The sequence below is a fragment of the Borreliella californiensis genome (genome assembly GCF_014205885.1).
Taxonomy (GTDB): domain Bacteria; phylum Spirochaetota; class Spirochaetia; order Borreliales; family Borreliaceae; genus Borreliella; species Borreliella californiensis.
The window spans coordinates 173,015-288,357 of sequence record NZ_JACHFB010000001.1 but is presented as its reverse complement, the minus strand read 5'-3'; the positions used below and the strand labels follow the sequence as shown (position 1 = coordinate 288,357).

General features: G+C 28.3%; 93 protein-coding genes, 8 tRNA genes and 1 pseudogene (2 of these 102 running past the window's edge). 40 read left to right on the top strand and 62 right to left on the bottom strand.

Annotated features, from left to right (window positions below):
- The 5 genes in view from HNP67_RS01375 to HNP67_RS01355 are tightly spaced (each overlapping or abutting the next) and all read right to left on the bottom strand, a layout consistent with a single transcriptional unit that may run on beyond the window.
- Nucleotides 1-280: the start of a GHMP family kinase ATP-binding protein gene (locus HNP67_RS01375; protein WP_184124262.1), read on the bottom strand. The gene continues 674 nt to the left of window position 1, outside the view; the window shows 280 of its 954 coding nt (coding positions 1-280); the start codon lies at nucleotides 278-280; the stop codon falls past the left edge of the window.
- Nucleotides 271-1,209 carry a diphosphomevalonate decarboxylase gene (gene mvaD, locus HNP67_RS01370; protein WP_184124259.1) on the bottom strand — a complete coding sequence of 313 codons (939 nt, stop codon included), beginning with the start codon at nucleotides 1,207-1,209 and terminating at the stop codon, nucleotides 271-273. Before mvaD ends, HNP67_RS01375 begins: the two co-directional genes overlap by 10 nt.
- Complete coding sequence (locus HNP67_RS01365) at nucleotides 1,193-2,461, bottom strand: hydroxymethylglutaryl-CoA reductase, degradative (RefSeq protein WP_236845715.1); 1,269 nt, start codon at nucleotides 2,459-2,461, stop codon at nucleotides 1,193-1,195. The genes mvaD and HNP67_RS01365 overlap by 17 nt, the downstream gene beginning before the upstream one ends.
- Nucleotides 2,451-3,515 carry a type 2 isopentenyl-diphosphate Delta-isomerase gene (fni, locus tag HNP67_RS01360; RefSeq protein ID WP_184124548.1) on the bottom strand — a complete coding sequence of 355 codons (1,065 nt, stop codon included), beginning with the start codon at nucleotides 3,513-3,515 and terminating at the stop codon, nucleotides 2,451-2,453. The genes HNP67_RS01365 and fni overlap by 11 nt, the downstream gene beginning before the upstream one ends.
- Nucleotides 3,499-4,722 carry a hydroxymethylglutaryl-CoA synthase gene (locus HNP67_RS01355; RefSeq protein ID WP_184124255.1) on the bottom strand — a complete coding sequence of 408 codons (1,224 nt, stop codon included), beginning with the start codon at nucleotides 4,720-4,722 and terminating at the stop codon, nucleotides 3,499-3,501. Before HNP67_RS01355 ends, fni begins: the two co-directional genes overlap by 17 nt.
- A 92-nt stretch (nucleotides 4,723-4,814) precedes the next feature.
- Between HNP67_RS01355 and mnmA the strand changes: the two genes are divergently transcribed.
- Complete coding sequence (gene mnmA, locus HNP67_RS01350; protein WP_184124254.1) at nucleotides 4,815-5,882, top strand: tRNA 2-thiouridine(34) synthase MnmA; 1,068 nt, start codon at nucleotides 4,815-4,817, stop codon at nucleotides 5,880-5,882.
- A 42-nt stretch (nucleotides 5,883-5,924) separates the two neighbouring features.
- Here the strand turns inward: mnmA and HNP67_RS01345 are convergent, their stop codons facing one another.
- The 5 genes from HNP67_RS01345 to HNP67_RS01325 form a co-directional block, all read right to left on the bottom strand.
- Nucleotides 5,925-7,826 carry a methyl-accepting chemotaxis protein gene (locus tag HNP67_RS01345; protein WP_184124253.1) on the bottom strand — a complete coding sequence of 634 codons (1,902 nt, stop codon included), beginning with the start codon at nucleotides 7,824-7,826 and terminating at the stop codon, nucleotides 5,925-5,927.
- Between the two features lie 30 nt (nucleotides 7,827-7,856).
- Nucleotides 7,857-10,115 carry a methyl-accepting chemotaxis protein gene (locus HNP67_RS01340; RefSeq protein ID WP_184124252.1) on the bottom strand — a complete coding sequence of 753 codons (2,259 nt, stop codon included), beginning with the start codon at nucleotides 10,113-10,115 and terminating at the stop codon, nucleotides 7,857-7,859.
- Nucleotides 10,116-10,269: 154 nt separating this feature from the next.
- Entirely contained in the window at nucleotides 10,270-11,196 is a 927-nt protein-coding gene (locus HNP67_RS01335; RefSeq protein ID WP_184124251.1) for an ABC transporter permease, read from the bottom strand.
- On the bottom strand, nucleotides 11,168-12,319 hold the full coding sequence (locus tag HNP67_RS01330; RefSeq protein ID WP_184124250.1) for an ABC transporter permease: 1,152 nt from the start codon (nucleotides 12,317-12,319) through the stop codon (nucleotides 11,168-11,170). Before HNP67_RS01330 ends, HNP67_RS01335 begins: the two co-directional genes overlap by 29 nt.
- A complete protein-coding gene (locus HNP67_RS01325) occupies nucleotides 12,320-13,930 on the bottom strand; it encodes an ABC transporter ATP-binding protein (protein WP_184124249.1) in 1,611 nt (536 codons plus the stop codon).
- Nucleotides 13,931-14,170: 240 nt separating this feature from the next.
- Between HNP67_RS01325 and HNP67_RS01320 the strand changes: the two genes are divergently transcribed.
- From HNP67_RS01320 to HNP67_RS01305, 4 genes are read left to right on the top strand one after another with little or no spacing between them, the layout of a single operon-like run.
- Nucleotides 14,171-14,833, top strand: coding sequence for an HAD family hydrolase (locus HNP67_RS01320; RefSeq protein ID WP_184124247.1), 663 nt, complete (start codon nucleotides 14,171-14,173; stop codon nucleotides 14,831-14,833).
- Nucleotides 14,830-15,693 (top strand): hypothetical protein, encoded by an 864-nt coding sequence (locus HNP67_RS01315; protein ID WP_184124245.1) that lies wholly within the window; start codon nucleotides 14,830-14,832, stop codon nucleotides 15,691-15,693. Before HNP67_RS01320 ends, HNP67_RS01315 begins: the two co-directional genes overlap by 4 nt.
- Entirely contained in the window at nucleotides 15,687-16,733 is a 1,047-nt protein-coding gene (locus tag HNP67_RS01310; RefSeq protein WP_184124244.1) for a hypothetical protein, read from the top strand. The genes HNP67_RS01315 and HNP67_RS01310 overlap by 7 nt, the downstream gene beginning before the upstream one ends.
- Nucleotides 16,730-17,245 (top strand): hypothetical protein, encoded by a 516-nt coding sequence (locus HNP67_RS01305; protein WP_184124243.1) that lies wholly within the window; start codon nucleotides 16,730-16,732, stop codon nucleotides 17,243-17,245. Before HNP67_RS01310 ends, HNP67_RS01305 begins: the two co-directional genes overlap by 4 nt.
- 40 nt (nucleotides 17,246-17,285) lie before the next feature.
- Here HNP67_RS01305 and HNP67_RS01300 read toward each other — a convergent pair whose 3' ends face one another.
- From HNP67_RS01300 to HNP67_RS01265, 8 genes are all read right to left on the bottom strand, one after another.
- Nucleotides 17,286-17,726, bottom strand: a complete 441-nt coding sequence (locus HNP67_RS01300) for a response regulator (protein WP_002557259.1) — start codon at nucleotides 17,724-17,726, stop codon at nucleotides 17,286-17,288.
- 39 nt (nucleotides 17,727-17,765) lie between these two features.
- A complete protein-coding gene (locus HNP67_RS01295) occupies nucleotides 17,766-18,251 on the bottom strand; it encodes a chemotaxis protein CheX (protein ID WP_002557258.1) in 486 nt (161 codons plus the stop codon).
- A gap of 11 nt (nucleotides 18,252-18,262) precedes the next feature.
- Nucleotides 18,263-19,663, bottom strand: a complete 1,401-nt coding sequence (locus HNP67_RS01290) for a CheR family methyltransferase (protein WP_184124242.1) — start codon at nucleotides 19,661-19,663, stop codon at nucleotides 18,263-18,265.
- 7 nt (nucleotides 19,664-19,670) lie between these two features.
- Nucleotides 19,671-22,265 carry a chemotaxis protein CheA gene (locus tag HNP67_RS01285; RefSeq protein WP_184124241.1) on the bottom strand — a complete coding sequence of 865 codons (2,595 nt, stop codon included), beginning with the start codon at nucleotides 22,263-22,265 and terminating at the stop codon, nucleotides 19,671-19,673.
- Between the two features lie 71 nt (nucleotides 22,266-22,336).
- Entirely contained in the window at nucleotides 22,337-23,359 is a 1,023-nt protein-coding gene (gene flaA, locus HNP67_RS01280; RefSeq protein ID WP_184124240.1) for a flagellar filament outer layer protein FlaA, read from the bottom strand.
- Between the two features lie 77 nt (nucleotides 23,360-23,436).
- On the bottom strand, nucleotides 23,437-23,988 hold the full coding sequence (locus tag HNP67_RS01275) for a flagellar filament outsheath protein (RefSeq protein WP_184124239.1): 552 nt from the start codon (nucleotides 23,986-23,988) through the stop codon (nucleotides 23,437-23,439).
- Entirely contained in the window at nucleotides 23,978-24,976 is a 999-nt protein-coding gene (locus HNP67_RS01270) for an N-acetylmuramoyl-L-alanine amidase (protein WP_184124546.1), read from the bottom strand. The genes HNP67_RS01275 and HNP67_RS01270 overlap by 11 nt, the downstream gene beginning before the upstream one ends.
- The gene (locus HNP67_RS01265; protein WP_184124236.1) at nucleotides 24,969-25,928 is read right to left on the bottom strand and encodes a glycosyltransferase family protein; all 960 of its coding nucleotides are present in this window, start codon (nucleotides 25,926-25,928) and stop codon (nucleotides 24,969-24,971) included. The genes HNP67_RS01270 and HNP67_RS01265 overlap by 8 nt, the downstream gene beginning before the upstream one ends.
- A gap of 57 nt (nucleotides 25,929-25,985) precedes the next feature.
- On the opposite strand from HNP67_RS01265, the gene HNP67_RS01260 reads away from it, so the two are divergent.
- On the top strand, nucleotides 25,986-26,657 hold the full coding sequence (locus HNP67_RS01260; RefSeq protein ID WP_184124234.1) for a hypothetical protein: 672 nt from the start codon (nucleotides 25,986-25,988) through the stop codon (nucleotides 26,655-26,657).
- 8 nt (nucleotides 26,658-26,665) lie between these two features.
- Here the strand turns inward: HNP67_RS01260 and HNP67_RS01255 are convergent, their stop codons facing one another.
- The 3 genes from HNP67_RS01255 to HNP67_RS01245 are packed head-to-tail and all read right to left on the bottom strand — an operon-like array spanning nucleotide 26,666 to nucleotide 27,911.
- Complete coding sequence (locus tag HNP67_RS01255; RefSeq protein ID WP_184124232.1) at nucleotides 26,666-27,115, bottom strand: DUF192 domain-containing protein; 450 nt, start codon at nucleotides 27,113-27,115, stop codon at nucleotides 26,666-26,668.
- Between the two features lie 19 nt (nucleotides 27,116-27,134).
- Nucleotides 27,135-27,545 carry a hypothetical protein gene (locus HNP67_RS01250; RefSeq protein WP_184124230.1) on the bottom strand — a complete coding sequence of 137 codons (411 nt, stop codon included), beginning with the start codon at nucleotides 27,543-27,545 and terminating at the stop codon, nucleotides 27,135-27,137.
- A gap of 9 nt (nucleotides 27,546-27,554) precedes the next feature.
- Entirely contained in the window at nucleotides 27,555-27,911 is a 357-nt protein-coding gene (locus HNP67_RS01245; protein ID WP_184124228.1) for a hypothetical protein, read from the bottom strand.
- 104 nt (nucleotides 27,912-28,015) lie between these two features.
- Here HNP67_RS01245 and era point away from each other — a divergent pair, with 104 nt between their 5' ends.
- Nucleotides 28,016-28,888: a GTPase Era gene (era, locus tag HNP67_RS01240; protein WP_184124226.1), complete on the top strand. Its 873-nt coding sequence runs from the start codon at nucleotides 28,016-28,018 to the stop codon at nucleotides 28,886-28,888.
- Nucleotides 28,889-28,970: 82 nt separating this feature from the next.
- Nucleotides 28,971-30,536, top strand: a complete 1,566-nt coding sequence (gene lysS / locus HNP67_RS01235) for a lysine--tRNA ligase (RefSeq protein WP_184124224.1) — start codon at nucleotides 28,971-28,973, stop codon at nucleotides 30,534-30,536.
- Between the two features lie 68 nt (nucleotides 30,537-30,604).
- Here lysS and gpmA read toward each other — a convergent pair whose 3' ends face one another.
- Entirely contained in the window at nucleotides 30,605-31,351 is a 747-nt protein-coding gene (gene gpmA, locus HNP67_RS01230) for a 2,3-diphosphoglycerate-dependent phosphoglycerate mutase (protein ID WP_184124222.1), read from the bottom strand.
- 145 nt (nucleotides 31,352-31,496) lie between these two features.
- Here gpmA and rpiA point away from each other — a divergent pair, with 145 nt between their 5' ends.
- Nucleotides 31,497-32,183, top strand: a complete 687-nt coding sequence (gene rpiA / locus HNP67_RS01225; protein ID WP_184124220.1) for a ribose 5-phosphate isomerase A — start codon at nucleotides 31,497-31,499, stop codon at nucleotides 32,181-32,183.
- Here rpiA and psgB read toward each other — a convergent pair.
- Nucleotides 32,170-33,303 carry a HemN-related non-iron pseudo-SAM protein PsgB gene (gene psgB, locus HNP67_RS01220; RefSeq protein ID WP_184124218.1) on the bottom strand — a complete coding sequence of 378 codons (1,134 nt, stop codon included), beginning with the start codon at nucleotides 33,301-33,303 and terminating at the stop codon, nucleotides 32,170-32,172. The two genes, rpiA and psgB, sit on opposite strands and share 14 nt — an antisense overlap.
- A gap of 108 nt (nucleotides 33,304-33,411) precedes the next feature.
- Here psgB and HNP67_RS01215 point away from each other — a divergent pair, with 108 nt between their 5' ends.
- Nucleotides 33,412-34,242: a DnaJ domain-containing protein gene (locus HNP67_RS01215; protein WP_184124216.1), complete on the top strand. Its 831-nt coding sequence runs from the start codon at nucleotides 33,412-33,414 to the stop codon at nucleotides 34,240-34,242.
- Here HNP67_RS01215 and HNP67_RS01210 read toward each other — a convergent pair.
- From HNP67_RS01210 to groL, 6 genes are all read right to left on the bottom strand, one after another.
- A complete protein-coding gene (locus HNP67_RS01210) occupies nucleotides 34,239-35,381 on the bottom strand; it encodes a hypothetical protein (RefSeq protein ID WP_184124214.1) in 1,143 nt (380 codons plus the stop codon). The two genes, HNP67_RS01215 and HNP67_RS01210, sit on opposite strands and share 4 nt — an antisense overlap.
- Nucleotides 35,382-35,406: 25 nt before the next feature.
- Nucleotides 35,407-36,306: a protein translocase subunit SecF gene (gene secF, locus HNP67_RS01205; protein WP_184124212.1), complete on the bottom strand. Its 900-nt coding sequence runs from the start codon at nucleotides 36,304-36,306 to the stop codon at nucleotides 35,407-35,409.
- Nucleotides 36,290-38,050 carry a protein translocase subunit SecD gene (gene secD, locus HNP67_RS01200; protein ID WP_184124210.1) on the bottom strand — a complete coding sequence of 587 codons (1,761 nt, stop codon included), beginning with the start codon at nucleotides 38,048-38,050 and terminating at the stop codon, nucleotides 36,290-36,292. The genes secF and secD overlap by 17 nt, the downstream gene beginning before the upstream one ends.
- A gap of 61 nt (nucleotides 38,051-38,111) precedes the next feature.
- On the bottom strand, nucleotides 38,112-38,450 hold the full coding sequence (gene yajC / locus HNP67_RS01195; RefSeq protein WP_184124544.1) for a preprotein translocase subunit YajC: 339 nt from the start codon (nucleotides 38,448-38,450) through the stop codon (nucleotides 38,112-38,114).
- Nucleotides 38,443-38,739: a hypothetical protein gene (locus HNP67_RS01190; RefSeq protein WP_184124545.1), complete on the bottom strand. Its 297-nt coding sequence runs from the start codon at nucleotides 38,737-38,739 to the stop codon at nucleotides 38,443-38,445. The genes yajC and HNP67_RS01190 overlap by 8 nt, the downstream gene beginning before the upstream one ends.
- Before the next feature lie 67 nt (nucleotides 38,740-38,806).
- Nucleotides 38,807-40,444: a chaperonin GroEL gene (groL, locus tag HNP67_RS01185; RefSeq protein WP_184124208.1), complete on the bottom strand. Its 1,638-nt coding sequence runs from the start codon at nucleotides 40,442-40,444 to the stop codon at nucleotides 38,807-38,809.
- A gap of 191 nt (nucleotides 40,445-40,635) precedes the next feature.
- Here groL and HNP67_RS01180 point away from each other — a divergent pair, with 191 nt between their 5' ends.
- The 3 genes from HNP67_RS01180 (at nucleotide 40,636) to HNP67_RS01170 (ending at nucleotide 43,931) form a co-directional block, all read left to right on the top strand.
- Nucleotides 40,636-42,324: a histidine kinase gene (locus HNP67_RS01180; RefSeq protein WP_184124207.1), complete on the top strand. Its 1,689-nt coding sequence runs from the start codon at nucleotides 40,636-40,638 to the stop codon at nucleotides 42,322-42,324.
- Nucleotides 42,325-42,420: 96 nt separating this feature from the next.
- Complete coding sequence (gene bosR / locus HNP67_RS01175) at nucleotides 42,421-42,951, top strand: oxidative stress transcriptional regulator BosR (protein ID WP_184124206.1); 531 nt, start codon at nucleotides 42,421-42,423, stop codon at nucleotides 42,949-42,951.
- Nucleotides 42,948-43,931: an alpha/beta hydrolase gene (locus HNP67_RS01170; protein WP_184124205.1), complete on the top strand. Its 984-nt coding sequence runs from the start codon at nucleotides 42,948-42,950 to the stop codon at nucleotides 43,929-43,931. The genes bosR and HNP67_RS01170 overlap by 4 nt, the downstream gene beginning before the upstream one ends.
- 31 nt (nucleotides 43,932-43,962) lie before the next feature.
- On the opposite strand, the gene HNP67_RS01165 is transcribed toward HNP67_RS01170, so the two are convergent.
- Nucleotides 43,963-45,510, bottom strand: coding sequence for a maltose/glucose-specific PTS transporter subunit IIC (locus HNP67_RS01165; RefSeq protein WP_184124204.1), 1,548 nt, complete (start codon nucleotides 45,508-45,510; stop codon nucleotides 43,963-43,965).
- A 45-nt stretch (nucleotides 45,511-45,555) separates the two neighbouring features.
- On the bottom strand, nucleotides 45,556-46,254 hold the full coding sequence (locus HNP67_RS01160) for an N-acetylmannosamine-6-phosphate 2-epimerase (RefSeq protein WP_184124203.1): 699 nt from the start codon (nucleotides 46,252-46,254) through the stop codon (nucleotides 45,556-45,558).
- Nucleotides 46,255-46,416: 162 nt separating this feature from the next.
- Between HNP67_RS01160 and ylqF the strand changes: the two genes are divergently transcribed.
- The 5 genes from ylqF to HNP67_RS01135 all read left to right on the top strand — a co-directional run bounded on the left by ylqF (nucleotide 46,417) and on the right by HNP67_RS01135 (nucleotide 51,048).
- Nucleotides 46,417-47,256, top strand: a complete 840-nt coding sequence (gene ylqF, locus HNP67_RS01155; protein WP_184124201.1) for a ribosome biogenesis GTPase YlqF — start codon at nucleotides 46,417-46,419, stop codon at nucleotides 47,254-47,256.
- A 77-nt stretch (nucleotides 47,257-47,333) separates the two neighbouring features.
- Nucleotides 47,334-48,377, top strand: coding sequence for an ABC transporter ATP-binding protein (locus HNP67_RS01150; RefSeq protein ID WP_184124199.1), 1,044 nt, complete (start codon nucleotides 47,334-47,336; stop codon nucleotides 48,375-48,377).
- Nucleotides 48,378-48,382: 5 nt separating this feature from the next.
- Nucleotides 48,383-49,186 carry an ABC transporter permease gene (locus HNP67_RS01145; RefSeq protein WP_184124197.1) on the top strand — a complete coding sequence of 268 codons (804 nt, stop codon included), beginning with the start codon at nucleotides 48,383-48,385 and terminating at the stop codon, nucleotides 49,184-49,186.
- Nucleotides 49,187-49,189: 3 nt separating this feature from the next.
- Nucleotides 49,190-49,981: an ABC transporter permease gene (locus tag HNP67_RS01140; RefSeq protein ID WP_184124195.1), complete on the top strand. Its 792-nt coding sequence runs from the start codon at nucleotides 49,190-49,192 to the stop codon at nucleotides 49,979-49,981.
- A 20-nt stretch (nucleotides 49,982-50,001) separates the two neighbouring features.
- A complete protein-coding gene (locus HNP67_RS01135; protein ID WP_184124193.1) occupies nucleotides 50,002-51,048 on the top strand; it encodes an ABC transporter substrate-binding protein in 1,047 nt (348 codons plus the stop codon).
- 65 nt (nucleotides 51,049-51,113) lie between these two features.
- Here HNP67_RS01135 and HNP67_RS01130 read toward each other — a convergent pair whose 3' ends face one another.
- The 3 genes from HNP67_RS01130 to zwf form a co-directional block, all read right to left on the bottom strand.
- Nucleotides 51,114-52,457: a Na+/H+ antiporter NhaC family protein gene (locus HNP67_RS01130; RefSeq protein ID WP_184124543.1), complete on the bottom strand. Its 1,344-nt coding sequence runs from the start codon at nucleotides 52,455-52,457 to the stop codon at nucleotides 51,114-51,116.
- Nucleotides 52,458-52,573: 116 nt separating this feature from the next.
- On the bottom strand, nucleotides 52,574-53,917 hold the full coding sequence (locus HNP67_RS01125; RefSeq protein ID WP_184124191.1) for a Na+/H+ antiporter NhaC family protein: 1,344 nt from the start codon (nucleotides 53,915-53,917) through the stop codon (nucleotides 52,574-52,576).
- A 392-nt stretch (nucleotides 53,918-54,309) separates the two neighbouring features.
- Complete coding sequence (gene zwf, locus HNP67_RS01120) at nucleotides 54,310-55,746, bottom strand: glucose-6-phosphate dehydrogenase (protein WP_184124189.1); 1,437 nt, start codon at nucleotides 55,744-55,746, stop codon at nucleotides 54,310-54,312.
- 127 nt (nucleotides 55,747-55,873) lie between these two features.
- Between zwf and HNP67_RS01115 the strand changes: the two genes are divergently transcribed.
- The 6 genes from HNP67_RS01115 (at nucleotide 55,874) to HNP67_RS01090 (ending at nucleotide 66,490) form a co-directional block, all read left to right on the top strand.
- Nucleotides 55,874-57,319, top strand: coding sequence for a nicotinate phosphoribosyltransferase (locus HNP67_RS01115; RefSeq protein ID WP_184124187.1), 1,446 nt, complete (start codon nucleotides 55,874-55,876; stop codon nucleotides 57,317-57,319).
- 3 nt (nucleotides 57,320-57,322) lie between these two features.
- Entirely contained in the window at nucleotides 57,323-60,562 is a 3,240-nt protein-coding gene (locus HNP67_RS01110; protein ID WP_184124185.1) for a PD-(D/E)XK nuclease family protein, read from the top strand.
- 5 nt (nucleotides 60,563-60,567) lie between these two features.
- A complete protein-coding gene (recB, locus tag HNP67_RS01105) occupies nucleotides 60,568-64,077 on the top strand; it encodes an exodeoxyribonuclease V subunit beta (RefSeq protein WP_184124183.1) in 3,510 nt (1,169 codons plus the stop codon).
- The gene (recD, locus tag HNP67_RS01100) at nucleotides 64,074-65,894 is read left to right on the top strand and encodes an exodeoxyribonuclease V subunit alpha (protein WP_184124181.1); all 1,821 of its coding nucleotides are present in this window, start codon (nucleotides 64,074-64,076) and stop codon (nucleotides 65,892-65,894) included. The genes recB and recD overlap by 4 nt, the downstream gene beginning before the upstream one ends.
- 49 nt (nucleotides 65,895-65,943) lie before the next feature.
- Nucleotides 65,944-66,017, top strand: a tRNA-Asp gene (locus HNP67_RS01095).
- 155 nt (nucleotides 66,018-66,172) lie between these two features.
- Nucleotides 66,173-66,490 carry a hypothetical protein gene (locus HNP67_RS01090; RefSeq protein WP_184124179.1) on the top strand — a complete coding sequence of 106 codons (318 nt, stop codon included), beginning with the start codon at nucleotides 66,173-66,175 and terminating at the stop codon, nucleotides 66,488-66,490.
- 74 nt (nucleotides 66,491-66,564) lie between these two features.
- Here the strand turns inward: HNP67_RS01090 and pfkB are convergent, their stop codons facing one another.
- Nucleotides 66,565-67,488, bottom strand: coding sequence for a 1-phosphofructokinase (pfkB, locus tag HNP67_RS01085; RefSeq protein WP_184124177.1), 924 nt, complete (start codon nucleotides 67,486-67,488; stop codon nucleotides 66,565-66,567).
- 90 nt (nucleotides 67,489-67,578) lie between these two features.
- Between pfkB and HNP67_RS01080 the strand changes: the two genes are divergently transcribed.
- Entirely contained in the window at nucleotides 67,579-69,447 is a 1,869-nt protein-coding gene (locus HNP67_RS01080; RefSeq protein ID WP_184124175.1) for a fructose-specific PTS transporter subunit EIIC, read from the top strand.
- A 20-nt stretch (nucleotides 69,448-69,467) separates the two neighbouring features.
- Here HNP67_RS01080 and HNP67_RS01075 read toward each other — a convergent pair whose 3' ends face one another.
- On the bottom strand, nucleotides 69,468-70,193 hold the full coding sequence (locus HNP67_RS01075; protein WP_184124174.1) for a hypothetical protein: 726 nt from the start codon (nucleotides 70,191-70,193) through the stop codon (nucleotides 69,468-69,470).
- A gap of 80 nt (nucleotides 70,194-70,273) precedes the next feature.
- Here HNP67_RS01075 and HNP67_RS01070 point away from each other — a divergent pair, with 80 nt between their 5' ends.
- Together HNP67_RS01070 and rnmV are read left to right on the top strand one after the other, a co-directional pair.
- Nucleotides 70,274-71,545: a M18 family aminopeptidase gene (locus tag HNP67_RS01070; RefSeq protein ID WP_184124172.1), complete on the top strand. Its 1,272-nt coding sequence runs from the start codon at nucleotides 70,274-70,276 to the stop codon at nucleotides 71,543-71,545.
- Between the two features lie 2 nt (nucleotides 71,546-71,547).
- A pseudogene (gene rnmV, locus HNP67_RS01065) lies at nucleotides 71,548-72,090 on the top strand (ribonuclease M5); the annotation flags it as partial.
- On the opposite strand, the gene HNP67_RS01060 reads toward rnmV, so the two are convergent.
- The 3 genes from HNP67_RS01060 to HNP67_RS01050 all read right to left on the bottom strand — a co-directional run bounded on the left by HNP67_RS01060 (nucleotide 72,075) and on the right by HNP67_RS01050 (nucleotide 75,204).
- Nucleotides 72,075-72,146, bottom strand: a tRNA-Asn gene (locus tag HNP67_RS01060). The pseudogene rnmV and the gene HNP67_RS01060 sit on opposite strands and share 16 nt — an antisense overlap.
- A 42-nt stretch (nucleotides 72,147-72,188) precedes the next feature.
- Nucleotides 72,189-74,282 carry a LysM peptidoglycan-binding domain-containing protein gene (locus tag HNP67_RS01055; RefSeq protein ID WP_184124170.1) on the bottom strand — a complete coding sequence of 698 codons (2,094 nt, stop codon included), beginning with the start codon at nucleotides 74,280-74,282 and terminating at the stop codon, nucleotides 72,189-72,191.
- A complete protein-coding gene (locus HNP67_RS01050) occupies nucleotides 74,242-75,204 on the bottom strand; it encodes a hypothetical protein (protein WP_184124168.1) in 963 nt (320 codons plus the stop codon). Before HNP67_RS01050 ends, HNP67_RS01055 begins: the two co-directional genes overlap by 41 nt.
- A 96-nt stretch (nucleotides 75,205-75,300) precedes the next feature.
- Here HNP67_RS01050 and mfd point away from each other — a divergent pair, with 96 nt between their 5' ends.
- On the top strand, nucleotides 75,301-78,675 hold the full coding sequence (mfd, locus tag HNP67_RS01045) for a transcription-repair coupling factor (RefSeq protein ID WP_184124166.1): 3,375 nt from the start codon (nucleotides 75,301-75,303) through the stop codon (nucleotides 78,673-78,675).
- 25 nt (nucleotides 78,676-78,700) lie between these two features.
- Nucleotides 78,701-79,915, top strand: coding sequence for an acetate kinase (locus HNP67_RS01040; RefSeq protein WP_184124164.1), 1,215 nt, complete (start codon nucleotides 78,701-78,703; stop codon nucleotides 79,913-79,915).
- Nucleotides 79,916-79,979: 64 nt separating this feature from the next.
- Here HNP67_RS01040 and HNP67_RS01035 read toward each other — a convergent pair whose 3' ends face one another.
- Together HNP67_RS01035 and HNP67_RS01030 are read right to left on the bottom strand one after the other, a co-directional pair.
- Nucleotides 79,980-80,534, bottom strand: coding sequence for a DJ-1 family glyoxalase III (locus HNP67_RS01035; RefSeq protein ID WP_184124162.1), 555 nt, complete (start codon nucleotides 80,532-80,534; stop codon nucleotides 79,980-79,982).
- A 13-nt stretch (nucleotides 80,535-80,547) separates the two neighbouring features.
- Nucleotides 80,548-80,621 (bottom strand) — tRNA-Met (locus tag HNP67_RS01030).
- 210 nt (nucleotides 80,622-80,831) lie between these two features.
- Between HNP67_RS01030 and HNP67_RS01025 the strand changes: the two genes are divergently transcribed.
- Complete coding sequence (locus HNP67_RS01025; protein ID WP_184124542.1) at nucleotides 80,832-82,427, top strand: glycoside hydrolase family 3 N-terminal domain-containing protein; 1,596 nt, start codon at nucleotides 80,832-80,834, stop codon at nucleotides 82,425-82,427.
- Here the strand turns inward: HNP67_RS01025 and HNP67_RS01020 are convergent.
- Nucleotides 82,405-83,367: a DHH family phosphoesterase gene (locus tag HNP67_RS01020; RefSeq protein ID WP_184124160.1), complete on the bottom strand. Its 963-nt coding sequence runs from the start codon at nucleotides 83,365-83,367 to the stop codon at nucleotides 82,405-82,407. The genes HNP67_RS01025 and HNP67_RS01020 overlap by 23 nt on opposite strands.
- Nucleotides 83,368-83,484: 117 nt before the next feature.
- Between HNP67_RS01020 and cdd the strand changes: the two genes are divergently transcribed.
- Nucleotides 83,485-83,922 (top strand): cytidine deaminase, encoded by a 438-nt coding sequence (gene cdd / locus HNP67_RS01015; RefSeq protein WP_184124158.1) that lies wholly within the window; start codon nucleotides 83,485-83,487, stop codon nucleotides 83,920-83,922.
- 22 nt (nucleotides 83,923-83,944) lie between these two features.
- Here cdd and HNP67_RS01010 read toward each other — a convergent pair whose 3' ends face one another.
- Nucleotides 83,945-84,313, bottom strand: a complete 369-nt coding sequence (locus HNP67_RS01010; RefSeq protein WP_184124156.1) for a hypothetical protein — start codon at nucleotides 84,311-84,313, stop codon at nucleotides 83,945-83,947.
- 121 nt (nucleotides 84,314-84,434) lie between these two features.
- Between HNP67_RS01010 and HNP67_RS01005 the strand changes: the two genes are divergently transcribed.
- From HNP67_RS01005 to rpsD, 3 genes are all read left to right on the top strand, one after another.
- Nucleotides 84,435-85,784 (top strand): cation diffusion facilitator family transporter, encoded by a 1,350-nt coding sequence (locus HNP67_RS01005; RefSeq protein WP_184124154.1) that lies wholly within the window; start codon nucleotides 84,435-84,437, stop codon nucleotides 85,782-85,784.
- 67 nt (nucleotides 85,785-85,851) lie between these two features.
- A tRNA-Met gene (locus HNP67_RS01000) sits at nucleotides 85,852-85,924 on the top strand.
- A 28-nt stretch (nucleotides 85,925-85,952) separates the two neighbouring features.
- Nucleotides 85,953-86,579 (top strand): 30S ribosomal protein S4, encoded by a 627-nt coding sequence (gene rpsD / locus HNP67_RS00995; protein ID WP_184124152.1) that lies wholly within the window; start codon nucleotides 85,953-85,955, stop codon nucleotides 86,577-86,579.
- Between the two features lie 63 nt (nucleotides 86,580-86,642).
- Here rpsD and HNP67_RS00990 read toward each other — a convergent pair whose 3' ends face one another.
- The 13 genes from HNP67_RS00990 to HNP67_RS00930 all read right to left on the bottom strand — a co-directional run bounded on the left by HNP67_RS00990 (nucleotide 86,643) and on the right by HNP67_RS00930 (nucleotide 98,312).
- On the bottom strand, nucleotides 86,643-86,795 hold the full coding sequence (locus HNP67_RS00990; RefSeq protein WP_184124150.1) for a hypothetical protein: 153 nt from the start codon (nucleotides 86,793-86,795) through the stop codon (nucleotides 86,643-86,645).
- 39 nt (nucleotides 86,796-86,834) lie between these two features.
- Complete coding sequence (lon, locus tag HNP67_RS00985) at nucleotides 86,835-89,225, bottom strand: endopeptidase La (protein WP_184124148.1); 2,391 nt, start codon at nucleotides 89,223-89,225, stop codon at nucleotides 86,835-86,837.
- A complete protein-coding gene (gene clpX, locus HNP67_RS00980) occupies nucleotides 89,212-90,504 on the bottom strand; it encodes an ATP-dependent protease ATP-binding subunit ClpX (RefSeq protein WP_184124146.1) in 1,293 nt (430 codons plus the stop codon). Before clpX ends, lon begins: the two co-directional genes overlap by 14 nt.
- 23 nt (nucleotides 90,505-90,527) lie before the next feature.
- Nucleotides 90,528-91,112, bottom strand: a complete 585-nt coding sequence (gene clpP / locus HNP67_RS00975; protein ID WP_184124144.1) for an ATP-dependent Clp endopeptidase proteolytic subunit ClpP — start codon at nucleotides 91,110-91,112, stop codon at nucleotides 90,528-90,530.
- A gap of 14 nt (nucleotides 91,113-91,126) precedes the next feature.
- Nucleotides 91,127-92,491 carry a trigger factor gene (tig, locus tag HNP67_RS00970; RefSeq protein ID WP_184124142.1) on the bottom strand — a complete coding sequence of 455 codons (1,365 nt, stop codon included), beginning with the start codon at nucleotides 92,489-92,491 and terminating at the stop codon, nucleotides 91,127-91,129.
- A 40-nt stretch (nucleotides 92,492-92,531) separates the two neighbouring features.
- Nucleotides 92,532-92,603: transfer RNA gene (locus HNP67_RS00965), tRNA-Gly, on the bottom strand.
- Nucleotides 92,604-92,608: 5 nt separating this feature from the next.
- Nucleotides 92,609-92,689 (bottom strand) — tRNA-Leu (locus HNP67_RS00960).
- 79 nt (nucleotides 92,690-92,768) lie between these two features.
- Nucleotides 92,769-92,842 (bottom strand) — tRNA-Arg (locus HNP67_RS00955).
- Nucleotides 92,843-92,865: 23 nt separating this feature from the next.
- A tRNA-His gene (locus tag HNP67_RS00950) sits at nucleotides 92,866-92,938 on the bottom strand.
- Nucleotides 92,939-93,068: 130 nt separating this feature from the next.
- Nucleotides 93,069-94,499, bottom strand: a complete 1,431-nt coding sequence (pepD, locus tag HNP67_RS00945; protein WP_184124140.1) for a beta-Ala-His dipeptidase — start codon at nucleotides 94,497-94,499, stop codon at nucleotides 93,069-93,071.
- A 117-nt stretch (nucleotides 94,500-94,616) separates the two neighbouring features.
- Nucleotides 94,617-96,596, bottom strand: coding sequence for an ATP-dependent helicase (locus tag HNP67_RS00940; protein ID WP_184124138.1), 1,980 nt, complete (start codon nucleotides 96,594-96,596; stop codon nucleotides 94,617-94,619).
- Between the two features lie 2 nt (nucleotides 96,597-96,598).
- Nucleotides 96,599-97,090, bottom strand: a complete 492-nt coding sequence (cheD, locus tag HNP67_RS00935) for a chemoreceptor glutamine deamidase CheD (protein ID WP_184124136.1) — start codon at nucleotides 97,088-97,090, stop codon at nucleotides 96,599-96,601.
- 4 nt (nucleotides 97,091-97,094) lie between these two features.
- Nucleotides 97,095-98,312 (bottom strand): D-alanyl-D-alanine carboxypeptidase family protein, encoded by a 1,218-nt coding sequence (locus HNP67_RS00930; protein WP_184124134.1) that lies wholly within the window; start codon nucleotides 98,310-98,312, stop codon nucleotides 97,095-97,097.
- A 70-nt stretch (nucleotides 98,313-98,382) separates the two neighbouring features.
- On the opposite strand from HNP67_RS00930, the gene HNP67_RS00925 reads away from it, so the two are divergent.
- Both HNP67_RS00925 and HNP67_RS00920 read left to right on the top strand, forming a co-directional pair.
- Entirely contained in the window at nucleotides 98,383-99,885 is a 1,503-nt protein-coding gene (locus tag HNP67_RS00925; protein WP_184124132.1) for a lactate permease LctP family transporter, read from the top strand.
- A gap of 249 nt (nucleotides 99,886-100,134) precedes the next feature.
- On the top strand, nucleotides 100,135-101,991 hold the full coding sequence (locus HNP67_RS00920; protein ID WP_184124130.1) for an integrin-binding adhesin P66: 1,857 nt from the start codon (nucleotides 100,135-100,137) through the stop codon (nucleotides 101,989-101,991).
- 53 nt (nucleotides 101,992-102,044) lie between these two features.
- Here HNP67_RS00920 and HNP67_RS00915 read toward each other — a convergent pair whose 3' ends face one another.
- Genes HNP67_RS00915 through HNP67_RS00900 form a run of 4 tightly spaced genes read right to left on the bottom strand, consistent with a single transcriptional unit; the run spans nucleotide 102,045 to nucleotide 107,078 of the window.
- Complete coding sequence (locus tag HNP67_RS00915) at nucleotides 102,045-102,797, bottom strand: J domain-containing protein (RefSeq protein WP_184124128.1); 753 nt, start codon at nucleotides 102,795-102,797, stop codon at nucleotides 102,045-102,047.
- A gap of 25 nt (nucleotides 102,798-102,822) precedes the next feature.
- Nucleotides 102,823-104,076 carry a serine hydroxymethyltransferase gene (glyA, locus tag HNP67_RS00910; protein WP_184124126.1) on the bottom strand — a complete coding sequence of 418 codons (1,254 nt, stop codon included), beginning with the start codon at nucleotides 104,074-104,076 and terminating at the stop codon, nucleotides 102,823-102,825.
- A complete protein-coding gene (locus HNP67_RS00905; RefSeq protein ID WP_184124125.1) occupies nucleotides 104,076-105,632 on the bottom strand; it encodes an IPT/TIG domain-containing protein in 1,557 nt (518 codons plus the stop codon). The genes glyA and HNP67_RS00905 overlap by 1 nt, the downstream gene beginning before the upstream one ends.
- A 3-nt stretch (nucleotides 105,633-105,635) precedes the next feature.
- Nucleotides 105,636-107,078, bottom strand: coding sequence for a cysteine--tRNA ligase (locus HNP67_RS00900; RefSeq protein ID WP_184124124.1), 1,443 nt, complete (start codon nucleotides 107,076-107,078; stop codon nucleotides 105,636-105,638).
- Between the two features lie 51 nt (nucleotides 107,079-107,129).
- Here HNP67_RS00900 and murB point away from each other — a divergent pair, with 51 nt between their 5' ends.
- Complete coding sequence (murB, locus tag HNP67_RS00895; RefSeq protein ID WP_184124123.1) at nucleotides 107,130-108,038, top strand: UDP-N-acetylmuramate dehydrogenase; 909 nt, start codon at nucleotides 107,130-107,132, stop codon at nucleotides 108,036-108,038.
- A 9-nt stretch (nucleotides 108,039-108,047) separates the two neighbouring features.
- Here murB and HNP67_RS00890 read toward each other — a convergent pair whose 3' ends face one another.
- The gene (locus tag HNP67_RS00890) at nucleotides 108,048-110,255 is read right to left on the bottom strand and encodes a methyl-accepting chemotaxis protein (RefSeq protein ID WP_184124122.1); all 2,208 of its coding nucleotides are present in this window, start codon (nucleotides 110,253-110,255) and stop codon (nucleotides 108,048-108,050) included.
- A 277-nt stretch (nucleotides 110,256-110,532) separates the two neighbouring features.
- On the opposite strand from HNP67_RS00890, the gene HNP67_RS00885 reads away from it, so the two are divergent.
- From HNP67_RS00885 to argS, 3 genes are read left to right on the top strand one after another with little or no spacing between them, the layout of a single operon-like run.
- Nucleotides 110,533-112,680 carry a methyl-accepting chemotaxis protein gene (locus HNP67_RS00885; RefSeq protein ID WP_184124121.1) on the top strand — a complete coding sequence of 716 codons (2,148 nt, stop codon included), beginning with the start codon at nucleotides 110,533-110,535 and terminating at the stop codon, nucleotides 112,678-112,680.
- Nucleotides 112,681-112,701: 21 nt separating this feature from the next.
- Complete coding sequence (locus HNP67_RS00880; protein WP_236845713.1) at nucleotides 112,702-113,382, top strand: hypothetical protein; 681 nt, start codon at nucleotides 112,702-112,704, stop codon at nucleotides 113,380-113,382.
- Nucleotides 113,375-115,132, top strand: a complete 1,758-nt coding sequence (gene argS / locus HNP67_RS00875; RefSeq protein WP_184124120.1) for an arginine--tRNA ligase — start codon at nucleotides 113,375-113,377, stop codon at nucleotides 115,130-115,132. The genes HNP67_RS00880 and argS overlap by 8 nt, the downstream gene beginning before the upstream one ends.
- Before the next feature lie 27 nt (nucleotides 115,133-115,159).
- Here argS and HNP67_RS00870 read toward each other — a convergent pair whose 3' ends face one another.
- On the bottom strand, nucleotides 115,160-115,343 hold the end of the coding sequence (locus HNP67_RS00870; RefSeq protein ID WP_184124119.1) for an AMP-binding protein. Its footprint extends 1,754 nt past the window's final position; only the last 184 of its 1,938 coding nucleotides appear in the window; the start codon falls outside the window, past its right edge; it ends in the stop codon at nucleotides 115,160-115,162.

The following is a 115,343-nucleotide window of genomic DNA, read 5'->3' as shown; positions in this document are numbered from 1 at the left end:
TATCAATATATACATCATATGCAAAGTTCTCTAGATTAAAAAAACAATTTTGACTCAAGTAAGCAAACATTTTAAAAACAAAATCGTTTCTATTTTCTATTAAAGAAAAATCGTCTATCTCTTTCTTTTTGCTAAAAAAGCGCCAAGAATCGCTCTTTTTAAAAGAAAAAAATGCCCTCTTGTTGATGGCAATTGCCAACCCCAATCCCTTTTCTTCTAAAATAGTATACTCCCCCATTAAAAGTAAATTTCCGGGTACAGAAAAACTAATCAAATCCATTCTAAGTCACATCCAACCTTTGAAACAATAAAATCAATGCCAGTAAAATTTTGCTTAAGTCCATTTAAAATGGTATTTAAATTTTCCTCCAAACAAAGAAACTTTACTTGAGGGCCCGCATCCATTGTCTCAAATACAAAAATCCCCTCATTTCTCAAATCAGCAGCATACCTAATTAAATCTATTGTACTATTTTTAAAATAAAAAATAGAAGACGCAAACATTAAGGCAAACATATTCTGATAACTTTTTACAATAGTTGCTCCAAAATGTATAAAATCTTTTTTTAAAAAAAAATATAAAGCATCTTTAAAAATCTTTTTACTAGAAGCAATCCAAGCATCATAATAAAATTCATGGTGCTTGCAAATATTCATTGCAACTCTTGAAGACAATTCTTTTTCATTAGTATCAATTATGGCAAATATTATTCGCAAATCATTAAAATAAGATTGATCTCTTAATTGAAAAGATTCTTTTGAACCCTCTTTTAAAATAGTAAACCCCCCGTAAACAGCCCTTGCTGCAGAAGCTGATCCTACTCTTGCAAGATTAGATGCACTATTACAAGAATATTTATTAAAATATTTCAAAATACAAGCAGCAATAGAGGCAAAACCTGAACTTGAACTTGCAAGGCCTGCTGATGTTGGAAAATTGTTTTTACTTTTAATTTTAAATCTAACATTCGGTTCATTAAGAATTTTTCTTGCATAATCAAAAAACGCCTTTTCTCTATTCTTTAATATAACTGGCTTTGAATTTAAAATTATTTCATCTCGATCTGAAAGTTCAAGCTCACTTATTGAATAAAACTTATCAACACTAACCGCAAGACTAGAAGTAGCTGGAATGTTTAAAAAAACATCCTTCTTACCCCAATATTTAATTAAAGCCAAGCTTGCATGAACTTTACACTTTACTTTCATTCTCTAACCTTATTCTCTTTAAAATTTCAAAAGCAAAATTAAAAGAATAAATATCCATTCTTTCCATTTCCAATAATAATTTGTCTTTCTCAAAATCAGAAATATTATATTTTGTCTTTAAAAGGTAGAGTATTTTATTAACATGTAATCTCATGTGACCCTTTTGAATCCCATTAAATGCAAGAGCCCTTAATGCCGCAAAATTACTAGCAAGCCCAACACAAGAGAGAATACCAATAAACTCGCTCTTACTGCTTACATTCATAATTTTAAAACTTAAAATTGAAGCCTCACTAAAAGATATAACCCCGCCTTTAGTTCCAACTTGCAAAGGAATTTCAATCTCTCCAACCAAAGAATTATCAGTCGTATGAAATTTACTAAGGGGAAGATATTTGCCGCTTTTTGAAGCAAATCTATGAACAGAGGCCTCAAGAGCTCTTGTGTCATTAAAAGTTGCAAGACACACCCCTGTAATTCCATTCATAATGCCTTTATTATTAGTAACAGCTCGCTCCTCCTCATAAAAACCTATACTAGAAATAAGTTCAATTTTTTTAGCCAAATTCCAAGAATCCTCTTTGCCCGTTAGCAAATGTTTAAAATCTAAAACAAAACGGGCTTTGGCTGTAAATTCACTAATATCATTGCTTAAAACTTTTAAAACACACTCATATCCTAATTCTAAAAAAATAGATTCTGCTACACGCTCTGCAATTGAGTTTAACAAATTAGCACCCATAGCATCACAAGTATCCACATAAAGATTTAATTTTTGAACACCAAGCTCTTTAATATACCTAGTTGACAGCTTTCTAAACCCACCTCCCCTTTGATTCATATTGGTCAAAAGAGGTTCAACCCAAGTCTTAATTTTATCACCAAGATCAACAAAAATTTTACTTAAATCTTTTTCCGATTTTATATAAATTTGAGAAATTCCCAACACTTCACCCAAAGAATAACTCAAATCAGCATTTTCAAGAATCTTTGCCGCAAGATTTAAGGCAGCAACAACAGAAGACTCTTCTGTTGCAATTGGCAAAGAATAGTATTTGCCATTTATTTTCAAATTTTTTACAATTCCAATAGGAAAAGATAAATATCCAATATAATTTTCTATCATATTAAAAAGAAAATCTTCATTAGCATTATTATAAAAAAAATCTTTAAAAGATAATCCCAAAAAACTTTTTATCTCTTGCCTTTTTTCTAAAACACTTTTATACCTAAAATTTTTACTAAGCTCCATAAAACTGCTTAAAGACCCCAAGCTCATCAAGCAAATAACTACTCAAAAAATACTTATTATTTCTAAGTTCTGACAAACTTTTGCTTCCACTTAAAAACATAGACATTTTCAAAACATGTTCATAATCAGAAAAAAGATTAAATACAGCATCTTCTCCTGAATCATAAAAAGATCTAAGAACAACTGCTGCAACGCCTATAAGTCTAGCTCCAAGAGCAATCCCTTTAACAATATCCATGCCCGTCTCATATCCACCAGATGCAAAAATATTAGCCTTTAGAGAATCATCAACACTAAGTAAAGTAAAAATTGAAGGAATTCCCCAATCAGAAAAACAAGATGCAATGTTTAGATTATTGCCCTTCATGCCTTCTACTAAAATCCAATTGGTTCCACCACTCCCAGCAAGATCAACATAAGAAACGCCAAGGCTGAATAACTCCTTAACGTCTTTTGGCGAAATTCCAAAACCTGTCTCTTTTACAATCAATGGAACACTTAAAAAGTCAGACAATTTGGCTATCGACTCTTTTATTCCTTTAAAATTTCTGTCTCCATTAACATTCATCAATTCTTGTCCCGCATTAAGATGAACAACAATTGCATCAACTTCTAATCTTTTAATCATTTCAGCTATTTTAGAAATACCAAACTCAACAATCTGAACAGCACCAACATTGGCAAACAAAGGAATATTATGAGCATACCTTTTAAGAGTAAAGTCTCTTATGTGCTCGGGATACTTAAACAAAAGCTTAAAAGAACCTAAGCCCATAGGAATTTTTAAATAATTTGCAATTCTAACTAAAGATTTATTAAAGTTATTCCCCTCTTTACTGCCTCCTGTCATGGAAGAAATAAAAACAGGCATGCTAATATTGTATCCAAATATCTCTTCTTTTATGTTTATCTCCGAGAAATTAAAATCACTAAGAGCATTATGTTTCAGCTTAATAAACTTTAAGAAATTGCAACTACTTTTAACATCGTTTTTATTTAAACAAATCTCAATATGCTTTTTTTTATTTTCTAATATATTAGGCTCGATACCCATAAACTCGGTATCCATCATTCCTTAATTCTTTCAAATAAAATCCTCTGGATTCACCAGGAACTACTTTATTTTGAAAAAAATCTTTATATTCTTCAAAATTTGCATTATTTCTATTTTTTATAAGCCCATCAAGATCCCATAATTTAACAACATCAAAAGCGCCCTCTTCAATGGTAAGTTCATAAATAATCATAATATTGCCAGATCCATAAGAACAAAACAATATCTTTTCCCCTGTAATATCTTTCTTTAAAAAGACCCTTTTTAAATAAAATGCTAAAGATAGAAAAATTGAACCCGTATACAAATTTCCTACTTCCATAGCAGCCTCAACGCCATCGTAAAAATCTATTGATTGCAAATACGCATTTCTAACAGATTCGTCATCACTATAATATTTTTTCAAAATATAATGCATTGAATCTATTGGCATTTTAGCAAAAGGAACATGCAAAACAAATCTATAATTAGAAAATAAATCTTTCATGCTAAGTTGCTTTTTGAAAGCAAAATCTCTTAAAGCATTTTCGTTTGCATTATTATAACATTCAACTGAATATTGACCTCGCACTTTAGCTTCAACACTTCCAAAAGGTCTAAAAAAATCGTCAACATCATCGGTATAAACTCCATATTCAAATAAATTGATCGAAAGTAGCTTTGGATTTTTTTCAACCAAAATTGCAGTTGCACCAGCTCCTTGGGTAATCTCAGCCGTAGTAAGACTGCTATAATGTGCAATATCTGAAGAAAAAACTATGCCATATTCAGAATTATTAGAATGACTTAGAACACTTGCTACAGCATGCAAAGACATAGCAGCGCCAGCACACGCATGCTGAACCTGGAAAGTTAGAAAATTATTTCCTAGGCAAATGCCAGATTGCCTTAAAGCTCCAAAAACATAAGAAGAAATGGCCTTTGAATGATCAACACCTGTCTCAGTTCCACCCAAAAGCATTCTAATTTTGCTTAGATCAAGATTATTGTTGTCAAAAATAAGCTTAACAGCCGAACTTGCCATGGTTACACTATCCTCATTAGGACCAGTAAACCTAAAACCTTTTTGCAAGGTTGCATTTATTGCTCTATTGATTTTTTTTAAAAAAACTTCATTGGACGAATATAAAGGATTTTCCAAAAGAACAGAAAAATCTAAATAATTTAAAGGTAAAAAAATTCTAATATCACTAATACCTATTTTCATATATTCCTCAATGCATTGTTAACTTATGTATTATATTATAATTTACAAAAATTAGCAAAATCTTATATAATAAAATCTAAAAATGGAAGTTTATGAAAATAGCCGTGCTTTTATCTGGAGGAGTTGACAGCTCTGTTGCCCTTTATAAAATTATAAACAAAGGATATTCAAATATAAAATGTTACTATTTAAAAATTTGGGTTGAAGATGAACTGTCTTATATTGGAAACTGCCCTTGGCAAGAAGATTTAAATTATGTTGAAGCTATATGCAATAAATTTAATGTACCATATGAAATAATAAACTTTCAAAAAGAATATTATAACAAAATAGTAAGCTATACTATTGAAGAACTTAAAAATGGCAATACCCCAAGTCCAGATATTTTTTGTAATCAAAGGATAAAGTTTGGAGCATTTTTTGAGAAAATCAATAGCCAATATGATTTAGTTGTAACAGGACATTATGCTAAAATACAAATAAAAGAAAACAAATTTTTCTTAAAACAGGCAAAAGATAAAATTAAAGACCAAAGCTACTTTTTATCTCATCTCTCTCAAAAACAAATGTCAAAACTATACTTCCCTTTAGGCACATTACTTAAAAGCGAAGTAAGACAAATAGCTAAAAGCATAAATTTACCCAACAAAGATAGAAAAGATAGTCAGGGTATCTGCTTTTTAGGAAAAATTAAATATAACGAATTTATTAAATATCATCTTGGAGAGAGAAAGGGAAATATAATTGAAAAAGAAACAGGAAAAATAATAGGAATTCACAACGGATACTGGTTTTTTACAGTTGGACAAAGAAGGGGAATAAAGCTTAGCAACGGACCGTGGTTCGTCATAGAAAAAGACTTGGAAAAAAATATTATATATATATCCCATAACGAAAATTATTTAAAACAAGCAAAACGCAAATTTTTAGTTCATGAAATACATTGGATAAACAACACACCTTCAAATTTTGAAAATTTCAAAATTAAAATAAGACATGGCGAAAAGAAATATTCATGTAAACTAAAACTTATTGCCAATAACTTAATGGAAATTTCTTTAAATAAAAAAGACAATGGAATCTCTCCGGGGCAATTTGCAATTTTTTATAAAAATACAAAATGCCTAGGGGGTGCTAAAATTTTTAAAATTATAGAATAATAATCCGCCAAAAAAGCTGGAGAGGATTTTTAAATCTTCTGCTTACTTTTCGATCTTAAAGTAATCAACAGATTCTTTTAAATCTTTTACACTCTCTAACATTTTTTCAGACATCGCAGAAAGCTCTTCACTACTTGAAGCTGTAGTCTGAACTAACTGACTAACCTGCTCTATTGCATTTTTAAATTGTTCTATTTGAACACTTTGTTTAGAACTTTCATTAGAAATATTTTTCACAAGTCTGGCCGTTTGCTCCATACCAGGAACTATTTGTTCAAAATTTTCCCCAGCACGACTTGCAACAGTTAAGCTTCTGTTTGCAATATCAATAATCTCTCTTGCTGATTCTTTGCTTTGATCCGCAAGCTTTCTAACCTCAGCAGCTACCACTTCAAACCCCTTACCTTTTTCTCCCACTCGTGCAGCTTCAATCGAGGCATTTAAAGCAAGCAAATTGGTTTGTCTTGTTATCTCATCAATAATTCCAATTTTTTCAGTAATTACAGTCATTGCTGTAATAGCTTTAACAACAGATTTATGCCCCTCTTTAGTCCTTTCATTAGTATTAACAGCAATTTTTTCAGTAGTAGATGCATTTTCAGTATTCTCAGAAACGCCTTGTGATATTTGCTCAATATTTGCTGTCATTTGCTCTAAAGTAGAAGCCTGCTCAACAGCACCAGAACTCAAATTTTGGCTTGCATTTGCTATTTGAATCGCATTTTCATAAAGGTAATCTAGATTTTCAATAACCCCTTTTGCAACTGAAGAAAAATTGGTTCTCAATTGTTCAAGCCCTTCGTACAAACTATAAAGCTCTACAGTATCCCATTTGCCAAAATTAACATCAACAGTAAAATTACCAGAAGCAAGTCGCTCAGAATATTCCAATATCTTATTCAAAGAAGAACTTAACCTTTTCACAAGATAAAGAGTTGCAATAGCAAGCATAAGTAATGTAAATACAAAACTAATTACTAAGATTATAGTTGTAGCTCGCGACATATAATAAAAATCATCTTCCGAAATTCTCATTAAAAGAATAAATCTATTATTAGACAAATTTAATAACACCTTTTGACTAATTCCCACATATTTCTTACTGCTATTAGGATCATAATAATAAACAGTTGAAATTTCTTTATTCTTTTGCAACAAATCTTCAGATGTTTTTTTAATAATATTAGAATAAGAAGCACTAATATCAGTCAAAACATCGCCTGGCAGTACTGTATGATGAACCAATAATCTACCCGTAGTATCATAAGCTAACGCACGACCGCTAGAGAGTATTCCAAAATTAATTCCCCTAAAAGACCTATATATGTAATCCATTGAATAGAAAAGCATAAAATAGCCAAAAATGTCGCCTGTTTCAAAATCTCTTAATGGTATACCTATTAATATGTAAGGAATCTGACCTTTTTTATTTTTTATCTTGGAAATATCTTTAACTAAAGACTCCTCAATAGACCCAGGATCTGCCAACATGACAAAGGAATTGTAAACAATACTTTGAGACTCTTTAAGTTTTGTAAAATATTCTCTATCTCCAATAGATTTGCCAAAATCACTATTATCCTTAACAGCCGAAGTAAAAACTATTTTACCTTCTTTGTTTGTAACCATCATATTACTACCGGTTTGAATTAGAATTTCAGATTGATCTGAAATAAAATTCAACCTTTTGGATTTAATTTTACTAGCCTCATTAAATTTATCAGCAGAGTTGAAATACATGGAACTAACCCTAACCTTCTCTTCCATTGAAGAAATATAAAGGTTAAAAGAATTTTTAATGTTCCCAATAAGATTTATCATAAGATCAAACTGCTGATCTACCAATTTACTGCTAATCAGCATCCCAAAAATAAAAAACAGAATTGATATAAAAAATGCTATAAGGATAAGAACAAGTAGCAACATCCTAGCTTTCAGCTTCATACTAACCACCTCTTTCAAAAAAAATAAATTCTAAAACTCTGAAAAATCATCATCAAAATTTAAATCCTTATCAGCAATATCGATAGCTTTTTTAGGATCAACTCGCTTATTAATAGCTCTTACATAAGGCTCGCTCTCAATATCTAAGGAATTATTATTTCTACTACCATTTAAAGTTGGAATTCCATTACTTTTCAAATTTTGATTTTCATCTTTAAAAGAATTTTCAAGACAATCCATTAACCTAAAATCATATTCTTCATCTTCTAGACTCTCAATCGTAGAATCCTTGATTTTGAAAAATAATACAGATTTTCTAAGCTCTTTAGACTTTTCTAACATTTTATCGGACATGCTAGAAAGTTGCTCACTACTTGAAGCTGAAGACTGAACAACTTCTCCAACCTGATCTAAGGCCATTTTAAATTGAGCAATCTGATCACTCTGCTTAGAGCTACCTTCTGAAATCTTCTTAACAAGATTAGCTGTTTCTTCAATTTCAGGCAACATTTCCTTAAAGATCACTCCCGCTTCGGTTGCTACCTTAGAGTTATCTTCAACTAACTCCCCAATCTCAAGAGCTGAAATTTTACTCAAATCAGCTAACTTTCTAATCTCACTAGCCACAACAGCAAATCCCTTTCCTTCATCACCGGCTCTTGCAGCTTCAATAGCCGCATTTAAAGCAAGTAAATTAGTCTTTCTAGCTATTTCTTCAATAACACTAACTTTCTCCACAATATCTTGCATAGCAATAACAGATTCTTCTACAGCCCTACCACCTATCTGAGAATTTTCATTTGTCTTTAAAGCTATTTGTTCTGTTTCATAAGAATTATTAGCACTCATATTGACACCTGAGGCTATTTGCTCAACATTGGCTGACATTTCTTCAAGAGCAGATGCCTGCTGTAACGCACTAGAACTTAAATTTTGACTTGAACTGGCAACTTCTAAACTCGCCTTATTTACATAACTAATATTTCTCAAAACACTTGCAATAGCTACAGAAATAGCTTTTTTCATTTTAACAACCTGAAGACTTAACATTCCAAGCTCGTCATAAACATTATTATCATCATCAAAGGCATAATCTTTATTTAAATTCCCTTTAACCATATCTTGAACTAAAACTCTAATTGCATTTAACCGAAAACTAATAATCTTATCTATTCTCATTAAAAGAACAAGGCTTAACACAATAATGCCTAAAACAGAATACAAGATATACTGAAATTTTAGACTAGATATTACCCCGTAAATATCTTTATAGGGAAGCCGAGCAATAAGTATCCCACTCTTCTCCCCTAACTTACTGCTTATGGGCAATAGTGCATAGTAGCACTCTTCTCCCATTTCCGATAAAAATATTCTATCAATAGTGTAAACCGAAACTTCGGTAGGAATATTTGATAAAAAAGGTGGCTTAGAAAAAACATCTTTAAGAATATTTAAAAATTTAGAACTAACTCTACTAGTTTCATTGTATTCTTCAAAAGGATTGACTGCTATATTATTAGGATCAACATAAATAAAATTGCCTCTTTTATAAAAACCGAATCTAAACCTATCAAAACTATCTGCTAAAATATCATTAAGTAGATATCCAGCCAAATACCCACAAACAAGTTTGTCTTCTGGAGAATATACAGGCACAATTATTGCAAAAGCCTTTTTTTCACTTTGTCTAGACCTAATAGCAACTTCTGCAGATATTCCTTCAGAAAGATTTGAATACCAGCCTATAAATTTTAATTGGTTTTGTCTATAATCCTCAAAAACTCTTTTAAAATAATTAGTATTAGCCTCAGAATGACCAAAATCCATATTATTCTCATGTCTTGTACTAACAATTATTCTCCCTTCAAAATCAAAAAAAGCGAATTCTTCAAAAAGGGTATCATTTTTAAGATTGGCCATAAAATTGTATAAGTATTGTCGATATTTTTTACTTACCTTTACAGAATCAATAACAAATTTTGAATTTTTTCTTAAATCTATCAATTCAGACTCAGAGAAATCTTTTCCTCTATTCTCAGAAATTGCAAATTCTGATATGGTTTCAAGTGCCAAAGTAGAAGCTGCACCATTGATTATGACATACAGAGTGTCTAAAAAAGATTGCGTAGAAAAAGCTGCCCTTCTTACTTGTGCCCTTGTAAGCTGCTTATAATAATCTTCTAAATAACCGCATAAAACAAATTTAAAAATCATGGAAAAAAGTAACAGTATAAAAATTAAAAACAATAATAAAAATCCAACAAACCTGTATTTAAGCTTCAACAACATAATAAACTACCTCACAAATCATCTACTTATTTAATCAAACAAACTTAAGACCAAAGGGTATCAAAAAAAAATTTACAGCAAAAAATCAAAAACTCTTAAAAAATTAAAAGAATTTTCACAATATAAAAAACAAATTATAAACTATTATTAACTGCTAATGCTTTTTATAGGGAATTCCTAAGAACTTGGGCGCATAATTTCTTTTTGAAAAAAAGATAAGACTTAAAATAATAATTAAATATGGAGTAATAACTAACATTTTGGAAGGCATTATTAAAGACAAAAAGGGCAATTGAGCCAAAACAATTGACAAAGTTTTCACAAATGAAAACAAAAAACTACCCATTAAAACTCCCAAAGGCGTCCATTTTCCAAAAATTAACATTACAATAGCAATAAACCCTTGTCCGCCTGTAATCCCTTGTACATAGCTTGATGCAACCACTGTTGCAAGAACAGCGCCTGAAATTCCCGCTAAAAAACCACTCAAGAGAACACAAAAAAATCTAATTTTATTTACACTAACTCCAACAGACTCTAATACCTCTGGATTTTCACCACTGGCATTAATTCTAAGCCCAATTTTAGTGTATTTGAAAACAATATGAAATAAAAACACACTTAGAATTGCTATGTATACAGAATATCTTTTACCAAAAATTTGGAAAATAAAAGATGTTTTGCTTAAAATCCCATCAAAAAGTATCGGTAACTTTATTTCTATAGGTGGAGTTGAACTAGAAGAAAAAATCAAAGTACTTATAAAAACAGCAATAGCAGGCCCTAAAAAATTAAGTGCCATTCCAGTTATAACTTGATCTGATTTTAAAAAAATTGTAAAAACAGCGTGCAAAATAGCAAGTACAAGCCCCGCTAGTCCACCAGCAAAAATTGAAAATAACGGATCATTTGTAAAATATGCAACTGTAGCTCCTGAAAATGCTCCTATTGTCATTATTCCTTCAAGTCCAATATTAATAATTCCACTTTTCTCGCTTATAAGACCCCCAAGACCAGCTAAAATTAAGGTTTGAGAATTTATTAGCGTTTCACTAATTAAGAATATTATTATATTTGACACGCTTAACACCTTTTAAAACAATTTTATTTAAAAAATAGCTAGCAGAAATTATAAGAACAATTATTCCGATCATCAAAGATACAATTGAAGACGGAAGGCCTATTAAACTTTGAACCCTGCTGCTTCCATAAAGCAATATAGAAAAAAGAATACTGGAAAATATTATGCCAATTGGGGAATTGTTTCCCATAAGAGAAGTAGCTATTCCATTAAAACCAATTCCTTCCATATAAGCAAGCTTAAATATGGCTTTATTAACACCCATAATTTGAATAGCGCCAGCAAGACCTGCAACAGCTGCTGAGAGAAACATTGAAAAAATTAGCACAGCTTTTACATTAATGCCCATACATCTTGAAGCTTCAATATTACTTCCTGTGGCATTTATTTTAAATCCAATAATAGTTTTATTAAGCAAAAACCATATTAAAATAGCAAAAATCACACCTAAAATTATTCCAAAATGAAGAGGAGCTTTTAAAAGTTCATTAACAAAAGGATGAGAAGACCTATAAGCAAGACCTTCTGGTGAAAGCTTCCAAGAACCTAAAAAATCAATATATGCACTTTCTTTAATGGGTTTTGAAAAATCACTATTATCTCTTTTAATAAAATTAAAATCTAAAATTATATTATTCAAATAAAATAATATCCAATTAAACATTATTCCTGAAATCACTTCGCTAATATTGAATTTAGCTTTTAAATATCCAATTAAAATTCCTAAACTACCTGACGCTAAAAAAGTAATAATGAAAATAACAACTACATGTAAAATTGGAGGCAAATCAAGCAAAATTGATGCTATTAAAGCAACAATAGATCCTAGTATAAACTGACCTTCAACCCCAATATTAAAAAGACCCGCTTTTAAAGAAATGCCAATAGAAAGACCTGTAAAAATCAAAGGGGCTGCATAACTTAAAACATACCCTAAATGTTTGGGAGAAGAAAATAAAATTTCTAATATTATAAAATACATTCTAAAAGGAGAATGCCCAAGCCCCATCACCACTAATCCAACAATTAAAAACCCAACAAATAGAGCAAATACACTAACAAATGCTGAAGAATTTAAAAATTTCAACATAAATTTACTAAATACGTTTTTATTAATTATCATTTAGCTTAAACCTATCATCATTTTACCAATAACATTAATGTCAAAATTATCCTCTAAAATACCTACTATCCTTCCACCATGCATCACAGCTATCCTATCACAAACATTAACAAGCTCATCAAGTTCAAGAGAAATCAATAAAACAGATCTGCCCGCATCTCTTTGCTCTATTATTCTTTTGTAAATATTCTCAACAGCTCCAACATCAAGACCTCTTGTAGGCTGAATAGCTAAAAGAATATCGGGCTCTAAACTAATCTCACGAGCAACAATAACTTTTTGCTGATTGCCCCCAGATAAATACTTTACCTTGTTTAAAATATCTCTTGGCCTAATATCAAAACAACTTACAAGCTGATTGCTCAATTTTCTTAAAATATTAAGATCAAATCCCACAAATTGTCTTTTAATCTTATCAAATTGTCTTTTAATAAAATTGAAAAAATTGAATTTTAAATCAAAATTACTCTTTGAGTGAATTTTCTTTAATCTCAAATAATCAGGACTATCAAAGCTTTTAAGTCCAATATTTTGCATAACATTGAATTCTAAAATAAGACCGTGTTTTTGCCTGTCTGAAGGAATATTTCCAATTTTTTTATCTATTCTTTGTTTGATAGTTAAACCTTTTAAAGATTCCAAATTCCCTGAAGAATTTTTTTTCAAAATATCGCCCTTAAATATGTTTTTCAAACCCAAAATTGCATCAACTAAATCCTCCTGACCACTTCCTTCAATACCTGATATCCCAAGAATTTCTCCATTTCTCAGATCAAGATTAACGTCTTTAACTTTTAAAACTCCTCTCTCATCTTTAACACTTAAATTTTTTATTTCAAGAACATTAAAATGATTTTCAAATTTAATTTTAGATGAGCGAAGTGAAACTTCTTTTCCTATCATTAATTTTGTAAGATCTCTGTCATCAATCTCAGCAATATTAACAGTTTTTACAACCTTCCCAAGACGCATAATTGTACATTTCTTTGCAATAGATCTAATTTCTTTTATTTTATGAGTAATAAGTATTACAGTATGGCCCTCTTGAGTGAGTACCTTTAAAATATTTATAAAATCATCAACTTCACTTGGAGCAAGCACTGCTGTAGGTTCATCAAAAATAATAATATCTGCATTTCGATAAAGAACTTTCAATATCTCTATTTTTTGCTCCATGCCAACACTCAAGTCCTCAACCTTTTTTTCTAAATCTATCTTTAAACCATACTTTTCCGAAAGATAACTTATCTTTTTTCTAGCTTGTTTGTAATCAAGAAAACCAAATTTTGAATTTTCATATCCTAAAATAATATTCTGAACAGCAGTAAATTGTGGAATTAACATAAAATGCTGGAAAACCATTCCAATCCCATTTCGAATAGCCTCACTTGAATCTTTAAAGTTTATTTCTTGACCTTTTAAAATAATTCGACCACTATTTACTTGATGAATCCCATAAATAGTTTTCATTAAAGTAGTCTTTCCAGCACCATTTTCTCCAAGAATAGCATGAACTTCACCAGCCTTAAATTTAATAGAAACATTATCATTGGCAACAAAATCACCATAATTTTTTGTAATATTTTCTAATACTAGTACATCTTCTTTCATTAAGCTTTAACCCTAATAAATATCAAACACAACTGACTTACAATATTCCATTCTAATGAAATATAATAAAGCTTAAAATTTATATTTTCAATAGCATTTTAAATTTTAATAAACATAATAAATTATTTATAAAAATTAATTTCTAGTAAATAAAAAATGCTTAAAATATAAAAACCTTAATAAAGAGAACAAATTAATGTTAAAATAAAAGAATAAATATATATTGTAAAAGAGAGTACTATGAAAATTAAAGCCTGCATTTTTGACATGGATGGGACCCTGGTAAATAGCATCATGGATATTGCATTCTCAATGAATTCTGCTCTTTTAAACTTAGGATACAATCAAATAGAACTAAGCAAATTCAATGCTCTTGTTGGCAGAGGATTTAACAAGTTTGTAATAGACACTCTAAAGCTATTATCTCTTGAATATAACAATCCTAATCTACAAGACAAACTTTACAAAGAATTTGTAAAAGAATACAATAAAAATCTTTCATCCCAAACACAACCATACGAAAATATAAAAATCCTTCTAGAAACTATGAATAAACTTAATATTCCAATTGGAATTTTAAGCAATAAAAACCACGAAGAATTAATAAATTTGGTAAAAAATATTTTTGAAAATATATTTTTTTTTGAAATCAGAGGTTATTCAAAAAAATTTCCACCAAAGCCAGATCCTGAGAATGCCCTTGACATGATATTAGAATTAAATGTCCGAAAAGATGAAATTGCATATATTGGAGACAGCGATGTGGACATGTTAACTGCACTAAACGCTGGATTTATACCAATAGGAGTTTCTTGGGGATTTAGAAGTGTTCAAGAATTAAAAGAAAGTGGAGCAAAACATATAATACACAATCCACTTGAACTATTGGACCTAATAAAATGAATGTAAAACCATATTTTCCTTATTTATATCATTATCTATTCAATCATGAAAGTATAAAAAGTTTATCTGCTATAGAAAAAGAAATTGAAATGCTTAGCTATTTAAAAGAAAACAAAAAAACTATTGCTACATTCATCAAAAATGATTTTGAATCGGAACTAAAAGACCTGATTCAATACGTTAAAGATAAAACAGATATAATGATTACGCCCTTTGTTTTATCTAGCATTGAAGCTATTGATTTTAACATTGTAAAGCCTCTTTTTAGCAAAGAATTGACAAAAAACGACTTAAATTTGATATTTAACTTTGTCAAAGTCAACTCGTCTTTAAGAAAAGAATTCTTTTATAATTTTAACACTATAAGCAATGGATATATTACTTTTTATATAAATAAACTATTTGAAGGAAAAAACTCTTATACAATATATTTAATACAAAAGGAAAATAAAACACTTTATTCATCAGACATCATAAAAAATTATATAAAGATACTACTTCTCTTAAAAGTATTGGTAATCAAATACTGCTTTGAAAAAGGAATAGAGCTTACTACTAAAAACATTGAATCGACTTCAAAAGCAATAAGCAATGATACTGATTTTCTAGACGAAAAAACAGCCAAGCTTATCATTGAAAGCTTTTTTAAATATGAAACTTTACAAACAATGTCTCCAATTTCAACATTAATTGCTATTTTTTCAGCCAGAGCAAGAACTCCAAAATACAAAAACAACCCGGTTAAAGGTTTTATTGGATATGATGAAAGTTGGTTTTCAATAAAACAGTCAGGCTCTAAAGAATATGATTCAAGAATAATTAAAGAATTATTAGAAATAGCTAAGGGAAATAAATGGTAAAAAAATTTTCAATTTTCTTAAAAGCAATAATAATCTTTTCAATATTTGAACTTTTAATCGAAGAGCTCTCAATAATTCTTTTTTTACCATACAAAATACGATTTGCACTAATATTTCTTGGTTTTCTATTTGACACAATTTTTATTTTTATTTTTTTATACAAAATAACCAAAGCCTACCTTTCTCAAAGATTGGAAATCTACGTCAGAAACAATCTATTCTTCGATATAATTCACTGCCTTATCCCTTTAGCATTTTATAGTTCATATCAGCTTAAAAACATAATTGTCGCTCATGAAACAATATTAAATCCAATAATGTTATCGCTTTTCAAATTAAGATTTTTAAGACTTCTTAGGTTTAACGACCTAATAATAGAAATATATTACAATTCAAAAGAAAAGAACCTAATACTAACAGCATTTGCTAGAACATTTTCAATGAGCTTATTAATACCATTTACATTTTTTATAATAATATCAAGTTCAAAAATCGTAAATTCAATACCAGAAAAACAAGAATTTAATATTATTAAAAACATATCAATAATAAATGAAAAAGCTTACATTAAAGAAAAATATCCTTTCATCTTAATAATCAAGGAAAAAGATGACATAATATACTCAAAATCAGACGAAATATTTGTTTATTACAGTCCTAGTGAATATAGAGTAATAGAAATAGAGAAAACAAAATTTTATATAGATAAATATTTGCAAAGAAAAAGCGATTCTATTCTTGGAATTTTTCTATTTACATTGTTTGCATCATTTACTATTTTTTTAATGAATTTTTATAAATTTTTTAAAGCAAGCTTTTTAAATCCTATTATTTTAATGACAAAAATTTTACAAGACCCATTAGAATATCGAAAAATTCAAATTCCTTTTACTTTAAGCGAAGAAAAAGTATATGAACTTGCAAAATCATTTAACAATCTTTTGCTAAAAGAAAAATTAAACTCAAAGCGAAAAAGTAAAATACCTTTAGAAATTGAAAAAGTAAAAACAATAATTAACAAAAACCAGGAAATAAAATGAACATTAAAATAACTATAGTACTACTTACATTATTAAACTTTCCACTTAATGCTAGGCTTTTAGACATCTCAATTGAAAAAAGAGCAAATGAAGAAATAAAAAAATATTCATCTTACAATCTAATTTTAGAAAAAGAGTACTATACCAATTTTCCAACAAGCGAAATAGAAAAAAATATTTATGAACTAACAGAACATTTTGTAAAAAGCATAATACTTAATAAAACTAACTACAACTTATTAAATTCAAACTACAAAGAAGCAAATAAATATCTAATTCAAAGCGAACTTATTGATAAAAAATTTTTAAAATACAAAATATTTAAAATTAAAAATATAAATGGAATTTTTAAAAGTTATTCACTAATATACACAAAAAAAGGATTTTACAAATTAGAGCTTTACATAGAAAATAATACAGAACCTCTAAAAATATTCAACCTTAACATTACTTATTTTTTAAAGAATTTAGATAAAATAAGTAATGAAATGATTTTTTTCCCAAGGGAATGAAAATAATAAAATTAAAGATTGAACTTTTTTTATAAATAATTTATTTAACAAATACAGACATTACTCTTTGAAGAACCTTTGCCCTATCTAATGGTTTAACAATAAATGTTTTTGCTCCTTTTATTAAGCAATCCTTAACTAATTGTTCTTTGCCTAAAGCAGATATCATTATCACTCTAGCATTTTTATCAAATTCCATAATATTAGAAAGACAAGTTATTCCATCCATTTTGGGCATGGTAATATCAAGAGTGACAATATCAATATTAGGATAATGATTCTTATATTTTATCACAGCCTCCTCTCCATCAGCTGCCGTATCAATAATATTAAAGCCCTCTGATGTAAAAATTTGAGTAAGCTGCTTAACGGTAAAAACAGAGTCATCAACAATTAAAACATTAAACGGGATGCCTGTATCATAATTGATTCCTCTAGGCTTAGATGAAGAATCTGCAGCAATTGTAGTCTTTTGGATCATATTAACCTCTCTTTTCTAATAAAAAGAATTTTTTTCATATCAAACCCTCTCTCTTATTGCAATATTAACTTCTATAATTTTACCATCAGGCAAAGAAAAAGGAACAATTAAAGCCTCAGAACCTTTATTACTTATTTTCATATTTTCTCCATAAATAAAAGCTGGAGGGGTTATATCAAATACAAAACCTTTGGCATGCAAAGTAGTAACAAAATTTCCAGCAATAATGTTACCAACCTCGGTTAGAGTTGCAGCAACCATCTCTTTTGTTTCTTCATCATCAAAATCATCATACTCTTCAAAATTTAATTTAGAAGCAACAAAAAGGGCTGTTTCTATATCCATATCAATAATTATACTACCCTCAACAGACCCAGCAAGTCCTACTATTACAGAAACACCTTTTATCTTTTGATTTATCGACTTAAGCCCGGGCTTACCCATTTCTATATTCTCAACAAGCAACATATCTCTTAAAACCGAAGAAGCAGCATCCAAAAATGGCTCTATATAATCTATTCTCATTAATTTCTCCTTTAGACTTTCCTGTACAAGTTAAAATATTTTGTGGATTTTTCTTTTATAAAAACATCATTATTTTTAAGCTCTTCGTTATCTCCCAAAACCAAAAGAGCCCCTTTAATAGTTTTGGAAACAATGATATTTAAAATTAAAATCTGATCTTTACTATCCAAGAAACATAAAACATCTTTTAAAAAAACCATTCCCAAATTATCAGGCAAATCTGAAAAAAGAGCATCGGAATATTCAAACAAAACATTACTTAGAATTTCTGACTTAAATTTATAAACTCCAGGACTTTGTTCAAAAGAGTTCTTACGATAAATTTCACTAATGCCAATTTCTGACTCTGAAAACGTTAACCTAGAAGTTTCAACAACTTTTGATAAATCATTATCAATAGCAGTCAACTTAAACGGTTTTACACAATATTCAGACAATGCATTTGCTAAAGCCATGGTCTCTTTTCCACTACCACAACCAATTTCCAATACATTGAAAATAGAATTTAAGTTATCCATAAAATTTAAGTGACTCTTAACAATCTCATTTTTAAATTCTTCCAAACAATCAGCTCTCCATAAATTTCCCGATGATTTTGAATAAAATTCATTTAAAAAACTATCGTAAGGCAAGTAATCAACATCAAACATATTAAATTTTACTCCAACTTTTTCCAAAAACACATCACTTACCAAAGAAGTATTAAATGAGTATTTCAAAAGATTTTTTTTAATACTTTCCAAATTAAAAGTTGCAAGATTGTTTAGAGTTAAATTTTCATTGTTATTATCATTTTTTGAAGAAACATTATTGGAAAAATCACTCTTATAATTCTCTAGTATATCTAGATTATCACAATCGCTTACAAAGTCGCTTTCTTTAACAAAATTTTGATCAGATTTTAATAACTTTTCTTCCTCCCCATAATTAAAAATTTTAAAAACATTAAGAAGTATATAAAGCTTTTCGTTATAATCTACAACACCTTTTATATAGTTTATTAAAGAATCCTGAGATAAAACTGGGTGTGGATCTTGAATAAGGCTAGAATCTATTGAAAAAACATTATTAATTTTATCAACAATTACCCCTATAAGAAGATCTTCGTTTTTTAAAACCATAATATCTTCAAGATCTTTTTTGTTAAATTCTAAATTAAACATTATTCTAAGATCTATAATAGGAATTATTTCACCCCTTAAATTATCAAGCCCAGCTACATACTTCTTAGCATTTGGAACATATGTAAAATTACTAGATTTTCTAATTTCTTTAACCTGCATAATGTCTACTAAATAATGATCCGATCCAAGCTCGAAAGAAACAACTTTAAAATCAAAATTGGTTAATTTAGAATTGCAATTTTTATCATCTAAAATTTTGGGTCCAAAATAAATTTCTTTTATCTGCACAAGAGATTCACTCCTTAGTATCCTTTTGTAAATCAAAAAGTTTAAAAACATCAATTATTAATACAACCTTACCATTGCCAAGCGTAGTAGCCCCAACTATACCCGCACTTGATGAAAATTTATCTTTAATAGGCTTTACTACAAAATCTTCCTCACCAAGAATAGAGTCTACAACAATTGCTGTTTTCATGTTGCTAGTGTTAACAACTATTAAAAATTTTTCTATTAATGAATCATCTCTTGTTATGTTAAAAAGTTTGTCAAGCCTGAGAACAGAAATGACTTCATCTCTTAAATTATAAACTTCATGATAATTTTCAAGCAATTTTATATCATGCTCGGTTATTCTATGAGTTTCAAGAACATTATTTAAAGGAATAACATAAGTTTCAGAACCTGACTTCACTAAAAGACCTTGTATAATCACTAACGTCAATGGTAGTTTAATTTTAAAAATTGTTCCAAGGCCAATTTCTGATTCCACCAAAATAGTTCCATTAAGCTTTTCAATGCTTTTTTTCACAACGTCAAGACCAACTCCTCTACCCGAAAGGTCTGTCACTTGAACTGCTGTTGAAAACCCAGGAGCAAAAATTAAGTTAATAAGTTCAAAATCAGAATAAATTGCATCTTCTTTTATTGTTCCCTTTTCAATTAATTTGCGCCTAATGACCTTTGGATCTATACCAATCCCATCATCTTCAATTTCAATTGATATTACATTGCCCTCATTCTTAGCACGCAAAATTATAGTACCTGCTTTGCTCTTTCCCTTTTTAACTCTCTCTTCAACTGTTTCAAGGCCATGATCCATTGAATTTCTAACACAATGCATTAAAGGATCTACAAGGTCATCTATAACAGACTTATCAAGCTCAGTTTCTTCTCCTTCCATTTTAAGATTTACAATCTTATTTAATTTCTTTGAAAGATCTCTGACAACTCTTGTAAACCTTGAAAATATATTAGATATTGGCAACATTCTAGTTTTTAAAACACTCTCATGCAAATCTGTAATTATTCTGGACAGTCGCCCAGAGGTCATTTTAAAATTTTGAAGAAGTCTGAAAAAAGAATTTCTCAATTCAGATATATCATTAAGTGTCTTTTCCATTTTAAAACTCATCAAAGAATTAATATGTGATTCAACCTCATCTTCTAATGTTAGACCCGCATCTTTGAAAATTATCTTTAAATCAATTAAAAAGTTTCTCTGAAAACTTTCTTGATAATCATAAAAATAATTAAAATTATAAAATAATGTAATCATCTCTGAATTTATTTGGTTATAAGATGATTTACTTATTACAGCCTCACTGACAAGATTTAATATGTAATCTATTTTTTTACTATCTATTCTAATTAAATTAACACTAATTGGGCTATTTTTTTTAATATTTTTATTTTCCTTAAGAGGTGCTTCATCCTCTTCTTTTAGGCTTATATTCTTTAAAGATTCTAAATTAACATTTTTGATTTCAAAATGACTAACAACATCTGGTAAATTAATCTTTTTGGCAATACTGTCTGAACTAGTATTTGATATTAAGTAATATATTACAAAATCAAAAAACTTATCTGCCAATAATTCGCTAGAATCTGGGAGAGACTTGAAAATTTTACCAAGACTTTTTAATGCTTGAAGCATTTGAAGACCACTAATAGTAGCCATAGGATTGTCTTTTACAAAATCTAATCTAACTCTAAATAACTTTTGATTTTCAACCTCAAGCAATAAATCAGAAATCTCATCCTCTGTAAAATCAAAACCGTCATTTAAAACAAGATTGGAATCTGAATCAATATCTTTAATACCTTTATCTGCAAGCTTTTTTAATTCTTCTTTTACGTTAAATTCATCAACCAAATAGCTTTCAATTAAACTTGAAGAATCTAAACTTTTTTTCACGCCCTTTATATCTGAAGATATCAGATAATAATCTATTCTTGTTAAAAATTTATCCTCTATGATTTGCTCATATTTAGGAATTGTATGAAGTACAGAGCCTAAATTTTTTAAAATATTAAATATTTTTAGTCCACCATTTTCCACTTCAGAATTGTTATTTAAATTAAAAACAACACTGACCCTTAAAACCTTTTGTCCAATTCCTAGCCCCTCTCTTATCTCCTCAAGATCTGATTCTGAAAGACAAAAATTGTTTTTAGTTGGATTTTCGTCAAATCCCTTAATAAAAACCTTATCATCAATTACTAAAAATTGCTTTAATTTGCTTTTAAGATCACTTATATCATTCAGATAAACCTTGCCATCAAGACGAAGTGCAAGCATTTCCTTAATAACATCTAATGAGCTTAAAAGCAAATCAACAAGATCATTGTTTACATTTGCCCTACCATCTCTAATAGCATCAAAAACATCTTCAACAATATGGGTAAAATCAGATAGCTCCATCATATCAAGAGAAGCAGAACTTCCTTTCAAAGTATGAGCTGCTCTGAATATTTCATCAATAGTATCAGAATTATTAGGATCATCCTCTAGTGACATAATATTCTCTTCAAGGATATCTACAAGATTTTGAGCCTCTTCAAAAAAAACCCCTAAAAGCTCTTCATTTTCCAAATCTAACATTTCCATACTATTTCCTATTTTTTAATCTTATATATGTAAAGCCAACCCTTTGGGCAGCTTTACATATTAATTTAAACCTAATTTTTTGGAGATGATTCTTCAGGTTTTTCACTTTCAACCTTTTCTATAAAGTTTTGGAAAGAACCTTCAGGCATAGAAATTTTCTCTCTAAGCTTTAAAACTCTTTTAAAAGTTTCGTGTGCCTTTAATTTACGAAGAGATTCAGTTCCACTAGTCTCATAAACTTTAAATACAGACTCACTATCAATATCAGAATCTATTGAAACACTCAACTTATCATAAAGAACTCTTAAATCTTTAACATAAAAGATAAAATTTTGCTCTTTTGAACTATGCCCTTTTGAAACCCTAAAAGCCTTAAATCTCATTTTACTTGAAGCAAGAGGATAATTTGGAACGTCGTCTTTAATTATTCTAGATGATATATTAGGAATATAGTTAGGATTTGACCAAATTAAATCAGCCCACCCTTTAAACTTTAAAGTACCCATGGAATAAGCATATTCCATGCCATTCATGTCTTCAAATAAAACTTCAAGATCTATCTCATATCCCAAACTATAAACTGACACCTTAATCTCTTTCATGGTTTTAATGTTATCAATAAGACCCTTGCCTAAAAATTGATTCCCATTTTCCCCTGAATAAAAAGGAATTTTAAATGGCGGCATAATCATAGCAGATGATTGAGAATAGCTTGGAAATAAAACTCTTACTCCTAAAATAGTATCGCCTGCATACCTTTTTGACTCACTCTTAACAATAGCAGGCGCAACAACTGAATTTTTAACGTAGGCCTGCAACCTTGCAGAAGGAGTAAGTAAAACACTCCAATTATTTATCCCAAGATCTACAACCATATCTTCCGGCTTAACAATACCAGAAGCGCCCGAATATACATAATCAACATAATTTGTAAGATCAAGTTTAGTTGAACTTGGATCTCTTGCAAGCTCAGCAAAATCTAAAACTAATTCTCCAGGCTCTGCCCTTTTAGAACCCTCTGTTAATCCATCAGTCTGAGCAAAAAGAACCGTGGATAATAAAAAAAATAAAATACTTTTAGCTTTCCTTTTCATGTAAACCAACTCCTTATATATAAATCTTTTATAAAATTTTCGTTTTTTAATTGTTGTTATTAGTAAAATTAAATTTATCAACTTTGCTCTTTCAAGATACACCCTTCAATAAGAATAACAAGCTTTTTTATTTTACCGGGATAGTTAAAGCGCATTGTTTTTATTAAAGAAATAGCAAACAGATTAACCTTAACATCAAAAGATTCATAAGATTCATTATAATCATCATTATTAAAAGAATCATAAAATTCTCTTGAAAGATTTATATAATAAATTCCATTTTCTAAAAAAGAATATAAAAATCTTGCATCACTTAATAAAAATCCAAAAGAAAACCCCTCATTGCTTCCTAAAAGAAAATCTTTTACTAAAAGATCTAAATTATCTTTCAAATTTTTTCCATCTCTTAAATATCTTAAATTAGCAACAAAGCCCTTGCTAGAATGAAAATAAAAAACCTTTTTTGAAAAAAGATTGTCATAATTTAAAAAAACCATACAAATAGAAAACAAAAAGCTTGCTGCCAAAGACCCCAAAAGCACTCTAACCATATGCTCTTTTTTCGAATTTAAAAATTCATAAATCACTGCATTATACTTAAAAAATACATCCGAAATATTATTTTTCATAAAAATTTATAAATTCCATTAAAGCTTTAAGTATTAGAATATTAAACTTGCTCATGTAATTATAATCCAAAATTAATTTAGCATCTAAAATGTTGGACAAAAACCCCATTTCAATCAACACAGCCGGCATACTGCTGTTTTTTATTACAAACCATTGCTCTTCTCTGATTGGCCTAATATTAGTTTCGCTTAACTCACTTTTAAAAACTTTATATAAAATTTCAGCCAAGACTTTTGATTCATATTTATATTTGATATCTAGTATATCATTAAGCTCGCTTAAGTATCTATTACCTTTAATATCATATCCCTTAAAATCTTTAATAACTTCTCTTTTTGAATCCTTAGGAAGATACCAAAATTCAACTCCCCTAGCTTCACTATTTGGAGCATCATTAGCATGTATGGATAAAAATATAACATTATTGGGAAAATTTGGCTTTATTGCATTTGCAAATTCTGACCGTTCTTTTAAAGTTAAATAAACGTCATTTATACGAGTTAATAAAACATTTTTATTAACAAAATAATTACTTAAAATTTTAGACAAATATATAGAATAGGTTAATGCAAAATCTTTTTCCTTAAGCACAACATCATAACCATTTATCTTTAAAGTCACAACCGCACCAGTATCGTGTCCACCATGTCCAGGATCAATGATTATCGAAGTAATTCTGGGTTTATTATAACCTTTAAGAGAACTGAAATAATTTTCAATTTTTTTTAATACCTTTTGACTTATTAAAATTTCTCCACGAATGTCAATAATTGGGTCTACAAACATATAATAACCAGAAGATGTAAGCGCATATTCAAAGCCTACCCTAAACTTTAAATATCCCTTATCATTTTCAATTGTAAAAACATCATTTTCAATGTTAAAATCGAACTTGAAAACATTAGTATCAAAAAAATCAAGAACATTTAAATAATCGGAGGTCTTAGAATACAAGCTTAAGTATGAAAACAAAATCAAATCAATCAATAATATCATTTTCCCAAAGCTCAATGGCACTCTTTAAGTCTCCTTTAAATCTTAAGCTATTTTTAACAATCTCACCTTTTATCTGCTTAAACTCTTTTTGGAAGAGAAAAGGATTAATTTTGTATTTTAAACAAATTTTACAAAACCTAAAAAAAGAAAAAACAACGCCATTTCCAACAAAAATTGGGACATAATTCTTAAGCAAAAAAATCAAAAAACTTTTACTTTTGGTTAAATTTTCTGGTGAATTTAATGCAGTATACTGGATTCTCAGCTTTCTATAAATATAAACATGCTCACCAAAATAAACAGCTCTTAGCCCAAAATCTATTCTTTGAAAATATTCATTTTGAATCCTTGAGTCAAAACCTCCAAGCTGTAAAAATTTCTCTTTAGAATAAAGTCCGCAATAATCCATGGTAATCAAAGTTTTTTCATAGTCTTTTTCAGAATTTACTAAAATTACCTTAAACTTTTGCTTTTTATCTATGCTAGGAAGAAAAATTGAAGGAATCATTTCCTCTTCTTTATCAAAAAACTCACCCCCAACAAGAAGAACATTTTTTTTAACTATTTCATCGAATATATTTGGAATCCAAAAAGGATTTAACAAGTACATATCACTTTGCAAAACAAAAACAAAATCACAGCTGGATTCTTTCATTGCTAAATTAACCTTTTCTCCTGAATTTAAATCATCAGAAAGTAAAATAAATTTTAACTTGCCATAACTTTCTGAAATGAACTGCAAAGAACTTCTATTACTCTGTTTTTCAATTGAAATTATTTCTCTTATAAAGTCAAAATTTGATAAAAATTCAAACAAATCTTCTCTAAAAATTTTTGTTCCTCTGCTTAATATTACAAAAGAAATTCCAAAAGAAGATTTTTGTGAATAATTATTTTTAGATTGAATAACAGTATATGAATAGCCACTACCTGGAAGACGCATAAATTACTTTTAAAATCCTTACAATTAAATTATAATAATCATATGTTACATAATACAATGTTAATTGCAAGAATAATGAATATTAATACATTATTCTACGGTATGATTATTATCATTTTTGCACTCATTTCTTGCAATCATAAGAATATACAATACGACAAGAGAATTAAAAAATTTTTAGATAAAAACAAAATTGAATATAAAATAGACTCAGAAAATGACTTTATAGCATTTAAAGATATAAACAATAACGAAAGAGAAGAGGTAATCATCAGATCAAGACTAAACTCATATAAAAATTCAAAGATAAGAGAAATATTTGGAATTGTAAAAGTATTTGATATAAACACACAAAAAATAAAAGAAATATCTGACTCCCTTATGAGCGATAGCTATAATAACAGAGTATTCGGATCGTGGGAGATTATTCATAATGCAGAAAAAGGACTCAACTCTTTAGTATATATTGTAAAAGCAGAAGAATTCGCAAGTGATACATTTTTGCTTGATTCAATTGACGAGATTGCATCAACAATAACTATTTTTAAAAAAATAATAACAACCAACAACGAAAACATTGACAATAATGAAACAAATAACAATACAAATGAATCAAGCGAACAATCTACCTTAAAGCAAGAAAAAATAAATTCAACAAAAGAATCTGATAAAAATGATCTTAAAGAAGATCAAATTGAAGAAGAACTTCAAGAAATAAAAGCCCAATAATTTCAAAATTATTCTACTAATAAAGAATTAATATCAAAGCAAAAATGCACCTTATAACCTATTTTTATTCTAAATTTAGAAAATGAGCCCCTTGGAAGCTCAAGAGCATACTTTGCCTTATAAAGAGAATTAACATTTGCCCTAGAGTACGGTTCTAAATCATAAATCTCTTTAATAATTCCATTTGAATTAATATAAGCTATTTCAAGCGGCAAAGGTGTATTTTCCATCCAAAAAGATAAATTTTGCTCTTTTTTAAAAACAAAAAGCATCCCACTGCCATATTCAACCTTTTGAGTACCCATATAACCTTTTGCCCTATCAAACTCATTAGATGCTATTTTTACAAAAAACTTAAATCCATTTATCACAATTTCTTTATCATAAAAATGATCGGAAAAAGATAAAAAAGACATCGACAAAACTAAAAATAAAAACCGTTTTAAAATTTTTTTCAATTATAAGCCTTATTAAAAATCATTTATTATAATTTGAAATATAAGATTTCAAAGTCATTCTTAAAATATTTTTATTTAAAACAATAATATAATCACCAAGATCCCATAAATAATTCAAAGGTGTTACCAGTGTAGCCTCGCCAAACTTTTTTTTTACCTCAATAAAAATTGCATACTGAGATATTAATTTTTTATCAAAAACAAAAGTGTACGAAAACATTTTATTTTTGTCAAAATTAAAAACAGCATATTTTAAATGGGTTTTAGCAATAAATTGTAAAGTCTGCTTCCTAGCATAAGGAAATTCAACTTCTTCAACATCATAATAAAAAATAGTACTTTTAAGAATATTCTCTTTAACAGACTCCATACTAGAACCCATAACAAAAGATGTAAAAATAGAAAATAAATAAAAAACTGTAATACCCATAAAAAGCCTTTAGCCATAAACAATAAAAAGAAAAAGTATAACAAATAAAAAACTTGAAAATAAATAAAGCAAAATATCAGCATTAATCCCAAAATGGAAAAGCCTTACAAAGACTTTAGAAGCTGCTCTATTGCTTACCATTCTTGATCTTTCTTTTCTTTTAAAGGGTTTTTCTTTAAGCTCTTGAAAAGGACTGTAGTGACAATTAGGACAACCTTCTCCAAAAGCGGAGACTGGACCTACGTGCCTACACTTTGGACATTCAATATCACCAAGCTTAGCAGCACAATTAGGACAAACAGACCGATTAAGTCCAACTTTTTCACCACATTGCTCACAAAAAACTTCAAAAGTTACCTTTGCCAAACGAAAATTCCTCAAATTTTACTTAAAAATAAGTATTTAAAATAATATATAATTAATTATAATAAAAAACATATGAATATTACATATTTAAGGAATGCTAAAACATGAAATCGGGATTTGCAGCAATACTTGGTAGACCATCAACTGGAAAATCTACCCTTTTAAATTCAATATGCGGACATAAAATATCAATAATATCCCCTATTCCACAAACAACTAGAAATAAAATAAAAGGAATCTTTACAGACCACAGAGGACAAATTATTTTTATAGACACACCAGGATTTCATCTAAGTAAAAAAAAGTTTAATATTGCAATGATGAAAAACATACATTCTTCAATAGGAGAAGTTGAACTTATTTTATACATAATAGACATTCAAGACAAACCTGGAGAGGAAGAAAATAAAATGTTAGAAATAATTAAAAACTCTAAAATTAAATTTTTAGTAATACTCAATAAAATTGATCTTAAAAATGCAAAAATAAACGAAATAGCACAATTTCTAAAAGAAAAAGGAATAGAAGATAACAACATAATTAAAATATCTGCTGAAAAAAAAATTAACACAGAAGAATTAAAAAATAAAATTTATGAAAATTTTTCAGAAGGCCCGCTTTATTATCCACAAGAATACTACACCGATCAAGAAATAAATTTTAGAATTAGCGAAATAATAAGGGAAAAAGCTATTGAAAACCTAAAAAAAGAACTTCCCTACTCTTTGTATGTAGATATTGATACCTTAGAAAATAAAAAAGGAAGTCTTTTTATCAGGGCAAATATTTTTGTAGCAAATGAAAGTCAAAAAGGAATAATTGTAGGGAAAAACGGGAAAGAAATAAAATCAATAGGAGAAAAAGCAAGAAAAACAATTGCAAAAATTTTTGAAACAAAATGCAACCTATTCTTACAGGTAAAGCTTAAAAAAAATTGGAACAAAGAAGACAAACTAATAAAAAGACTTATAAACTAACATTCAACTACAATTTCCTAAATTCTTGAAACTTGAAAGACAAAATGTTAAAATTTACCTAAATTTAAATTAGGAACAAAATGTGAAAACAGCGCACTGGGCGGATTTTTACGCAGAAAAAATAAAAAAAGAAAAAGGTCCAAAAGACTTATACACAGTAGCCTCAGGAATTACTCCATCTGGAACTGTGCACATTGGCAATTTCAGAGAAGTTATCTCGGTAGACCTTGTAGCAAGAGCTCTGAGAGACTCTGGATCAAAAGTAAGATTTATTTATTCTTGGGATAATTACGACGTATTTCGAAAAGTTCCCAAAAATATGCCAGAACAAGAACTTCTTATAACTTATTTAAGGCAAGCAATAACAAGAGTCCCTGACACAAGAAGCCACAAAACAAGTTATGCAAGAGCCAATGAAATTGAATTTGAAAAATATCTGCCTATAGTGGGGATCAATCCTGAATTCATTGACCAAAGTAAACAATATACCAACAATGCTTATGCAAGCCAAATAAAATTTGCACTTGATCATAAAAAAGAACTCTCTGAAGCATTAAACGAATATAGAACTTCAAAGCTTGAAGAAAATTGGTATCCAATCAGCATATTTTGTACAAAATGCAATAGAGATACAACAACTGTAAATAATTATGACAATCATTACTCTGTTGAGTACTCATGTGAATGTGGTAATCAAGAATCTCTAGATATAAGAACCACATGGGCCATTAAACTTCCTTGGAGAATAGATTGGCCCATGAGATGGAAATATGAAAAAGTTGACTTTGAACCTGCAGGAAAAGACCACCACAGCAGTGGCGGCAGTTTTGATACATCTAAAAATATTATAAAAATTTTTCAAGGTAGCCCTCCTGTAACATTTCAATATGACTTTATTTCAATAAAAGGACGTGGTGGAAAAATATCCTCCTCATCAGGAGATGTCATATCACTTAAAGATGTTCTTGAGGTCTACACACCCGAAGTCACAAGATTTTTATTTGTTGCTACAAAACCAAATACTGAATTTTCAATCTCATTTGATCTTGACGTAATTAAAATATACGAAGATTACGACAAGTTTGAGAGAATCTACTATGGAATAGAAGATGTAAAAGAAGAAAAAAAAAGAACTTTTAAAAGAATTTACGAACTATCTCAACCATACACGCCAAGCAAAAGAATGCCTTATCAAATCGGATTTAGACATTTAAGTGTAATCTGCCAAATATTTGAAAATAATATAAATAAAATTTTAAATTACTTGAAAAACGTTCAAGAAGATCAAAAAGACAAACTAATAAATAAAATAAACTGCGCAATTAATTGGATAAGAGATTTTGCACCTGAGGATTTTAAATTTTCATTAAGATCTAAATTTGATAATATAGAAATACTAGAAGAAAATAGCAAAAAAGCAATTACTGAACTTTTGGATTTTTTAAAGAAAAATTTTGAAGTTGCTACAGAACAAGACATTCAAAACGAAATATATAAAACTTCAAGAGAAAATAATATAGAACCCGCCTTGTTTTTTAAACAAATTTATAAAATTTTAATCGATAAAGAAAAAGGTCCCAAATTAGCTGGATTTATCAAAATAATTGGTATTGATCGCTTTGAAAAGATTGCAAATAAATATATTTAAGCCTTAAAATTAATAAAAAAATAAGTCATAATTATATGACTTATTACCACTTTAATGCAAATAAACCGTTACTTTAACTTTCCTTGACTAGCAACAGATTCCATTGCCTTTTTAATTTTGCTTTCATCACCTAAATAATAATGCTTAATGGGGTTTAAATCTTTATCTAATTCATAAACTAAAGGAATGCCTGTGGGAATGTTAAGCTTTAAAACATCTTCTTCACTTAAATTGTCAAGATATTTAACAAGCGCCCTTAAAGAATTGCCGTGAGCAGCAACAATAACTTTTTTACCTTCAAGAACTTCTTTTGCAATCTCATCAGTCCAATAAGGAATAACTCTTACAACAGTATCTTTAAGACACTCTGTTGAAGGAAGCTCCCTTTTAGGGATATGTTTATATCTTGGATCTTTTATGGGGTGACGATCATCAGACTCATCCAAAGACATTGGGGGCACATCATAACTGCGTCTCCAAATTAAAACTTTATCTTCCCCATATTTTGCAGCTGTTTCTGACTTATTTAAACCTTGCAAAGCCCCATAATGCCTTTCATTTAATCTCCAGGTTTTTTTTACACTAATATAAGATTGACCTAGTTCTCGCAAAATAATATTTAAAGTGTCATTAGCCCTTGACAATGAAGAACTAAAAGCAATATCAAAAGAATAACCTTCTTGCTTGAGTAGCAAACCTGCCTCTACAGCCTCATCGATACCTTTATCAGAAAGTTTAACATCTGTCCAGCCAGTAAAAAGATTTTCTCTATTCCACTCACTCTCTCCGTGTCTTACTAAAACTAATTTATACATAAAATCTCCTAGCATATTATTTTATTTACTAATACTAATAATTATAAATTAGCACAAAATCTAGTCAAGATTTCAACCTTAATTAAATAATGATATACTTTAAAATACATTAAGCTTTAAGCTTATCAATCAGGGAAAAAAATTTATGGAAAATCAAAAAATTTTAGTAGCAAAATATGCAATTGATCATTATATCAAAAGCAATATGAACCTTGGAATCGGAACAGGCACAACTATTTATTATGCAATAAAATATTTAAGCGAAAAGATAAAATCGGGTAGCTTGAAAAATTTAAAATTCTATACAACAAGTAATGATACAAAATATTTGCTCTCAAAAGAACAAATTCCTTATGAATCAAATTTTTCAAAACTTAACAAAAATCTAGACATTGCAATTGATGGAGCTGATGAAATTTTATTAGAAAAAAAAAGTTTAATAAAAGGAATGGGGGGCGCACATCTAATGGAAAAAGTAATAGCTTACAATTCAGAAACATTGCTAATAATAGCAGATGAAACAAAAATTGTAAAAAAATTGGGAACAAAAATGCCTATTCCCATAGAAATTGCCCAAAATGCTGTTGGATTTATTATGACTAGACTTGGAGAAATGAATTTAGAGCCAACCTTAAGAATTTGCAAAGAAAAAAAAGGACCCATCATAACTGATAACAATAATTATATCTTAGATGTAAAAATGCATGTGGAAAATCCTGAAGGAACAGAAAAATACTTCAAACTATTTCCAGGCATACTTGAGATTGGAATATTCAACCATAAAAACACAAAAATAGTTTATTACCAAGACAAACAAATCAAGGAAGCCTAAACTTAACTTTAAAAAAGTTATCATTAAAATAGTTTATAATTTTTACTAAATAAAAATCTAACTTAAATCTTTCGCGCCCTTTTAATAACATAACATTATCATCAAAAACAAATTTTCTACTTAAAGTTGAGCAGTAATTAATAAACTTAAAAAATTGTTTCTCATTATATTCAAATCTAAGCCTAAGAGCCCTCAAGCTGACACCTTGAATACTTCCAAGACCTTGAATAAAATGATAAATAAAAAATTGTAAATCATCTAACAATTCAAACGTTACTAAGTGATTATTTGCTTTAACAAAACCACCGGTTTTTCTAATCAAAGCTCTTGCATTATTATTCTTGTCATTACAAAAAAGCAAGCTTACAGCATGCACCCCTAATCCTAAATACGGTTTTAACCTCCAAATTAGCTTATTGTGCTTGCTCTCATGACCCTTTAATGCAAAATTAGTAATTTCATAATTAATGTATCCACTAGATTCTAAGCAATCTAGGACATAAAACCACAGCTTTTCCGAATCAATACCGTTATCAAAACCACTCAAGATAAAGTCTTCCTCTTCACATATAAAATCGCTAAAACAAATATGCTCAGGTATATATGAAAGCAATTCTTTCAAATCTAGCTTGAGATGATATTTTTTTTGCAAAGGCATGTTGATAGTCATATCAATATTTAAATCAAAAGGAAACTTTCTAATATTGTTAATCAAAATATTCAATTTTTCATAAGAAATCTCGGGCATCCCCACAATCTTTCTAAATTCTAAAGAAAAACTTTGAACATTAAGATTAATTCTAGTAATACAAAATTCATCCAAAAGTTTGAATTTTTCAAAATCAATATAACCTGGAATAATTTCTAAAGTAAACTCTTCTAATAAGGATAAATTAATATATTTGGACAAGGAAGTGAAAATAAATTTTAAATTATCTTGCCTACATAAACAAAAATCTACATGTTTAACATAAAGTGTTTTTATAATTGGATTGCCCAATAAGGTTAAATGACATTTTAATTCCTCTAAAATTCTATTAAAAATGCTAAAATCTTTACAACAAAATGACACATTAATATAAAGACTTAACTCGATAAGAGGTAAAAGATCTACTCTCATAATTGGTCTTTTAAAAATTTAGGTTTAATTATAACATATATAAGGTACAAATATTAAAAATATATTTAAAAAATATAATAAATAAGGAAGATTAGAAGGAGATTTTTAATGACCAAAGACTACTACAATATACTTGGAATACAAAAAAATGCTAGCAATGAAGAAATCAAAAAAGCTTACAAAAAATTGGCAATAAAATATCACCCGGACAAAAACAAGGGAAACAAAATAGCTGAAGAAAAGTTTAAAGAAATAAACGAGGCTTATGAAATTTTATCTTCTCCTGATAAAAAAAGAAATTACGACTCTTTAGGTAACGCCAATTTTAATGGCAACAACGATCATTTTGAAAGAGAATTTAGCAGCACAAGATTTGGCAATTTTGAAGATTTAGATTTTTTTTCCAAAATCTTTGGAGGATCTTCAAGAAAAACAGCAGATAGAGAAATAACTGTAAATATTTCACTTTATGATGCTTATATGGGAAGTAAAAAAATAATACTTATAAATAATAAAAAAATCGAGATAATAATCCCAAAAGGGACATTAGAAACAACTAAAATAAAAATAAATAACAAAGGCCCTATTAATCCCATTTTTGGAACAAAAGAAAGCTTAATAGTCAAATTTAATATATCAAGTTATAAAAATTTTAAACTGAATGGAAAAACCCTAGAAACAGCAATAGAAGTTTACCCATGGGAAATAGCCTTGGGTTGCGAAAAGCTATTTGAAACAATTGAAGGAAAAAAAATAAAACTTAAAATTCCTTCAGACGCAAAAAATGGAGAAATTTTAAATTTAAAAGGATTAGGAATGCCCATAATTGGAAGCAGCTTAAAAAGAGATCTTAAAGTCACTTTGATAGTAAAAATTCCAAAAATAATAAATAATGAGGTAAAAACTATTTACGAAAGATTAAAAGAAATATACAGCTAAAGTGTTTCTGAGAATAAATGACCAAAATTTTTTAAATTTGCCTCCCAACCCGACCTATATTCATTAAATTTATTTATTTTAGATTCATATTCTTTGATTCCATCCTCAATATTATCAAAATTCTTAGCAATATCCACTGAAAACTGAAAAACATCCCCTTGCCTAGGAGCAAGAGTAAAAAAGGCAAATTTCCAATTTCCAGAATTTATAGTAGATACAATCCTTTTTTGGAAAACATAATCGGAGATTAACACAAATTTTTGAAACTCTTTTCTTCGTAAATAAATAAGCTCATTCCATTCATTAAAAATAGCATCTGGCAATTCATTTAAACCAATCTCAATTATATTATTAATAGATAAAAGAATTTGTAAAATTTCTAATAAATTCAAATAATAGCTATCAAAACATTGAATTGTAATTTCAAGCAAAGCAACTTTTATAAGCAGTTTAGAAATGTCAAGACTATGATCTTTCATGATTTTATCAATTTTTTCTTTTGTGTGATCTATAATAAATTTTTTATGAGTTTCTTTAATATTGCGACTCTTTTTAATTTGCTCTACTTTTTCATAATAATCATTAATTTCTTTATTAATTACATCTAAATTATTGCTATTGGCCTCATTAGAAAAAAAATCCAATGAATTACTAAGTCTATCTAAAAATTCTTCTTGAATAAAAAATGTAGCAATTCTTATGCAAGAAAATGGAGCTTTGCTCTTTTTTTCAAAATTTTCAATTTTTTGTTTAAGATCTACTCTAAAATTTAAATATTTAAGCTTGTCTATAAATTTATTAAAATAGGAAACATCTTCTAGCAATTCATCTTCATGAATGTCTAAAAATTGGGAATTGGGATGATATTTTCTTATCAAATTCTTAATAATAAGTAAAGTATCCAAAAAAATAGCTTTATTGGCGTCCCAAGATTTATTGATATTAGGATTAAAATCCCTATAAATCTTATCCAAAAATACAAGTTTATCTTTTAGCAAATTAGCATCGTTAATAAGGCTTGACTGTTCTCGATAAGAATAATAATTTATTAAACTATACCTAAAAATACTAAAATTAAGGTATTTTTGAAAATCAAAAAATCTATAAAATCCTAATGAACCAAAATCAAAAAACTTCATGCCACAATGTCATCTTATTTAAGATCTACTTTACCTTTTTATACAGATTAAAAAGTATTGGAGATGCTATGAATACAGAAGAATAAGTTCCAACAATTACCCCCACCATAAATACCAAAGAAAAATCTTTTATAGATCCTTCAGTAAACACATAAATAGAAAATACTGCAACAAATGTTGTAACTGACGTCAAAACAGTTCTTGATAAAGTTTGACTAATGCTTATATTTAACACATTTAAAAATGTGTTGTCGGTTAATCGCTTAACATTATCTCTAATTCTATCAAAAATAATTATTGTGTCATTTAAAGAATATCCAATAATGGTTAGTATTGCCACAATAATATAGCTATTAATCTCTATTCTAAATGCCCCTAAAAAAGCAATTATAAAAAATATATCATGAAATATTGAAAGTATGGAAGCAATAGCATAACTTAGTTTAAATCTTAAAGTTATATAAATCAAAATCAGAATAAATGTTCCTAATACCAAAAATATTGACCTACTTCTCAAAGTAGAAGAAAAACTTGAATCAATAAAATAAGAATCCAAAACTTCAATATTAGCATCAAAATTTTTTTTAAGTTCATTTAGTATTGTTTTTTGAACTTCTGTTTTAAAAGCATAATCGATGATATCTGACTTTACCATAATAGAGAATTCGCTTTTATTCTCATTTGGTGAAAAAATACTATTGACATCTAAAGCCTTATAAATCGGAGAGAATATTTCTTTAATTTCATTTTCTTTAATATTTGATTTTTCTATTGAAAGATTAATATTAACTCTAGAAGAAAAATCTATTCCCCAATTGTATCCACCATGATAAAAAAAAGTATAAATAAGCCCAACCAAAATCAAAACAACACTGACAATTAAAACATTGCTCCCATATTTTGAAAAATTAATTACTCTTTGCATATTTTGAACTCCAAGATATACTTATAAATTTGCTTTTTCTAACAGATATGATAAATTCCAAAATAAATCTTGAAAAAATCAAACTACTAAAAAGGGATGCCACAATTCCAACAGAAAGAGACCACGCAAAACCTTGAATAACCCCTGTCCCAAGAAGAGTTAGAAAAAGCACCGCAATAAATGTCGTTATATTTGCGTCCATAATTGATAAAAATGCTTTCTTAAAGCCATCTTCAAAAGCATTTTCAAATTTCCTGCCTTCTCTAATTTCTTCTTTAATTCTCTCATAAATAACTATATTTATATCAACGGCCATACCCATTGTCAAAATAAGGCCTGCAATACTTGTTAAAGTTAAAGTAAAATTAAAGGCCGACAATATTGCTAAAATTAAAAATACATTATAAATAACAAGTGAAAATCCGGCTACAAAGCCACTCAAACCATAATAAACACACATAAACAAAAAAACTAAACAAAGAGCAAGCGCAGAAGATTTAATACCAAGATCAATAGTCCTAGCACCAAGAGTAGGTCCTATTATTCTCAAATCATCTATTTTAATATCAACTGGAAAAGCTGCGGTTTTAAACACTAAAGCGAGATCTAAGGCCTCTTTTTTATCAAAAGAATCACCTTGAATTGAAACATTGCCCCCAGTAATAGCATAGCCAATTCCTGCCACAGACTTAATTTTACCTTCCATAACAACGGCCAAAGACTTTCCAACATTTTTTTGAGTAAATTTAAAAAATTTTTCACTTCCATCAACATCAAGACTAAAAGCAACAGTATCTCGACCCGTTCTGGGATCATTAGAGACCCCAGCATCTTTAATGTGAGCACCATCAAATGAATTTTCAGGACTAGCATCAACTACATAATAACGAACGGATGACTCATCATCCACACCATAAGAATCTTTAACATACCAAGGAAAAATTTGTTTACTATCTGGAAGGTTCATACTTGCCTGAATTTCGGGAATAGAAAAAAGAGATCCCGCTTCTAATATTTTTCTATGTAAAAGAGACGTAAACTCGTCATCAACCACATAAAACGTCAAATTGCCTTTCCCACTCAAAAGAGTACCTACTCTACTCTCATCTTTTTCTCCAGGAATATCTAAGAAAATTTTATTTCCCCCAGCCTCCCTTACAATTTTAGGCTCTGTAAGTCCGAACCTATCTACCCTATCCTTAAGAATTTGCATTATTCGATAAATAGCATCCTCTCTCTCAGCAAAAGTCAAAGACCGACCTAATTTTTTCTCAACACTTGAATAATCAAGAGAAATAGTAACACTCATCCCCCCAGACAAATCAAGTCCAAGATGTATTATCCTACTTTTGCTCTTCTTTATCTTCTCATAATATCTATAAATCTCTAAGCTTACTTCTCCCATATCCGAATCGGTCAAAAATCCTTCTCGCAAGGTTTTAGCAGTAAAAATATTAGGCGGGATTTTCATTGAAGACTTATAATTATTTTTTGCTATTGGAATTAAATAAGACAAACTAGTTGGAATGCTGCTATTGGGATCTTTGTGATACAGCTCCTTAAGCTTAACAAGATCATATAAAGCTTTTTTCTTTGAATAATCCCTTAAAGCCTCTTGCGAATATGAGCTTATTTTTTTATCCTCAATGCTCATTAAAAAATACCACTTTATAGTCGGAAATATTAATAGACATGCAAAAAACGTCACCAACAATATCAATATAAGCTTAGATCCTTTTTTCATTATACAAATCCTTAAAATTTTTAAAAAATACCATTATTAGCTAACAGTTCTAATTTTATCTTTAAATAATACCTTTTTTAACTTCATTTTTTTCAGACAAAACTTTATCAATAGAGTTTTTTATAAATACTGCTTCGTTATTTGGACTTAGTTCTAAAATAACATCCGTATCACCTAATTTTTTCACAACTCCAAAAATTCCACCTACTGTCAATACCCTATCACCCTTTTTCAGATTTTTTATCATTTCTTTTTTATTCTTCTCCTCCTTACGCTGAGGAGATATCACTAAAAACCAAAATATAGCAATAACAGGCACAAAAACTAACAAACTTCGCAAAAAGCTACTATTGCCGCTAAATTCTTGCAATAAAAACACAAAACCTCCTATACTATATATATGTCACCTTTATCTTATTAATATCATCAGAATAAACTACTCCAAATAAAAGCTTAAAATCGTCTTTTTTAGTATAATTAGAGTTACTTATTTTATTATACTCTTCAATTAAATAATTAATAAGACCATCGTCATTTCTATAAAGAGCTTTGCTAAAGGCACTTCTGTAAAGCCCAAGTTCAAAAAGTTCTTTGGCGCTTTTGCCTTTATTTTCTCTTAAAAGCTGCCTATCTACTATTGCTTTTGAACAATCAAAGCCTATACAAAAAACAAATTCATCCTCACTCAAAACAATTCCTTTGAATAATAAAATATTCACCGGCAAAAAAACACAAATTTGCCGGTGAAACTTTAATTTACATCATCCCCATTCCTGGGTCCATAGGATAACCACCGCCACCAGAAGTATTTTTTTCTTCTTTAATATCGGTGATTGCACATTCTGTTGTTAATAAAAGCCCAGCAATCGAAGCAGCATTTTGAAGCGCACTTCTTGTAACCTTAGCAGGATCAATTATTCCACTCTCAATCATATTTACCCACTTAAAGCTAGCAGCATCAAACCCAAGCCCTTTTTTCTCGGTTTTAATTTGATGAATATAAATAGATCCCTCAAAACCAGCATTTGAAATAATCTGTCTCATTGGCTCTTCAAGACTTCTTTTTACAATCTCAAAACCTTGCTTTTCCTCATAGCTTAATTTGCTTGTATCTATTGTATCTAAATACATAGCAACTTCAATAAGAGTTGATCCACCACCAGGCACAACACCCTCTTCAACAGCAGCACGAGTTGCAGAAAGAGCATCTTCGACTCTATGCTTTTTCTCCTTAAGCTCTACTTCCGTAACAGCTCCAACATTAATAACAGCAACTCCACCAACAAGCTTTGCAAGACGCTCTTGAAGTTTTTCTTTATCATATTCAGATGTTGAATCTTCAATTTGCTTTTTAATAAGCTCTGAACGCTCCTTTATTTGTTCTTTATTACCAGTATTAATAATAGTAGTATTGTCTTTATCAACCTTAATAGTTTTAGCCTGTCCAAGTTGCTCAATCTCAACTGTCTCAAGAGTAAGACCTAGCTCCTCACTGATTAAAACACCGCCGGTAAGCACTGCAATATCCTCAAGCATTGCTTTTCGTCTATCACCAAAACCAGGAGATTTAATTGCACATACCTTTAAGGCTCCTCTAACACTGTTTAAAACAAGAGCAGCAAGAGCATCCCCTTCAATGTCCTCAGCAATAATTAATAAAGGCTTATTTGTCCCTAAAACTTTCTCAAGAACTGGCAAAAGCTCTTTAATAGAACTAATCTTTTTCTCATATATCAATATGAAAGCATCATCAAAATTAACAGTCATATTCTCTTTATTGGTAGAAAAATAAGGAGAAAGATATCCTCTATCAAATTGCATACCCTCAACATAAGAAATTGTAGTATCAAAAGTTTTTGACTCTTCAACTGTTATAACCCCATCTTTTCCAACTTTATCCATTGCCTCAGCAATTTTTTCACCTATATAACTGTCATTATTAGCAGAAATTGAAGCTACTTGTGCAATCTCTTCTTTTGTTGTAATTTTTTTTGCAGACTGACGAATTTTCTCAGCAGCTAGATTTACAGCGTGATCTATTCCCTTTTTTATTCCAATAGGATTAATTCCTGAAGACACATTTTTAAGGCCTTCTCTTGCAATAGCATAAGCAAGAACAGTAGCTGTTGTTGTTCCATCACCAGCAACATCATTTGTTTTAATAGCAACTTCTTTTAAAAGCTGTGCCCCCATGTTTTCAAATGGATTTTCAAGCTCAATCTCACGAGCAACGCTAACTCCATCCTTTGTAACCGTTGGAGAACCGAACTTTTTATCAATAAGAACATTTCTCCCTTTTGGCCCAAGAGTTACTTTTACAGCATTGGATAATTTTTCAACGCCACTAAGTAAGCTTTTTCTAGCATCTTCATTAAAATATATGTCTTTAGCCATAAAAATTTTACCCCTTTCTATAATAAAAATAATTTAATATATAACAATATAAGATTAACATAAACTTAATACATTCGCTATAGCGTATTACTTCTATACATTAAAAAATACAAAATATACAAAACCAGCAAAAATTTTTATTATATAATGTAAATATTAATTAATCTTTATATTATAAAGACAAAGAATTTATGTTTAGAAAACTAAAAAAATTGAAAACTTATATCATTATTATTTCAATAACTAAATTTTCAGAAGATAACCTGTTATCAATAATATCAAATATAAAATATTTAATTGAACACAAACAGCTAGCTTACAAAATACATTGGACATTTCCAATATACTTTTTTGAAATTCTAAGAGAACATGAGGAATTGAATAAATGGCTTTTTGAAAGATTCAAAACCAATACAGATATATATATGCCTGGAACTTACAGTGGAAGCCCTCATGAATACATGCTACACGATGAGATACATTTAGATTTGTATTGGGCACTAAAAAATCCATTCAAAAGTGGATACAAAGACATATTTCAAAATAAGCCTATTATGTTTTACATATACAGCATAGAAAAGTTTAGAAAAAAGGTGACTGAGCTTTACAGAAAGCTTAATTTCAATTATACAGAAGGAATAAGAAAGAGCAAAAATAATAAAAATTACTTAATTTTTTATAAAAATAACTGCCAATATTTATATGAAGTACAAAAAATAGATTCTCCAAAAAGCAACGTAGAAACTCTTATTTATTTTTATGAAATCAAAGAAACTTATGACAATCAAGAATTAAAAAATTTTTTACTTTATTTAAAAGCCTTAGAAAATAACTTACACAGCATTAAGATACAAAATCTAGAAGGATCCAAGCTTACTGCTGAACTACTAGAAATCCCAAAATTTAACTCCCTTAAAGAGCAAGAACCAATAATAAATTTTCAAAACAAAAGACTTAAAGATTATCAAATCAACGAAAAAAGCTTAAGAGCATTTTTAATAAATAAGCACCAAGATGAAATTGCAAAAAATTCAGAATCAATTGTGCCTAAGAATTTAGAATACAATATGGAAGGGAATTTTACACTATCTCACGACCAATACAATATCAAATTCGAAAATGGAAAATTAAATAAAATAAAATTTAAAGATAAAAAAGTTGAATTTCTAAACACATCTAGAACCTATTTTAAGGTTTCATCAAAAAAAGAATTAATAAAAGAAGCATCTATTGAAAATTCATTTTCCTTCTCAAATGAAAAAATTTTAGGAATAAAACAATATTTGGCTTTTAACTCTGCTAAAAAATCAACAATTGATTTTTTCATAGATGAGACTATCTCTAGCTTCTTTATATCGATTAAAATAAAATGGCCTTCTAAAATAGATCTAGATAAAAAAACATTAAAAAAATGCAATCCTGATTATCTTCTTGAATACTCGGCTCTTGAAATACCTGTATTTGAAATTTCAAAAGGCACTAATTTAAAAATAACAGCAAAATACAGCGATCTTGATACTTATGAAAAAATAATAATAACTAAAAACAATCCTAAAGGCTACATTAATGGTACAGAATTTTTGATATCTAAAGGAAATGATAAAAACAGCAACTTTTTTATAAGCTTTTTAAATGTTGAAAAACATATCATTCATACAATTAATTATAAAATTGAAAAAATAAATTCTAAAAAATGGTTAATTCTGAATATAGGAGGCTCTTATAACACAGTCAAGATCCAAGATGTAATAAATTACTCTCAAACACTAAATTTAATGATACTACCATTAAATAATAATTTTGATAACAAAATAAAACTGAATTCAAAAATAAAAAATTTAATTTTTTATACTAATATAAAAAAATATGAAAATAAATAAATAATAAGTAGTAAAATATTAATAACTGGGTATAAAATTATCCTAAGAAGAACATAAAAAGTATTTAATCTTTAATTTAAACAAAAAGGTAATAATATGAACGATAACATAATAGACGTCCATTCCGCATTGGAAAAAGTCGGCATTACAAACGATCCTGTATTATTGAAAAATTTAACATCGGAATTAGGAATGAAAGCATCTCATTCGAGAAACAGAATAATTCTCTACATAGCATCAAACCCAAAAGAATACTTTACAGCAAAAGAAGTTTATAACAAACTTATAAAAGAAATTCCAAGCCTATCAAAAGCAACAGTATATAACACATTAAATATTCTAAAAGAAAGAAATATACTAAAAGATATAAAAACTACTGATCAAAAAGAAACAAAATTTTATCTAAGCTTGGCTTCCACAATAGCTCACTTTAAATGCAATAAATGCAATCAAGTCCACCCTATTCAACTTGACGATATTAAAGATATTTTGAAAGACAAGCTTGGAGAAAACTGGGAAACAAAATCTATTGAAATAATTTACTCAGGGCATTGCAATAATTGCTACAAAAAAGATACCCATACTAACAACAATATCCCAGCAGAGAACAAGGGAATCACTTTATGAATATAAAAAATATCATTTTTATACTTATATTCTTATTGCTCTTAATACTAGTTAGTCCTAGGATAAAATTTAAAAATGAATTTTTAAAAAAAACAATACCTAAAGACATAGAAGAAATTGACAATTACTTATTAAAAGAAGAATTACAATTTAATTTAGCAAATAATACAAAAAAAGAAATAATCTGGTATAAAGAAAAAGCACAAAAAACAAAATATTCTGTAGTCTATATTCATGGATTTGGAGCATCAAAAAATGAAATTTATCCGGTTCCAAATAATATTGCAAAAGCTCTTAATGCAAATATTTTTTTTACAAGACTTAAGGGACACGGAATTAACAATAAAAATGCATTTCGGGGAATAACTACCCAAGATTGGCTGAGAGACATTGATGAAGCTATTAACATTGGCAAATTAATAGGTGATAAATTAATATTAATTGGGACCTCTAATGGGGGTGCTGCCAGCATATGGGCCTTAGCAAACTATCCAAATGAAATAAATTCGGTGGCATTAATTTCTCCTAACATATTCCCTTATGACAAGAGAACAAATATCGTTTACTATCCCTGGGGACGACAAATTGCATATCTTATAACAGGTGGTTATAATAAATTCGAAACAAAAGAGTATAAACGAAAAGAATATATGACTATAAAAAGCCACTCTTCAAAAGTACAACATGTAGATGCAATTATTGCAATGATGGGCCTTGTCAAATTATTAAATTCATATAATTTCAATGAAATCAAAATACCTTTAATAATAGCCCACACGCCCAATGATCATACAGTAGATCCAATAAAAATAAACGAATTTATTAAAAATTATGGGGGTGAAAAAAGGGATATTCCTATTATACTTCTTGAAAATTCACACGCACACGTACCTATTGGGAACCAAAGCTATAAAAGCGCCCAAAACACATCATACTTCACAAAGTGTACAGTTGATTTCATAAACAAGATTAATAAGTAATAGCCTTAAGGCTATTACTTATTTAAAAAAATCAATCCTCTAGCAATTCTTCTATTTCATTCTTAAGGACACTAACACCTGGTCCGTAAACTACCTGAACTCCATTGCCCTTAATAATTACTCCTTTAGAACCGGTTTTTTTTAAAATTTTTTCAGAAACTTTAAGAACATCTTTTACTGTAATTCTTAGCCTAGTTGCACAACAATCAAGCTCAACAATATTTGAAGCGCCACCAAGCCCGATAATAACCTTAGTAGCATAATTCTCTTCAAATTCACTACTACTCTTAGAACTTAGAGAATCCTCAGAACTTAAATCTTGCGTTCTGCCGGGAGTTTTAAAATCAAACTTATTTATTAAAAATATAAAAGTAACATAGTAAAGAAAAAACCAAATAATGCCTACAACTGGTACTAAAAGCCAATTAGTTCTTGAATTTCCCTGCAAAATACCAAAAAGAATAAAATCAATAAACCCTCCAGAAAAAGTTTGACCTATTGTAATTTGAAGAATATGCGCCAGCATGAAAGCAAATCCATCAAATGTAGCATGAACAACATAAAGAATAGGGGCTACAAAAAGAAAAGAAAATTCAAGAGGTTCAGTTATACCTGTCAAAAATGATGTTAAAGCTGAGGACATCAAAAGACCAAAAACTTTTGTTCTCTCCTCACGCTTTGCGGTGTAATATAGAGCAAGTGCAGCTCCAGGTAAACCAAACATCATGGTAATATATCGTCCACTCATAAAACGACTAGTTCCAATAAAAAATCTATTTGTACCTTGAGCAGCAAGCTCTGCAAAGAAAATGTTCTGAGTCCCTTCGATTAACCTTCCATCAATAATAACAGATCCCCCAAGGCCTGTTGTCCAAAATGGCAAATAAAATATATGATGAAGGCCAAAAGGTCCAAGCATTCTTAAAAAAATTCCATAAATAAGCGTTCCAATATAACCGGTTGAATCTACCAAGCCTCCTACTTTATTAATTCCATTTTGTACAAATGGCCAAAAAAGAAACATAATAACAGCAAGAAAAATACTAGAAAAAGAAACAACAATCGGCACAAATCTAGATCCAGAAAAAAATCCAAGGACCTTGGGCAAATCTACCTTGTTAAACCTAGAATGAAGATAATAAGTCAAAATACCAACTACAATCCCTCCAAAAACCCCCGTTTCTAAAGTCTTAATCCCGAGAACAAAACCCACAGCGCCACTAGAAAAAGACTCCGCTTTGCCTGACACATCAATTAAAACCCCAATAGTAGCATTCATTACAAGATAGCCAATAAATGCTGCAATTCCGGATGTACCTTTATCTGATTTAGCAAGTCCAACAGCAATTCCAATAGAAAATATTGGTGCTAAATTTGAAAAAATAATAGAACCTGAGGCACTCATTATTTTGAAAACTGATTGCAATAAAAATATATTCAAAAAAGAATACGACTTAACAGTTTCTGGATTAGAAAGAGAGCCTCCAATTCCTAAAAGCAGCCCTGCTGCTGGCAAAATAGCAATGGGAAGCATAAAAGAACGTCCAAATTTTTGAGCTTGTTCAAAACCCTTTAACATAAAACCCTCCTAAAATAAAAAATAAATTAATTCAACTGTTTAAAATTATTTTTTAATCTGATTTATTTTTTCTACAAATTTTTTAGTAATCTCAGCAGGCCTTGTAATAGCACCACCCACAACTACTAAATCAACCCCCATTTCAAAGCATTTTTGAGCTTTTAGGGGTGTATCTATCTTCCCTTCCACTATTAAAGTAGCTTTCAAATTAGAATTAAGTAAGGTTTTTAAAAAATTAAAATCATTGTCTGCAATATTAAAACCATTAGTACTTTTTGTATAGCCATACAAAGTTGTTCCAATAAAATCAAATCCCAATTTATCGGCATTAATAGCTTCATCTAAAGAAGAAATATCTGCCATCAAACACTGCTTTGGATATTTTTTTTTAATATTTTCAAAAAAATCATCAAGTAGTACGCCATTAGGCCTATTCCTAAAAGTGGCATCAAGGGCAATTATATCTACCCCTTCATTACAAAGCTCATCAATCTCTTTCATGGTAGGAGTAATAAACACATCACAATTATTATAATTTTTTTTAATAATACCTATTATTGGCAAATCAACTTCCAACTTAATCTGGCTAATATCATCAACTCCGTTGGCTCTTATTCCAATAGCTCCACCTATTTTAGCTGCTAAAGCCATTTTAGACATAATAAAACTACTGTGTAAAGGCTCGTTTTCAAGAGCTTGACAAGATACTATTAACCCTCTTTTGATTTTTGCAATAATAATCAAACCTCCTATAAAATTTATTTTTTTAAAAAAATATAAAAACTCAAATACAGATTATATTTTTTCTTTAAAAAAAACAATTCTTTTAAAGGGAATTAACATAAATTATCAACATAAAAACAAAAATAATTTATTATCCAATAAACATTAAGCTATAATTTAGGCATGGCAAATAAAATCAACTGGTTTCCTGGACATATGAAAAGGGCCTTAGATCTAATAAAGAATAATTTACAAAAAGCTAATATTGTGCTAGAAATACTTGATGCTAGAGCTCCATTTAGTAGTAAAAATCCATTAACTGAAAAAATTATTAAAAATCAAGCTAAAATAATTCTTTTACATAAATCTGATATTGCTCAAATATCAGAAATTATAAAATGGAAAAAATATTTCGAAAATCTAGGTAATACTGTAATAATAAGCAATATCTACAAAAAAGGAATGCGCAAGCAAATAATAGATATTATTAAAAAATTGGCCATTGTTAAAAAGATAAAAAATTATAAAGAAAAAATAAAGGTTTTGATTATTGGAGTCCCAAATGTTGGAAAATCTTCAATAATAAATCTATTATCCGGAAAAAAGAGTGCAAAAGTTGCTAATAAACCTGGATATACTAAAAATATACAAATAGTAAAAATAAATGAAGAAATCAATCTTTTTGATATGCCGGGAATTTTATGGCATAATCTAATAGACCAATCGATTGCAAAAAAACTTGCAATATTGGATATGATCAAAAATGAAATAGTAGATAATATAGATCTTGCATTGTATTTACTTGAAATAATGGATCAAAATAACAAAAATATTCTACTAAAAAAATACAAAATATATCATAAAAATTCACTTGATATTCTACAAAATTTTGCAAAAGCAAGAAAATTAATCGGTAAAAAAAATGAGCTTAACCTTGAGAAAGCATCAAAAATATTAATCAAGGAATTCAGAGAAGGTAAATTTGGCAAAATAATTCTTGACAAGAATTATAATGCCTTTTAAAAAAGCATTTACATAAATAATAATATTAAGTATAATCTTGATTTGTATTAATACAGCCATAAGGAGGTTGGAATTAGTTGGATAATTGTATCCTAGAGATTAAAAATCTAAGTCATTATTATGATAACAATGGAAACAAAACTTTAGATAGCATTAATTTAAAAATTAAAAAAAATGAGTTTATCACATTACTAGGCCCATCTGGGTGTGGGAAAACAACATTAATAAAAATATTGGGTGGTTTTTTAAATCAAAAAAATGGAGAAATTTATTTTTTTTCTAAAGAAATATCTAAAACTAACCCAAACAAAAGAGAAATTAATACTGTATTTCAAAATTATGCGCTTTTCCCCCATATGAATGTTTTTGACAATATTTCATTTGGACTTAGAATGAAAAAAACGCCAAAAGATATAATCAAAGAAAAAGTAAAAACATCTCTCTCATTAATAGGAATGCCAAAATATGCATACAGAAATATTAACGAACTATCAGGAGGGCAAAAACAAAGAGTTGCAATAGCAAGAGCAATAGTAATGGAACCCAGGCTTTTATTGCTAGATGAACCACTTTCTGCTCTTGATTTAAAAATGCGGCAAGAAATGCAAAAAGAATTAAAAAAAATACAACGCCAACTTGGAATCACATTCATATACGTTACTCATGATCAAGAAGAAGCATTAACAATGAGTGATAGAATTGTTGTAATGAATGAAGGAATAATTTTACAAGTAGGAACACCTGAAGAAATTTACAATGAGCCTAAAACAAAATTTGTAGCCGATTTTATCGGAGAAAGTAATATTTTTGATGGAACATACAAAAAAGAACTAGTTGTAAGTTTGCTAGGCCATGAATTTGAATGCCTTGACAAGGGATTTGAAGCTGAAGAAGCAGTTGACCTTGTAATACGCCCAGAAGATGTAAAACTTCTTCCAAAAGGAAAAGGGCATTTAAGCGGAACTATAACATCAGCAATTTTTCAAGGAGTTCATTACGAAATGACTCTAGAAATTCAAAAAACAAATTGGATAGTTCAAAGCACAAGACTTACAAAAGTTGGAGAAGAGGTTGACATATTCTTAGAACCTGATGACATTCATGTTATGCACAAGGAATAATGGTTGTGAAAAAATTGATATTAATCATATATTCTATATTCCTATTAACATTTAGTATTTTCCCCTTACTAATAATAATATTGCTTGGATTTTTAAATGAAAAACACGAATTTACAATCTATAATTTCATTGAACTTTTAAATCCAAGTTATCTTAATATCTTTTCAAGAAGTCTAAAACTCGCAACAATAGCAACAATTTTTTGCATTTTAATAGGCTATCCTGCCGCCTGGATAATTTCATTATCAAAAAAAAGTGCTCAAAATAAATTAATAATCATGATAATACTTCCGATGTGGATAAATACACTGCTTAGAACTTATGCCTGGATGAGAATACTTGGAAAAAACGGATTCATCAATAACTTATTTGAAAAGATCGGAATTGGAACTTTAGATCTTCTTTATAATGAACAGGCTGTTACAATAGGCATGGTATACAATTTTCTGCCTTTCATGATCTTGCCAATATACACAGGACTTTTAAAAATTAAACCAGAATACATTGAAGCGGCACAAGATCTTGGAGCAAGAATGTGGCAAATATTGCTTTATATAAAAATACCCCTAACGCTCTCTTACCTAGCAACAGGAATAATTATGGTATTTATTCCTTCAATTACGGTATTTATCATTTCAGATTTGCTAGGAGGCTCTAAACAAATTTTAATAGGAAATCTAATAAGTAAACAGTTTCTCTTTATAGAAGACTGGAATACTGGAGCTGCAATTTCATTTATTTTAATGTTAGTAATATTAATTTTTAATTTAATAATATTAAAATTAATGCGAAAAAATAATGGGGAGTAAAATATGTTTAGGGCCTTTAAAAACATTTTCTTATTTCTAATACTCAGCTTTATTTACCTTCCAATAATAATCTTAATAATTTATTCTTTTAACTCTGGTGACAGTGGTTTTATATGGCAAGGATTTAGTCTAAAATGGTATAAAGAAATTTTTGCCTCAAGTCAAATCAAATCAGCAATATTTAACACCATTTTAATAGCTACAATCTCATCTTTGACCTCTGTTGTTATTGGAATTATTGGTGCTTATGCAATTTATAAATCAGAAAACAAAAAATTAAAAACAATATTATTATCAGCAAATAAAATAACAATAATTAATCCTGACATCGTAACAGGAATAAGCTTAATGACATTTTATTCTACAATAAAAATGCAATTGGGATTTTCCACAATGCTAATATCACATATAATTTTTTCAACACCATACGTAGTAATAATAATTTTACCCAAATTATATTCTCTTCCCAACAATATTATTGATGCTGCCAAAGATCTTGGAGCCTCAGAAATTCAGATATTCTTCAATATAATTTATCCGGAAATCGTCGGAAGCATAGCAACTGGGGCTCTTATTGCCTTCACATTATCAATAGATGATTTTCTGATATCATTTTTCACTACTGGGCAGGGATTTAATAATTTATCTATCTTAATAAACTCGCTAACAAAAAGGGGCATCAAACCCGTAATAAATGCTATTTCTGCAATATTGTTTTTTACAATATTGAGCCTTTTGTTTATTATTAATAAATTTATAGGAATTAAAAAATTAACAACAGATGCTGAGCTTTAAAATGAAAAAAAGGGGTACTTATGAAAAAAATTTTTATATTAATAGCAATTCTTACAACTTTCGATTGCACTAACAAAGACACCATAACTTTAAACGTATTTAATTGGGCAGAATATATTGACGAAACTTTATTAGATCAATTTGAAAAGGAAAACAATATAAAAATTAATTATGAAATCTTTCACAACAATGAAGAAATGATGGCTAAATTTAATAACACAAGGAATTACTACGATATAATAGTTCCATCAGAATATTTAATCCAAGAATTAATCGATGAAGGCAAAATTGAAAAATTAGATTACTCAAAATTGCCAAATGTAACAAAAAATATTACTCAAAATCTTACAAACCTAGAACATGATCCTGGCAATCTTTATTCAGTGCCAGCCTATTGGGGATTAATGGGAATACTTTATAACAAAACTAAAATAGATTTAAATGACATGCAAGGTTTTGACATATTATTTAATAAAAAATACAAAAAAGAGATTACAATGCTAGATTCCCCTAAAGACAATATTGGAGTTGCTTTAAAAAAACTTGGATATTCGATAAATGAACATGATACAGATAAAATTAAAGAAGCTGGAAAACTTTTAAAAATCCAAAATCCACTATTAATTGGATATTTCTCAGATGTGCCTGCAAAATCATTAATGCTAAATGGAGAAGCATCTATTCAACTCACATGGAGCGGTGAAGCACAAAGCGCTATGTTAAAAGACAAAAACTTAGATTTTTACGCACCAGAAAACACCAATTTATGGATAGACGCATTTGTAATTCCTATTGATGCTCCAAATAAACAATTGGCTTACAAGTTTATAAACTTTCTATATGAGAATGAACCATCTTACAAAAATTTCAAAGAAACTAGATATAATTCTCCAAACAAAAACGTAATAAAAAGAATAGAAGAAGAAGCAAAAAATAATCCCGAAATGAAATTATATTTAGAAGAAAAATTTATACCAAAAGATTTTTCCAAATTTGAAATTTTTAAAAAAATACCTAAAAAAATAAAAGAAGAAATCCTCAAAATATATTTAAATCTATCTTCTTGAATTTAAATATTTAAATTCAACAGAACTTAAAAGCTTTTAAAATTTAAAGCTTTTAAGTTTAGTGGCTATTTTTTTAAAAAAGGTTTAAATACTAATTTTATATCAAGTCCAATTATAGATAAAGCAATCAATAAGACCAAAAATCCTTGATAAATTAAAAACGGAAAAATGTCAAAAGGAGAAAGCTTGCCTTTTGTAAAATCTACAAGAGCTATAACATGCATACTATGAGGCAAAATGCTTAAAAAAAAGCACGAAGACATACAAAGTAAAGCCGCAATACGCCTTGAGTTTAAATTATTCTCCTTAGTTATTGCTCTTACAACAGAACCACTCATTAAAATAGCAAGTCCATTATTTGCAAGAAACATGGTCAAAATGCCAACTAAAACAACAATTACAAATTCCGAGGTTCTTTTAGACTTTGACATTCTTTGCAATTTTAAAAACAACCAATCAAACCCTCCATACTTAATTGTCATATAAGAAATTCCACCCGTAAAAACAACAAGAATAAACATTTCCCCTAGACCTAAAAATCCTTCATTGATTTTTTTCACCAGCAACAAAAAAGTAATATCTGAGTAATAAATTCCAATAATACTAGCAACAACAATACCTAAAAACAAGGCTAAAAATACATCAAAGCCTGAAATTGCAACAACCATAACAAAAATATATGGAATAATTTTAAAAAAATTTATCTCACCAGGCTCAATAATAAAACTATCAGCCTTGCAATAATAAGAACCTAAAATTGCAAAAGCAATACTTGATAAAATTGCTGCTGGAAACGTATAAAAAGCTCCATTTTTAAAAACATCAACAATATTAACCTTTTGAGTATGACTTGAAATAATAGGGGTATCTGATATTAAAGACATATTGTCCCCAAATGCACCAGCGCTAAGAATAGTACCAGCAATCAATGGAAGAGAGATGTTCACCTTATCTGCAAGTTCCAAGGCAATAGGAGCAACAGCAACAATAGTCCCCATAAAACTTCCTGTAGAAAAAGATAAAAAAAGAGTAATTAAAAAAATGCCACATACTAACAAATTCAATGGGACATATTTAAGACCAATATTTACTACAGCATCTACACTTCCTATTTCTTTACAAACAGCAGAAAAAGCACCTGACAACATAAATATTAAAGATATAAAAATAACATCTTGTTGGGCGCACCCCTCAATGAATTTATTCATTTTTGCCAAAAAAGATCCCCTAAAAATAATAAATGTCAAAACAATAGCAATAAACATAGCAACTACGGGGGGCATTTGATAAAATGCTCTTTCTACACCATTAAAATAAAGAACAAGTCCTGTGCCAATATAAATCCCTATGAAAAGAAAAAAAGGCATAAGTCCCCAAAAATTTGGAACTACATTAGTTTCTCTTTCCAATTTCAAATCTCTTTCCAACTTTAACCCTCCTAAATCATATAATATAATTATTAACAATTTATTCTAAATAAAATAAAAAAAATTAAACAATGCATATCTTAAAATTTTCAAAATTTTCATTTTTTTAAAAAAAATAAAAAAAGTTTTTTTATATCAAGACCCAAAATAGATAAAATAACAAAAAACAATAAAAATTCAAAATAAACTAAAAATGGTAAAACACTAATTGGCGACACAAGTCCATTTGAAAAGCTCACTAAAATAATCATTTGAGCACCATAAGGAATAATGCCCTGAAAAATACAAGAGAACATATCTAAAATAGAAGCACTCCTTTGAACGCTGATATTATTTTCAAAAGCTATCTTTTTTGCTACTTTGCCGCAAATAAGTATAGCAATTGTGTTATTAGCAAGAAAAACATCAACTATTGAAACAAAAGCCCCAATAGAAAATTCCGCTGAACTTTTTCCTCTAATTAAAGACTTTAATTTAATAAGTAGCCATTTAAAGCCTCCATTATGAATCACAGCAAAAGAAACTCCCCCTGTTAAAATTGAGAGAAAAATTAAATCTGCCATATTTAAAAACCCTTTATTAATGTTTTTCATTACATCTAGAAAGTATAAATTACCATACAAAATGCTAATAAAACATATAGAGAAAATGCCTAAAAAAAGAACTATAAAAACATTCATTCCAGCCAAAGAAAAAAATATAATTATTAAATAAGGAATGGTTTTCACCAAATCTATTGAACTTTCATGTAAAAAATTTGTGGTATTAGGCAAATTCCCAGAAAGAAAGAAAAAAGAAAAAAAAGTTAGTATAGCAGATGGAAAAGCATAAAAACTACTACTAATAAAAACATCTAAGATGCTGCTACCTTGAGTTCGGCTAGATACAATAGTCGTATCTGATATTAAAGAAAGATTATCTCCAAACATGGCCCCACACATTACAGATGCTGCTATTAAATTTGGATTAATACCACTTTTAACAGCAATATTAAAGGCAATAGGAGCAATTGCAACAATAGATCCAACAGAAGTACCAGCAGAAAAAGAGAGAAAACAGGTTACAAAAAATATACCAGAAACAATCCAATTGGGATTAATATATTTAATTCCCAAATTTGCTACAGTTTCAACACATCCTATTTCTTTGCAAAGAGAAGAGAAAGCTCCCGAAAGCATAAAAATAAGACACATTAGTATAATATCGTACTGAGCAGCCCCTTTAATAAATATGTGAATTTTATCAGAAAATCTTCCTTTAAACACCAAAAAACAAACAATGGAAGCTAAAAACATTGCAACACTAGCCGGCAGCTGGTAAAAGGCCATTTCTACACCAAGAACTCCCAAATAAATTCCCGTACCTAAATAGATAATAATAAAAACAAAAAAAGGAATAAGTCCAAGAAAATTTGGCTGTCCTCTTGCTTCAATATTTTTCATATACATCCTTTAAATATAAGCATCGTTTTTATGAAAAAGATTACTTATATTTTTAAATGATAACGCAAACTATTAATTAATGCATAAATTTGTAATCAAATCAAGAATAAAAATCCCCAATTCTCTTAAAATATTTAAAAGGAAAAATAAAATTTATTAAAAACTTTACTACTAAGCTAAGTCACAAGAAATAAAAATCTTAGGAAACTTGTTATAAATAAAGCCAGCAATAAAAAGGATTGGGAATAAATTATCTAAAAAATTTTATCTCATTTATCTATTTACAAAATAACTTTTAAAAAACTAGAAAATTAGAAGGATTGGGAATAAATTATCTAAAAAATTTTATCTCATTTATCTATTTACAAAATAACTTTTAAAAAACTAGAAAATTAGATTTTGCGCCAAAAATGATCTTTTTCTAAAATAGAGTCTATTTCTTTTGGCCCTTCAGAGCCATAAAAATAATTACAAATTTTAATATCTGCCCATTTATTTGAAATATCTGAAACAAATTCCCAAGAACTTTCAATCTCATCACTTGTCGCATACAAAGTACCATCCCCTAAAAAAGCATCTAACAATAAGCGCTCATAAGCCTCATCAAACAATCTTTTAAATGTCCCGTGATATGAAAATTCCATATTAGCAGTTTGAATTTCATAATTATATCCAGGCTTCTTGGTATTAAATTTAATCTCAATTCCATCCCTTGGTTGAATCCTAAATATTAAAGCATTGGAAAAATCAACAGAACTATTGTTAAAAAGAGTAAAGCTTGGTTTTTTAAATTGAATATATATTTCTGAAAATTTCCTAGCAAGTCCTTTTCCAGTTCTAAGATAAAAAGGAACACCGGACCAACGCCAATTATTAATAAACACTTTCATAGCTAAATAAGTTTCGGTATTTGAATTTCCCAAAAATTCTGTTTCATCTTTATAGCCTTTTTTAAAAACCCCTTGAACTTTTGAACCTATATATTGACCCTTAACAATGCAATTCTTAATATCCTCTTTGCTAATTTTCCTCAAACTTTTTAAAACTTTTACTTTTTCATCATGAATAAACTGAGAATCAAATTTAATAGGAGACTCCATTGCAACAAGGCTTAACAATTGTAAAATATGATTTTGAACCATATCCTTCAAAGCTCCAACAGAATCATAATACTCTACTCTTCCATCAAGACCCAATTCTTCTGCTACCGTAATCTGAACAAAATCAACATAACGATTATTCCAAATATTTTCAAAAATAGAATTTCCAAATCTAAATGTAAAAATATTTTGAACTGTCTCTTTGCCTAAATAGTGATCTATTCTATAAATTTGATCTTCCTTAAAGGCAGAGTAAAGCAAACTATTTAATTTTTTTGCTGTCTCAAGACTAGAGCCAAAAGGTTTCTCAAGAACTATTTTTGACAAAGTTAATCTTTCACTTAAAAAATACCTTTTCAAATGATTAATTATAGGTCCATAAAATGTGGGAGACGTCGAAAGATAATATATTGTTTCTCGATTTTTATCTAAAAATTTAAATAAATTTTTATAAGGCTCCTTTTCATTAAAATCGCCAAATACATAAACAAAAAAATTTAAAAAAATCTCAATCAACGAATCGGTCTCTTCCTGCCATAAAGAATCTTTAATATATAATCTAAATTCTTTATCTGTAAAAACTTTACGAGAAAAACCAATAACCCTAAAATTGCTAATACATTTATTTTTAAATAAATTAAAAAGTGCAGGAATAAGCTTCTTCCTAGACAAATTCCCGGTAACTCCAAAAATTACAATATCAAAATTAGAAACACTTTTTTCTTTCATAGAATTTAGTCCAATCTGGTCAATTTATCATATTTTGAAAAACCATGTACATAAATATTAACAATAAAAGCTAGACTCAAATTAAATATCATTTTTTTATAAACAAAACTAGTATATAATAAGGAGAATGAAAAATCTATCACTATTTACAGATTTTTATGAAATTTCAATGATGAATGCTTATTTTACAAAAGGTATTAATCCTAAAGCAAAATTTGAAGTATTTTTTAGAAAAACGCCGTTTAAAAATGGATACATTGTTTTAGCTGGAATACACACATTAATTAATGAATTAAAAAATGTTCGTTTTGGAGAAAATGAACTTAAATATTTAAAAAGCTTTAATATATTAGATAAACAATTTTTAAACTTTCTAGGAGAATTCAAGCTAAACGTAAAAATAAGCTCAATAGAAGAAGGTCGTCTGGTTTTCCCCTATACACCAGTAGTTGTGATTGAAGGGCGCCTAATAGAATTATTATTAATAGAAGGGCTAGTTTTAAATATAATAAACTTTGAAAGTTTGATAGCAACAAAAACTGCCAGAATAAAAGAATCTGGTGCAAAAATTTTAGCAGAACTTGGGCTAAGAAGAGCACAAGGAATAAATGGAGCACTCTCTGCCAGCAAGGCCGCCTACATAGGGGGAGCAGACTTTACAAGTAATATGCTTGCTGGATATAAATACAATATACCAGTCACAGGAACAATGGCTCATAGTTGGGTAATGAGCTTTGAAACCGAAGAACAAGCATTCAGAGAATATGCAAAAACATATCCAAACAAAGTAAGCCTACTAATTGATACTTACGATACGCTTAACAGCGGATTAAAAAATGCCATCAAAGTATTTAAAGAACTAAAACAAGAAGAGAAAAATAATTTTTCAATAAGAATTGACAGTGGAGATCTTGAATATTTAAGTAAAGCCGCAAGAAAAGAATTAAACCAAAATGGATTAAATCATGTAAAAATTATTGCATCTAATGAGCTTGACGAAAATATTATTATGTACTTAAATTCAATAAATGCTCCAATTGATATTTGGGGTGTTGGAACAAATTTAGTTACAGCAAAAGGAGATCCAAACCTTTCAGGGGTATATAAAATGATCTCTATAGAAAAAAATGGAAAATTTATACCAAAAATAAAAATATCAAATAACACAGAAAAATCCACATTACCTGAACAAAAAGAAATTGCAAGAATCTATTTGAATGGCCAGATGATTCTTGATTTTGTCTTTTTAAAAGAAGAAAAAGATAAAATCAAGAATCATCTAAATTTAAGAAAAGAATTTACAGTTTTTCATCCAATACAAGATAACATTTTCAAAATCATCAAACAATACGACGATTTTGAATTTCTAATTCACACTGTCTTAGACAATGGGAAACTTTGCAAAGGCTATGAGTCTAGCTTAAACAATATTAGAAATAAAACCAAGCTTGACTTAAGCAAACTTGAACATACGTACAGAAGAATAATTAATCCCCACATATATAAAGTAAGTATCAGTAAAAACTTGAGAAAATTAAAAAACAAGCTCATAAAAGATATCAAAAACAATTAATATATGTATATATATAAAACTAATGAAGTAAATAAAATTTATAATAAAATTAAAGAACTAACTCAAAACGACAATATTTTTAAAAAAGAAACACTCATCATAGTAAAAAATGATCTCTTAAGAGAAGAAATTAAAAAAACTATAGCAAAACTAAACGGAATTTCTTATAATCTAAATATTAAAAAAAATGCTATAAAAAGCATATATGAAATTTCTTTAAAAAATCCCAATATAAAAAAATACATAAAAGAGAACACTTTATCATTTTACTTGGAAACAGAAAAATTCATTTTATATAACATATTGAAAACTGAAAAACTAAAATACATAAAAGATTTCAAATCAATAAAGAATAGATACTTTTTTGCATCAAAAATAATAGATTTATTCCATCATTATTACTCAAAATTTTCAAAACTAATTGAAACTTGGGAAGACAATGGATTTTTATTCCAAGAAGAAAATTTAAAACCCTACGAGAATATGCAAAAAGAATTATTTAGAAAGCTCTTTGAAAAGCAAAAAAATATTTTAAACTTACATAAAAAAATAATTAGGGAAAAACCAACAAAGAATATAGAAATTGAAATTAACAAAATAATATTTATTGGCAATAACAGAGAGCTTGAGAAAAAAATTCTTAACTCTTTAGAAAAAATTTTCGATTTTGAAGTGCATGTGTTAATTTTTGAAGATTTGCTAAACTATGAATCTACACTTGTTAAAGAATTGTTGTTAACAAAACCAAAAATTAACCCAATAAAATATCACGCTTTAGAAAAAATAGATATTGAATTATTTAAAGGTAAAAATTTTTTAACAAGCATTAAAAATAATATAATAGCAAAAACTCCAATTTCAAAATTAGACGATAGCTTTAAAATAATAGAAGCCAAAAATCAAAAACGTGAAGTAGAAATTTTGACAAATCAAATAGTACATTCAATGCAAAAAAATAACCTGAAATTAAGCGACATAGCAATAACTTGTTTGCAAGAAAAATTTAATGAATATTTGCCATATATAGAAGAGTGCCTAAATAAATATGAAATCGAATATAGCATTCTATGTTATAACAATTTGTCAAGAGGAGAAAGTATAATAGCCTTAAAAAGGCTAATGGGTCTTTTCATATCAAAAAACGAAACAATTAGCAATTTCAGCAGAAAAGAAGTATTTGACCTGCTAAGCAACAACAAAGTAATGAAAAAATTTAATATATCAACATCTGAATTAAACTATTTAATAGAATTTAGCGATGCAATGAACATTAGTTTTGGTGCAAACAACACTCACAAAGAAAATCTAAACTATGATCAAAACTTTTTAAACTCTTGGGAAGATGGATTTAATCGATTTTTAATGTCAGAAATATTTGACGAAAAATACGAGGAAGAAACTCAAAAAGAAAGCACAAGATTTCAAGATCAAGAATCAATAATCAAACTTATAACAATAGTAAAGAGTTTGTACGAAGATATAAAGTATTTTAAAAATAAAGCATATAAAGTATATGAATGGGCAGAAATCATAGAAATTTTTATTCAAAAATATATTGATCTTGAAGAATTTAATACAACCGATGAATATTTACAAAATAAGATAAAATCCTTTAAAAATTTTCCCAAAGATTTAAATGACAATCTTTACAAAAATTATTTAAAAGAAATTAATGAAATAAAAATTGAATTTTGCCTTTTTAAGATTATTTTTGAAGAAAGTATTGAAAAAGAAAAATACGGAGTAATGTATAAAAAAAATGGAATATTGATTGCCAATTACAAAGAAATAGAATATCTTCAAAAGAAAGAAATTCATTTTTTGGGATTTCAAGAATTCAACTCTAATATAAATTATGATAACATGAATTTATTAAATGAATACTATGAACATGAGAATATTGAAAAAGAAGCGGTCACGGCCCTTTTTAATTTGATTTTCGCAACATCAGAAAAATTTTATCTTTACTGCTCATTTCAAGACAACTTAAGCCCAGAAATTAACACATCAAAAACAATCAACAAAATAATTGAACACATACAAAAGTATGAAAAAAATTTTCAAATAGAAAAGCATCCAAATGAAAACCACGACCTAGCATATTTTAAAGATGCAAAAGAAAGTTATTTAATAAACTATGATCTAGAAGCCTTTAATATCGCAAAAATACTACAAAATTCTAAACCAATTAAGTTTAAGCAAAATAAAATTAAACTAGAAAGCCCAATTAAGCTAAATTTATACGAATTAAAAAGCGCCCTTTCTAACCCTTACAAACATTTTTATGAAAAAACTTTAAACGTTAAAATACAAGATATAAGACTAGAAAATGAAATCAAAGAAAAACAAGAAGAACAAATTTTCAGTGTTATTGAAATTATTTACAGGCTTATAAAAAATTCAACACTACTTCATGAATACATAATGGGGAAACAAGATGATGCAAAAATAGCAATAGAAATTATTAAAAACCACATTAGATATGAAATACAACAAGGAAGCATTCCCTTCAACATAGATCAAAAAACGACTGTAGATGAAATCTTTAAAAGATTAAATAAATTAAAATATAATGCTACTGAAAGCTTTCCTAAGCTTTCAGTAATGACAAAAAGCAAAATTAAATTTTGTAAAACAATAAAACTAAATTTTCAAAAAAAAAATATAGAATTCGAATTAAACCAAGATATTGAGAATGTGTATAAAGTCGAAAACGATTATTTTTATTTAAATTTTGTAAAAAAAGACTATTGTAGTATCCCAGATAAAATAAAAAATGAAATAGATTTATATATAACAGGACTGCTAATAAAAAAAGAAATACAAAATTTCAATTCATTAACAGAAGTAAAAATTGATCTTGAAAGCTTAACAGCAAAAACAACTATTTGCTATCATCACAAAGAAATAGTAATTGAAGACATTGAAAATATGCTTATGCAATTTGCATACATATCAAGCTATCCAACTCCAATTTACCAAAGCTTGATAATTAAAATTTTAACAAAAATAAATCACAATAATTTTTCAAATTGTTTTAAGAATTTCATAAAAATGCAAATAAAAAATCCTTCAAAAGCTTATTTCACAAGCAAAGCACATGAAAGATTCTTAAAAACTAGTGAAATAACACTCTGCGATTACTATAACAGATTTAAAGACACTCATGATTTCAAGTTAGACGAAAATTTATTAATATTGATAGAAAAATTTTATATTAAATTTATAAGGACAAAAAATTAAAATCCATGGACAAAATCCTAGAAAAAATTAAAAATAACACAACAATATTAATAGAAGCATCAGCGGGCACTGGCAAAACCTACATACTTGAAAATGTGGTTATAAATTTAATTAAAACCAAACTATACTCCATAAATGAAATCTTGGTATTAACTTTTACAAAAAAAGCCACAGAAGAAATGCACACAAGGATACTAAAAGTAATAGAAAATTCTTATTTTAACTCAAAAACAAATGAAATTTTAAAAGAAGCTTATGAACAATCAAAAAAACTCTTTATATCAACAATCAATAAATTTGCATTACATGCCTTAAATAATTTTCAAATTGAAACAGAAAATTACTCCAAATATAAACCTAAAGAAAAATTTTCAAAAGAAATAGATGAAATAGTTTATGACTTTTTAAGAAAATCAGATAGCTTGATTCAAGCTCTTGATATTAAAGACTACGAACTTAAAGTATTTAAATCTGATGCTAAAAAAACCGAAGAGATTGTTTTAAAAATAAAAAAAGCTTACGAAAGAGACACAACTCAAGAGCTTGGAAATTGGCTTAAAACCCAAACAGCATTTGAAAGCATTCTTCTTAAAAAGGAAGAGTTGATCAAAGATTACAACAAAATAATAGAAGACTTAGATAAAATGACAAAAGATGAAATATTAAGCTTTTATAATAAACATATTCAAACTGGTAAACTTGAAATAGGATACTCTAAAGAAAATGACATATTTAAAATAGCAGAAACATTATTGAAAAATAAATTTTTTTCAACTCTAATAGAAAAAGAAATTAAAAAAAATTCTAAATTATCGTCTAAAGAACTTAAGATTAAAAATGATTTAATCTGTTTAGGAATTAATATTAAACATGAAAAATATAAATCAGAAGACAATAGAAATAAAAATAGAAACAATTTAAAGCAATATATTATTTTAAAAGTTGAATACAAAATACTAAAGTATATAGAAAAAGAACTAGAGAAAACTATTAAATCAACAAACACAATAGATCAAAATTACATAATTTCAAATTTAAAAAATTACTTAAAATCCGCAGACAAAAAGCTTCTAAATGCAATCAAAAATCGATACAAAATCATTTTAATTGATGAAGCACAAGATTTAAGCCTAATACAAATTGAGATATTTAAAATATTAAAAACAGCAGGAATAAAATTGATATTCATAGCCGATCCAAAACAGATAATATATTCCTTTAGAAAAGCAGACATTTCTTTTTATAACAAAGAAATAAAAAATAAAATCAACACAGACGCTAGAATTGTACTAAAAATAAATCACAGATCAAGCAAAAAACTCATAAGGCCTTTAAATAAAATTTTTAATAATATATACAATAATGCAATAGCCGATGACATTGAAAAAATTGAATTTACTAACTCACTTCCAAATCAACAAAACGACAATAATAAAATTTTAATCAACGGACAAGAAATAGAAGGAATCAATATAATAACCACAAATACAGAACCCGAAGAAGACATTTACCAAAAAACAGCATTAACAATAAAATATTTGCTTGCATATGGAAAAATTACTAAGAACAATAAGATTAGAAATATTAAAATGCAAGACATTAAAGTACTTTGCAGAGGAAAAAATGAAATCAATTTAATAGATAAAGCATTAAAAAAAGAGCAAATCCAAACAAACAAAGCTCAAGAAAAAATTTTGAAAACCAAAGAATTTAGCGAAATTTTCTATATTATTAAATGCTTAGATCGAAAACAAAGCTTTAAAACCCTAAATTATATTCTAAGCAGTAAAATATTAAATGTCCCGTGGAATTTGCAAAGAATTTTAATCAAACAAGATAAAATTCACCTTATAGAAGAATTTATTGAAAATATAACAGCTTTGCTTGAAAAAAATGAAATAACATTAATAAATGCAATTAACAAAATCTTATTTGAAAAAAACTTATGGATCAAAATTGCAAATGACACTAAAGATCAAAAAATTATTGAGTGGGCCAAAAATAAAATAAATTACAAAGGTCTTCTTATTAAAGAAGGTAAGCTTGAAAATTTAAAAACCTATGAAACAATACTTGAGATCATCTCTAAAATATATCATAAAGAACAAAACATACAATCTCTAATCTCTACCCTAGAAAGTCTAATAATAAACGAAGAGCCTGAAGAAATAGAAGAAAAAAACAACAATATAAATAATGATAATGACTCTATAGAGCTCATGACAATACATAAATCAAAAGGGCTTAGCATGAATATTGTATTTTTAATCAATACAACTCCAATAGAAAATAGCAATTTTTTTTCAAAAAAAAATCAATTTTACAAATTTTATAAAGACGGAAACATTGAATATGATTTTTTTAAATTGGAAGAAAATAAAAAATATGCAAGACTAAAAATACTAAGCGAAGAAAAAAATATATTTTATGTGGGAGCAACAAGAGCTAAATTTGCTCTTTTTATTACAAAAATAAATAGCATAACTAGCAAATTATTAGAAATAGCAAAAATTTTTACTATCGATGATATTAAACATGACTTTAACATATATGAATTTATTGACCAAAAGAGATTCAATAAAAAAAAAGACAATATAAATGTAAATACAAAATTAATTCCACCAAAACCAATAATTAAAAACATGTTTAAAAAAGAATATATATCTAGTTTTTCAAGTTTAACAGCACAAGCCCATCATAAGGCATTTTATGAAAACTATGATTTTAAAAATATTAACTACGAAAAAGAACCAGATCTTGATTACGACCCTGAATTAGAAGAGATTCTGCCTAAAGGAAAAGATAGCGGAAACATTTTACATGCCGCAATGGAAGAAATAATCTTTAGCACAGCAAAAGATACATTTGATAATTTTAAAAAAAATAACATTGAAATCATTGAAAAGCAAATACAAAAAATTAACTCGAATCTCAATACAATAGAAATACAAAATTCATTAACTAAAATGATTTACAACATACTAACTTATAAAATAAGAGCAATTAATACTCGTCTGTGCGATATTGAAGAATTACAAAAAGAAATGGAATTTTTAATCAAAATAAATCCTGAATTTCAAAAACAAAAACATCTTTTTGACAAACACTTTGAAGATCTTCACATAAAACTAAGTGATGGATATTTAAAAGGAATAGTAGATCTCATATTTAAAGCGAATAATAAAATATATATCCTAGATTACAAAACAAACTATCTTGGAAAAAATAAAGATGATTATAATATAACAAATTTAGAAAATACAATAAAAAAGGAATATTATGATTTGCAATATAAAATATATGCTCTTGGAATAAAAAAAATATTATTTAAAAACAAAAGAGAATATAATCAAAAATTTGGTGGAGTAATATATCTTTTTACAAGAGCATTTAAAGACAATATTGACTGCTTAAATTCAAAATTTGAAAATGGCATTTATTTTAATCTTCCAAAATTTAACGACGTTGATTTAGATAAAATCATCTTAGAATTAAGCATTAAAAGACATTTATGAGAGATTTTTTAGTATTAAGAGAATTTTTAAAAAATAAAAACAAAAAATTCTTAACCCCTGAGCTCAAGCTTTATGAAATAATTGAACTTTTAAATATCAATAAAAAAAATTGCTATAAAGCGCAAACACTCGCAAAGTTCACAAACAATGAAAATATTATAATATTTTTAATATTTTTATTTAACTACTTTGATAAAGGTCACCTAAGAGCTGATATAAATCTATTAGCAAAAGATATTCAAAATACAATAATATTCACAAAAGACAACCTAGAAAAAACCAATAAAAGTTATAACAAATTAATAAAAATGCTAAAAGGACTAGAAACATTTGGAAATCCAGAAACCATTAAGAATATGGTTTTGCTTTTAAAAGAAAACAACATACTAATGGAACTTGATAAACTTAAAATTACAACTCCCCTAATCTTGGAAAACAATATCTACATTTATACTCAAAAAAACTACAGAGAAGAAGAAGAGCTAATAAAACAAATTATAAAAAGATTAGAAAACTATAGAAATGAATTAAATGACAATAAAATACAAAATATAATATCAAATTTAAATATCAATAATTTAAATAAAGAGCAAATTACATCAATAAGAAAGGCATTGAAAAGCAACTTCTTTCTATTAAGCGGAGGCCCTGGAACAGGCAAAACTACAACTATTAACTATATCTTAAAAGCAATTAATAAAACATTAAACAATAAAAAAAAAGGATTAGTAGCAATTACAGCACCTACAGGAAAAGCTAGCCTAAGGCTGCAAACAAGTATCGACTATTCATTTAAAAATTTAGAAATAGAATGCAATACAATCCAAAAACTATTGGGAATCAAATTTATAAACAAAAAAATTCTATATGATGAAGAAAATCAATTAAATTTTGACGTAATAATAATTGACGAGGCTTCAATGGTAGATGCATATACTTTTTTAAAACTACTGAAAGCAACTCCAATAACCACTAAGTTAATAATGGTAGGAGATAAAAATCAACTCCCATCAGTAAACGAAGGAAATGTATATTCAAGTCTTTTAGGAGTAAAAAAAATAAATAACGATAATGTAGAAGAACTTAAAGAAAATTTCAGAAGCAACAAAGAAATAAATTTGCTCTCAAAAGCAATATATAAAGAAGATAGTACTTTGATTTGCAAATACATTAATAACAATAAAAATATTCAACTGAAAGAAATAGAAAAAATAAACTTAAAAAAAGATCTAATAGAATATACAAACAATTTATATAAAAAAATACCCACTTTCAATCTTAAATTGATAAAAGAATCAAAAATTGAAACAATACTTGAAACTTTACTTGAAAATATAATTTTAAGTTCAAAAAATTTTGGTAAATTTGGAACTAAAACACTAAATGAAATAATAAAAACTTACCTAAAAAAGACCTATGGGGGCTTTATTGGTCAAATAATAATGATAACTAAAACTGACTATAAAAATAAATTATTTAATGGAGAACGGGGTGTTATTTTTAATGAAAATTCTAATTTTTATGCTTTATTCCAAAGAAAAAATGAAAAATATAAAAAAATAAATTTAGATTTACTAACAAATTATGAATTCAGCTTTGCTACAACAATACATAAAAGCCAAGGATCTGAATACAAACATATAAAAGTAATATTGGAAAATAACCCTTTTTTGACAAAAGAACTTATGTATACTGCAATAACAAGAGCCAAAGATAGCTTAGAAATAATTTCTAACAAAGAGACTATTATTAAGCTGAGCAAAAAATCTAGCAAAAGAGATTCAAAAATACTAGAACATGTAAACTCATTCAAATAAATTGACAAATACATCAAAAACTACTATAATCTTTTAACAGAATGGCTTTGGGGGCGTAGTTCAGATGGTTAGAACGCCTGCCTGTCACGCAGGAGGTCGCGGGTTCGAGACCCGTCGCTCCCGATGATAAATTTTACATTTTATTGTGCAACAGCTTTTCTTAGAGAATCTATTGATACTCTAACAAGTCTTTTAATAAAAAAAATTACAAATCTTTGATTTAAAAGGTTATAATTTAAGTAATTAAAAAAAAAGAAAATCTATAAGGAGAATGTAAAATGAATCTACAAAAATATCTATTTTTGACTACTTTACTATTGATTTCAACATCTGTTTTCGCTCAAACCAATACAATAACAAAAGAAAATGTAATTCCAAACGGAAATTTAAGCCAATTTGGAGTAGAAGAGATCTGCCCAATATGCGGATATGTTAACTGTATTTGCGATGAGCAAACTACAGAAATCGCTGCAAAAATCTCTCAATCAAATACAACAGGATTTTTTGTGAGCATAGCTATGTTTGCATTGCTAGCAGTAGTTACAGGATTAGCCCTAGCAAAAAAGAAATTATATAAATCAAAATTAAAAATTTAAGCAAACTAAATACTGTAGCTTTTTAAAAGCTACAGTAAAGTTTCAAAATCAATTCTTCAACTCTATTTAAAAGATTAAGAAGTACAAATATCCTCAACCCTAATCTCACAAAGCATCTTTTTGACATCTTGAAGTTCACAAAGATTGCCTTTTGATGCCGTAGCTGTACCAGCTGCAACACCAAATTTAAATGAATCTTCTAAAGTACTTCCATTATCAAAAGCATACACAAATCCTGCAATCACAGAGTCTCCTGCCCCAATGGTACTAACAGAATGAATCTTTGGAACAAAGGCTCTAAAAGCAACATTTTTATCGCCAATAAAAATAGCTCCTTCACTTCCCATAGAAATTATAATGTTTTGAACCCCACTTTCTACAAGATTTTTTCCGATTTTAATCAATTCTTTTGTAGAATTAAATTTAGCATTAAAAAGATCCCTAAGCTCATAAATATTGGGCTTTATTAAAAATGGATTTAATTTAAGAATTTTTAACAAAGGTTTTCCACTAGTGTCAATGATAAGCTTAACATCATTAGAAATGCTATTGGCTATTTCATTGTATGCATTCTCACCAAGAGCTTTAGGGACGCTTCCTGACATCACCAATATACTATTACTTGTCAAGCTTTTAAGTCTATCTTTCAAAAGTTCAAATTCATTCTCAGAAATATCTGGGGAATTGGCATTAATTTCTGTTTCTCTGCCACTTGCTATCATTTTAATATTTAATCTTGTATCATATTTTATTTTAATAAAATCGTTTTTTATACCCTTAGAATCAAGAGAAAATCTTATATAATCACCCGTAAAACCTCCCAAAAACCCTAAAGCCATACTAGGTTTTCCCAGGTTTTTAAGAACAGTACTTACATTTATTCCCTTCCCGCCAGCAAAAAAATTGTTATTTAAAGCATAATTAAGACTTTCTTCCTGAAATTCTTTTAAAACTATTTTATAATCCACAGAAGGATTGAGTGTTAAAGTATATATCAAGACAATCTCCTTTGATTAATAAAATCAATTAAATAAATAGTAAAATTTAATAAATATATATACACTATATAATATATAAAGGTGATTATTATGCAAAATTTATTTTCAAAAAACTTGATTATTTTAAACTATAATGCAACTAGTAAAGAAGATGTAATTAGAAAAATGGCCAGCATGTTCAATGAAAATGGATACTTAAATGACATGGAAGCATTTATAAAAGAAATTAAAAAAAGAGAAGAAATTAATGGAACAGGGATTGAAGAGCATATAGCCATGCCTCATGCAAAAGGTGATTTCATTAAAAAACACGGAATTGCTATTTTAAGAGTTGTTGGCAATGGTTTTGATTTCAATTCTTCTGATCAAAAGCTTTCAAAACTGTTTTTCATGATGGCTCTACCCGAAAAAACTCCAAGCAATGCACACATCAAAGCTATATCATACCTAAGTAATACTTTTAGCAACAACTTACTAAGACATGAACTTATGAGCACAAATAATGAAGATAAATTTTTAGAAATAATTATGAACAATGGCAATATAAATGAATCCAATAATTTAAATATAAAAAAAGATTTTATTCTTGCCGTAACAGCATGTCCTGTAGGAATAGCTCACACCTATATGGCAGCAGAAAGCCTTAAAAAAGCAGCTTTGGAATTAAATATAAATATAAAAGTAGAAACAAATGGATCTAGTGGAACCGAAAACCCAATAACAGAAGAAGAAATAAAAAAAGCAAAAGGAATCATTATTGCATCTGGCAAAACTATCGACAAAGAAAGATTTAGCGGAAAACCTTTAATCGAAGTAGGAGTAAAAGACGGTATACACAAAGCAAAAGAGCTTATTCAAACAATCCTTAAAAACGAAGCTCAAATTTACAAAAGTAAAACAAACACAACTGTCGAAACTCTCCAAAAACAAAACAAACAAACTGGAATTTATAAACACCTAATGAATGGGGTCTCATTTATGCTTCCATTTGTAGTTTCAGGAGGAATAATAATAGCAATATCATTCATGTTTGGAATCAAAGCATTTGACATAAACGATCCAAGCTACAATAAAATAGCAGATATTCTGATGCAAATCGGCGGTGGAAGCGCATTTGCTTTAATGATCCCAATACTTGCTGGTTATATTTCATTTAGCATAGCAGAAAGACCAGGACTTGCACCCGGAATGATTACAGGATTAATGATGAGCAATGGAAATGCAGGATTTCTAGGAGGTATCTTAGCAGGATTTATTTCAGGCTACGTTACACTAGCTGTAAAAAAAATATCTGACAAAATTATTCCTGGCAATTTAAGAGGAATAAATCCGGTATTAACTTACCCTTTTTTATCAGTTATAATTTCAGGAATTTTGATATATGTAATACTTAGCCCAATATCTGTTATTAATAACTCAATAACAGATATGCTAAATCAACTTAGCGGAACTAATATGGCAATGCTTGGGGCTTTGCTAGGAGGAATGATGGCAATAGATATGGGAGGACCTGTAAATAAAGCTGCATATGCATTTGGAATTGCAATGATAACTGCAAAAAATTATATTCCTCATGCAAGCATAATGGCAGGAGGAATGATACCCCCTATAGGAATTGCTCTTGCCACAAGTTTATTTAAAAACAGATTTTCAAAAGAAGAAAGAGAATCCGGAAAGGTTTGTTATTTTTTAGGAGCATGCTTTATTACAGAAGGAGTAATTCCATTTGCAGCAGCAGATCCTTTAAGGGTGATACCCGCATGCATACTAGGCTCATCTGTAGGAGGATTTGTTTCTGCACTTTTCAAGGTAGAAGTTATAGCACCACATGGCGGAATATTCATTCTACCAATAGTAGTAAACCCATTAATGTGGATAATATCTATCCTAGTAGGATCTATTATAACAGCTGTTTTAATGGGAATTTTTAAAAAAGAATACAAGAATATAAACGATTAAGTTTATATTCTTTAACCCAGTCAATAAACTAATCTAAGTTTTATTGGTGTTTCAAGACTTAATCCTTTAACCATATCCATCTCAAACCTTAGTGTGTTTGAGTTAATTTGTTTAAATCCAAATTGTTCTTGAACATTTCTAGAAGTTTTAACTATAAGATTAAGTTTTGAATTGTCAATAAGTTCGCTTGCTTTGGAAGTAAAATCCGATAAAAAATAAACCAAAACATCTTTATATTCTTTGGCAGACATTGGAATCTCATCCGATGGCAAAAGAGCCGCAAGTGCATCACTAATATATTCTTTATTTTCATTAATATTCTTAGTAGCATTTTCCAAATTAATATTAAGTTCAATAATATTTTTACCATCTTTTTTTTCTATCTTAAACACAGATATATCAGTTTTTTTCATATAATCGCCTAAAATTTTAATTAAATTATCAAACTTAACAACTAAATTAATAGAATCTCCTTGGGTTTTAATGCTCAAAAGCTTAAATCCAAGCTTTTCCTCTCCATTTTTAAAGTATTTTTTTATTTCATCTACAGGGAAAAGAGGCATACTTGCAATTTCCTCTCCCACCAAAGTTGTTAAGAGTTCTTTTCTAATTTTCTCAAATTCTCTATTAACATTAACAAATATTGAAACAATACCACTAATATCATCATTTAACTCAATTTCAACATTAGAGCTACAAGCAAAAAAAATAATCGATAAACTCAAGCTAATAAAATATTTTTTCATAACAAACTCCCAACTAACAGTTAAAACCTATTATAATAGAATATACAGATATAAAGCAACAAAAGTAAAGGAGAACACCTATGGTGCACGATAAAACACTAGACCCAAAATTTTTTCAAAGCCTATTAGACAATAGTCCTACCCCTTATCACCTAGTAAACTATATTGAAGAGAAATTAATAAATTATTTTAATGCACAACAATTACAACTTGATGAAAAATGGAAAATTGAAACAGGATCGTATTACATAAAAAAAGAAGGAACTAGCCTTATTGCCTTTAATATTGATGTCAAAAAAAAATATGAGCCGTTTCTAATAGCAGCAGCACATACAGACAGTCCGGGATTAAAATTAAAAATAGATGCAACAGAAAAAACAAGTGGGGTGTTTTACAACCACATTGAAATTTATGGTGGCCCAATAATTTCTACTTGGATTGACAGAGACTTAAGCTTAGCAGGAATTGTATATTTCAAAAAAAATGATCATATTGATTCAAAATTAATCAATATCGAAAACATAGGAATTATTCCAAACCTTGCAATACATTTAAACCGACAAATTAACGAAGGATTTAAATATAATGCTCATGACAATTTAACAGTAATAAGCAGCACAAAAAAAACAATAAAAGATACTATCTTAGAACAACTTGGAATAGAACATAAAAATTTTCTATCTTGTGATCTAATATTTACAGAATCACAACCTTCCAAAATAATAGGAACTGAAGGAGAATTTTTGGCTTCTAAAAATCTTGACAACAAATCGGGATGCCATGCAATCATGAATTCTTATGTTCATACAAGCAATGATAAAAATAAAATAGCTGTATTTTTTGATAACGAAGAAGTAGGATCTTTAACCTCAAGAGGTGCTGATTCAAATTTTTTATCAGAAGTTTTAGAAAGAATCGATCTTGCTCTTAATTTAACCAGAGAAGAGCATTTAATAAAAACAAACAAATCATTTAATATCTCGATTGACAGCGTTCACGGCATTCATCCAGGATATGCATCTAAACATGATCCAAACTATCAAGCAACTCTGGGTAAAGGCGTATTTGTAAAAAATAGCGCCAATTTCAGATATGCAACAACTTCAACAGGATTTGCAAAATTAAAAAATTTAGCTATTAAAAATAATATTAAGATTCAAGAAATAATAATGAAAGCAAATGTTAATCCAGGCACAACAATTGGTCCAATCTCAAATGCAAGAACAGGAATAGAAACTATTGACATTGGAACACCAATGTGGGCAATGCATTCCCTGCGAGAAACAGTATCAATAGCTGACCACATAGAAGCAATTAAATTGTTAAGGGCTTTCTTTGAAAAAGGAATTTAAAATTGGAAAAAATAAAAGAAATAATTGTGGTTGAGGGAAAAGATGATCTTAAAAGAATCAAAGAATCTTTTGACTGCACAGTAATAGAAACAAAAGGATTTGCTTTAAAAACTGAAACCATTGAATTGTTAAAAAAAGCCTTAAAATACAAAGGAATAATAATCTTAACAGACAGCGATAAATCTGGAAATATTATTAGACAAAAAATAGTCAAACACCTAGGAGAAAATAATAAAATCAAACATGCATATCTTAATACCAAAAACACTGAAGTTGAATCAGTAAATAAAAAAGAAATAATAAAGATACTCAAAGGAGTTGGCACTTTATCTAAAGATAATCAAAAAGATTTATTAACATTAAGCGATTTGTTAGAACTTGGCATAATAGGAGAAAACTCAAAAGAAAATAGACAAAAAATACAAAAACACCTTTGTTTAGGACATGGAAACAACAAAAAACTCTTAGAAAGACTTAATTACTTCAAAATAACAAAAACAGACCTAAAAACCCAATTGATGCTGATTAACTCCCCCAGAAGGACTCGAACCTCCGACCTAGTGGTTAACAGCCACCCGCTCTACCACTGAGCTATAGGGGAAATTGAACACTAGAAATATTATCTTAAATTTAAAAATTTTTGTCAATTATTTTCCAATATTTTTAAAATCCCATTAGCAAGAATTTTAGAATCTTGATCTCTAAGCTTAGAAGACCTAATAGACCAAGCTTCCTCTGGAAATGCTAAATTCCTAACTTCTACTAAAAGCTTAGTCATTACTATATTATTTCTTAAAACATGAAGATTTTGACCCTTAATATAAAAACTTCTTTTCATTCCTTCTGTAATTTTTTCTGCTGCAGACTTTGAATGAATATCATATTTCTTATCGTCATCTTTTTGATAATAAAACCCCATACTCTTAGGCGCTCCAACACTATTATCCGCATGCAAACTGAAAAAGGCTATATCCTTATCTTTAATATGCTTATATTTATTAACAATGTTTTTAACAACGACCAATCTTTTTTTAAGGCCTGATGGAGTGCCGCTTATCCAGGAATCAACAGTATCATTTTTATTTAAATCATAATCATTGTAAACCTCGTTTTTAACATTAACAAAAGTATTGTTAGCAAAAACACTATTCCTAATTAAATGGTCAGGAGCTAAAATAGTAAATTCAACATTGGCTCCTTCTTCCTTAAGGTATACATAAAGCCTTAAAGCAATATCATATACATATTCATCTTCAACAACAAAAACTTCATTTCCAAGACCATCTCTAGACTTAACAATAGCTCCAGGATCAAGACCGCCGTGACCTGGATCAAGAATTATTAACTTATCCTTAAGTCTTGATCCTTTATTAAACCTAGAATTTACTAACTTTTCAAAACTTTTGAAAAGTTGAGTTGCCTTTTTATAAGAATTCAAAGGAGAATGCCAATCTTCTGAATAAAACTCACTTGGCTGACTTATCTTTCTTGGTCTACACCAATAATAGAAGTCACCAACAACCTCAAATATTGGTATTTTAGAATCTAAAATAACTAAAGAGCTAACATCAAAAATATCTTGATGAGCAGCAATTCCAAAAGTATTTAAATTTATCTTTTTGTTTTTACTTGAGGGAAGATTCACTATTGTTTGCACTTTATTAGAAGCATTAGAGCTAGAATCGACTTTGTTTTTAACATATAAATCGTTTTTAGTTTTAATTGCAGAAGAATCAATTGAAAGTTTTTTATCAAAAATTTTCAATTTTTGATCATGCATAATATTGTTACTATTTAAATTATTCCAATTTTTAAGATCCTCAATTAAAACACCATAATGTCTGGCAATGCTATATAAAGTCTCCCCTACAGCAACTGAATGATAAATAAAATTATCATCTATTTTTTTTTCAATTTTTAAATCTCCCTTAACAGATTTTAAATCATTATTTACAATCTTTAAAACATTTAACAATGAACCCGCTTTAAGATTAACAGCCCGATTGCCATTAAGAGCTACAAGATCCTTGGCGGTAACACCATAAATATAAGCTATTCTACCAAGAGTTTCCCCTCTTTTAACATAATGAAAATTAACATTCTTGGTAGCTTTCTTTAAAAAAAGTCGCTGTCCAATCTTTAATTTATCATCATTAAGAAAATTAAATTTTAAAACATCCTTAGAACTAATATCAAAATCCTGAGAAAGTTTTGAAAGTGAATCACCTTTCTTAACCACATAAGGCTTTAAAAAATCAGGCTCAGTTAATACAAGCTTGATTCCAACCTTAAGATCTTTAGAACGCAAATCATTCCAAGCTATTATCTCTTCTTGACTTAGTCCAACAAGCTTTGAGACGCTCTCAACAGAATCGCCCTCTTTTGCAGTGTAAAAAATTATCCCTTTATTAACAGATTCTAGCGAACTAAACGAATGATTGACCTTATGGGCAATGTTTTGACTTAAATTAGAATCACTTGGAATAATTAATATTTGACCTGCCTTAATATTGTCAACACGTAGTTTATTAATCCTTTTAAGATCGCTCACTTTGACTTTGTGATTAATTGCAATTGAAAAAAGAGTATCTCCTTTGACAACCCTATACTCAAAATCTGCATTAAGATTAACAGGACTTATTATTAAAAAATAAAATAATATAATAAGCTCTATAATTTGCAAAACACAAAAAGTTTTACTTTTCCTTAATGCCAGTATTTTGAACAATGTAGTCATAAATTATCCAATAATAATCATATTTTTTGAAGAAGAAAGTATATCTTTTGGAAATATAAAATTGCCCATCGTCAAAATATAAATCAGCAATCACCTTGCCCGAAGTATCAGAATAAGTCGTCTCAATAATAGAAAATTTATTTGGTGCTTTTGAAATATCTGAATTATTAGAATTCCACAAATATTCCTTATACTCTTCAACTGCATTTTTATTAGGAACAGGTGATAACTTTTGCTTATAAAGGTATGCCTTACTTTTGTCATTTAATAACAAACCTTCAATATCAAGATATAAAAAGAATTTTTCTTTTTTTCCAAGCTGCAATGCCTTTAACAAATATTTGACAATCTCATCGGGAGACAATTTTTTCTTTTTCAAGATATCTTGAATATCATTATTTTCAGACAAATTAACAAGATCTATACTGCCTGGATTTTCATCAAAACCATCATTTAAAAAAAGCGTAATAATATTGGATTCTTTTTTCTTAGATGGATCTGAAATGTCTGGGAAAAAAATACCCTTAACAAAATAAACTCCATCTTTACTAAACTTAACAAATTGATTTAAATTAATAACTACAGAAAATTTTTCATTAGGTCTCAAGCTCATATTTCTAACAGGGATTGCAACATTTTTAGATCTCTTTTTAACATATTCAATAGGTCTTTTAACTTTAATATTGGTGGTATCAGTAACATCAAAATCAAAGCCAAAAGAATTAATATCGCCTATTTCTAAAGTTAAAACACTCTCAGATGCATTGCTAAGAGAAACTTCAATAAAAACATTACTATTAACACGATAAATAGATTGATTGAAAAACTTAATTTTAAAATCAAGGCCCTTGTAATCCCCAGCAAACAAAACAAAAGAAATATTCATAAAAAAAATAAAAAAAAACAATTTTCTAATATTCATAAGCTCCCCTAAAAACCTAACCACATTATATATAAAGAAAGTAATAATCCCTATAGTATATTATTATACTAAATTAATTAAACAAAAAGGTAAAAAATGAATATAGATGAAGAACTAACAAAAATATTAAAAAATAATTCCAATTTAAAAAAAATGAAAGAATTTTTAGAACAAAATACATTTTTTTCATTAACAGGATACGAAGGATTTTTCAAAGCCTTTTTAATTAAAAAAATCAAAGAATATAGTAAAACCGGAAAAATAATATTAATAGTTAAAGACGAGCACACATTAGATAAAATCAAAAACGATTTACAAGTAATTACAAGTCAAATCTTTGAGCTTAACTATTTTAGCCCCCTTGTATACAAGGGCATTGGCTCAAAAAATACGATCTTTAACCAAAGAATCAAATTTCTAATCAATTTTTATAGAAAAAATCCTGGAATATATATTACGGTCTTAAAATCATTGCTTAGCAAAATACCTGATAAAAATACAATACTAAAGAACATATATAAAATTGAAAAAAATACCAATATTAATACAACAAACTTTGAAAAAACTCTTATATCATTGGGATATGAAAAAACATTCAGAGTAACAATTCCAGGAGAATTTACAATAAAAGGAGAAATTATAGATCTATACCCCTTTGGAGAGCAAAATCCAATAAGGATTGTACTAAACTTTGACAAAATAGAAGAAATAAGAAAATTCAATCCCTTAACCCAATTAAAACATGATAATAAAATTTTAGAATTCCAAATTCTTCCAAAAAAAGAAATTATTTGGAACAAAGAAGCTATTAACACTCTAAAAACAAAGATTAAACCCACTGAATATAAAAAGATTCTTAAAGAGTTAGATTTAAAAAAAGAAACAAAAACAGAAGAAATGTTTTATCCACTAGTAGCAAATACTTACTTAATTGATGAGATTGATAAACATACACCTATTGTAAACTTTGAAATTAACAATTTAGAAAAAGAAATTGAAAAAATACACCAAGAATACGAAAAGCTTTATAAAGAAGCAAAAGAAGCTGGCAAAAATATAATTGATCCAAAAAGAATTCTCTTAAATTCTAAAACCTTTAATCTAAAAAGCTATGTTTTATTTTCAAAAATTAAAAGCCCTAAATCCAAAGAAATTATAGAATTTACAATCGAAAGTGAGAGAAACTTTTTTTCAAATATAGCGCTTACAAAAAAGGAATTTGAAAATTGGCTAAAAAATGGATTTAAAATCATTATTGCAGCAGAATCTGAATCACAAAAAGAAAAACTTAAATATATTTTCAAAGAATTACCAAAAATATCAATTGAGGTTTTAAAAATATCTAGCTCTTTAATAATAGAAAAAGAAAAAATTGCTATTATTCTAGAATCAAACATTTTCAATACGGGGCAAAAAATAAACAAAACCTTTGAATCTTCAAAAACAAAAGCTATTGACTCTTTCGTTGAGATTGAGAAAAATAGCCATGTAGTTCACATAAACCATGGAATTGGTATATTTAGGCAAATAAAGAGAATAAAAACAAGCTCTCTTGAAAAGGATTATATTGAGATTGAATACGCTGAAGGAGAAAAACTATTTATTCCAATTGAACAAACAAATTTAATCCAAAAATACATTGGAAGTGATCCTAAAAATATTAAATTAGATAAAATCAGTTCTAAAACATGGATAAAAAACAAAGCAAATGCAAAAAAAAGAATCGAAGAGATTGCAGACAAATTAATAGAACTTTATTCAAAAAGAGAAAGCATTAAAGGTATTAAATACCCAGAAGATAACGAATTGCAATTGTTATTTGAATCTGAATTTCCATACGATGAAACTCAAGATCAAATAAGAGCAATAAAAGAAATAAAAGAAGACATGATGAGTTTCAAAGTGATGGACCGCCTTCTTTGTGGAGATGTTGGATTTGGAAAAACTGAAGTTGCCATGAGGGCTGCTTTTAAAGCCGTAATGGGAAACAAACAGGTTATTGTACTCTCACCAACGACCATCTTAGCAGAACAACATTTCAATACATTTAAAAAAAGATTTAAAAATTTTCCAATCAAAATCGAAGTATTAAGCAGATTTATAAAAAATAATACAGAAAACCGGATTTTAAAAGAAATGAAAAGTGGAAAAATTGATATAATCATAGGAACACACAAAATTCTTTCAAAAAAATTCACTTGCAAAAATTTAGGATTAATAATAATTGATGAAGAACAAAGATTTGGTGTAAAAGAAAAAGAAAAACTTAAAGAAATAAGAATTTCGGTTGATTGTCTTGCTCTTTCTGCAACACCAATTCCTAGATCTCTTCACATGTCACTAATTAAGCTCAGAGATATTTCCGTTTTAAAAATTCCACCTAAAAACAGAGTAAAAATAGAAACTTATTTAGAATCGTTTAGCGAACTTTTAATAAAACATGCAATTGAAAGTGAACTATCTCGAGATGGTCAAGTTTTTTTAGTAAATCACAATATTGAAGAACTGCATTATTTAAAAACGCTCATTGAAAAATTAACTCCTTACGCAAGAATTGCAATAATTCATGGAAAACTTACAGGAGATGAGATTGAAGACATAATGCACAATTTTATTAAAAAAGCATATCAAATTTTATTGGCAACAACAATAATTGAAAATGGAATAGACATTCCAAATGCAAATACAATAATAATAAATAATGCAAACAAGTTTGGACTTGCACAGCTATATCAACTAAAAGGAAGAGTTGGAAGAGGATCTAAGAAAGCTTATGCTTATTTTTTATACCAAGATAGCGAAAAGCTAAATGAACGCTCTATTGAAAGACTAAGAGCAATAACCGAATTTTCAGATCTAGGAGCAGGATTTAAAATAGCAATGAAAGATATGGAAATAAGAGGTGTTGGAAATTTACTTGGTAGAGAACAACACGGAGAAATTGAGTCTATTGGATTGGATTACTATCTAACAATGCTAAATAAAGCAATTGAAAAGAAAATGGGAAAAATCTCATCAGAAAAAGAAGTTGATATTGAAATTAACTATAGTGGCTTTATTCCTGAAAATTATGCAAAAAATGAACAGGATAAAATACTAATCTACAAAAAAATCTTTAAAATTCAAACTGAAGAAGAAAGTAAAAAGATAAGATCAGAGCTTCACGACAACTTTGGCCCAATACCCAAAGAAATAAATAATCTATTAATGTTGGCTGAACTTAAGATTTTAGCAAAAGATTTAAATATAACAAAATTAAAAGAAACAAACAAAACTTTAGAAATAGAATATAAAAATATAGAAAGCATTCCTATGGAAAAAATAATAGAAATACTTCAAAAACATCCCAATTTATTAATGTTAAATCCCTCATATCAAAAATCAATATTTTTAAGCTTTAAAAATATTGAAAAATCTGAGAAAATAAATTACATATATAAAAATATTAACTTACTAAAAACAAACACATAGCTTGTCAAATGCAAAAGGAAAAAAAATGAAGATATTAATCATAAACACAGGAAGTTCTTCGTTAAAATTTGCTATTTATCAATATGAAAATTCAAAAAAAATAATATCTGGAATTGTTGAAAAAATAAAATCACAAAAATCAATCATAAAAATTATAAATACTGACGGATCAATAACAGAAAGATTTGAAAAAGGAATTGAAAATCATCAAAAAGCAATAGAGAAAATGTTTGAAATGCTGTTAAACAGCAATTTAAACATCCTTAAAACTATTAGTGAAATTGAAATAATAGGACACAGAGTTGTGCATGGGGGCTCAAGCCTTAAAAATTCAGTAATTCTTACAAACAGTATTTTAAATAAATTAAAACAAATCTCTGAACTTGCTCCACTTCACAACCCAAATGCAATCATCGCAATAGAAGCAGTGCTTAAAATTTTACCACATGTAAAACAAGTTTTATGCTTTGATACTTCATGGCATCAAACTATAAAAGAACATGCTTTTCTTTATGCAATTCCATATTCTTGGTATAAAAAATACAATATTAGAAAATATGGCTTTCATGGCCTTTCTTATTCGTACATAACAAAAAGAACTTCAGAAATTTTAAATAAAAAAATAGATAATCTAAATTTAATAATATTGCATCTTGGAAATGGAGCAAGCATTAATGCTGTTAAAAATGGAAAATCTTATGACACAAGCATGGGAATTACTCCACTTGAAGGGCTTGTAATGGGAACAAGAAGCGGTGATATAGACCCATCAATTATTAATTTGATGAGCACTATATTAAATAAAACCACCAAACAAATTGAAGAAATATTAAATAAAGAAAGCGGCATACTAGGAATTTCTGAAAAATCAAATGACATGAGAGATATATGGAACAAAATTGAAGAAGGAGAATATCAATCAAAACTTGCAATAGATATAATGACATATAGAATAAAAAAGTATATTGGGTCTTACATTGCTGCTCTTGATTTTAATATTGATGCAATAGTTTTTACAGGTGGAATTGGAATTGTTGATTATAAAATAAGAGATCTTGCACTAAAAGGGTTTGAAAAAATTGGAATAGAATTGGACCTTGAAAAAAATGAAATGGCCCAAAACAAGAATTTAGAATCTGAAATATCAACCACTAATAGCAAAGTAAAAATACTAGTAATAAAAACAAACGAAGAATTAACTATTCTTGAAAACATTTATAATTTAATTCCAAAAAATTAATAATTTTTAATTTTAAAACCTAAATCTGGTTTATTTATTAAAATCATTTTAAATAGTTTTATATTTAACTCTCACAAAGTAAAGTTGCTTTTTTAACATTTTCCATTACTTGGCTACCCTTTACAATTTCAAGAAGAGTAAAAGCAAATTCAAATGAAGTCCCAACCCCTTTAGAAGTAATAAAATTATTGCTTCTAACAACATTTTTATCTATAAACTCGCCATCAAGCACATTCTTTTCCAAACCTGGATAACAGGTAAACTTATTAAAGCCTAGAAGACTTTTAGCAGCAAGCACTACTACTGGAGAAGCACAAATAGCCGCAATATATTTACCTTTAGCATTCATATCTTTTAAAATTAAATCTAATTCTTTTGAATTAAAAAGATTAGTAGCTCCAGGCATGCCTCCTGGAAGGATTATTAGATCAAAACAATTTTCCTTACAGTTTGATATTACATCATCGGTTAAAAAAGAAACCCCTTTTGAACTTATCACAACGTTGTTATCATTTGCACTGATAACTTGAATATTAACATTACCCCGTCTTAAAATATCAATCGGGATTATGGCCTCAATATCTTCAAAGCCATCTGCAAGAATAATACCCACTACCATTTACAACCCCTAATGCTGATGGAGGGACTTGAACCCACGACAACTCGGATATGAGCCGAGTGCTCTAACCACCTGAGCTACATCAGCTTAAACTTTTTATTAAGTGTATAAATTCAATAATGCTTTGTCAATGCTATTATTAAAAAGCATTATTATAAAGTATAATACAAAATGATTTGCTAATAAACATAGATAATATATTAGCATTTATTATTTTATGGTTAAATGAAAAAAAATTTTTATCTTGTTATTCTTTTTATAACTAACAACTGCTTCTCCATTGATTTTTGGAGTGCGCTGGAAAGAGAAAAACTAATAAATGAAATGACAAGTAAAATGCAAGATCATGAGCTTTTAGGACAAATGTTCATGATAAGTTATCCAAATCAATCAATAACAAATTTTGTTCTTGATTTTATTAGTAAAAAAAACCTTGGGGGAATTAAAATTTTTGGATGGAACGCAAAAAATTTAGAAAACTTAACAGAAAGTATTAATAAAGCTCAAAAAGTATCTCAAAATAATAAATTTAAAATTCCTTTATTTGTAGCAACAGATCAAGAAGGCGGATGGACACAGCACATAAAATCAAATACATCAGAAACAATTGGTAATCTTGGAATTACAGCATCTCTTTCTCCAAAAGATTCTTATAATACAGGGTATTACATAGCACAAGAGCTAAGTCGGCTTGGAATAAATTTGAACTTTGCACCCATAGTAGATATATATAGCAATGAAAATAATTTTACAATAGGTCCAAGAACATATTCGGATAACCCCAAAATAGTATCACTTCTTTCCCTAGCCTTTTACAAAGGACAAAAACGGGGAGGAATAATTTCTACTGCAAAACATTTCCCGGGACACGGCAATACTACTCTTGACTCCCATATAGATATTCCAATAATAAATTCTAATTTGCTAGAAATAAACCTAAATGAACTTTTGCCATATAAAATATTAATTCAAGAAAACATCCCAGTAATAATGACAGGTCATCTAGCATATCCAAAACTTACAAATGGAGAAAATATTCCTGCATCATCCTCAACAAAAATAATTAAAGATATACTAAGAAAGAAATTAAAATACAATAATATAATAATTACTGATGATTTATTAATGAACGCAGCAAAATACAATAATGAGAGTATTTACAATACAATTGAAAGAATAGTTAGAGCCAAAAGTGATATTTTTTTAATATCTTTAAATGAAAATATACAAAAAAACGCTTACAACATGCTACTAAACTTAATGAAAAAAGATTCGGAAATAAAAAACAATATTGTTGAATCTAATAAAAGAATATTAAGAATAAAATTAGCATACTTTAAAGAAAATAAAAATAAATCTGATCTTTATCCTAAATTCTATAAAAATGAGAAAATATCTTCAAAAGAAGGTGAAAAATTTTTTGAACAAAATACATTAAGGGGTATTACAAAAGTAAGAATAGAAAAAGAAATATCTAAGACTAAAAAAACCCTTATAATATCTCCTTATTACAAAATGATTGCAGAAGGCAAAAAAATATTTCAAAATACATATGCTTATTATTACAACTATTATCCTTTAAATAGTATCAACCTCCAAAAACTCGACGAAATTAAAAAATTAATTAAAAAATTTGAGCAAGTTGTATTTAGTTTATCAACACCCGGAAGCTTAAAATATTTAGAAAATTTAAAAGAATACAAAGATAAAATAAGTGTAATTGTATCTCTTACGCCTCAACATATTAAAAAATTGAATTGGATAAAAAACATAGTAATAATTTATGGAACAACACCTCTGGCATTTAAATCTGGATTTTTAACACTCACTAAAGATTTTGATCCAAAAGGAACTATCCCTTTAGAAAATATTATAAATAAATATTATCCTTAATGTATGCTAACATTCGATTTTTTACAATCTCTAGAGAACCTTGTTTAATTCTAAATCCACTAGCATTTTTATGCCCCCCGCCTCCAAAATCTTCTGCCAATTTACCAACATCAAAAGAATCTTTGGATCTTAGCCCAACTATAATCGAACCATCCTCCATTTCCTTTAAAATACCCAAAATTTCATTATTCTCAACATTGCTTAAAATCATATAAAAAAGCTCATTAACCCCACTAACACCACCATCTTTGCCAGAACTAGAAGAAGATAAAAATGTAAACAAAACCTTACCATTCCAATAAGATTCAAGGCTGTTAAGCATTAACTTAAGAGTTTCTATTGATTTTAGGCTTTTGGTGACTTCTATATAGCTATAAACTTCTTTTAGACTTATTCCTTTTGAAACAAGTCTTGCAACCATTTCAAAAGGCTCTGGATCACTTCTTGAAATAAATTTAAAAAAACCAGTATCGGTACAAAATCCTACTAAAATATACCAAGCCTCTTCTTTTGTAAGATCATATCCAAACTCTCTGATCAATTTTTCAATTAAAAAAGTGGTAGAGGGTGCAAAAGGATCAATATAGCCTACACATTCTAATCTTTCACCAGACATGTGATGATCGATTACTAAAATGGGCATTTTCTTTACATAAAATATAAATTCATCACCTATCCTCTCTAAAATCGAGCAATCTAAAATAATAACTGAATACTCTGAAAGATCAATATTGGGCCATTCAGATAAAAACTTATCCTTAAAAGGAACTATTTCTTTTCTAATAAAAGGGCCTTCATTTAACAAAACAGAATTTTTACCAATTCTTGAGAGAAAAGATGATAAAGCCAAAGACGAACCTATGCAATCAAAATCAGGATCTTTGTGCCCAATAATAATAAAATTATTATATTTTTTAATAAAATTAATAACATCTCTCATAATAAAGATCGCAAACCCCCCATAAAACAAGTTCTTAACTTATTTTACATTGACTATATTACAATATTTCAATAAAATAAACCACAATGGCTAATAAAATATAACAGGTGGTAAATTGTGGAAAAATTAAAACAAGAAGATATAGATAAAGCATTTTATATGGCAGAAAAAGCTAGAAATAATTCCTATTCTCCATATTCAAAATTCAAAGTGGGTGCCTGCATTAAGACTAAAGCAAACGATTTTTTTATTGGAACAAATGTTGAGAATGCAAGTTTTGGAGCAACTTGCTGTGCAGAAAGAAGCGCGATTTCAAACATGATTGCAAAAGTTGGCGTACAAATAATAGATTTTTTATTACTTAATACAAGTCCTGAATCTATTCCTTGCGCTATATGCCTGCAAGTAATGTCAGAGTTTTTTGATAAAGATACAAAAATAATAATAACAGAATCCAAATCATTTAATGAAAACAAAATACCAATAAAAATTTATACATTAAAAGATTTGCTTAAAACTCCTTTTGATAAAAAAGAGCTAAGAAGAGTTACATAATAGCAACTTGCAAAAAATTAAGTCAATTTAATATCTTTAGAGAAACCAAAGCACCCGCAAGCCTATTTAATTTACCACTTTCAAGAGTATTGGCAGATAAATCAAATAAATTTAAAATAAGTTTTTTTTCAGCAGAATTAAAATTATATTCCAAATCTTCAAATAATAAAAAATTAATAATTGGAACAAATTTTTCTATAAAGCTATATAAACTATTATTAAGATCATGGACTTCATAATAATAATTGAATATATTTTCTAATGACTTTCTGTCAAACTCCTTTAAAATCTCATAAAAAATATTTTTAATATTATTAATTAAACTGTGCAAATCATTGTTATTTAAAATATTTTTTTTACACTTTTTAACAAAAAAATCCGCTTGCCGCATAAAATAATCCCTCACTTTTGCTCTAAAAAACCAAGATTGAGCTTGAATTTAATAAATGATAGAATGTAGCATTAATGCTACATTAGTAAAATTATGTAATAACTAGGAGAATATTACAATTATGGTCAAGGTAATAAGCTTAAAAAACATTCATAAATTTGCTTATTTAAAAGTGGATCCTTTAAAAAAAGAAGATATCTGTATTGTTTATATTGAAAATAATTCAAAATCAATTGCAAATCTTAAAGCAAAAGCAAAAGCTGATCAAATTGAAATAATTCATTTTTATATTGATGATGATTTTAAATCAGAAGGCATAGAAAGAATAATGATTAGTAATTTGATTCACTACGGCAAAAAAAATAAATTTAAAACAATTTTATGCCAAATTGCTGAAATACAAGAAGAGCTTTTAAGCTTAGGATTTGAACATAAAGATTCTCAATATAAAAAAGAATTAGCATCTGAAATAGAAGAAGATAAATTTGTAATGGGAATAGGAATAATCTCTATATTTACCGAAGTAGCATCAATATCTTCCAAGCTTACTGTTGGAATACTGTTTAATTCATTTGCACTTATTGCCGATGCTTTCCACGTAATGGCCGACTTTGTTTTATCTACAATAACTTACTTTAGTCTAAAAATTACAAGCAAACCCGAAACCATCCATTATCCTCATGGACATAAACTAATGGAAAGCTTAATAGCTTTTATCATGGGAATAATCATACTTATAGCAGGATTTACACTATTTTTAAATACAACCGGATTAAATAAATTTATCACTCTTGGAGGAGAGTCTGGATTTAATTTACACATACACCAAAACAAAAATAAAAATGACAATATATATGAACACACCCATAGCCACTCACACGACCATAACCACGACCACGACCACAGCGAAGAAGACAAAAAAAATGTACTAGAAATATTTTCAAATAAATCTCTAAAAAAAAGCTTATGGATACCACTAACCCCCTTCATTTTTTTTATAGTGAAAATAATAGAATATTTGACAAAATTCCAAATAGGGAAAAGATACAACAATCAACTTCTCTTAGCACTAGCTTCAGCTGATAAAAACTGTATATTCTCACATGGCGGGATTACACTAAGCTTGCTACTTGCAACTTACATGTGGAGTGGCTTTGACAAAATTATGTCTATATTTATTGGCTTTATCATAATAAAAGAAGGACTTAACGTAATAATAAATAACGCAAACAATTTACTTTCAAAACAAAATATAGATCTTAAAAGAAGCGTAAAAGACACGTTAAAAAATTCACATGTAAACTTTAAAACGCTTAATTTCCATAATCAAGGCAACAAACTTGTACTTTATATCAAAATAAATTTGAATTCAGAAAATGACTTTAAAAATTTTATAAATAAAACACAAGAGATTAAAAAAATCATAAAACAAGAATATAAAGAAATAAATGATATATATTTATTAGTCTAATTAAATTAATAATAAACAAATAATTGACACTCATAATAAAGTTATGTTAACATTTTAAACTGTAAGACGCAGGGTAGAGCAGTTGGTAGCTCGTCGGGCTCATAACCCGAAGGTCATAGGTTCGAGTCCTATCCCTGCTATACTTTATTTTTAATATGCGAGGAATTGATGAATAGAAAACAAGTAGCTAAAGGCAAGCTGGTAAGGAGATTTGGTATCAACATTTTTGAGCAGCCAAAATACGACAAAATCCTTAAAAAAAAGCCACATCCTCCCGGAATGCATGGGAAAGCCAGAAAAGTTAAGATCACAGAATATGGAAAACAATTGATAGAAAAACAAAAGATAAAGTTTACTTATGGTGTAAGCGAAAGACAGCTAACCAACACTTTTAAAGAAGCAAAAAAACATCACGGTGTTACTGGAGACAACTTGCTCTCAATACTTGAGAGAAGAATTGACAATGTTGTATACAGAGCTGGATTTGCCATCTCAAGAGCACACGCAAGACAAATAGTTTCTCACGGTATTATTATATTAAATGGAAGAAGGGTTACAATCCCTTCAATAATACTAAGAGCAAATGATCAAATTCAAATAAAAGAAAAAGACAGCCTAAAAAAATTAATAAGATCAAATATAGAAAAAACTTCGACTCTTAGAAATTTGCCAACTTGGATAGAAGTAAATGCTGATGATTTAAACATAAAAGTAAAGCATGCTCCATCAAGAGATGAGATACCTACACTTGCTAATGAACAAATGGTTGTAGAATATTATTCTAAGAGAGCATAACATATCTTTTATTTCTGCATTATTAAAGGAACAAAAAAGTGGCTTTTAATTAGCCACTTTTTTTTATTTACCCTTTTTTTTACCCTTTGAAAAATTTTTACCCAAATTATTCTTAGCAAAACAAGAAAAGCTATTATTCTTTCTTAAGCCCTTAACATTAGGCTGAGCACTAAAAGACACTCTATTGCCCGAAGGCTTTCTAACTCCATCTTTCATATATTTACTCCTAAAATGTAAATTTAAATATGCATATTTTTAAATAATATTCAAATAATCAAAGACTTCTTCCAAACTGGAGACAAACTTAACATCTATATTATCCTTAACTTCCTCTGGAAGCTTAGAATAATCTTTTTTATTGTCTTTGGGCAAAATAACTTTGCTTATACCGTTTCTATAGGCTGCTAAAACTTTTTCTTTAATACCGCCCACAGGAAGAACAAAGCCCTTTAAAGTGACCTCACCAGTCATTGCAAGATCCAAAGGAACTTTCTTATCAGAAAGTATTGAAGCAATTGCTGTTGCAATGGTAATACCTGCAGAAGGCCCATCTTTTGGCGTTGCTCCTTCTGGAAAGTGCAAATGAATTTCAGGACTTTCCTTTACATCAAAATTAAGCTTAGAAGAATAGGTCTTAACTATAGAATATGCAAGTTGTGCACTCTCTTTCATAATAGCACCAAGACTACCTGTTAGGATAATGTCTCCTGTTTTCTCAAACTTAGTTGCCTCAACAGGAAGAACCGTACCACCATAATTTGTCCAAGCAAGTCCATAAACAAATCCTGAAGAATCAATCTTGATTAAATCCAAATTATATTCAGTATCAACATAATTATAATAATTATTAATATTGATTATTTTATAAATACCTGGAATATCAGGATCATGAGTAAAAAGCGAATTATTTCCATGTATTAAAGAACTTGGTGAATAAAAATTGCCTTTAATGATTTGATCTTTAGAATACTCATAAAGCAACTCTCTTACAAGCTTCCTAATCAAATTGGTTAAAACTCTCTTTAGTCCCCTTACACCAGATTCCATAGTATAGTTTCTAATTAAATTAAAAATAACATCATCTTCTATTCTTATATAAACTTTGTCTAAAAAACTCTCTTTAATTATGCTTGGAATCAGAAAAATCTTAGCAATCTCTAACTTCTCAATATAAGAATAACCCTCAACTTTAATTATTTCCATTCTATCCAGAAGCGGCTTTGACATGCCATTAAGAGAATTGGCTGTTGTAACAAATAAAACATTAGAAAGATCATAAGGAATTTCCAAATAATGATCTATAAACTTATAGTTTTGCTCGGGATCTAAAACTTCTAAAAGAGCAGATTCAGGATTTCCTTTATAGCTACTATTAATTTTATCTATTTCATCAAGAAGAATAACCGGATTAGATTTGCCTGATCTTTTCATCGCACTAATAAAAACACCTGGAAGAGAACCAACATAAGTTCTTCTGTGCCCCCTAATTTCTGCCTCATCTCTTAAGCCACCAAGAGATATTTTAACAAATTCCCTAGACAGTGATCTTGCAACAGATTCCACAAGAGATGTTTTGCCAATACCAGGAGGCCCCACAAGGCATAAAATAGGAGCTTTAACCTTAGAATTAATTTGATAAACAGCTAAAAAATTTATTATCTTTTCTTTTGCTTCATCCATACCATAATGAGAATTTCTTAAGATAAACTCAATCTCGCTTAAATGATTTTTCATAACAGTATTTTCATTCCATGGAAGATCTAATATTAATTCTATATAACTTCTAATAATATTAGCATCGGGCGAATTCATCTGCATTTTAGATAATCTAGAAATTTCTTTTTCAATCTTAGATTTAACATCTTCCGGAATATCTTTAGAATTCAACCTGTCAATATAATCGTTTTCATCTTTACCTAATCTTTTTTGTATCTCTTTAACTTGTTCAGCAAGAAAATAATCCCTTTGCCCCTTATCCAACTTGGCTCTAACTTTAGAATTAATATCTTTTTTAAGATCTAAAAGGTCAATCTCAATATTTAAATTAACAATTAACTTTTCTATTCTGGTTTTAACATTTAACTCTTGCAAAAGCTCTAATTTTATGTTATTTTCTAGGTTTGAATTAGAAGCTATAATATCGACAAGCTTACTTGGACTTTCAAAATAATTAATTGGCTCATTATCAGTATCATAAGATTTTAAAGATAAAGAATTTCTATAAGCCTCATAAGTTTCTTTTAAAAATTTAGAATAGGTGAAAAGCTCTCTATTTAATCCACCAACATCGGATACAAAAGTAACTTTGGCTCTCAAATAATCATTTTTTTTTGAAATACTGCCTATAATAACCCTACTTTGACACTCAACCAAAACTTTTACTACATCTTTACTGGCCTTTATAACTTGGATAAGTTTAGAATAAGTACCTACAGAGCATAAGTTTTTAACCCCTCCCTTATTAGATTTATCATAATTGGACTCATTTGGATAAGCAAATAAAATCAATCTTTCCTCTAACATGGATTGAGCTATAGAATTAATTACATATTCATTATCAAAAGTTACCCATAATGTCATATTGGGAAAAAGAACATTTTCTCTTAAAATAACAATTGGAAGATCTTCTTTTTTATTTTTTATCATATTTAAGATTGATTTCATATAACTCTTTTGCCCAAGGTTTTTTAATTGCATTTCCCACCAAAATTAATGGGTTAATATCTGAATTTAAAACAGATTCTTTTGTAACAATAACCTTCTTAGCCTTACCAATCGAAGGAACCTCAAACATAACATCTTTAAGAAGACTTTCTAAAATAGATCTAAGGCCCCTCGCTCCAGTATTTTTTAAAATAGCTTCATCTACAATTGATTCTAAAGCATCTTTTTCAAATACCAATTCAACATTGTCCATTTTAAACATATGATAATACTGCTTAACAATAGAATTTTGAGGATCAACCAATATTCTCAACAAATCTTCTTTATTCAACTTTTCAAGATATGAATGCACAGGAAGCCTACCAACAAACTCTGGTATTAAGCCAAATTTAACCAAATCTTCCATTTCTAAATACTTTAATGAAGTATCTTCTCTTATATTTTTTTTTTCAATTGCTGAAAACCCAATAGAACTTTTATTTATTCGATTTTTAACAATATTTTCAAGTCCAACAAAAGCACCGCCACATATAAAGAGTATATTTTGAGTATTAATTTCAATAGTATCCTCATAAGGATGCTTTCTGCCACCCCTTGGAGGAACATTGGCAATGGTGCCTTCAATTATCTTTAACAAAGCCTGTTGAACCCCTTCTCCAGAAACATCTCTTGTTATTGAAACGTTTTCATTTTTTTTAGCAATTTTATCTATCTCGTCTATATAAATAATCCCTTTCTCAGCCAAGCTAACATCCCCATGAGCAGCATGTATCAATTTAAGCAAAATATTTTCCACATCTTCACCAACATATCCTGCTTCCGTCAAAGTTGTAGCATCTGCTATTGCAAATGGTACATTCATCTCTGCAGCTAGCGTTTTTGCAAGCAAAGTTTTACCACTCCCTGTAGGACCAACCAAAAGTATATTAGATTTTTCAATCTCAATACCATTGTCATATTTATTATTTTTCAATATTCTCTTATAATGATTATAAACAGCCACAGATAAAACTTTTTTTGCATCTTCTTGTCCAACAACATACATGTCTAAATGATCTTTAAGCTGTTTGGGAGTTGGCAAACCGTTGGACTTCGAATCTAATGGCTTACACAGCTTTTCTTTAAAAAGATTGTGACATATTTTAGAACATTCCGGACAAATCGCTACTCCATTAGATATAACAACATTGCCGCCAAGCTCAGCGACACTAAGTCCACAAAAAGAACACTCTTTTACTTTTTGACCTTTTACTCTTGCCATAAAAACTTTTACCGAAAATAAAACTACTCCCTTGCTAAGATACTATCTATAAGACCATATTTAAGAGCATCACTTGAAGTCATAAAATAATCTCTTTCCATATCAAGAGCCAGTTTTTCCTTATCAACCCCTATCTGATTAGACATAATATCTATTATTAATTTTTTAAGTCTTAAAATTTCATTAGCTTGTATATTAATATCACTAGCCTGACCACTTATTCCACCCCAAGGCTGGTGAATCATTATTCTAGAATAAGCTAGAGATTCTCTTTTACCCTTAGCACCACCAGCAAGCAAAAAAGCTCCCATTGAAGCAGCTTGACCAATACAAATTGTCCTTACATCAGGTTTTATATATTGCATAGTATCATAAATCGCAAGACCTGCAGTAATACTTCCTCCCGGAGAATTCAAATAAAGATAAATGTCCCTATTTGAATCTTCTGATTCTAAAAACAAAAGTTGAGCAATCACAGTATCTGCCTTAGTATCATTAATCTCACCACTCAAAAATATTATACGCTCTCTAAGCAACCTTGAATATATGTCAAATACCCTCTCATAATTTCCCGTACTCTCTATTACAGTGGGTATTAAATTATGCATAAACTCCATTTTTCTTACTCACAAATTTTATAATTAACAAAATCTTTAAAAGAAATTTTTTTGCCCTTTACCTCTTTAAGATTTTCCAAAATTTTTTTCTTAGCTATTTTCCTTTTGATATCACCCTTTAAATAAGAAATCAAATTTTGATCTTCATAAAATTTTTTAATCTCCTCATAACTTACACCTGAATTCTCAGACTGCCTGGCCATTTCATCCTCAACATCGCTATCAGTAACTTTAATTGGATCTAAATCTACCATTTTCTGAATTATCAACTTAGATTTCAAATTTCTAAGAATCTCATCTTTTAAATTATCACTACCAATAGATCCTGACGAATAAAACATACTTTTAAACTCTTCAAGGCTCATATTATTTTTATTTTGTCTTCTAGAATCCTTAAAAGCAATTTCAATTTCAGCCTCAATCATTGAATGGGGAATGTCTATTTCTAATTTTTCAGAAATAGTAGAAAAAAATTTATTTAGCTTTAAAGTTTCTTTTTTTTCTTCAACAATGTTTAAAAGATTAGATCTTATAAAATTTTTAAGATCATCTAGCGTATTATATCTGCCACTAATATCCTTTGCAAACTCATCATCTATTAAAGGAAGATCTCTTTTTTTAATACTCTTGATCTTAACCTTCAATTTTCTTAAAGAACCCGCAAGTTCTTCAAATTTGTAATCTGCAATATAAGATTTTTCTATAACTCTCTCTTCATTTATTCTCATGCCAATTACATCTTTGTCAAAATCATAATAGGTCTCAGATTTTCCAACCGTAAAAACAAAGTCTTGTCTTTTTGTTAATACTATCTCATTTAAAAGGTCATCAAGCTCAACAAAATCTACTTTAACAATGCTATCTTTCTTGACAACTCCTTCCTCATCTTCAATGATAATTGAATTTTCTACTTGAAGATTCTTAATCTCATCATCAATGTCAGAATCATCAATAAAAACTTCAGGGACCTCCACTTTAACATCAATCTCATCAAAACTTGGAATTTTAAATTCAGGATAAGTCTCATATACAAAAGTAAATTCAAAATCTTCATCAATATTTAATCTTAAATTTTTTTCCTTTATAGTAGGAGTAGCATAACTTAAGGGCATTTTTGTTTCTTCTTTGAAAAATTCTTTAAGAGAATTATTAATAACTTCTTCTAAAAGAGTAGCTCTTAAACCCTCAGAATATTTATTTTCAATAATATTAATAGGAACTTTTCCAATTCTAAAACCTTGAATCTTAAGTCGGGAAGAATAATCTTGCAATAATGAATTATATTTTTCCTGAACAACACCTTTTGAAACTCTAATGATAACCTCAACTTTTGAACCTGGAAGAAGCTTAATATCTTTACTCAAAATCACTGTTAATGCCTCAATTAAACCTTATTGATAATTATTAAAAAGCGAAAGACGGGATTTGAACCCGCGACTTCCACCTTGGCAAGGTGACACTCTACCCCTGAGTTACTTTCGCACTTTTACAGAAGGTGGGAGTCGAACCCACACGCCAAAGGCACTAGATCCTAAGTCTAGCGTGTCTGCCAATTCCACCACTCCTGCATACTTCATACTCAAACTAGTATACAAAAACTTAAAAGCTTTTGCAAGTATGCACAACCTACTAAATAAATAATAATTTCGCACTCAGCAGGAGTCGAACCTGCAACCTTCGGATTCGAAGTCCGCTGCTCTATCCAGTTGAGCTATGAATGCAGTTGAAAATAAAATTGATAAAGGGTGATTGACGGGGCTTGAACCCGCGACATTCGGAACCACAACCCGACGCTCTACCAACTGAGCTACAACCACCAATAACTAGTGAATATAATTATTATAATATTTTATAAATATTTAATTCCTAAGTCAATAAAAGATAAAAATAATAAAAACCTTATAGCTTTCATTAAAAAATTTATAATAAACCACTAAATTTTTAAAACTAAAATTTTTGAAATCTTTCTAAACTTTTTTTCAAAAAATCATAAACTCTAATAGTTGAAGATATATTTACTCTTTCTCTAGTAGTATGAGGCCATTCAATCCAAGGCCCAAGAGTAACAGATTCTATACCCCCCAACTTAGAAGATATTATGCCTGTTTCAAGTCCTGCATGTATTAAGGAAACATTAGCAGATTCAAGATACATCTCTTTGTACACATCTTGAAGATGTTTTAAAAGATTGCTATTCTTATCAGGCTTCCAAGAAGGATCATCATAAATTACACGCAAATTAGACCCTGATAAATCACTTATTGATTGCAAATGATTGCAAACATAATCTTTGTCTGAATCCAATAAAGATCTTATTAAAAAAGTAAAAATATAATCGTCTTGCACTTTTAAAAGACTTGAAAAATTTAAAGAGGTCTTTATAAGCTTATTTTCATAATTTTCTACTTTTTGAACTCCATGTAAAAATCCCATTCCCATATTTAAAAGCTTATTTTTGCTATCTTCATCAAAAACTTTAACAGATGAAAATTCTCTTTTATTAACAATAACATCAAATTCATCCTCAAGAGAATATATACTTTTAACTTTAAGTAAGAAAAGTTTAAGCTCTTTATTTAATAAATCATAATCAATATCATCTATAAAGATTATAGCCTTGGCTTCATTTGGAATTGCATTGCTACTGTTTCCACCAAAAATACCTTCAATTTCAAAATTAAGATTTGCTTTAATTTCAAAAAGAGCAAAAAACATTAATTTTAAAGAATTTGCTAAATCTAAATGAATATCTGCTCCAGAATGACCACCCTTAAGCCCTTTAAACAAAATCTCTACCTTTGTTCTTTTCGTTACAAAGCTATACTTAGGAGAAAAAACAATCTCAACAAGTCTTGATCCCGCACAACCAACTAAAAAATAGCCTTCTTCCTCTCCATCAAGATTAATAAGGCTTTTGCCGCTACATAAATTAGGATCAAGCTCAAGAGCGCCTATTAAACCTATTTCTTCATCAACAGTAAATAGAAGTTCCAAATCGGGATGAAGGAAACTATTCGCTTCACTCATAATCCCTAGCATCATAGCCACTCCAATTCCATTGTCCGCTCCAAGAGTAGTCCCCACTCCCTTAAGATATCCATCCTCTTCAACAATTTCAATTGGATCTGTTTCAAAATTATGTAAACTGGATTCATTTTTTTCACAAACCATATCAACATGAGATTGTAAAATAATAGGATGCATATCAATATTATTATTTGACTTTATCTGCACCACAATATTACCAACACTGTCTTCTTTAAAAGAACAACCAAATTCTTTGGCTCTTTGCTTAATAAAATTAATAATTCCTTTAACATTTTTTGAACATCTTGGAATTTTTGATATCTCTTTAAAATAATCAATTACAATACTCATAATAACTTTCCTTTGATTAAATTAAATCCATAAATATACTTAGATTTAATCTATAATTATTCATATTAATATACTAAATTAATCTTTAAATTCATTCAATAAATTTAATAATGATGGTTAAGCTTTGTTTTCAACAAAATCTGCATAATAATTAAAATTCAAAAATTCTTTAGGAATTTCTGAAATAAATCTTGAAGGCAACTGATCAAAAATTTGCCTATCTTTTTTCCGCTTATTAGCCATAGTAATAACAAGAGAATCTTTTGCGCGAGTTAATGCAACATAAAAAACTCGCCTCTCTTCTTCCAAGTTAACCTCACTATCTTCAATGATTCTATGGTGAGGAATAATATTGTCTTCAACGGCAATAAAAAATACATAATCAAATTCTAAACCTTTAGCAGAATGTACTGTCATTAAATTAATATTAATATTTTCAGATTCCTCATTAACTTCGTTAGATTGTAGAACTATGTAATTTAAAAAACTGCTTAAATCTCTCAATTCACCAAATTGTTTGGATTCCCAATTTTTAATTATACTTAAAAACCCTTCTATATTTTGATATTTATATTCAGCTACTTTGATTGAATTGGGATTCTCATTAACTAAAAATCCCCAATATTCAATGCTTTCTATCATTTCTTTGATTATATTAGAATAACCGTTTTTTGTTATACTAAATTTATACTGATACTCTTCAATAAAAGAAACAAAATCTTCTATGCTTTCAATGACCTGCTTATTTAAAGCTTTATCATAACTAGAAATGTTTGCAAAAGAAAAAGTAATGTCACAAAGGGCCTCATATATGCAACAACCTTTCTTGTCTGCTATATCTCTAATTTTTTTCAAATATTCTTTACCAATCCCTCTTCTTGGAACATTAATGATTCTAAGTAGATCATAATCACTTTTAGGATTTATTATTACATTTAAATAAGAAATAATATCTTTTATTTCTTTTCTCTGAAAAAAAGATGTTCCCCCTGAAACTTTATATTTTATGCCCTGTCTTCTAAAAATCATCTCAACATTTTTAAAAAGAGCATTCGTTCTCATAAGAACTCCTATCTTTTTAGACTTAAAACTTTCTAGCCCTGAAAGCTGCATGATTCGACTTGCAACAAACTCAGATTCTTGAATTTCATCCTCAAATATAAAAATATCTATAACTTTGCTACACATCTTTGAAGACCACAAAGTTTTTTCTTTTCTATTTTTATTATTTAAAATCACAGAATTGGCTACATCTAAAATATTTTTTGCAGAACGATAATTTTGTTCAAGCTTTATTTCTTTAACATTATAATCTTTTTCAAATTGCAACATATTGTTGTAATTAGCCCCACGCCAAGAATATATCGATTGATCATCATCACCAACACAACACAAATTATTATGATTTATTAAAAGACGAATAAAATTATATTGAATCAAAGAAGTATCTTGAAACTCGTCAATCAAAACATACTTATATCTTTTAGAATATTTATTTCTAATATCAGAATTACTACTTAACAATTCTTTTGGTTTTAAAATCAAATCATCAAAATCAAAAGAATTATAAAGCCTTAAGCGCTCTTCATAAAGCCTATAAATATTTAAATCTTCTACCTTTAAATCATTAAGAGCAAGAATACCGTTTTTTAAAAGCGAAATAACATTACTAAGTGAATTTAAAGAAACTTTTTTATTAAAAAGACCTTCATCAAGTAAAATTTCTTTAAGAAGAGAGATTCTATCATTGTCATCATAAATGCTGAAGTTTTTTCTATATCCTAATAATTTATAATTTTCTTTTAAAAAGAAAAGCCCAAAAGCATGGAAAGTTGAAACCATAAGATTGCTAAGAGGACTTTTTAAAATTTTTTTAATTCTATCTTTCATTTCATTAGCAGCCTTGTTGGTAAAAGTCAAGGCCAAAATTTCCCTCTGAGCAATGCCTTTTGAAAGCAAATACGCTATTCTATGAGTAACAACCCTTGTTTTTCCACTGCCAGCACCAGCAATAATTAAAAGAGCGCCTTCAATAGTAGTAACTGCTTCATATTGAAATTGATTGAGAGATTTTTTAAAAAAATCATCATTAGGCAAAATTAAAAAACCTTTGTTCCGTCTGGATATTCCACAATAACTTTAAAGTTTTCAGGAAAAGCAAAAATCTTTCGCGACTTAGATTGATCAAAATCTTTAGCTAAGATTGGAATACGATACTTATTTAATGTATTAACGGCAAATTCTGAATTTTCAAGCCCTACCTTAACCGATCCTTTTGCCATAAAATTAGTTCCCCCAAAAAGCTTGGCTTTAAGATTACTTTTATTAGCCCCATTTTCTAACATCGCATTTATTAACATAGGAATAGCATAAACCCCATATCTTCCCCTTTGATCAGGAGATATCTCAAGATCTGACTTAACTAGAACATAATGATTCATTCCAATTAAATTGTTTGATTCGTCACAGAGCACAACAGCAACACACGAACCAAGGATTGTAGAAATAACTCTTTTATTTGAAACAAAAGCTTCACCAGGAACTATTATCGTAACATCACGTTTTAATTTAAAATTAAAATGATTTAACATAAAATTAATACTCTCTTGAAAAAAATTTTATAAAACTCTTATAAAGACCTTGCCAAAACCCTAATTTATTCACTTTACCACTAAACAAAGCAACATCTCCTACTTTTTCATCTTCTAAAAAAATCATAGCCCTCCCAACAGGCATATCCCCACTAAGTGGAGCAACCAACTTATCAACAGTATAACTTATATTAATTTTATCAAATTCATCTTTAGTTAAAATGTAATAAAAAGGCTCTTTAGAAAAAAGAGCAACTGTATCCACCGTACCATTATAGACTTTTTCTTTTAATTTTACTATTAAAGGAAATTTAGAATATTCATTAAATCCATATTCAAATAAATTTTTTGCAATCGAAGCCCTCATCTTCTCTCCAAATCCATTAATTCCTTTTTCAATCCCCAATACAACTGCTATCAATCTTCTCTCACCCTTTTTAGCAGTAGCAACAAGATTCAAGCCTGATTCCTTAATATATCCCGTTTTAATACCATCTGAATAAGGATAATCATGTATTAATAAATTGGCATTTCTTTGTTTTAAGTTTAAAAATTTTGATGATAAAGCGGTTCCTAAATTTTTACTCTTTGGATAAACAAAATACTTTAAAGAATGAATATTAAGCATAAATTTAAATTTTTCTACATAAGATTTTACAAAAAAGGCCATATCTAGTGCTGTAATTTTATTCTCACTGCTGTATCCAGAAGGTTCAACAAAATGCATATTCAAAAGTCCTAAATTTAAAACATTAATATTCATTAAATTAACAAAGCCATTTAAATTGCCTACTACAAACTCAGCAATTGCAATAGAAGCATCATTGCCTGAAGAAACTGAAAGTCCTTTTAAAATCTCTTCAAAATTAACAATTTGACCTTTTTCTAAAAACATTAAAGAAGAATTAGGAGGTGCATTATAATATGAAGCAGAATCGCTAATAGGAACTATGCTTTTTAATTTTATATTTCGCTTTTGAGCTTCAATTAAAGCTGTATAAATTGTAACAATCTTTGTAAGCGATGCTGGAGGAAAAACCAAATTGGGCTTCTTAGAATAAAGTATTCGCTTAGTATCAAAATCCATTAAAACTATTGATTTTGCATACTTTGATAATTTATCAATCTCAGCCAAATTAACTGCAAAAAGATCATCACAAAGTGAAAAAAAAATTAAAAATAAAATTAATAACAATTTTTTAATAACACAGATACTATTCATGTTGTAATATTAAAATTATATATTATTTACTAATTGTTAATTATAATACAATTAAACAGGAGCCATTTTTATGAATTCTTATGATTTTATAACAGCCTTGGTTCCAATAATCCTAATAATTATTGGACTTGGCATAATAAAAAAGCCAGCTTACTATGTAATACCCATATCATTAATAACCACTGTTGCTATAGTTATATTTTATAAAAACTTGGGAATGGTAAATACAGGCCTTGCAATGCTTGAAGGCGCTTTAATGGGGATATGGCCAATAGCAACTGTAATTATTGCTGCTATATTTACATACAAAATGTCAGAAGATCAGAAAGATATAGAAACTATTAAAAATATTTTATCAAATGTATCTTCTGATAAAAGAATTATAGTCTTACTAGTAGCATGGGGATTTGGCAACTTTCTAGAAGGAGTTGCTGGATATGGAACTGCTGTTGCAATCCCTGTATCAATATTAATAGCAATGGGATTTGAACCATTTTTTGCCTGCTTAATCTGCTTAATAATGAATACCTCGTCAACCGCTTATGGATCTGTAGGAATTCCTATAACATCTTTAGCTCAAGCAACTAACTTAGATGTTAACATTGTTTCATCTGAGATTGCATTCCAACTAATAATTCCAACCTTAACAATACCTTTTGTGTTGGTAATTCTTACAGGAGGAGGCATTAAAGGATTAAAAGGGATATTCCTTCTTACCTTACTCTCAGGAATGTCAATGGTAATATCTCAAGTATTTATATCAAAAACTTTGGGTCCAGAACTTCCCGCAATCCTTGGAAGCATTCTTTCCATGACAATAACAATAGTTTATGCAAAGTTTTTCGGGAATAAAGAAGCTCAAGATCACCAAAGCAAACGTACAATATCCTTATCAAAAGGAATTGTCGCCTGCTCACCCTACATTTTAATAGTAACATTTATAGTGCTTGTATCTCCTCTTTTTAACAAAATTCACGAATACCTAAAAACTTTTCAAAGCACTATTAGCATTTATCCAGAAGCAAATCCCCTACACTTTAAATGGATCATCTCTCCAGGCTTCTTGATTGTACTTGCAACAATAATATCCTATTCAATACGAGGAGTTCCAATATTAAAACAGCTAAAAATATTTATACTAACCTTGAAAAAAATGGCATTATCTTCATTTATAATCATATGCATTGTTGCAATATCAAGATTAATGACACATAGCGGAATGATAAGAGATCTTGCCAATGGAATCTCAATAATAACAGGTAAATTTGGACCATTATTTAGCCCACTAATTGGAGCTATTGGAACATTTTTAACAGGGAGTGACACAGTTTCAAATGTTCTTTTTGGACCTTTACAAACACAAATGGCAGAAAATATCGGAGCAAATCCTTACTGGCTTGCAGCAGCAAATACAACAGGAGCAACTGGAGGGAAAATGATTTCTCCTCAAAATATCACAATAGCAACAACAACTGCTGGATTAATTGGACAAGAGGGTAAGCTTTTATCAAAAACAATAATTTATGCTTTATGCTACATTTTAGCAACAGGATTGTTAGTTTATTTGGTATAAATTAATCATTTAAAATAAATAAGATTAATTTATACCAAAATTAATCTTATTTATAAATTTGAATAATATAAAAATCAAAAATTAATAATATAGCCTTGAATTTTTACCTAATATTTTAATATTATATACATGTTAAATATATGTTAATATATTATGTATATAATGGGATGTATATAATATATTTATTAATACGTTTAATTAATAACTAGAACTAATAAAAGTTTATAGTTACAACAGGAAGGTATAATTATGAAAAGCCACATTTTATATAGGTTAATTATATTTTTAACCACAACTGCAGCAATATTTGCAGCAGACGCATTAAAGGAAAAAGATATATTTAAAATAAACCCATGGATGCCGACATTCGGATTTGAAAACACAAGTGAATTCAGATTAGATATGGATGAGCTTGTTCCTGGGTTTGAAAACAAAAGCAAAATTACCATTAAGCTTAAACCATTTGAAACTAATCCCGAATTAGGTAAAGACGATCCATTCTCAGCTTACATTAAGGTAGAAGATCTTGCATTAAAAGCTGAAGGCAAAAAAGGTGATCAATTTAAAATTGATGTAGGAGACATTACAGCCCAAATCAATATGTACGATTTTTTTATTAAAATAAGTACTATGACAGATTTTGACTTTAATAAAGAGTCTTTATTTAGTTTTGCACCTATGACTGGATTTAAAAGCACTTACTATGGATTCCCAAGCAATGACAGAATAGTAAGGGGTACAATTCTTGCAAGAGGTACTTCTAAAAACATAGGAACAATTCAGTTGGGATACAAACTCCCAAAACTTGACCTAACATTTGCAATAGGAGGAACAGGCACGGGCAACAGAAATCAAGAAAATGATAAAGACACTCCATACAACAAAACATATCAAGGAATCCTTTATGGAATTCAAGCAACATGGAAGCCAATAAAAAATCTACTTGATCAAAACGAAGATACTGAATCTGTAATTGCAGAAACACCTTTTGAATTAAATTTTGGCTTGTCAGGAGCCTATGGAAATGAAACATTTAATAAATCATCAATAACATACTCTTTAAAAGATAAATCCGTGATTGGCAACGATTTATTGAGTCCAACTTTATCAAATTCTGCAATTTTAGCATCTTTTGGAGGTCAATATAAGCTTGGATTAACCAAAATCAATGATAAAAATACCTATCTTATTTTGCAAATGGGAACTGATTTTGGGATAGATCCTTTTGCAAGCGATTTTTCCGTATTTGGACACATCTCAAAAGCAGCGAATTTCAAAGAAGGAGCATCCTCAGATCCTAATAAAAAAGCTGAAAATATATTTGATCCAAATGGAAATGCTCTTAATTTCAGCAAAACTACAGAATTAGGCATTGCATTTTCAACAGGAGCAAGCATAGGGTTTGCTTGGAATAAAGACACCGGAGAAAAAGAATCCTGGGCAATTAAAGGATCTGATTCCTACAGTACAAGACTATTTGGAGCACAAGGTAAAAAATCTGGGGTTGCATTGGGAATGAGCTATGGACAAAACCTTTACAGATCTAAAGACACAGAAAAAAAATTAAAAACAATATCCGAAAATTCATTTCAAAGCTTAAATGTTGAAATTTCAAGCTATGAAGACAATAAAAAAGGTATTATAAATGGGCTGGGATGGATAACATCTATCGGTCTTTACGATATTTTAAGACAAAAATCTGTAGAAAACTATCCTACAGCAAGCCCAAGCACTAATTCAAACAATCAAACCGAAAAAAGTTCAACAACAAAAGATACAACTCCCAATCTGACATTTGAAGATGCAATGAAGCTCGGCTTGGCTTTATATCTTGATTATGCAATTCCAATAACATCCATTTCAACAGAAGCATATGTAGTACCCTATATTGGCGCATACATTTTAGGGCCTTCTAATAAACTTTCAAGCGATGCTACAAAAATTTATTTAAAAACAGGGCTTAGCCTTGAAAAACTAATAAGATTTACAACAATTTCTCTTGGATGGGATTCAAATAACATTATAGAACTTGCTAATAAAAACACAAATAATGCCGCTATTGGTAGTGCTTTCTTGCAATTCAAAATAGCCTACAGCGGAAGCTAACAGCAAAAGAAGGGCTTTGGCCCTTCTTTTTATCTTTAAAAATAATTAATATGTTACCTTATATTTCTTTCTTTGCAAATTTTTTCATAAGCATCTTGAATTTTAATAAATTTATCATTTGCATCTTTTTGCCTTACAGGATCATTTGCAAACTTATCAGGATGATATTTTATAACAAGGCCTTTATACGCCTTTTTAATCTCATCATCACTAGCACTATATGTTAACCCCAAAACACCATAAGGATTTACAATTTTAATATTAATATCTTTATAGGCTTCATAACCATCAGACTCAAGTTCTAAAAAAACACCAACATAAGAGATAAACTTTTCAGCTTCTAAATTTTTATACCTAGAAAGCCTGTTAATTTCTTTAAGAGAGGCAAAAAGCCATATAAAAAGATCTTTGTGCTGAAAATAGCCAAGCTTAAGAGTATACAAAATTTTATCAGCATTATTATTCTTAGTAATAGCAGAATGAAAGATAGTATACAATTCTGATTTACCACGTTCAGACAAATTCAAAGAATTGATAATAAAATTGACATAATTTAACTGCTCTCCAGTTACAGTTCCCAAAATAGACAGCAATTTAGCCATTAACAAAAAAGAAAGTTTATAAAATTCAAACTCTCTAGATCTAGAATATGAGTAATCTCTTGTAAAATATATTCTAAAAACACCCAAAAAACTAAATAGTATCAACACAAAAGGAAATAATATAAAAAGCATTGCTATTAAAACAGGATTAAAAATAAAAATAAACAACAACACTAAAAAAAACATTCTAATTAGGCTTGGCATTTATTGATCATAACCTCCAACGTAATCAAGGCATGTCAAAATCTCTAATAAATCTTACAACTTCCTTTTTTATTTGTTTTAATTCAATATCAGACTTTGCCTTTAAGGCTCTAACAATAAATTTAGCAACATTTAAAGAATCACTTTCATTTAAGCCTCTAGAAGTAATAGCAGCACCCCCAATTCTAATGCCAGAGGCCAAAGAAGGGCTCTTTTTATCAAAAGGAATAGCATTTTTATTTAAAGTAATATTTACACTCTCGAGTAATTTCTCAGCATCAGCACCCGTGAAATCCGAGCTACTAAGATCAACCAAAAACAAATGATTATCTGTGCCCCCACTAACAATCCGAAATCCTTCCGATTTGAAATATTCAGCCATAACTTTAGTGTTTTTTATTACGTTAGCAATGTATTCTTTAAAATTTTCTTGAAGCGCTTCTTTGAATGCAATAGCCTTGCCCGCAATAACATGAACTAAAGGACCCCCTTGAGTTCCAGGAAAAACTGTAGAATTTACAACATTAGACAAAGGCTTCTCTTTTCCATTAAAGTTTACTGATTTATCAAAATCCTTTCCAGAAAGTATTATTCCGCCTCTTGGGCCTCTTAAAGTTTTATGCGTAGTACTTGTAGTAAGATGCGCCACATCAATTGAAGAATTATGAAAACCGGCAACAATAAGACCTGCAATATGAGCAATATCACACAAAAGATAAGCAGAAACATCATCTGCTATTTCTCTAAATTTTTTAAAATCAATTTCTCTTGAATAAGAAGAAGCTCCAGCTATTATTAAATTTGGTCTGCAATCTCTAGCTATTTTAAGAACTTCATCATAATCAATTAGCTCAGAATCTCTAGAAACACCATAAAAATAAGTATTAAAAAATATACCAGAAAAATTTACCCTGCTGCCGTGAGTTAAATGTCCTCCATGAGATAATTGCATACCAAGAATTCTATCACCCGGGCTAATAAGAGCCATTATGGCAGCCATATTGGCCTGAGATCCGCTATGCGGTTGAACATTAGCATACTCTGCACCAAAAAGCTCTTTTGCTCTTGAAATTGCTAAAGTTTCAATCTCATCAACAAAAGAACAACCACCATAATATCGATTTAAGGGATATCCTTCGGCATACTTATTGGTTAAAATACTCCCAACAGCCTGCCTTATTTCTAAAGATGTAAAATTTTCAGAAGCAATAAGCTCAATATGCTCTTTTTCTCTTAATTTTTCTTTCTCAATTAAATTAAATATTTGATTATCTACCATTAAAAATTATCCTCCAAAACAAACCTACGCATTAAAGAATACGAGCCGTTTGTCAAGCTTTTATACTTTAAAAACCCAAAATCTAAATATCCATCAAAAAATTCATTTTTATTATAGTCCTCTTTGCATCCATATTGAATATAGTTCTCAGACATATTAAAAAAATACTTAGAGCTATCCTTAAATAATACTGCATTTATTATATCAAAATACACAAAACCAACCCCAGCCAAAAAAAATTCAAACCAAAAATGCTCATTTAATTTAAGAGAATTAGAATCATAATAAAGCCCAACTATATTTCTCAATGGAATTTCGTACTTTAAAAATAATAAATTCGTAAGAACTACTAAATTGCTAGATGAAATTTTTCTTTCTTTAATAGAATCTTTTAAACTTAAATTATTCTCAACAATTTTAAAATTTAAAATCAAAACATCAATAATTGCTTTAGCCAACTTATAAACTGAATTACTACCATCGGTCTTGGATAAAATTAGAGAATCTAACGACATTAAATCAACAGAGTTATAAGATAAATAATCTTTTTTTTTGTCTTGCACATACTTTTTGTACTCTTGATTGTTAATATCTCTATTAATCTCAATGCTTTCTAAATATTTAGCATCTAAAAATTCTAAATTAAGTTTATAAGTCTTTATCCTGGTCTTAAAAATAAATTTATTTGTCTTAAGGTTTTTAAAAAATAAATTACCAATATTAAAATCAAGATGCTCATTGCCGAGGTCTGTAGTTTTTTGGCGCTCATTCTCAATTGGCCTTAAATAAAAGATATTAAAATTAATATCTTCAGGGTTTGAGTCAAAATTGCTACTAACATCTTGACTAAAATAAATCTCTTCAATTATTGTAAACTCTTTTGAACCACCTAAAGTCCACTTAAAAAAATCATCTTTAACAGAAAACGGAATTTTATTGCTTTGAACATTGTCCAACAAAACATAAAGCTTCCCACCAGAATTTAAAGTTTTAGGAGAAATAAATTCTAATCTATTCTCAGAAACATTTAAAATATTTTGAGGCAAAATTGTATAAAGTTTGTCCTTGGTTTCAAGAAAAATTTTAATAGTACTAAAATGTGAAAACAAATTCATACCCTGCAATAAAGTTGAAGAATTTGCATTTAAAATTATTTTATCCTCTGAAAAAATAAAAGGTGTATTTTTCCTATTAAGCTTAACAGGAACTTGCCTACTAATAACAAGAAAAAGTTCGTTGCTAGTACCCCTTTCACCTTTTACAAAAATAAGCCCAGAATTTACTTCATCTGTAATTTTAAAAACTATTTCGGTGTTATTCCAACTAATAATACTACTTTTAACCAAATAATTATTGTTGATATTAATATCTCCTTTACTATAGCCCAAATTATTTCCCTTAATAACAATAATGTCCTTGTGTGAAGTGGGAATTGGAGATATATCATAAATAATTGGCTTTGAATAAAATAAAAATCCAGAAAAAACAAATAAAAATAAAAAAATAATAAAAATTAAGCTTAAATAAAAATATTTGTTTTTTAAAAAAATAGCCAAATATTAGCCTCTTTTAACCTTAGTTCCTTCCTTAGTATCAACCAAAACAAAACCTTTTTTGGCAAAAAAGTCCCTAATTTCATCAGCACGCTTGAAATTTTTTTCACATTTGGCTATTCTTCTCTCTTCAATTAAAGCTTTCATATTCTCATCAATAACTACATCATGGTTTTCTAAATTTTTCAAAATTTCTTCTCTCAGATTAAGTGACATAATCTCATCAAAAATAAAAGCTAATCTAAGCTTTGAACCAAAACCTAGATTTTCAGATTTAATTATCTCCCAAAGTAAAGCCAATCCTTGAGCAACATTCAAATCAAAAGAAACTTTTTCTACAAAAGAATCATAATATTCTTTTTCTACACTAAAGCTAAAATTTTTTAAATCCTTGTTAAGGATATTTAGATCAGCTGAATCCAAAGATTCATAAAAATAACTTAGTCTGTTTATCAAATTTTCTCTAGCAATCTTGCTTGCTTGAAGATTATCCAATGAAAATTTTAATTGGTTTCTGTAGTGAGATGTCAAACACAAATATCTAAAATCAAGAGGAGAAAAATTTTGATCTTCCAAATCTTTAACTGTAATAAAATTTCCACGTGACTTTGACATCTTATTATAATCCATAATCAAAAATTCTCCATGAACAAAGATATCACACCATTTCTTATTCAAAAAACACTCTGCTATTGCTATTTCATTTATATGATGAACTCCAATATGATCAACTCCTCCTAAATGAATATCAAGCGTATCTTTGAAATACTCCAAATTCATAGCAGCACATTCCAAATGCCAACTTGGATAACCAAATCCCCAAGGAGAATCCCATCTCATCTCCTGATCTTTAAACTTAGAATTAGTAAACCATAAAACAAAATCGGTTTTATTCCTTTTAAATTTATCAATATCAACTCTGGACAAGGTCATATCTTTATCAATAAGATCAATGCCAGCCATCTCACCATAGCTTTTAAAATAAGAAGTATCAAAATACACATTACCATTAGAAAAATAAGTAATTTTTTTTTCTTCAAGAATTTTAACAACCTCTATCATGATGGGAATATGTTTGCTTGCAACAAGAACTTTATCGGGATATACAATGTTTAATTTTCTACAATCGTTAAAAAAAGCCTCTGTAAAAAATTCACTAATTTCATAAGCTGTAAGGCCCTTCTCTCTTGCAGTCTTAGCAACTTTATCTTCTCCATCATCAAGATCACCTGTTAAATGCCCAATATCTGTAATATTCATAGCATAATCAACTTTATACCCTAAAAACCTTAAAGTTTTAATTAATAAATCTCCAAAAATATAGGTTCTAAAATTTCCAATGTGTGCATAATTATAAACAGTAGGCCCGCAAGCATACATTTTAACATTTTCAAAATTTGTTAATTCTGAAAAATCTTTTGTTCTAGTATTATATAACTTCAAAATCATACATTTCTCAAAATTGAAAAAATAAAAAATCTAATTTATTATTAAGTACGTATGCCTAAAAGCCTAAATAATTTTCTTAAAAAAATCAATATTAAGCCTAAAACAAAAAATCTTTCTGACTATACAACATATAAAATTGGAAACATTTCGAAATTATTTCTCACCCCTAAAAATATTAAAGAAGCTGAAAATATTTTTAAAGCAGCAATAGAAGAAAAAATTAAACTATTTATTCTTGGGGGAGGATCAAATATTTTAGTCAATGATAATAAAGAGCTTGATTTTCCAATAATATACACCGGATATCTAAACAAAATAGAAATTCACGAAAATAAAATTATTGGCGAATGTGGTGCAAATTTTGAAAATTTATGTAAAATTGCACTTGATAACGGCTTAAGTGGCCTAGAATTTATCTATGGACTACCTGGGACACTAGGAGGCGCTGTATGGATGAATGCTAGATGCTTTGGAAATGAAATCTCTGAGATACTAAAAAAAATTACATTTATAAATGATAAAGGAAAAATGATTTGCAAAGAATTTAAAAAAGAAGACTTTAAGTATAAAAAATCACCTTTTCAAAATAAAAACTTTTTCATATTAAAAATTGAATTGAATTTAAAAAAAGACAATAAGAAAATTATTGAAGAAAAAATGAATAAAAATAAACAATCAAGAATAAATAGAGGTCATTATTTATTTCCAAGTAGCGGAAGCACTTTTAAAAACAATAAAGCATTTCTCAAACCTAGTGGACAAATAATTGAAGAGTGCAAGCTCAAGGGATTAAGCATTGGCGGTGCTACAGTATCTAAATATCATGGAAACTTTATTATCAATATTAACAATGCCACTTCCAACGACATAAAAAGCTTAATTGAAAAAGTAAAAGCTGAAGTCTACTTGAAAACTGGGTTTTTACTTGAAGAAGAAGTTCTTTACATAGGATTCAAATAAGCAAAAATATTAAAAAAGAATATCTTTAATCTCATCATTAATCTTTTGAATCAATTCCTTTGTCTTTAATATCTTATCCTTAGAAGATTTCACCAAAGATGAATATTCTTGAAGAGAACTTACCGCATCCAAATTAATCTTAGAAACTTTAAACTCTTTTAAATCTTGGCTAAAGTTATTAAACTTGCTACTAACAAAATAATGGTTATTAAATATTTCTTTATACATATTCTTAGCATCTCTGATCTTAGTATCGTGAGACAAATACCTTTCTTTAAACTCGCCAATTTCTTTAAAATGCTTAGCAAGAGTAAGGTCTACTTTCTCATGTCTTGAAAAACTGTTATCCACATTATCTTGAATGTCTATGAAATTTTTATAAATTGTATCAATCTCTGAGTTAATTGCTGCAATAATACTATCTACCGTTTTAAGCTCATCTTTAATGGTTTTAGAATATTTTCCAGAATTAATAGCAAGCTTTCTAATCTCCTCAGCAACAACTGCAAAACTTTTACCTGCATCACCTGCTTTTGCTGCTTCAATTGCTGCATTCATGGCAAGCATATTGGTCTGAGCTGAAATTGAAACTAAAAGTTTATTTACACTTTGCAAACTATTTGTTTGAGACAAAAGATCTGCAAAGTTTTTATTCACATTTTCAAAAACAATATTCAAATCAAAAACCTTACTTTTAATATTCTCAATATCAGTAGAATTTATAGCAGCAACCTTATTAAAAATTTCCAAATTTTTATCTATACTATAGAAAAAACTAACATTCTCTTCAAATTTTGAAGAGATTTCTGATATATACTTATTGTGATCATTAATCGGATCAGCAATAGATTCAAAACCTTTTAAAATATCAACAATTGACTTTTCAAATCTAGAAAAAGTATCTCTTAGTTGCTCGTAAGCTAAAATGCTAGAATCTATACTCTCAGTATTTGATATAGCAATCTCTATTTGTTTTAAATATTCATTCAAATCTTCAGAATAAAATTTTATCTTCTCAAAAGATTCATTACTCTTAGAGGACAGATTATCTAGCTTTGAGCTAATATAAGAAATAATAGATGAAGAATACTTAACCTCCAAGGGAGACTCAAGGCTAAAAGGATCGCTTTTTGATTTTTGATAATCAACAATTCTGTTAAAATCATTAATTAATGAAAAAACAAAAGTTTTACACAAATAGAATATAATTGCAAAAGATAATAATAAAAATACAAAGAATATAACCCAATTTGATTTAAACATAATAGGAATGGAATTGACATTTAAAATCAGCCCTTGAGTCAAAAAATCATCAGTTTTTACAAAGTTTAAAGAATAAAAATCTCTTTCATAATTAAAGGTGTACTGAGAACTAGAAGAATCTTTTTTAGCATAAGCTATAACTTTTCTTAAAAAATTCTCATTATAAGTTGGAGAAAAAGATTTAGTCTGAATATTATTAAAATTTAAAAAAATGGGCATATAATTTCTATCAAGCATAAAAAAGTTATAATTTTTACTGCCAAATTTAAGAGAAGAATACAACTGGCTTTCAATAATATCTAACGACTCATCAAAGCATACTAAAATCCCTATTACACCCAACGTTGCAACAGAATCTCTAACTGGGAAACTTATTACAGAATAAATTTTCCCATCTATTTGCATGTATCTTGAATAATATTTAGAATTTTTTTCTACAGGAACAGAATAAATTGGATCCAATCTAACATCTTTTAAGCCTAAGGATGAAAAATTTGAATTTGATATTAAAACATTTTTCCCTATAGGAATATAAAATATGCCTTCAAGCGAATCTTCTGCTAAAGGAATAGTTTTAAAAATTTTATCTATGGAGCTAAATTCTCTTGACTTTAAAAACAAATCGCTATTTTCATCTAAACTATCACCCAATTTTAAACTTGAAGACAAAAGAAAACTTTTTGAAGAATTAACCAATATCCCAAACCTATAGCTATCTTTTACAAGCTCCTCAAGAAACCTAGAAGATTCCAAATATTTAGCTTTAATAACAGCAGACACACTGTTTAAAAACAACTTAGAATCAAATTTAAAGCGATCCAAATATTCATTTTTATAATTCATATAAGCATAGCCTATGAATAAAAAATTTAAAAAAAGGAATCCAAATAAAACTAGATAAAGAAATCGTTTAGTATTTTTCAGATTAACATCAATTAAATTCTCATCTGTCATAAAAGCTCTCCAAACATAACATTAGTATGATTAAAATCTTAAAACAAAACTTTCGCCTTCATAAATCATATACAAATAATTACTAATAACAATTGGCAAATTAAACCCTTCTTTCTAAATCTTAAAGATTAAATCCTTCAAATATTTGCAAATAATTATTTTATTATTTAGCTACATGCATATATAATTATATAATAAAACATATAGAATACTAAAAATTTAATGTTTTAAAAATTTTATAAAATTTTATGAAAAAACAAAATTTTGAGGGGACTTAGTGAAAAGAAAGAAACTTAACTCTAGCCTTTTTTATAAATTCAATTTTATAATTTTGGCATACACAATAATCATTATTGCAACAACCTTTTTACTACTAGATCAAGGCTATAAAAAAATCATAACAAAAGAACTTCAAGACTTCACAAAATTCATTAACCAAGCAATGATTAAAAGCTTTTCTGATGAATCTAAAGAAATAATAAAAGCTTTAAGCATATTAACAACCAAATATGATTATAAATCTGCAATTCTAAATAACAAAAGTGAAGAGCACTTAGTATCTGATAAAATTTTAATTACACTACCGTCTTTTATTAAAATAATAGAGTATGCAAACAAAGATGGATACATAATCGCATCAAGTGAAAAAAAAAGAAACAGCCAATATATAAGCTTAAAAGAATTGCTTCTGGGCAAAGCCATAAATACATTTCAAATTTCAATTCTTCACAACAGTTTAGTAAAAATAAATAACAATTTTTATATTCCAATAGCATATAAAATAACAGATTCAAAAAAATCTAATATTGGATATATTATTTTATATGCTGACATTTCAGAAAAAATTGCCGAACTAAAAGAATATCTTTTACTGCTTTTGGAAAACTCCTTGCTAGAACAAAATGCAAGCAGCCAAAACTCGTCAAAATACTTTAATGTATACTTAATAAACAATAGTGGGGATGCATTTGGAGGAAAAGACGAAATTTTAAAAAACATAAAACACATATTTAGCTTTAACCCAAAAACATTAACTCAAATATTAAATGCACTATCTCAAGGAAAAACAAATTACAATACAAGCAATTCAAATGAAATAATCTCCTTAGCAAGAATCACAACATCCCATTGGTACTTAGGAATAAAAATAGACTATAATAGCATATTTTCAAAAGAATTTAAACATATGAGATTGGTTTCACTTTCCATTATATTTATTTTGGTAATAATTTTTATATTAATAATGATATCAACAATAAAAACTTTAATAATATCAAAAATAGACAAACTCAATGTTGTCATTCCAAAAGTTAAAAACGGTGACTTAACATTTAAAATCGAATCAAAAGGCAAAGATTCAATAAGCTCAACAATAAATCTTTTTGGGCATTTTATTGAAAATCTAAAACATGTAATTAATTCGCTACAAGAACGAGTAAAATTGCTTAAAGAAAACGGAGACCATTTATTTAGCGAAATAAATAAAACTCATAATACAATTAAAAATTCAAATCAATACATAGAAAAAACACAAGAAGAAGTAGAAAAACAAGTGGAATTCATCTCTAATACAACAAATATAATTGAAAGTCTTTCAAAAAATATTTCATCTCTTGATAATTCAATTGAAACTCAAGCTGCAAGCGTTGAACAATCCTCATCAGCTATCGAAGAAATGATAGGAGGAATACAATCAATAACAGAAATAACTCAAAAAGCTGCAAAAAGCACAGAAGAACTAAAAAGATTCTCTGATGATGGGCGAAAAAAACAAGAAGAAGTTATTACTCAAATCAAAGAGATTTTCAAAAACTCAACAAGATTACAAGAAGCAAACTCTTTAATTTCATCTATAGCAAGTCAAACTAACCTGCTCTCAATGAACGCTGCAATTGAAGCATCTCATGCTGGTGAAGCTGGAAAAGGATTTGCCATTGTCGCAGAAGAAATAAAAGACCTAGCAGAACAAGTGACATCACAATCAGAATCTGTTGCCTCATCAATTAATGAAATAATGGATTCAATAACCAAAACCGTAAACACCTCTGAATTAACAAATAAAGCTTTCAACCAAATATTCGACTCAATCAATTTAGTTGTTCAAGTAATAGAAGAAATAAATCATACAATGCAAGAACAATCAATAGGTAGCCAAGAAATTTTAAAGGCTTTAAATACAATGCGGGAAATAACATATGAAGTAAAAATTGGTTCAAATGATATGTTTAGAGGCAACAAAGAAATCATTAGTACTATTAAACTTCTAGGAGAAATTAATATTACGGTCTCAAACTCAATGAAAGGTTTAAAAGAAGAGATTAATAAACTAGTAGAAGCAATTGAGCGTATTAAGGTTTTAGGAACTACAAACTCAAGTCACATTTCTGGAATTAGTGAAAGTACAGATCAATTTAAAACCAAATAAACTAGATTAAAAGGAAATAATATGCAAAAAAAGACATTTTATAATACTGAGAAATATCTTAAAAGCCATTTAATGTTATTTCCTATTTTTGCTTATACAAAAAACTTTTTAGATGCTAGTATCGCATCTGTTTGGATTTCAATATGCATTATACTTCCTGCCCTAATAATCAATCAAATAGAACTGAAAAAATATAAAAGCCATATATTAGGGATATATCTATTAATAATAGGAATTTTTACTAGTCTAACTTACTTGTTCATGTTCTATTTAACACCCACGCTATACAAAGAATTTAAATTTTCAATACCCATTTTAATAGCCATAATAATATCATTTCATAAAAACGAACCTTTTAAAATCTTAAAAAATCCATCAATAATAATTAAATATTCTAAAATTCCAATTTTAATTTTCATTGCTCTAAGCTCAATAACATCACTTATTAGAGAAATATTAAACACGGGAAATTTAAAGCTTTTTAACAATGAAATACCTATAATAAAAGGACTTATAAATACAAAAATGTCATCCCATAGCTCAAACATTTTTATTGTAGCGTCTTTAATTTTACTATTAATCAATATACTAACAAGCGTTAAAGAGGAAAAAATGACTAAAAGCGTTAAAGAGGAAAAAATGACTAAAAGCGTTAAAGAGGAAAAAATGACTAAAAGCGTTAAAGAGGAAAAAAATGATTAAAAGTGTTAAAAAAAAGATTAAAAACGAAATTAGCATTGTAGCTTCCAATCTAGCATTATTAAATAACATAAAGCTAACCAATATCAATATAAATATTCAAAAACCTCCAAAAAGTGATCTGGGAGATATTTCTATATTAATATTTGAGCTTAGCAAAACCTTGAAACTTCCTATTGAAACCATCTCTGAAGAAATAATAAAAGTCCTTAAAGCTAAATACGAAATTAAAGCTATGGGTCCTTACCTAAATATTAAAATTCCTAGAAAAGAATATATAAAAAATACAATACAAATGGTAAATGCCCAAAAAGATGCCTATGGAGCAAGCAAATATCTAGACAATAAAAAAATAATATTAGAATTTTCATCGCCAAATACAAACAAACCACTACATGTAGGACATCTTAGGAATGACGTAATAGGAGAAAGTCTTTCAAGAATATTAAAGACTGTGGGTGCAAAAATTACAAAAATAAACTTAATAAATGACCGAGGAGTTCATATCTGCAAGTCAATGCTTGCATACAAAAAATTTGGAAATGATATTACCCCTGAAAAAGCTTTTAAAAAAGGAGACCATTTAATTGGCGATTTTTATGTTAAATACAATAAATACTCGCAAGAAAATGAAAATGCTGAAAAAGAAATTCAAGATCTGCTTTTAAAATGGGAACAAAAAGATACAAGCACAATTGAACTTTGGAAAAAACTAAATAACTGGGCAATTGAAGGAATAAAAGAAACTTACAAAATTACAAACACCTCATTTGATAAAATTTACCTTGAAAGTGAAATTTTTGAAGTTGGAAAAAATGTCGTGTTAGAAGGGCTTAAAAAAGGATTTTGTTACAAACGAGAAGATGGTGCAATATGCATTGACTTACCCTTGGGCTCAGGTGGAAAAGAAGACACTACCATAAAACAAAAAGTGCTCATAAGATCAAACGGAACATCTATTTATCTTACCCAAGATTTAGGAAATATAACAGTTAGAACAAAAGAATTTAATTTTGAAGAAATGATTTATGTAGTTGGAAGTGAACAAATTCAGCACTTCAAAAGCTTATTTTTTGTATCAGAAAAATTAGGAATTTCTAAAAACAAAAAACTCATTCATTTGTCACATGGGATGGTTAATCTTATTGATGGAAAAATGAAATCAAGAGAAGGCAATGTAATTGACGCGGATAATTTAATCTTAGAGCTAATGGAATCAATAATGCCTGAAATTACACAAAAAATTGAGAATAAAGATAGTGCTAAAAAAAATGCCTTAAATATTGCACTAGGAGCAATTCACTATTATCTGCTAAAATCAGCCATACATAAAGATATTGTATTTAATAAAAAAGAAAGCCTATCTTTTACAGGAAATTCTGGGCCATATATCCAATATGTTGGAGCAAGAATTAATAGCATTCTTGAAAAATACAATGCACTTTCTATTCCTGTAATGGAAAAAATTGATTTTGAACTTTTAAAACATGAAAAAGAGTGGGAAATTATTAAAATTATATCGGAATTAGAAGAAAATATAATCAAGGCGGCAAAAGATTTAAGCCCCTCAATACTTACCAGCTATACATACTCGCTTGCAAAGCATTTTAGTGCATACTATCAAGAAGTTAAAGTAATAGACATAAACAATACTGATTTAACAGCTGCAAGAATCGAATTTTTAAAAGCCATATTACAAACAATAAAAAATTGCATGTACCTACTCAATATCCCTTATATGTTAAAAATGTAGACAGAAAATGTTACAACATTTTCTTGTCTAATATCCGTTTAAATCTAAGTCACTTTTGCTAAAAATCAATTTTATTTTATCTTCATACTTTTTGGATATATAATATCTTTTTAACTTAAGAGTATTGGTAAGCTCTTCTCCAATTGAAAAGGGCTCCTGAAGTAAAACAAAGCCTACTATTTTTTCAAAATTTTTAAAACCTAATTTGGTA

Coding starts and splice junctions, on each gene's coding strand:
- mvaD (WP_184124259.1), bottom strand. CDS start 1,209: ATGAAAGTAAAGTGTAAAGTTCATGCAAGCTTGGCTTTAATTAAATAT.
- HNP67_RS01365 (WP_236845715.1), bottom strand. CDS start 2,461: ATGGAGCTTAGTAAAAATTTTAGGTATAAAAGTGTTTTAGAAAAAAGG.
- fni (WP_184124548.1), bottom strand. CDS start 3,515: ATGGGTATCGAGCCTAATATATTAGAAAATAAAAAAAAGCATATTGAG.
- HNP67_RS01355 (WP_184124255.1), bottom strand. CDS start 4,722: ATGAAAATAGGTATTAGTGATATTAGAATTTTTTTACCTTTAAATTAT.
- mnmA (WP_184124254.1), top strand. CDS start 4,815: ATGAAAATAGCCGTGCTTTTATCTGGAGGAGTTGACAGCTCTGTTGCC.
- HNP67_RS01345 (WP_184124253.1), bottom strand. CDS start 7,826: ATGAAGCTGAAAGCTAGGATGTTGCTACTTGTTCTTATCCTTATAGCA.
- HNP67_RS01340 (WP_184124252.1), bottom strand. CDS start 10,115: ATGTTGTTGAAGCTTAAATACAGGTTTGTTGGATTTTTATTATTGTTT.
- HNP67_RS01330 (WP_184124250.1), bottom strand. CDS start 12,319: ATGATAATTAATAAAAACGTATTTAGTAAATTTATGTTGAAATTTTTA.
- HNP67_RS01325 (WP_184124249.1), bottom strand. CDS start 13,930: ATGAAAGAAGATGTACTAGTATTAGAAAATATTACAAAAAATTATGGT.
- HNP67_RS01320 (WP_184124247.1), top strand. CDS start 14,171: ATGAAAATTAAAGCCTGCATTTTTGACATGGATGGGACCCTGGTAAAT.
- HNP67_RS01315 (WP_184124245.1), top strand. CDS start 14,830: ATGAATGTAAAACCATATTTTCCTTATTTATATCATTATCTATTCAAT.
- HNP67_RS01310 (WP_184124244.1), top strand. CDS start 15,687: ATGGTAAAAAAATTTTCAATTTTCTTAAAAGCAATAATAATCTTTTCA.
- HNP67_RS01305 (WP_184124243.1), top strand. CDS start 16,730: ATGAACATTAAAATAACTATAGTACTACTTACATTATTAAACTTTCCA.
- HNP67_RS01300 (WP_002557259.1), bottom strand. CDS start 17,726: ATGATCCAAAAGACTACAATTGCTGCAGATTCTTCATCTAAGCCTAGA.
- HNP67_RS01295 (WP_002557258.1), bottom strand. CDS start 18,251: ATGAGAATAGATTATATAGAGCCATTTTTGGATGCTGCTTCTTCGGTT.
- HNP67_RS01285 (WP_184124241.1), bottom strand. CDS start 22,265: ATGGAAATGTTAGATTTGGAAAATGAAGAGCTTTTAGGGGTTTTTTTT.
- flaA (WP_184124240.1), bottom strand. CDS start 23,359: ATGAAAAGGAAAGCTAAAAGTATTTTATTTTTTTTATTATCCACGGTT.
- HNP67_RS01275 (WP_184124239.1), bottom strand. CDS start 23,988: ATGAAAAATAATATTTCGGATGTATTTTTTAAGTATAATGCAGTGATT.
- HNP67_RS01265 (WP_184124236.1), bottom strand. CDS start 25,928: ATGCGTCTTCCAGGTAGTGGCTATTCATATACTGTTATTCAATCTAAA.
- HNP67_RS01260 (WP_184124234.1), top strand. CDS start 25,986: ATGTTAATTGCAAGAATAATGAATATTAATACATTATTCTACGGTATG.
- HNP67_RS01250 (WP_184124230.1), bottom strand. CDS start 27,545: ATGGGTATTACAGTTTTTTATTTATTTTCTATTTTTACATCTTTTGTT.
- era (WP_184124226.1), top strand. CDS start 28,016: ATGAAATCGGGATTTGCAGCAATACTTGGTAGACCATCAACTGGAAAA.
- gpmA (WP_184124222.1), bottom strand. CDS start 31,351: ATGTATAAATTAGTTTTAGTAAGACACGGAGAGAGTGAGTGGAATAGA.
- rpiA (WP_184124220.1), top strand. CDS start 31,497: ATGGAAAATCAAAAAATTTTAGTAGCAAAATATGCAATTGATCATTAT.
- psgB (WP_184124218.1), bottom strand. CDS start 33,303: ATGAGAGTAGATCTTTTACCTCTTATCGAGTTAAGTCTTTATATTAAT.
- HNP67_RS01215 (WP_184124216.1), top strand. CDS start 33,412: ATGACCAAAGACTACTACAATATACTTGGAATACAAAAAAATGCTAGC.
- HNP67_RS01210 (WP_184124214.1), bottom strand. CDS start 35,381: ATGAAGTTTTTTGATTTTGGTTCATTAGGATTTTATAGATTTTTTGAT.
- secF (WP_184124212.1), bottom strand. CDS start 36,306: ATGCAAAGAGTAATTAATTTTTCAAAATATGGGAGCAATGTTTTAATT.
- secD (WP_184124210.1), bottom strand. CDS start 38,050: ATGAAAAAAGGATCTAAGCTTATATTGATATTGTTGGTGACGTTTTTT.
- groL (WP_184124208.1), bottom strand. CDS start 40,444: ATGGCTAAAGACATATATTTTAATGAAGATGCTAGAAAAAGCTTACTT.
- HNP67_RS01180 (WP_184124207.1), top strand. CDS start 40,636: ATGTTTAGAAAACTAAAAAAATTGAAAACTTATATCATTATTATTTCA.
- bosR (WP_184124206.1), top strand. CDS start 42,421: ATGAACGATAACATAATAGACGTCCATTCCGCATTGGAAAAAGTCGGC.
- HNP67_RS01170 (WP_184124205.1), top strand. CDS start 42,948: ATGAATATAAAAAATATCATTTTTATACTTATATTCTTATTGCTCTTA.
- HNP67_RS01165 (WP_184124204.1), bottom strand. CDS start 45,510: ATGTTAAAGGGTTTTGAACAAGCTCAAAAATTTGGACGTTCTTTTATG.
- ylqF (WP_184124201.1), top strand. CDS start 46,417: ATGGCAAATAAAATCAACTGGTTTCCTGGACATATGAAAAGGGCCTTA.
- HNP67_RS01140 (WP_184124195.1), top strand. CDS start 49,190: ATGTTTAGGGCCTTTAAAAACATTTTCTTATTTCTAATACTCAGCTTT.
- HNP67_RS01135 (WP_184124193.1), top strand. CDS start 50,002: ATGAAAAAAATTTTTATATTAATAGCAATTCTTACAACTTTCGATTGC.
- HNP67_RS01125 (WP_184124191.1), bottom strand. CDS start 53,917: ATGAAAAATATTGAAGCAAGAGGACAGCCAAATTTTCTTGGACTTATT.
- zwf (WP_184124189.1), bottom strand. CDS start 55,746: ATGAAAGAAAAAAGTGTTTCTAATTTTGATATTGTAATTTTTGGAGTT.
- HNP67_RS01115 (WP_184124187.1), top strand. CDS start 55,874: ATGAAAAATCTATCACTATTTACAGATTTTTATGAAATTTCAATGATG.
- HNP67_RS01110 (WP_184124185.1), top strand. CDS start 57,323: ATGTATATATATAAAACTAATGAAGTAAATAAAATTTATAATAAAATT.
- recB (WP_184124183.1), top strand. CDS start 60,568: ATGGACAAAATCCTAGAAAAAATTAAAAATAACACAACAATATTAATA.
- recD (WP_184124181.1), top strand. CDS start 64,074: ATGAGAGATTTTTTAGTATTAAGAGAATTTTTAAAAAATAAAAACAAA.
- HNP67_RS01090 (WP_184124179.1), top strand. CDS start 66,173: ATGAATCTACAAAAATATCTATTTTTGACTACTTTACTATTGATTTCA.
- HNP67_RS01080 (WP_184124175.1), top strand. CDS start 67,579: ATGCAAAATTTATTTTCAAAAAACTTGATTATTTTAAACTATAATGCA.
- HNP67_RS01075 (WP_184124174.1), bottom strand. CDS start 70,193: ATGAAAAAATATTTTATTAGCTTGAGTTTATCGATTATTTTTTTTGCT.
- HNP67_RS01070 (WP_184124172.1), top strand. CDS start 70,274: ATGGTGCACGATAAAACACTAGACCCAAAATTTTTTCAAAGCCTATTA.
- HNP67_RS01055 (WP_184124170.1), bottom strand. CDS start 74,282: ATGACTACATTGTTCAAAATACTGGCATTAAGGAAAAGTAAAACTTTT.
- HNP67_RS01050 (WP_184124168.1), bottom strand. CDS start 75,204: ATGAATATTAGAAAATTGTTTTTTTTTATTTTTTTTATGAATATTTCT.
- mfd (WP_184124166.1), top strand. CDS start 75,301: ATGAATATAGATGAAGAACTAACAAAAATATTAAAAAATAATTCCAAT.
- HNP67_RS01040 (WP_184124164.1), top strand. CDS start 78,701: ATGAAGATATTAATCATAAACACAGGAAGTTCTTCGTTAAAATTTGCT.
- HNP67_RS01035 (WP_184124162.1), bottom strand. CDS start 80,534: ATGGTAGTGGGTATTATTCTTGCAGATGGCTTTGAAGATATTGAGGCC.
- HNP67_RS01020 (WP_184124160.1), bottom strand. CDS start 83,367: ATGAGAGATGTTATTAATTTTATTAAAAAATATAATAATTTTATTATT.
- HNP67_RS01010 (WP_184124156.1), bottom strand. CDS start 84,313: ATGCGGCAAGCGGATTTTTTTGTTAAAAAGTGTAAAAAAAATATTTTA.
- HNP67_RS01005 (WP_184124154.1), top strand. CDS start 84,435: ATGGTCAAGGTAATAAGCTTAAAAAACATTCATAAATTTGCTTATTTA.
- rpsD (WP_184124152.1), top strand. CDS start 85,953: ATGAATAGAAAACAAGTAGCTAAAGGCAAGCTGGTAAGGAGATTTGGT.
- HNP67_RS00990 (WP_184124150.1), bottom strand. CDS start 86,795: ATGAAAGATGGAGTTAGAAAGCCTTCGGGCAATAGAGTGTCTTTTAGT.
- lon (WP_184124148.1), bottom strand. CDS start 89,225: ATGATAAAAAATAAAAAAGAAGATCTTCCAATTGTTATTTTAAGAGAA.
- clpX (WP_184124146.1), bottom strand. CDS start 90,504: ATGGCAAGAGTAAAAGGTCAAAAAGTAAAAGAGTGTTCTTTTTGTGGA.
- clpP (WP_184124144.1), bottom strand. CDS start 91,112: ATGCATAATTTAATACCCACTGTAATAGAGAGTACGGGAAATTATGAG.
- pepD (WP_184124140.1), bottom strand. CDS start 94,499: ATGAGTATTGTAATTGATTATTTTAAAGAGATATCAAAAATTCCAAGA.
- cheD (WP_184124136.1), bottom strand. CDS start 97,090: ATGTTAAATCATTTTAATTTTAAATTAAAACGTGATGTTACGATAATA.
- HNP67_RS00930 (WP_184124134.1), bottom strand. CDS start 98,312: ATGAATAGTATCTGTGTTATTAAAAAATTGTTATTAATTTTATTTTTA.
- HNP67_RS00925 (WP_184124132.1), top strand. CDS start 98,383: ATGAATTCTTATGATTTTATAACAGCCTTGGTTCCAATAATCCTAATA.
- HNP67_RS00920 (WP_184124130.1), top strand. CDS start 100,135: ATGAAAAGCCACATTTTATATAGGTTAATTATATTTTTAACCACAACT.
- HNP67_RS00915 (WP_184124128.1), bottom strand. CDS start 102,797: ATGCCAAGCCTAATTAGAATGTTTTTTTTAGTGTTGTTGTTTATTTTT.
- glyA (WP_184124126.1), bottom strand. CDS start 104,076: ATGGTAGATAATCAAATATTTAATTTAATTGAGAAAGAAAAATTAAGA.
- HNP67_RS00900 (WP_184124124.1), bottom strand. CDS start 107,078: ATGATTTTGAAGTTATATAATACTAGAACAAAAGATTTTTCAGAATTA.
- murB (WP_184124123.1), top strand. CDS start 107,130: ATGCCTAAAAGCCTAAATAATTTTCTTAAAAAAATCAATATTAAGCCT.
- HNP67_RS00890 (WP_184124122.1), bottom strand. CDS start 110,255: ATGACAGATGAGAATTTAATTGATGTTAATCTGAAAAATACTAAACGA.
- HNP67_RS00880 (WP_236845713.1), top strand. CDS start 112,702: ATGCAAAAAAAGACATTTTATAATACTGAGAAATATCTTAAAAGCCAT.
- argS (WP_184124120.1), top strand. CDS start 113,375: ATGATTAAAAGTGTTAAAAAAAAGATTAAAAACGAAATTAGCATTGTA.